This is a genomic window from Massilia sp. CCM 8734 (assembly GCF_011682155.1).
Taxonomy (GTDB): Bacteria; Pseudomonadota; Gammaproteobacteria; order Burkholderiales; family Burkholderiaceae_D; genus Telluria_A; species Telluria_A rubra.
On the sequence record NZ_WHJI01000036.1, the window covers coordinates 1 to 84,523 of the forward strand.

80 protein-coding genes, 1 tRNA gene and 1 pseudogene are annotated in these 84,523 nt (G+C 63.4%); 22 read left to right on the forward strand and 60 right to left on the reverse strand.

All coding sequences use genetic code 11. From position 1 onward, the window contains the following. Positions 1 to 805 precede the first annotated feature (805 nt). The 19 genes from F2P46_RS26295 to fliF form a co-directional block, all read right to left on the reverse strand. Positions 806 to 1,273, reverse strand: coding sequence for a hypothetical protein (locus F2P46_RS26295; protein ID WP_166895821.1), 468 nt, complete (start codon positions 1,271 to 1,273; stop codon positions 806 to 808). 187 nt (positions 1,274 to 1,460) lie between these two features. Continuing rightward, entirely contained in the window at positions 1,461 to 1,712 is a 252-nt protein-coding gene (locus F2P46_RS26300; RefSeq protein ID WP_166895823.1) for a hypothetical protein, read from the reverse strand. Positions 1,713 to 1,729: 17 nt separating this feature from the next. After that, positions 1,730 to 2,413: a hypothetical protein gene (locus F2P46_RS26305; RefSeq protein ID WP_166895825.1), complete on the reverse strand. Its 684-nt coding sequence runs from the start codon at positions 2,411 to 2,413 to the stop codon at positions 1,730 to 1,732. Between the two features lie 110 nt (positions 2,414 to 2,523). Next, positions 2,524 to 2,757: a hypothetical protein gene (locus F2P46_RS26310; RefSeq protein WP_166895827.1), complete on the reverse strand. Its 234-nt coding sequence runs from the start codon at positions 2,755 to 2,757 to the stop codon at positions 2,524 to 2,526. Between the two features lie 188 nt (positions 2,758 to 2,945). After that, a complete protein-coding gene (locus tag F2P46_RS26315) occupies positions 2,946 to 3,566 on the reverse strand; it encodes a hypothetical protein (RefSeq protein WP_166895829.1) in 621 nt (206 codons plus the stop codon). Beyond that, positions 3,563 to 8,032: a DUF6861 domain-containing protein gene (locus F2P46_RS26320; protein WP_166895831.1), complete on the reverse strand. Its 4,470-nt coding sequence runs from the start codon at positions 8,030 to 8,032 to the stop codon at positions 3,563 to 3,565. The genes F2P46_RS26315 and F2P46_RS26320 overlap by 4 nt, the downstream gene beginning before the upstream one ends. Before the next feature lie 157 nt (positions 8,033 to 8,189). Beyond that, the gene (gene fliR, locus F2P46_RS26325) at positions 8,190 to 9,062 is read right to left on the reverse strand and encodes a flagellar biosynthetic protein FliR (protein ID WP_166895833.1); all 873 of its coding nucleotides are present in this window, start codon (positions 9,060 to 9,062) and stop codon (positions 8,190 to 8,192) included. Between the two features lie 27 nt (positions 9,063 to 9,089). Beyond that, the gene (gene fliQ, locus F2P46_RS26330) at positions 9,090 to 9,359 is read right to left on the reverse strand and encodes a flagellar biosynthesis protein FliQ (protein ID WP_166895835.1); all 270 of its coding nucleotides are present in this window, start codon (positions 9,357 to 9,359) and stop codon (positions 9,090 to 9,092) included. 11 nt (positions 9,360 to 9,370) lie between these two features. Beyond that, complete coding sequence (fliP, locus tag F2P46_RS26335) at positions 9,371 to 10,138, reverse strand: flagellar type III secretion system pore protein FliP (RefSeq protein WP_166895837.1); 768 nt, start codon at positions 10,136 to 10,138, stop codon at positions 9,371 to 9,373. Beyond that, complete coding sequence (gene fliO, locus F2P46_RS26340; protein WP_166895839.1) at positions 10,128 to 10,784, reverse strand: flagellar biosynthetic protein FliO; 657 nt, start codon at positions 10,782 to 10,784, stop codon at positions 10,128 to 10,130. The genes fliP and fliO overlap by 11 nt, the downstream gene beginning before the upstream one ends. Further along, the gene (gene fliN, locus F2P46_RS26345) at positions 10,781 to 11,194 is read right to left on the reverse strand and encodes a flagellar motor switch protein FliN (protein ID WP_166895841.1); all 414 of its coding nucleotides are present in this window, start codon (positions 11,192 to 11,194) and stop codon (positions 10,781 to 10,783) included. The genes fliO and fliN overlap by 4 nt, the downstream gene beginning before the upstream one ends. A 14-nt stretch (positions 11,195 to 11,208) precedes the next feature. Beyond that, positions 11,209 to 12,186 (reverse strand): flagellar motor switch protein FliM, encoded by a 978-nt coding sequence (fliM, locus tag F2P46_RS26350; protein WP_166880536.1) that lies wholly within the window; start codon positions 12,184 to 12,186, stop codon positions 11,209 to 11,211. 6 nt (positions 12,187 to 12,192) lie between these two features. Further along, positions 12,193 to 12,708: a flagellar basal body-associated protein FliL gene (gene fliL / locus F2P46_RS26355; RefSeq protein ID WP_166895843.1), complete on the reverse strand. Its 516-nt coding sequence runs from the start codon at positions 12,706 to 12,708 to the stop codon at positions 12,193 to 12,195. Between the two features lie 220 nt (positions 12,709 to 12,928). Then, the gene (locus F2P46_RS26360; RefSeq protein ID WP_166895845.1) at positions 12,929 to 14,362 is read right to left on the reverse strand and encodes a flagellar hook-length control protein FliK; all 1,434 of its coding nucleotides are present in this window, start codon (positions 14,360 to 14,362) and stop codon (positions 12,929 to 12,931) included. A gap of 40 nt (positions 14,363 to 14,402) precedes the next feature. Next, positions 14,403 to 14,843 (reverse strand): flagellar export protein FliJ, encoded by a 441-nt coding sequence (fliJ, locus tag F2P46_RS26365; RefSeq protein WP_166895847.1) that lies wholly within the window; start codon positions 14,841 to 14,843, stop codon positions 14,403 to 14,405. A gap of 35 nt (positions 14,844 to 14,878) precedes the next feature. Continuing rightward, positions 14,879 to 16,294 carry a flagellar protein export ATPase FliI gene (gene fliI, locus F2P46_RS26370; RefSeq protein ID WP_166895849.1) on the reverse strand — a complete coding sequence of 472 codons (1,416 nt, stop codon included), beginning with the start codon at positions 16,292 to 16,294 and terminating at the stop codon, positions 14,879 to 14,881. Beyond that, entirely contained in the window at positions 16,291 to 16,986 is a 696-nt protein-coding gene (gene fliH / locus F2P46_RS26375; protein ID WP_166895851.1) for a flagellar assembly protein FliH, read from the reverse strand. Before fliH ends, fliI begins: the two co-directional genes overlap by 4 nt. Further along, on the reverse strand, positions 16,986 to 17,978 hold the full coding sequence (fliG, locus tag F2P46_RS26380) for a flagellar motor switch protein FliG (RefSeq protein WP_166880546.1): 993 nt from the start codon (positions 17,976 to 17,978) through the stop codon (positions 16,986 to 16,988). Before fliG ends, fliH begins: the two co-directional genes overlap by 1 nt. Further along, entirely contained in the window at positions 17,971 to 19,677 is a 1,707-nt protein-coding gene (gene fliF, locus F2P46_RS26385) for a flagellar basal-body MS-ring/collar protein FliF (RefSeq protein WP_166895853.1), read from the reverse strand. The genes fliG and fliF overlap by 8 nt, the downstream gene beginning before the upstream one ends. Before the next feature lie 241 nt (positions 19,678 to 19,918). On the opposite strand from fliF, the gene fliE reads away from it, so the two are divergent. Continuing rightward, positions 19,919 to 20,269, forward strand: a complete 351-nt coding sequence (fliE, locus tag F2P46_RS26390; protein WP_166895854.1) for a flagellar hook-basal body complex protein FliE — start codon at positions 19,919 to 19,921, stop codon at positions 20,267 to 20,269. A gap of 121 nt (positions 20,270 to 20,390) precedes the next feature. Here the strand turns inward: fliE and F2P46_RS26395 are convergent, their stop codons facing one another. Further along, on the reverse strand, positions 20,391 to 21,155 hold the full coding sequence (locus F2P46_RS26395; RefSeq protein ID WP_166895856.1) for a hypothetical protein: 765 nt from the start codon (positions 21,153 to 21,155) through the stop codon (positions 20,391 to 20,393). Between the two features lie 478 nt (positions 21,156 to 21,633). Between F2P46_RS26395 and F2P46_RS26400 the strand changes: the two genes are divergently transcribed. The 8 genes from F2P46_RS26400 (at position 21,634) to F2P46_RS26435 (ending at position 25,324) form a co-directional block, all read left to right on the forward strand. Further along, entirely contained in the window at positions 21,634 to 22,443 is an 810-nt protein-coding gene (locus tag F2P46_RS26400; RefSeq protein WP_208296782.1) for a PEP-CTERM sorting domain-containing protein, read from the forward strand. A gap of 245 nt (positions 22,444 to 22,688) precedes the next feature. After that, complete coding sequence (locus F2P46_RS26405) at positions 22,689 to 22,922, forward strand: hypothetical protein (RefSeq protein ID WP_166895860.1); 234 nt, start codon at positions 22,689 to 22,691, stop codon at positions 22,920 to 22,922. After that, a complete protein-coding gene (locus tag F2P46_RS26410) occupies positions 22,922 to 23,230 on the forward strand; it encodes a hypothetical protein (protein WP_166895862.1) in 309 nt (102 codons plus the stop codon). The genes F2P46_RS26405 and F2P46_RS26410 overlap by 1 nt, the downstream gene beginning before the upstream one ends. 100 nt (positions 23,231 to 23,330) lie before the next feature. After that, positions 23,331 to 24,149 carry a CPBP family intramembrane glutamic endopeptidase gene (locus F2P46_RS26415; RefSeq protein WP_166895864.1) on the forward strand — a complete coding sequence of 273 codons (819 nt, stop codon included), beginning with the start codon at positions 23,331 to 23,333 and terminating at the stop codon, positions 24,147 to 24,149. A gap of 87 nt (positions 24,150 to 24,236) precedes the next feature. Then, positions 24,237 to 24,557, forward strand: coding sequence for a hypothetical protein (locus tag F2P46_RS26420; RefSeq protein WP_166895866.1), 321 nt, complete (start codon positions 24,237 to 24,239; stop codon positions 24,555 to 24,557). A gap of 89 nt (positions 24,558 to 24,646) precedes the next feature. Then, complete coding sequence (locus F2P46_RS26425; RefSeq protein ID WP_166895868.1) at positions 24,647 to 24,955, forward strand: hypothetical protein; 309 nt, start codon at positions 24,647 to 24,649, stop codon at positions 24,953 to 24,955. A 13-nt stretch (positions 24,956 to 24,968) separates the two neighbouring features. Then, on the forward strand, positions 24,969 to 25,142 hold the full coding sequence (locus F2P46_RS26430; RefSeq protein WP_166895870.1) for a hypothetical protein: 174 nt from the start codon (positions 24,969 to 24,971) through the stop codon (positions 25,140 to 25,142). Next, positions 25,139 to 25,324 carry a hypothetical protein gene (locus F2P46_RS26435; RefSeq protein WP_166895872.1) on the forward strand — a complete coding sequence of 62 codons (186 nt, stop codon included), beginning with the start codon at positions 25,139 to 25,141 and terminating at the stop codon, positions 25,322 to 25,324. Before F2P46_RS26430 ends, F2P46_RS26435 begins: the two co-directional genes overlap by 4 nt. A 46-nt stretch (positions 25,325 to 25,370) precedes the next feature. On the opposite strand, the gene F2P46_RS26440 is transcribed toward F2P46_RS26435, so the two are convergent. The 10 genes from F2P46_RS26440 to F2P46_RS26485 form a co-directional block, all read right to left on the reverse strand. Continuing rightward, positions 25,371 to 26,519 carry a hypothetical protein gene (locus F2P46_RS26440; protein WP_166895874.1) on the reverse strand — a complete coding sequence of 383 codons (1,149 nt, stop codon included), beginning with the start codon at positions 26,517 to 26,519 and terminating at the stop codon, positions 25,371 to 25,373. A 120-nt stretch (positions 26,520 to 26,639) separates the two neighbouring features. After that, positions 26,640 to 27,398, reverse strand: coding sequence for a flagellar brake protein (locus tag F2P46_RS26445; RefSeq protein ID WP_166895876.1), 759 nt, complete (start codon positions 27,396 to 27,398; stop codon positions 26,640 to 26,642). Then, on the reverse strand, positions 27,382 to 27,744 hold the full coding sequence (locus F2P46_RS26450; RefSeq protein WP_166895878.1) for an EscU/YscU/HrcU family type III secretion system export apparatus switch protein: 363 nt from the start codon (positions 27,742 to 27,744) through the stop codon (positions 27,382 to 27,384). The genes F2P46_RS26445 and F2P46_RS26450 overlap by 17 nt, the downstream gene beginning before the upstream one ends. Then, positions 27,737 to 28,963 (reverse strand): flagellar hook-length control protein FliK, encoded by a 1,227-nt coding sequence (locus F2P46_RS26455; protein ID WP_166895880.1) that lies wholly within the window; start codon positions 28,961 to 28,963, stop codon positions 27,737 to 27,739. Before F2P46_RS26455 ends, F2P46_RS26450 begins: the two co-directional genes overlap by 8 nt. Positions 28,964 to 28,974: 11 nt before the next feature. After that, positions 28,975 to 29,307 carry a flagellar protein FliT gene (locus F2P46_RS26460; protein WP_229505974.1) on the reverse strand — a complete coding sequence of 111 codons (333 nt, stop codon included), beginning with the start codon at positions 29,305 to 29,307 and terminating at the stop codon, positions 28,975 to 28,977. A gap of 9 nt (positions 29,308 to 29,316) precedes the next feature. Further along, on the reverse strand, positions 29,317 to 29,769 hold the full coding sequence (gene fliS / locus F2P46_RS26465; RefSeq protein ID WP_166895882.1) for a flagellar export chaperone FliS: 453 nt from the start codon (positions 29,767 to 29,769) through the stop codon (positions 29,317 to 29,319). 22 nt (positions 29,770 to 29,791) lie between these two features. After that, positions 29,792 to 31,801, reverse strand: a complete 2,010-nt coding sequence (fliD, locus tag F2P46_RS26470) for a flagellar filament capping protein FliD (RefSeq protein WP_166895884.1) — start codon at positions 31,799 to 31,801, stop codon at positions 29,792 to 29,794. A gap of 133 nt (positions 31,802 to 31,934) precedes the next feature. Beyond that, a complete protein-coding gene (locus F2P46_RS26475; RefSeq protein ID WP_166895886.1) occupies positions 31,935 to 32,306 on the reverse strand; it encodes a flagellar protein FlaG in 372 nt (123 codons plus the stop codon). Between the two features lie 71 nt (positions 32,307 to 32,377). Further along, positions 32,378 to 33,823 carry a flagellin gene (locus F2P46_RS26480; protein WP_166895888.1) on the reverse strand — a complete coding sequence of 482 codons (1,446 nt, stop codon included), beginning with the start codon at positions 33,821 to 33,823 and terminating at the stop codon, positions 32,378 to 32,380. 394 nt (positions 33,824 to 34,217) lie between these two features. After that, on the reverse strand, positions 34,218 to 35,660 hold the full coding sequence (locus F2P46_RS26485; protein ID WP_166895890.1) for a flagellin: 1,443 nt from the start codon (positions 35,658 to 35,660) through the stop codon (positions 34,218 to 34,220). 384 nt (positions 35,661 to 36,044) lie between these two features. Between F2P46_RS26485 and F2P46_RS26490 the strand changes: the two genes are divergently transcribed. Beyond that, positions 36,045 to 37,022, forward strand: a complete 978-nt coding sequence (locus F2P46_RS26490; RefSeq protein ID WP_166895892.1) for a hypothetical protein — start codon at positions 36,045 to 36,047, stop codon at positions 37,020 to 37,022. A 421-nt stretch (positions 37,023 to 37,443) separates the two neighbouring features. Here the strand turns inward: F2P46_RS26490 and F2P46_RS26495 are convergent, their stop codons facing one another. The 12 genes from F2P46_RS26495 to F2P46_RS26550 all read right to left on the reverse strand — a co-directional run bounded on the left by F2P46_RS26495 (position 37,444) and on the right by F2P46_RS26550 (position 50,395). Continuing rightward, complete coding sequence (locus tag F2P46_RS26495; protein ID WP_166895894.1) at positions 37,444 to 37,911, reverse strand: macro domain-containing protein; 468 nt, start codon at positions 37,909 to 37,911, stop codon at positions 37,444 to 37,446. Between the two features lie 115 nt (positions 37,912 to 38,026). Further along, positions 38,027 to 38,674 (reverse strand): hypothetical protein, encoded by a 648-nt coding sequence (locus F2P46_RS26500; RefSeq protein ID WP_166895896.1) that lies wholly within the window; start codon positions 38,672 to 38,674, stop codon positions 38,027 to 38,029. An 8-nt stretch (positions 38,675 to 38,682) separates the two neighbouring features. Continuing rightward, positions 38,683 to 39,324, reverse strand: coding sequence for a GNAT family N-acetyltransferase (locus F2P46_RS26505; protein ID WP_166895898.1), 642 nt, complete (start codon positions 39,322 to 39,324; stop codon positions 38,683 to 38,685). Beyond that, positions 39,321 to 40,451, reverse strand: a complete 1,131-nt coding sequence (locus F2P46_RS26510) for a DegT/DnrJ/EryC1/StrS family aminotransferase (protein WP_166895900.1) — start codon at positions 40,449 to 40,451, stop codon at positions 39,321 to 39,323. Before F2P46_RS26510 ends, F2P46_RS26505 begins: the two co-directional genes overlap by 4 nt. A gap of 20 nt (positions 40,452 to 40,471) precedes the next feature. Beyond that, on the reverse strand, positions 40,472 to 41,014 hold the full coding sequence (gene rfbC / locus F2P46_RS26515) for a dTDP-4-dehydrorhamnose 3,5-epimerase (RefSeq protein WP_166895902.1): 543 nt from the start codon (positions 41,012 to 41,014) through the stop codon (positions 40,472 to 40,474). Then, positions 41,014 to 42,255, reverse strand: coding sequence for a class I SAM-dependent methyltransferase (locus F2P46_RS26520; protein WP_166895903.1), 1,242 nt, complete (start codon positions 42,253 to 42,255; stop codon positions 41,014 to 41,016). Before F2P46_RS26520 ends, rfbC begins: the two co-directional genes overlap by 1 nt. After that, on the reverse strand, positions 42,252 to 43,310 hold the full coding sequence (gene rfbG / locus F2P46_RS26525) for a CDP-glucose 4,6-dehydratase (protein WP_166895961.1): 1,059 nt from the start codon (positions 43,308 to 43,310) through the stop codon (positions 42,252 to 42,254). The genes F2P46_RS26520 and rfbG overlap by 4 nt, the downstream gene beginning before the upstream one ends. 5 nt (positions 43,311 to 43,315) lie before the next feature. Beyond that, positions 43,316 to 44,089, reverse strand: coding sequence for a glucose-1-phosphate cytidylyltransferase (gene rfbF / locus F2P46_RS26530; RefSeq protein ID WP_166895905.1), 774 nt, complete (start codon positions 44,087 to 44,089; stop codon positions 43,316 to 43,318). Beyond that, on the reverse strand, positions 44,086 to 46,800 hold the full coding sequence (locus F2P46_RS26535) for a tetratricopeptide repeat protein (RefSeq protein WP_166895907.1): 2,715 nt from the start codon (positions 46,798 to 46,800) through the stop codon (positions 44,086 to 44,088). Before F2P46_RS26535 ends, rfbF begins: the two co-directional genes overlap by 4 nt. Positions 46,801 to 46,834: 34 nt before the next feature. Beyond that, positions 46,835 to 48,454 carry a GGDEF domain-containing protein gene (locus F2P46_RS26540; protein WP_166895909.1) on the reverse strand — a complete coding sequence of 540 codons (1,620 nt, stop codon included), beginning with the start codon at positions 48,452 to 48,454 and terminating at the stop codon, positions 46,835 to 46,837. A 135-nt stretch (positions 48,455 to 48,589) separates the two neighbouring features. Then, the gene (locus tag F2P46_RS26545; protein ID WP_166895911.1) at positions 48,590 to 49,237 is read right to left on the reverse strand and encodes a response regulator transcription factor; all 648 of its coding nucleotides are present in this window, start codon (positions 49,235 to 49,237) and stop codon (positions 48,590 to 48,592) included. Positions 49,238 to 49,252: 15 nt separating this feature from the next. Continuing rightward, positions 49,253 to 50,395 carry a sensor histidine kinase gene (locus tag F2P46_RS26550; RefSeq protein WP_166895913.1) on the reverse strand — a complete coding sequence of 381 codons (1,143 nt, stop codon included), beginning with the start codon at positions 50,393 to 50,395 and terminating at the stop codon, positions 49,253 to 49,255. A gap of 180 nt (positions 50,396 to 50,575) precedes the next feature. Here F2P46_RS26550 and F2P46_RS26555 point away from each other — a divergent pair, with 180 nt between their 5' ends. Further along, positions 50,576 to 54,505 carry a putative Ig domain-containing protein gene (locus tag F2P46_RS26555; RefSeq protein ID WP_166895915.1) on the forward strand — a complete coding sequence of 1,310 codons (3,930 nt, stop codon included), beginning with the start codon at positions 50,576 to 50,578 and terminating at the stop codon, positions 54,503 to 54,505. A 38-nt stretch (positions 54,506 to 54,543) separates the two neighbouring features. Beyond that, positions 54,544 to 55,251: a phosphodiester glycosidase family protein gene (locus F2P46_RS26560; protein ID WP_166895917.1), complete on the forward strand. Its 708-nt coding sequence runs from the start codon at positions 54,544 to 54,546 to the stop codon at positions 55,249 to 55,251. 31 nt (positions 55,252 to 55,282) lie between these two features. On the opposite strand, the gene F2P46_RS37940 is transcribed toward F2P46_RS26560, so the two are convergent. The 5 genes from F2P46_RS37940 to F2P46_RS26585 all read right to left on the reverse strand — a co-directional run bounded on the left by F2P46_RS37940 (position 55,283) and on the right by F2P46_RS26585 (position 60,067). After that, on the reverse strand, positions 55,283 to 56,053 hold the full coding sequence (locus tag F2P46_RS37940; RefSeq protein ID WP_229509470.1) for a PEP-CTERM sorting domain-containing protein: 771 nt from the start codon (positions 56,051 to 56,053) through the stop codon (positions 55,283 to 55,285). 71 nt (positions 56,054 to 56,124) lie between these two features. Next, positions 56,125 to 56,889 (reverse strand): PEP-CTERM sorting domain-containing protein, encoded by a 765-nt coding sequence (locus F2P46_RS37945; RefSeq protein WP_229509471.1) that lies wholly within the window; start codon positions 56,887 to 56,889, stop codon positions 56,125 to 56,127. A gap of 310 nt (positions 56,890 to 57,199) precedes the next feature. Next, positions 57,200 to 57,958: a PEP-CTERM sorting domain-containing protein gene (locus F2P46_RS26575; protein WP_166895919.1), complete on the reverse strand. Its 759-nt coding sequence runs from the start codon at positions 57,956 to 57,958 to the stop codon at positions 57,200 to 57,202. A gap of 64 nt (positions 57,959 to 58,022) precedes the next feature. After that, positions 58,023 to 59,414 (reverse strand): ATP-binding protein, encoded by a 1,392-nt coding sequence (locus tag F2P46_RS26580; protein ID WP_166895921.1) that lies wholly within the window; start codon positions 59,412 to 59,414, stop codon positions 58,023 to 58,025. Next, positions 59,411 to 60,067 carry a response regulator transcription factor gene (locus tag F2P46_RS26585; RefSeq protein ID WP_166895923.1) on the reverse strand — a complete coding sequence of 219 codons (657 nt, stop codon included), beginning with the start codon at positions 60,065 to 60,067 and terminating at the stop codon, positions 59,411 to 59,413. The genes F2P46_RS26580 and F2P46_RS26585 overlap by 4 nt, the downstream gene beginning before the upstream one ends. 154 nt (positions 60,068 to 60,221) lie before the next feature. Here F2P46_RS26585 and F2P46_RS26590 point away from each other — a divergent pair, with 154 nt between their 5' ends. Beyond that, a complete protein-coding gene (locus F2P46_RS26590; protein WP_166895925.1) occupies positions 60,222 to 61,745 on the forward strand; it encodes a prolyl oligopeptidase family serine peptidase in 1,524 nt (507 codons plus the stop codon). 306 nt (positions 61,746 to 62,051) lie between these two features. Here F2P46_RS26590 and F2P46_RS26595 read toward each other — a convergent pair whose 3' ends face one another. After that, positions 62,052 to 62,645, reverse strand: a complete 594-nt coding sequence (locus tag F2P46_RS26595) for a hypothetical protein (protein ID WP_166895927.1) — start codon at positions 62,643 to 62,645, stop codon at positions 62,052 to 62,054. Between the two features lie 98 nt (positions 62,646 to 62,743). Between F2P46_RS26595 and greB the strand changes: the two genes are divergently transcribed. Both greB and F2P46_RS26605 read left to right on the forward strand, forming a co-directional pair. Continuing rightward, positions 62,744 to 63,307 (forward strand): transcription elongation factor GreB, encoded by a 564-nt coding sequence (gene greB / locus F2P46_RS26600; RefSeq protein WP_166895929.1) that lies wholly within the window; start codon positions 62,744 to 62,746, stop codon positions 63,305 to 63,307. A 24-nt stretch (positions 63,308 to 63,331) separates the two neighbouring features. After that, a complete protein-coding gene (locus F2P46_RS26605) occupies positions 63,332 to 64,672 on the forward strand; it encodes a DUF3422 domain-containing protein (RefSeq protein WP_166895931.1) in 1,341 nt (446 codons plus the stop codon). A 2-nt stretch (positions 64,673 to 64,674) separates the two neighbouring features. On the opposite strand, the gene F2P46_RS26610 is transcribed toward F2P46_RS26605, so the two are convergent. Next, positions 64,675 to 66,087 (reverse strand): hypothetical protein, encoded by a 1,413-nt coding sequence (locus F2P46_RS26610; protein WP_166895933.1) that lies wholly within the window; start codon positions 66,085 to 66,087, stop codon positions 64,675 to 64,677. Next, positions 66,084 to 66,860 (reverse strand): hypothetical protein, encoded by a 777-nt coding sequence (locus F2P46_RS26615; RefSeq protein WP_166895935.1) that lies wholly within the window; start codon positions 66,858 to 66,860, stop codon positions 66,084 to 66,086. Before F2P46_RS26615 ends, F2P46_RS26610 begins: the two co-directional genes overlap by 4 nt. A 170-nt stretch (positions 66,861 to 67,030) precedes the next feature. On the opposite strand from F2P46_RS26615, the gene F2P46_RS26620 reads away from it, so the two are divergent. Next, complete coding sequence (locus F2P46_RS26620; RefSeq protein ID WP_166895937.1) at positions 67,031 to 69,061, forward strand: TonB-dependent receptor; 2,031 nt, start codon at positions 67,031 to 67,033, stop codon at positions 69,059 to 69,061. Between the two features lie 97 nt (positions 69,062 to 69,158). Next, positions 69,159 to 69,710, forward strand: coding sequence for a biliverdin-producing heme oxygenase (locus F2P46_RS26625; protein WP_208296783.1), 552 nt, complete (start codon positions 69,159 to 69,161; stop codon positions 69,708 to 69,710). A 180-nt stretch (positions 69,711 to 69,890) separates the two neighbouring features. Here the strand turns inward: F2P46_RS26625 and F2P46_RS26630 are convergent, their stop codons facing one another. From F2P46_RS26630 to F2P46_RS26645, 4 genes are all read right to left on the reverse strand, one after another. Further along, positions 69,891 to 72,140, reverse strand: coding sequence for a bifunctional (p)ppGpp synthetase/guanosine-3',5'-bis(diphosphate) 3'-pyrophosphohydrolase (locus F2P46_RS26630; protein WP_166895939.1), 2,250 nt, complete (start codon positions 72,138 to 72,140; stop codon positions 69,891 to 69,893). A 79-nt stretch (positions 72,141 to 72,219) separates the two neighbouring features. Beyond that, complete coding sequence (rpoZ, locus tag F2P46_RS26635; RefSeq protein WP_054264095.1) at positions 72,220 to 72,423, reverse strand: DNA-directed RNA polymerase subunit omega; 204 nt, start codon at positions 72,421 to 72,423, stop codon at positions 72,220 to 72,222. A gap of 32 nt (positions 72,424 to 72,455) precedes the next feature. Further along, entirely contained in the window at positions 72,456 to 73,103 is a 648-nt protein-coding gene (gene gmk, locus F2P46_RS26640; RefSeq protein ID WP_166895941.1) for a guanylate kinase, read from the reverse strand. 218 nt (positions 73,104 to 73,321) lie between these two features. Continuing rightward, the gene (locus tag F2P46_RS26645; RefSeq protein ID WP_166895943.1) at positions 73,322 to 74,209 is read right to left on the reverse strand and encodes a YicC/YloC family endoribonuclease; all 888 of its coding nucleotides are present in this window, start codon (positions 74,207 to 74,209) and stop codon (positions 73,322 to 73,324) included. A gap of 99 nt (positions 74,210 to 74,308) precedes the next feature. On the opposite strand from F2P46_RS26645, the gene F2P46_RS26650 reads away from it, so the two are divergent. From F2P46_RS26650 to rph, 3 genes are read left to right on the forward strand one after another with little or no spacing between them, the layout of a single operon-like run. Then, a complete protein-coding gene (locus tag F2P46_RS26650) occupies positions 74,309 to 75,304 on the forward strand; it encodes a serine/threonine-protein kinase (protein ID WP_166895945.1) in 996 nt (331 codons plus the stop codon). A gap of 15 nt (positions 75,305 to 75,319) precedes the next feature. Then, positions 75,320 to 76,270 carry a PP2C family serine/threonine-protein phosphatase gene (locus tag F2P46_RS26655; protein ID WP_054264091.1) on the forward strand — a complete coding sequence of 317 codons (951 nt, stop codon included), beginning with the start codon at positions 75,320 to 75,322 and terminating at the stop codon, positions 76,268 to 76,270. A gap of 9 nt (positions 76,271 to 76,279) precedes the next feature. Further along, positions 76,280 to 77,008: a ribonuclease PH gene (gene rph / locus F2P46_RS26660; RefSeq protein ID WP_166895947.1), complete on the forward strand. Its 729-nt coding sequence runs from the start codon at positions 76,280 to 76,282 to the stop codon at positions 77,006 to 77,008. A 239-nt stretch (positions 77,009 to 77,247) separates the two neighbouring features. Here the strand turns inward: rph and F2P46_RS26665 are convergent, their stop codons facing one another. The 5 genes from F2P46_RS26665 to F2P46_RS26685 form a co-directional block, all read right to left on the reverse strand. Beyond that, the gene (locus F2P46_RS26665) at positions 77,248 to 78,453 is read right to left on the reverse strand and encodes a ribonuclease inhibitor (protein WP_166895949.1); all 1,206 of its coding nucleotides are present in this window, start codon (positions 78,451 to 78,453) and stop codon (positions 77,248 to 77,250) included. After that, positions 78,443 to 79,762 (reverse strand): SDR family NAD(P)-dependent oxidoreductase, encoded by a 1,320-nt coding sequence (locus F2P46_RS26670; protein ID WP_166895951.1) that lies wholly within the window; start codon positions 79,760 to 79,762, stop codon positions 78,443 to 78,445. The genes F2P46_RS26665 and F2P46_RS26670 overlap by 11 nt, the downstream gene beginning before the upstream one ends. 170 nt (positions 79,763 to 79,932) lie before the next feature. Next, a tRNA-Ala gene (locus F2P46_RS26675) sits at positions 79,933 to 80,003 on the reverse strand. Positions 80,004 to 80,071: 68 nt separating this feature from the next. Continuing rightward, on the reverse strand, positions 80,072 to 81,019 hold the full coding sequence (locus F2P46_RS38605; RefSeq protein ID WP_166895953.1) for a DUF3616 domain-containing protein: 948 nt from the start codon (positions 81,017 to 81,019) through the stop codon (positions 80,072 to 80,074). A gap of 38 nt (positions 81,020 to 81,057) precedes the next feature. After that, positions 81,058 to 82,122, reverse strand: coding sequence for a transporter (locus F2P46_RS26685; RefSeq protein ID WP_208296784.1), 1,065 nt, complete (start codon positions 82,120 to 82,122; stop codon positions 81,058 to 81,060). A gap of 173 nt (positions 82,123 to 82,295) precedes the next feature. On the opposite strand from F2P46_RS26685, the gene rdgB reads away from it, so the two are divergent. After that, positions 82,296 to 82,880, forward strand: a complete 585-nt coding sequence (gene rdgB / locus F2P46_RS26690) for an RdgB/HAM1 family non-canonical purine NTP pyrophosphatase (RefSeq protein ID WP_166895955.1) — start codon at positions 82,296 to 82,298, stop codon at positions 82,878 to 82,880. Further along, positions 82,877 to 84,115 (forward strand): radical SAM family heme chaperone HemW, encoded by a 1,239-nt coding sequence (hemW, locus tag F2P46_RS26695; RefSeq protein ID WP_166895957.1) that lies wholly within the window; start codon positions 82,877 to 82,879, stop codon positions 84,113 to 84,115. The genes rdgB and hemW overlap by 4 nt, the downstream gene beginning before the upstream one ends. Before the next feature lie 127 nt (positions 84,116 to 84,242). Here hemW and F2P46_RS26700 read toward each other — a convergent pair. Next, positions 84,243 to 84,523, reverse strand: a pseudogene (locus F2P46_RS26700) (hypothetical protein); the annotation flags it as partial.

Consider the following 84,523-nt stretch of genomic DNA (forward strand, 5'->3'; position numbering starts at 1 on the left):
TCTATCGTAGCGGCGTCGGCGGCGGTGCGCTGATCGTTGACAAGTACGGCCCAGCGGAAATAGCCGTATCGGCAGCGGCGTGAGGGCGGCGACCTGGGGCGCTGCCCCAGACCCCGCCCTGCCAGGGTTAGTCACTGGAGGATGGATCCCTCCAGCGACGAGAAAGGAGCATTACGGGGCAGCGCCGACCAGCTGCAGAGTTGGAACCGGACACAGCTTAAACTCGCTGACAAATTGTCTTGACCAATGGATCCACTTTAGCGAAATCCACGTCGCATGACTTGGTTCTGAGTCGGATTCCTACGTTGCACTTGAGGTAAATTCCGTTTCAAAATTTCACGCCGGGCTTCACTCACAGCTCCACCAAGCGCTGCGGCTTGATTTGCTTCATCAATAATTCTATCAGCAAGAGTTTTCGACTCCCCAAGGCCTGCATCTTTACACGAACATGTTTTCGACAACCCAAGTGGAAGCAGCGCTCGTGCGTGCGCACCAAAGCGATTTTCTCGGACGGCGAGTACAGTGATTCGCCGATGCCCGGCAACGAGAAGGTGATCTCGCCTCGAAAGCATCGAAACCTTCACAAAGGCGACTTGGTACTGTCTACTGTTCAGCCCGTGTTAGTTTGTAGGCACTGACCCCGTGCATGCTGCTTGGTACTGCCTACTGTTCAGCCCGTGTTAGTTTGTAGGCACTGACCCCGTGCATGCTCCGATCTGGGCCGCCCAATGCTCCGTCGGGGTTATTCTTTTTGTCAATATCCCCTTACCAATGGGTGCTTGGGAATTGCCCATTTTGGGATGGATTATTTTGAAACATTTTCTTTATACCACCATAGGTTTCGATTCCAATCTTCCACGCTGGCATTTGCAACCGCTCGAGAGATTTTCTTAACTGACGCAAGTTTCTCTCGCACTTTGTCTTCGAATTCTGCAATCAACTCTTCTGGCGCTTTGAATCCCAATATCGCCAGTGCATACACGTCGTCGCATAAAGAGAAAATTTTATTTACTTCCTCATATTCAAGTTGTCCAGGCGCTGCTAGTCGCAATGCATAGTTAATTTGATTAACCAATATATTTTCTATTTTGGATCTATTTATTCGTTCCCAAAATTTCAGAAAAATATCACGGGTTAGCGCATCTGGAATTTCATACACAAATTTAGCTAAAAACAGGTCAAATCCTATCCCTGCTGCTTGATTTGCGAGGAAAGATTCTCGATCTAATCTAACACTAATGGAATGTAGAAGGTCATTGGCATTTTCTTTCATAGTTTCTTTCCCATCATAAAAGAGAAAAGCCCGGCAGGTTTTTCACCCGCTTCCACGTTTCAGGAAAGTGTGAAAGAATTGCTGGATACTTTCTGGTCCGGCTGGGGGCAGTTCGTTGAGCAAATCCATTTTCCCACTTTACCGGGCTCTGCTTATGTTTACAAGCAAGATCTTCTGTACCGACGCGCTACAGTTGCCAATGGCCCGGTGCCGGCGCCGCCATGCGTTGCCAGAATTGGCGCTGGTTGTAGGAAATGGTGATCCGGTTGCCGTTGGCGTCCATCTGGCCAACCAGACGGGCGATGTTGCTGGTGGTATCGGGCAGGGCGAAGAGATCGCGCTCCCCTTTGTCGTCAACCAGCTCGAAGCAGCGCTCGTGCATGCGCACCAAGGTGATTTTCTCGGACGGCGAGTACAGCGATTCGCCGATGCCCGGCAACGAGAAGGTGATCTCGCCTAAAAGGCATCGAAACGTTCACAAAGGCGACTTAGGACTGCCCAATGTTCAGCTCGTGGTAGTTTGTAGGCACTGACCCTGTGCCCCGTGGTCACGCCACCGGCCGCGTCCACCTGGCCGATGAAGCGGCGTTTGGCGTCGAAGCGGTATCGATCTTCGCGCCCCAAGTTGTCGGTGACGACGGTTTCGTGTTCCAGATAGCGAAAGCTCCACGACAAGCCACTATTGGTCCAGTTGCGCGTGACCTTGCCGCAGGCGGCGTACTCGTCGTATTCGTAGCGCGACACCAGGCCGCCGGGCTGGCTGTGTTCAAGATTGCGATAGGCAAACTGCCGCGTTACGTCGCCCTTGCCGTTGCTGACTTTGGCCAGGTTGCCGTTTGCATCGTACTCGTACTCGACCAGCAGTTCGCTGTCGCCCTCGGGCTCGGCCGGCTGCATGGCAATGCTGCGTAGGCGCGGGTAGCCCCAGTGGTCTTCGAACGCCAGCATGTAGCCGCGCCCGGCGCTGTCCTCCACCCGCTCGGGCAATTGGCGCTGGTTGTACGCGATGGTGATCCGGTTGCCGTTGGCATCGATCTGGCCGACCAGGCGGGCGATGTTGTGAGCGGAGTCGGACAGGGCGAACAGATCGCGCTGGCCCTTGTCGTCAACCAGCTCGAAGAAGCGGTCGTGCGTGCGCACCAAAGTGATTTTCTCGGACGGCGAGTACAGCGATTTGCTGATGCCCGGCAACGAGAAGGTGATCTCACATGGAAAGCATTGAAGCGTTCACAAAGGCGACTTGGGACTGCCTACTGTTCAGCCCGTGTTAGTTTGTAGGCACTGACCCCGTGCCCCGCGATCTGGCCGACCAGGCGGGCGATGTTGTGAGCGGAGTCGGACAGGGCGAACAGATCACTGGTGCCGGACAGGGCGAACAGATCGCGCTCGCCCTTGTCGTCGACCAGCTCGAAGCTGCTGTCGTGCGTGCGCACCAGTGTGATTTTCTCGGACTGCGAGTACAGCGATTCGCCGATGTCCTGCAACGAGAAGGTGATCTCGCCTGGAAAGCATCGAAACGTTCACAAAGGCAACTTGGGCTGCCTACTGTTCAGCCCGTGGTAGTTTGTAGGCACTGACCCCGTGCCTCTCCGTGCCTCGCTCGTGGTAGTTTGTAGGCACTGACCCTATGCCCCTTATTCGGCGCCCCGGATTTGTGTATAACGAGGTGCCCTTAAGGTCGCAGTGCTTGTTCCATATCAATTTTATACTCGGCAGCTAACTCTCTGACTTCCGGATTTTCATGATTTTCTCCAAAACGAATATGTTCCTTTAAAAGATTCTCGGCATTTAGGATTAACATAATGTACCACGAATTTTGATATACATAGAAAACATCTTCCGCGTATGTGTCAAGTTCGCTGAAGCACTGAGATATGCAATCAGGAAGTAGTTCAATCAAAAGTGATTTTTCGCTATATTTTCTGGAGAGAATTTGTCCAACTAAAGTACGATCATTATCATTCCCTTTAATGTCTAAAATAAGTAAATCACGGGCAATTTCTTGCATAAAACTATCGGAAAAGAAACCGTCTTTGATGATTTGCAAAACTGATGTTCTAAGATCGGGGTCTTTTGAATTAATACCTTCCTTAATATTTTTATCGTGCAATCCGTCGGCAAAAAGTCGATGTAGATTGAAGAAATACCGTTCTAAACTCTCTTCATATGGTTGGTAGTATTTTGATAAAAATAAGTTTTTGTTGCAATCTGAAAAAAAATTGTAGCGGCTTAAATTTAAATTTGCTTCGCTTTCTGAAAAAGCTATAAGTGATTCATCAAAAGATTTCTTCATTTTTTTATCTTCCCTCCATATGTCCAAGGCATAGATCTAAGCAATTTATCAAATTCGGCTGGCGACATTTTTCTTGTGGGGAATATTGTGGTATGGTAGTCTGACATCCATCCTCCGGGAAGATCGCGACCATCATGAATTATACCTAGCCCATCTGGTATTTTGGTACCTGCTGGGATCGTATAATAAGGTCCACTAAGACGGGATTCCGGCGGATGTCTAGTCGCAGATTTGCCTTTAGGCTTTGCTTTGCCAACTTGCGAAGGGAGCATTCCATTGCTATCAAGAACAATATCGTCATCTCTAAGCCCTTTGAGTTGAGTATTATTGCCAAAAATATGAATAGCTTGGTCTAGACATTCACATGTCAATCCTAATGGATCAACCCAACTGACCGGGTTAGCGGCATATTGATAGGAATTAGTGCCACCTGCCAGCCCTATGGGATCCACTGAAATGTAGCGCCCGCAATCAGCATCATAGTAGCGAAAACGGTTGTAATGCAAACCAGTCTCGATGTCCTGATACTGACCAAGGAAGCGTATCGGCTGAGCATGCTCCGCAACACTCTGCACAGATTCTACATTCACTGATACTTTACGTAGTTGGGCAGTATGAACCACACGAAGAACATTCCCCCATGCCTTGTACTCTGACGCCCACACGACCTTGCCTTGCTGGTCGGTTACTTCATTTGGCGTGCCAAGGTGGTCGGTATGGATATAATGGATTTCACTTTGGCTCCCGAGGTCGCCATCTTCGGCAACAGTGTCCATCTGCGCCAGCGGCACGAACGAGTCTGGCTCATAGACGTAAGTGCGCTCCCACTTCCCACGCGCTTCGCACAGCAAGCGATTTCCATCCCACACAAAGCGTGTGATGCCAAACGCATCCCGCTTCGCGATCCGGCGGCCGAATGGATCGTAGGCATACTTGACGGTCTGCACCGTCGGATTCGGTTCCAAGGCATGCCGCGTGACGACCGACTTGACCAATTGATGCGCCGCATTCCACTCCAGCTTCAGGCGCGTGTGCTTGCCGGTCAGCTTTTCGGTCAGGTTGCCGTGCGCATCGTAGTCGTAGCGCTTGTCCTCGAACACGCGCACGCGGTTGCCCTCAACTCGGCCGGCGCTGGCAACCGTCTCATCGAGCAGATTGTGCGCAGGATCGAACGCAAAACGCTCCGCCAGGTTCGGCTGCACGGCGCTCATGATGCGGCCGATCACGTCGTAGCTGTAGGTCTTGCGACCGTTGCGTTTATCGTCGATCGCCAGCAGGTTGCCGCTCTCGTCATACTCGTAGCGGCGCGCAATCACGGGCTCGGTGCTTGCACCAACGCCCAGATGGCCTGCTACCTGCGCCAGCAGCCGCCCCACCGGGTCATACTGGAACTGGCTGGTCAGCGCGCCTTGGGTGCGGCTGGTGGCCCGGTGCAGCTTGTCGCGCTCGATATCTGTAATGACATCGCCATCGATGTTGATCTGGTGCAGGTGTCCCGAGCCGTAAAACAGGTTGTTCAGAACGCGCCCGTCAGGCAAGACCGTCTTGATGCGGTTGCCCAGTTCGTTGTACTCGTGGCGCAGCTCGGCGCTGAAGTCGCGCCCCTTTGTATGCTCGCCCACCAGCTGGCCCAGCACATCGTAGCGCAGGCTCACTTCGGCGTCGGCATTGATGGCTTGCGTCATCCGTCCGAGCGTGTCATAGGCGTAGCGTACACGCAATTGTTCGGCCTGCACCTCGCCCGTCGTGCGCGAGATGAGCATTTCGACGAGCTGGCCGGCGCTGTCGCGACTGTAGTGCGTGTCGATGCGCGTGTACTCGTTGCGCTCGCCGCTGCCAAGTTCTTCCTTGGCGGTGATCAGGCCACTGTCGTCGTAGCGGTAGCGCGTCAGGCGTGCATCGAAGCCGGTTTCTTCGATCAGGCGGTCGAGCGCGTCGTAGACGAAGCGGTGTACGTCGCCATTTTCGTTGATCAACTCGGCCACACGGCGGGCATCGTCGTAGCGGTATTCCATCACGCTGCCACGCGCATCGATGCGCTTAAGCGGCTGTCCATCGGTGTCGAGCACGTAGCTGGTGCGATTGCCGAGCGGGTCGATGTGCGCGATCAGGCGTCCCAGCGAATCGTATTCGTAGCGCTCACCGCCGTCCGGCTTTTCAGTTGTCAGAGGTCTGCCGACCGCATCATAACTGTAGAGAATAACGGTGCCATTGGCGTCGGTGGCGCGCAGCAGCCGGCCCTTGTCGTCATAGCTGAAGTGGGTCGTGTTGTTAGAGCAGTCGGTGTAGCTGATCAACTGCGCTGCGCTGTTGTAAGCCAGTTTTTTGACGCCTCCGGCGGCGTCCGTTACCTTGACCGGCAAGCCGTTCGCATCGTACTGATAGGACGTGCGCTGGCCCAGCGCGTCGGTCACGCTGGCCAGATTGCCAACGTCGTCGTAGCGTAGGGCGGTGGTGGCGCCGAGCGCGTCGGTGATCAGCGCCGGCTTGTCGAAGCGGCTGTCATAGACGATCCCGGTGCCCTTGCCGTCACTTTCGATGCGGATGACGCGGCCACGCTGGTCGTAACGGTAGCTGACGCTGCGCCCGCCGGCATCAACAATGGCGAGGATATTACCGTTGCTGTCAAGGCGGCGCGTGGTCACGCCGCCGGCCGCGTCCACCTTGCCGATGAAGCGCCGCTTGGCGTCGAAGCGGTAATGCTTTTCGCGCCCCAAGTTGTCGGTGACGACGGTTTCCTGTTCCAGGTAGTCAAAGCTCCACGACCGACCGTCGTTGACCCAGTTGCGCGTGACCTTACCGCTGGCGGCGTACTCGTCGTATTCGTAGCGCGATACCAGCCCGCCCGGCTGGCTATGTTCGACCATCACGTGGTTGCGATAGGTGAACTGGCGCATCACGTCACCTTTACCGTTGCGGACTTTGGCCAGGTTGCCGTTCGCATCGTAATCGTACTCGACCATCAACTCGGACTCGCTCTCGGGCTCGGCCGGCTGCATGGCAATGCTGCGCAAGCGCGGGTAACCACGATGGTCTTCAAACGTCAGCAGATAGCCGCGCCCGGCGCTGTCCTCGACCCGCTCGGGCAATTGACGCTGGTTGTAGGCGATGGTGATCCGGTTGCCGTTGGCGTCAATCTGGCCGACCAAGCGGGCGATGTTGTGAGCGGAGTCGGGCAGGGCAAACAGATCGCGCTCGCCTTTGTCGTCGACCAGCTCGAAGCTGCGGTCGTGGGTGCGCACGAGTGTGATTTTTTCAGATGGTGAATACAGTGATTCTCCAATGTCGGGCAATGAGAATGTGACCCCGCGTGCGAAGGCGTCGAGCACGACAACGCTGTCGACATTGATCTCCAACGCAAGCGATAGAGGCGTGCTCCAGCCAGAGCCCAGCCAGCCAGCTTGCCGTTGAGCCGAGCTGTAGCTGCGTTGCCAAACCAGCGGCAGGGCCGCCGGCAGCGCAAAGTCGCGGTCGATAAAGGCTGCCAAGATCTTGCTACCCGAAATAGGATTGACGGGTTCTCCGTCAAGCAGGCAGGTCGGGCATTCTGTCTCAGCCTCGCCTTCCTTCCTGGTTTCTTTCCCTTTTGGCTTGGCAGCCTCCGGCTTGGCCGGCGCCGGTTTTTCCAAGCTTGGCCCCTTGGCCGGCCCTTGCGCGGCTGCACGGCTTTTCGGCTTGAGGGCCGGATGCTCTTTGATGATTTGCTGGTTCTTCTTCAACCAGGCGGCAAATCCATTCCCTAATTTGCTGCCGCCGACTTTATCAACCGCTAGAGTCAATCCTTTACGCAACACCAACTGCGCAAGCGCAGCCATCAGTCCGATAACCAGGATGAACTTGCCCTGTGCAAAAGCCTCGGTCGCCCCCTTCATGAGCATGGGATATTGCGCGCGTTGGTTGTCGGAAAGCATACCGGCGCGGACCGCTAAAGCGAAGCCCTCAATGATGGGTTTAACAAGCAACGAAACCACGCTAACGAAACCATCAACCAGGTCTTCCAGGCCCATCAGTGCCATGATGGCGCTGCCAATCTGCATGCCAAGTTGGGCGCCGACCACTGCGCCTGGCACCGCGCCGACGCCGCCGGCCAACGCGCCAAGCGCACCGCCCGCTGTGCCACCCAAGACCGCTCCTCCCCCGAGGTACATGGCAATTTCTTTGGCTGCTTCCATGAGGATGCTTTGGACCATGCGGAAGTCGAGCCCCTGGACGGCGGTTGCTAACATCTGAGCGACGAGCTTGTTCGATCCGTCCAGCGCGTCGTTGACAGCAATCAGGCAATTTCCCCCTGGGAATTGCTGCACCACGCCCCTTATAGTCGGCAATGGATGCGATTTAGAAAACCGTTCCAGGCGTTTTTCAATATCGTTGACTGCCTTCGCGCCACCCGTCACGTAAGTCCGCTCGAAGTTGCCCAAGGCATTGCGGATCTGTTGGAAATCGATAGGGATGTCAAAAGTGCTCATGGAGCGGATCTTTCTTGGCGGGTAACGTAAATCAGTTTGGTTGATATTGGGAATGCAATCTTGTGCTTACATCATTTTATACGATATTGAACTGCTAACTCAAAAACCGGGCTGATGTGGACGAATTACTAGCTCGCACGAGCCCGCAACGCCCTGCTCAGCGCCGCTGGCCCGGTGTGCCTTCAACAGGTCCGACCGGTAGCGCGGCAGGCCTGTCCGCCCGCGCCGTTGGAACAGGCGCCTGCGGCGTAGCCGCCAGGCGCGGCACCCGGCGCGCCGTCTCAATGCCCTGATTGAACAGCACCTGGAACGGATTGCCCAGGTAAGGCAGCACCATCACAATCACCAGCATGCCCACCCCCAGTGTGATCGGAAAACCAATCCCGAAAATGTTCAACTGCGGCGCGGCGCGCGTCAAAATGCCCAGCGCCACCTGGGTAATGAGCAGCGCCGCCACGATCGGCAGCGACAGATGCAGCCCCGCGCTGAAAATCAGCCCGCCCCATTTGGCGATCTCCCATTCCGCCGAGGACGATATCGGCGTGGCCGAAATCGGCATCGTGATAAAACTCTCGGCCAGCGCTTCGAGCAGCACCAGGTGCGCATTGGCGGCCAAAAACGCCATGGTCGCAATCAGCGCCAAAAACTGGCTCACGGCCGAGGAACGCCCCTTGGTCAGCGGGTCGAAAAAGCTGGCAAAGCCCAGCCCCATGGTCAGGCTGCAAATCTCGCCGGCCATTTCGATGGCGGCGAACACCAGGCGGATGGCAAAGCCCATCGCCACCCCGATCAGCATTTCCTGCACCAAAATCAACAGGCCCGCCATCGACAGCGGGTCGGCCGCCGGCAGCGCCGGAATGGCCGGCGCGATAATACTCGCCAGCAGCACGCCGAGCGCGATCTTCACCGGTACCGGCACGCTGGCATTGCCGAACAGCGGCGCGGCCGTGATCAGTCCGAGGATGCGGGTCAGCGGCCACAGCAGGCCGGCGATCCACGCATTCATCTCGATGCTGGTAATGGTGATCATGCGATGGATGTGACGCGCGCGTGCGCGTCAGTTGACCAGGCCGGGAATGCCGCTAAACACCTGGCGCATATAGTCGAGCATGACCGCCAGCATCCACGGCCCGGCCACGATCAGGGCGACAAAAATGCCGACCAGCTTAGGAATGAAGGACAGGGTCGCTTCATTGATCTGGGTGGCGGCCTGGAAGATGCTGACAATCAGGCCGATAATCAGCGCCACCAGCAGCATGGGCGCGGCCACCATCAAGGTCACTTCCATGGCCGTGCGGCCCATTGTCATTACGCTTTCGGGAGTCATCGGCAGCCTCGCTAGTAGAAACTCTGTGCGAGCGAGCCGAGCAGCAGTTGCCAGCCATCGACCAGCACGAACAGCATCAGCTTGAAGGGGAGCGAAATGACCGCCGGCGACATCATCATCATCCCCATCGACATCAGCACCGACGCCACCACCATGTCGATGATGAGAAACGGAATGAAGATGGCGAAGCCGATCTGGAACGCGGTTTTCAGTTCGCTGGTGACAAACGCCGGAATCAGTATGCGCAGCGGAATGTCTTCCGGCCCCTGCAAGGCGGCCGAGCGCGAAATCTTGACGAACATGGCCAGGTCGGCCTGGCGCGTCTGCCGGATCATGAAGGTTTTCAGCGGCGCCACGGCGCGGTCCATGGCGACGTTCATCTCGATCTTGTTTTCTTGCAGCGGCTGGTAGGCATCCACATAAATCTTGTCGAACACCGGACCCATGACGAACAGGGTCAGGAACAGCGCCAGCCCCACCATCACCTGGTTGGGCGGGGCCGACTGGGTGCCGATCGCCTGGCGCAGCAGCGACAGCACGATGATAATGCGGGTAAAACTGGTCATCATCAGCAGCACCGCCGGGATGAACGACAGCGCCGTCATCAACAGCAGCGTCTGCACCGGCAGCGAGTATGCCGTGCCGCCGCCCGCCGCCGGCGCGCTGGTGAAGGTCGGGATGCCCGGCGCAGCCAAGGCCAGCGCGGGGAAAGCGAGCGCCAGCAGCGGTAGCCAGCGCCGCGTGTGATGCGTCAAAACAGCAGTGCGCTTAGCGTCCATTGCGTTTGTCGATCGTCTGTTTCAGCCATTCGGCAAACGTGCCGGACGCGGGGCCGTTGGTCAGCACGGCGGGGCCGCCCGCGCTTTCCTGCCTGGGCATGGTGGCCAGCGCGTTGATGCGCCCGGGCGACGCGCCCACCACAATCCACTGGTCGCCCACTTCGATGACGATCACCCTTTCACGCCCGCCCAAACTGAGCGCGCCGATGGTGCGCATCTGGGCCGCGCCGGCGGCCGCCTGCGGGCCGAAGCGCTTCATGAACCAGACCATTGCGCCCAAGAGCGCCAACACCAGGGTCAGCGCGAAAATGGTTTGCAGCAGGTTGCCGGCCGACGGTCCCGCCATCGGACCGGGCGTTGCTGGCACGGCAGCGGCGGGCAGGGTGGCCACGGGCGCCGGGGCAGGGGCCGCAACCACGGCAACGCTGGCCGGTGCCTCGGCGGCGGCGGGAACCGCTGCCGCTGGCGCCGATGCGAGCAGCGCCGATGCCGCTGGAACCGAAGCGACTGGCGCCGATGCGGCGGCAGGAACGGACTTAAGCGGCGCAGATGCCGCGGGCGCCGCCGCGCCGGCCGCCTGGGCGGCCGCCAGGCCCGGCGCCAGGCTGCACGCCAGCGCCACGGCGGCAAGCAAGCGCGCCGTCATTTATTGAGTTTTCGAATCCGTTCGGACGGCGTGATGATGTCCGTCAGGCGAATACCGAATTTATCGTTCACCACCACCACCTCGCCCTGGGCGATCAGGCAGCCGTTGACCAGCACGTCCATCGGCTCGCCCGCCAGGCCGTCAAGCTCGACCACCGAACCCTGGGCCAGTTGCAGCAGGTTCTTGATGGCGATCTTGGTCCGTCCCAGCTCGACCGTGAGCTGGACCGGAATGTCGAGGATGAAGTCGATATCGTTCGGCGTGTCGGGCCTGGTGCCCTTGTTCGAAAAATCCTTGAACACGGCCGCGCTGGCGGCCTGGCTTTGCAGGGCGTCGGCTTCCGCCTTGGCCTGCTCGGCAATGGCCGCGCCCCAGTCGTCCATTGCGTCGTCATCGGTAGTATCGGACATAGTGCTCTCCTAAATTATTTGGTGTCCGCATTGGCGAGCAGTTTCTCGACCTTTAGCGCATATTGTCCGTTGAGCACGCCATACGTGCAATCCATCACCGGCACGCCATCGACGGTGGCCTGGATCTGTTCGGGTACGTTGAGGGGGACGATGTCGCCCACCTTGAAATTGAGAATCTCGTCGAACGAGGCGCGCGCCGTGCCCAGCACCGCCACCAGCTCGACTTCGGCAATCTGGATCTGCTGCGTCATCAGGCGGATCCAGCGCTTGTCGACTTCCAGCGCCTCGCCTTGCAGGCTGGAGGTGAGCGTGTCGCGGATCGGCTCGATCATCGAATACGGCATGCAGATGTGGATCTGGCCGCTCACCGAACCGAGCTCGATGGTGAACGTCGACGACACCACCACCTCGTTCGGGGTGGCGATGTTGGCGAACTGGGTATTCATTTCGGAGCGGATGTACTCGAACTCGACCGGATACACCGGTTCCCACGATTTCGCATACGAATCGAACACAATATCGAGGATGCGCAAGATGATGCGCTGCTCGGTCTGGGTAAAGTCGCGGCCCTCGACCCGGGTATGAAAGCGTCCGTCGCCGCCGAACAGATTATCGACCAGCAAAAACACCAGGCCCGGATCGAACACGATCAGGGCCGTGCCGCGCAGCGGCTTCATGTGGACCAGGTTGAGGTTGGTCGGCACCACCAGGTTGCGGATGAATTCGCTGTATTTGGAGACCCGCACCGAGCCCACCGACACTTCGGCGCTGCGGCGGATGTAGTTGAACAGCCCGACCCGCAGCAAGCGCGCGAAACGCTCGTTGATGATCTCGAGCGTCGGCATGCGCCCGCGCACGATCCGTTCTTGCGTGGCCAGGTTGTAGGTGCGTACGCCCGTGTTGTCTTCGGGCGCGGAAGCTTCGTCGGCGTCGCCGTTGACGCCCTTGAGCAGCGCATCGACTTCTTCCTGCGAGAGAAAATTATCGGCCATGGAGGATCACTGGATGATGAACTGGGTGAACATGACTTCGTTGACTTCCTGCGGCTCTTCGTGGTCGGTGAACGGCTTCTTGATCGCTTCCATGACTTCCTCGGCCAGGCGGGTCTTGCCTTCTACCGTGGTCAGCTCCGACGATTTCTTGGCCGACAGCAGCAGCAGCACGCGGCTGCGCACCTTCGGCATATTGTTCTTGACCAGGTCGGCCTGTTCCTGGCCGGCCATCTCCAGGGTGATCGAGACCTGCAGCATGTGCTCTTCTTCGCCGTCCGGTTGCAGGTTGACGGTAAAGACCTCGAGCGGGGCGAACACCGGCGGCGCGTGCGCCTTGGCGGCCTTTTTCTTCTTCTTGCTCGGCTTTGCGGTTTCTTCGGCCTCGTCGCCACCCTTGTCGTGCATCAGGAACCAGCCCGCGCCGCCACCGCCCAGCACCACGACGGCCACGATCGCACCGATCATGGCCATTTTCTTCGATGGCGGCTTGACGGCCGCGTCAGGGGGAGCTGCAGCTTTCATGTTTGCTTTCGCTTTCAAAGTACCTCAAGACAGCGTCGGTGGATCATGCCGTCATTATGTCATTATCGCGAGGAAATGAGCGGGCAGATGCGTGGAAAACAGGGCCGATCGCGGCCCAACTCGTGGCTTGGCATCGACATCCGATGCGCTTTTCATACGCTGCCTTGCGCGCATGGCCGGGAAGGCTAGGCAAATCGACAAGTCCGCCTGCCTGGCCTTGTCATGCGAAGGTGTCGACCAGGCCCAGGCCGGCGCCTTGCACCGGGGTCCTGGCGGCCAGGCGCTCGTTGGCGTCGGCCGCGCTGCCGTTGATGATGCCGCCCAGGCCGCCGCTACCGCCGCCGTTGCCGGCGGTGGCGCGCTCACCCTGGTCCTGGCGCTGCTCGGGCATGCCGGCGTTGACGCTGGCGTTGCCCAGCGAGATGCCGCTGTCATCCATCATTTCACGCAGTTTCGGCATGGCGTTTTCCAGCGCCTGGCGTACTTCCAGTTCGCCCGAGGAGAACGTCACGCTGGCGTTGTCGCCGCTGATGTTGAGCACCACCTGGACCGGGCCGAGGTCGGGCGGATTGAGCGTCAGGGTGGCGCTTTGTTCCTTGCCGGCCACCATCCAGACGATTTTCTGGCCGACCTGGTTATCCCAGGCCGGGGTGCCGACCCGCGCCGACAGTTTGTCGGCGCCGCCGTTGGCCGCTTGCGCCAGGCCGACGGCGGCTTGTTGCAGCGGCGCGGCAAGCGGCGCCGGCTCGGCCGCCTTGGTGTCGATGGCGGTAATCGCCTCCGGCAGCTCGCGCGCGCTGGCCGCCAGTTTGGCGCTGTCGCTTGGGATGGCCGCCGTTTGCAGCGCCGTCGTTTGCGGCGCCGCACCCTGGCCCTGGGCGCTGTCGGCAGTGGCGCCGCCGGCGCGCGGCATGGCGCCTTCGAGCAGGGAGCGCAGGTCGCCCTGTTGGGCGGCGTCCGCCTCCATCGTCAGGCTCGGTTCGGTCGGCAGGCCCAGTGCGCCGACAGCGGGCGGGGTGGGGCCGCCGTCGACCGTTGCAAAGCGCCCGGCAGCCGCCAGGGCGGGTGCGCTGAAGGCGGCCAGGGCGGCGTCGGCCGCCAGGCTCGGGTCGGCGGCGGTGCCGGTGGCGCGGTTTGAGGCCAGCGTGCTCCAGGCCGGGTCAAGGGCGACCGGCACGGCCGCCGCCTGCGCCGGCTGGGTCAGGCTGGCGACCAGGGCCAGCATGTCGGCCAAGGGCAATTCGGCGCGCGCGGCGGCGGCAGCGGCGCTGTCGGCGGCGGCTGCCGCGGCCGCGGCCGCGCTGTCGCCGCCGGGGGCGCCGCCGTTCTCGCCCGCTTGGGCCTGGGGGGGATTGTTCGCTGGCGCTGGCGCTGGCTGCCGGGCCGGCGCGGCGTCCGGCGCGGGCGCGGCGGCCTGCTCGGCCTTGGCGCCTTGTTCCGTACGCGCGGCCGGGGCTTTCTCGGCAGGGCGCGGCGCGGCTGCCTTGGCGGCGGGCGCGGGCGGCTGCTGGCTCATGCCCTGGCGCTGCGCGATCTCGCGCGAGAGGGTCTGGCCGAACTGTACCGCCGGTTGCGCGGCCGCGGCATTGGTGCGCGCCGGGGCCGGGGTGGCGTTCAGGGCAGCGACTTGCTGGGCGATGGGAGTAGTGGACATGGCGGGCGATCGGTTGGTTGTATTGGCGGCGGCCGGTGCATCAACGTTTGTAATAAGCCTGGCGGGCGGCGTGTTCATCCATCTGTTTCTGGTCGCGCTTGTTTTCCAGGCGCAGTGCTTCGGTGGCGGCGCGCTCGTTCAGGGTGCGGTACGACACCCGCTTGCGCTCGCTGGCCTGCCATAAGCCCTTTTCCACCGCGCTGCGGTGATGCGCGTGCTTGACGATTTCGCGCTGGCCCATGATGGCGTGCTCCAGCTTGCCCATGAAGGCAATGAAATTGGCGTACGCCATCGGCGTAATGCCGTTGCGCTGGGCCGCGTCCAGCTTTTGCGCGTAATCTTCCAGGTAGCCGAGCAGCATTTGCAGCTTTTGCTCGGTTTCCTCGGCCGCCTTGAGCGCCACCCCCAGCCGCTTGGCGGCATCGTCGGTGTCGCGCTGGGCCAGTTCGAGCAGGGTATCGAGGACGGTTTGTTTTGCCATAATGCATCATTATAGGCACCCCGTCCGCTATTCCATCACGAGAACAGAGCGGTCAATTCGGCCAAGCTCTGCGGCATGCCGATGTTGTCGCCGATTTCCTGGCACAGGAAAGCTTCGATCTTGTCGTTCAGGGCGATGGCCTGGTCGAGCACCGGGTCGCTGCCGTGGGCGTAGGCGCCGACCGTGATCAGGTCGCGCGAGCGCTCGAAGCGCGAATACAGTTGCTTGAGGCGCCGCGCCGCGTGCTGGTGCTCGGTGCTGGTAATGGTGTGCATGGCGCGGCTGATCGATTGCTCGATATCGATGGCCGGATAGTGGCCGGACTCGGCCAGGCGTCGGTTGAGCACGAAGTGGCCGTCCAGGATGGCGCGCGCCGAGTCGGCGATCGGGTCTTGCTGGTCGTCGCCTTCGGTCAGCACGGTGTAGAAGGCGGTGATCGAGCCGCCGCCCTGCAGGCCGTTGCCGGCCCGTTCCACCAGCACCGGCAACTTGGCGAACACCGATGGCGGATAGCCCTTGGTGGCCGGCGGCTCGCCGATGGCCAGGGCGATTTCGCGCTGCGCCATGGCGTAGCGGGTCAGCGAATCCATGATCATGAGCACGTTCTTGCCCTGGTCGCGGAAATGTTCGGCAATCGCCGTGGTGTAGGCCGCGCCTTGCAGGCGCATCAGCGGCGGCGTGTCGGCCGGGGCGGCCACGACGGCGGCCCGCGCCAGGCCTTCCGGTCCGAGGATGTGTTCGATGAATTCCTTGACCTCGCGGCCCCGTTCGCCGATCAGGCCGACCACCACCACGTCGGCCTTGGTGTAGCGCGCCATCATTCCCAGCAGCACCGATTTACCGACGCCGGAACCGGCGAACAGGCCCAGGCGCTGGCCACGGCCGACGGTGAGCATGGCGTTGATCGCGCGGATGCCGACATCGAGCGTTTCGACGATGGGGGCGCGGTCGAGCGGATTGGCCGGGCGCACGTTGATCGGGCCGCTGTCTTCGGTGAGCAGGGGCCCCAGGCCGTCCAGGGGCCGGCCGGCGCCGTCCACCACCCGGCCCAAGAGGCCCATGCCGACCGGCAGGTGGCGCGCGCGGTCGCTCGGACGGCGCCGCGGATGCGCCACCGAACCGGGACGGGGCAGGGTGGCTTCGACCGGCAGCACCTTGGTGCCGGGGACGATGCCTTCGACATCGCTTTGCGGCATCAGGAACAGGCGGTCGCCGTCGAAACCGACCACTTCCGCCTCGACCCGGTTGCCGGCCGGCATAGGGATGGTGCAGGCGCTGCCCACGGCCAGCTTGAGTCCCACGCATTCCATGACCAGCCCGGCCACGCGCGTAATCCGGCCCGACACCAGCTGCGGCTCGACGAAGCCGACCAGGGTGCTGCAGTCGCGCAGGTAAGCGGACCAGCGCGCCGTGTGTTTGTCGGGCGTGGCGGCGGGATCGGACTGGCTCATCGGTTCAGCCACTCCACGTCGTTCTTGCCGAGTGCATGGGCCAGGCGTTGCCAGCGCACTTCGGCCTGGGCGTCGATCTGGTTGCTGGCGGTATCGATCTTGCAGCCGCCCCGGCCGATCTGGGCGTCGTCCACCACGCGCCAGCCGCCCTTGTCGAGTTCTTCGCCGATTTGCTCGCGCACCAGGCGCGCATCGTCCGGATTGAGCATCAGCAAGGCCGGCTGTTGCAGCACCGGCAGGTAGGAGATGGCGTCGCGCACCACCGGGATGATCAGCTCGGGCTTGACCTCGAGCGCGATGCGCAGCATGTTCTTGGCCAGTTGCAGGGCCAGTTCCAGCATGTCGTTGGCGATGCTCTCGTCGGCCTGCGCCAGGGCCTGGGCGAAGGTGGCGGCGATCGCTTGCAGCTTGGCCAGCTCAAGCGCGTTTTCTTCGCGCCCCTGCGCGAGCGCGTCGGCGTAACCGGCTTCGTGGCCGGCCGCGTGGCCCGCATCAAAGCCTTCCTGGCGCGCCTGCTCGCGGATGGCGGCCAGCTCTTCGTCGGAGGGCAGTTCCGGCGCTGGCGGCGCTGGCGGCGCCGCCTCTTCCAGGCGGGGGTCGAGAAACACCGGTTCCGGCTCCGGCACGCGGTCGAAGGAATTCATTTCCCAGCGCTGGTACGCGGTTTGCAGTTCTTTTGGAAGGGTAGCCATCAGACGAAGGAATCCTCACCTTTGCCGAGCACGATCTGGCCTTCGTCGGACAGGCGGCGCACGATCTGCAGGATTTGTTTTTGCTGGGTTTCGACTTCGGACAGGCGCACCGGCCCTTTCGATTCTAGGTCTTCGCGCATCATCTCGCCGGCGCGCGCCGACATGTTGCGGAAGATTTTTTCGCGCAGTTCCTGCGAGGCGCCCTTGAGCGCCATGATCAGCATTTCGGACTGCACTTCGCGCAGCAGCAGCTGGATGCCGCGGTCGTCGATATCGATGATGTTGTCGAACACGAACATCTCGTCCATGATCTTTTGCGCCATGTCGTTGTCGTAGTTCTTGATGTTGTCCATCACCGAACCCTCTTGCTCGCCGCTCATGAAGTTGAGGATTTCGGCCGCCGCGCGCACCCCGCCGAGCGACGATTTCTTGATGTTCTCGTTACCCGACAGCAGTTTGGTCAGCACGTCGTTGAGCTCGCGCAGGGCGGCCGGCTGCACCCCGTCCAGGGTGGCGATGCGCAGCACCACGTCGTTGCGCAGGCGGTCGGTAAAGTTGCCGAGGATTTCGCACGCCTGGTCGCGCTCGAGGTGGACCAGAATGGTGGCGATGATCTGCGGGTGCTCGTTGCGGATCAGTTCCGACACCGACGAGGCGTCCATCCACTTCAGGCTTTCGATGCCCGAGGCGTCCTTGCCGCCCAAAATGCGCGACAGCAGCACCGACGCCTTGTCGTCGCCCAGCGCCTTGGTCAGCACCTGGCGGATGTATTCGTCCGAATCGAGGCCGACCGTGGAAATGAGTTCGGTCTGTTCGCGGAAGGAGTCGAGCACCGTGACCACCTGTTCGTGCTGCACGTTCTTCATCGTGGCCATGGCCGCGCCGAGTTTGAGCACTTCGCGCGGGCCGAGGAAGCGCATCACTTCGGCCGCCTCGGACTCGCCGATGGCCAGCATCAGAATGGCGGCCTTCTGGATTCCATTATCATTCATTTGTACCTACCCATGCCTTGATGACGTTTGCGACGATGCGCGGATCTTCCTGCGCCAGTTTCTTGGCCAGCGCCAAGTTGGCGCGGTAACTGTGGTCCTGCGCCGATTCGGCCTCGGCTTCGGCTTCCTGGGCCGCCGCCGCCGCTTCCGCCACGCTGGCCTCGTCGGCTTTTTCTTCCTCGGCGGCGCTCGGCTCGGGTGGCAGTTCGTGGGCCTTGTCGAACTTGGTCATGACCGGGCGCAGCATCGGACGCAGCAGGCGGAAGTACAGGAAGGCGATGATCCCGGCCACGAACAGGTACTTGGCGATATCCTTGGCCAGCGGCAGGTTGGCCGGGTCGCGCCACCAGTCCAGCGTGGGGGCCGGCACGTCCGGCTTGTCGACGCCGTCGAACGCGGCGTTGGTCACGTTGAGCGTATCGCCACGGTCCTTGTTGTAACCCATCGCTTCCTTGACCAGGTCGTTGATCTGGGCGACCTGGGCGGCCGAGAGCGCCGTCACGGTGACCTTGCCGGTCCTGGCGTCGACCGAACGGCGGTGGTTGACCAGCACGCCGACGGTCAGGCGCTTGACCAGGCCCATCGGGCGCTGCTCGAAGCGGATCGTCTTGTCGACTTCAAAATTGGTGGTGGTGTCCTTGCGCGTCGGGCCGGTGGTGACGCCCGGCGCGGTGGCGGGGGCGCCGGTGGCGGTCAGGGGCGCCGTGGCCAGGCCCGGCGGCTGGTTGGAGAGCGCACCCGGCACGCCGGCCGGGTTGGCGGTGCCGGGGCCGTTCGCTTCCGAGGTTTGCTGGCTGCGGATCGATTGCGGTTCCGGCGGGGAATTTGGCTTGTAGACTTCGGCGGCGGTGTCGACCTGGGCGAAGTCGATGTCGGCGGTCGCTTCGGCGCGCACATTGCCGGGGCCGACCAGCGGGGTGATCAGCGACTCGACCTGCTTGATGATGTTTTTCTGGACCGCTTCCACGTATTTGAGCTGGTTCGGGTCGAGTTTGCGCCCGTTGTTGGTTTTGTCGGGGTCCGACAGCAGGTTGCCGGCCTGGTCGACCACGGTGACGTTCGACACCGGCAGTTCCGACACGCTCGAGGCCAGCAGGTGGACGATGGCGTTGACCTGGGCCTGGTCGATCACGCGCCCGGTTTGCAAATTCAACAACACCGAGGCGGTCGGCTTTTGCTGCTCGCGCACAAACACCGACGGTTTCGGCAGCGCCAGGTGCACGCGCGCCGAGCTGACGGCGGCGATCGACTCGATCGAGCGCGCCAGTTCGCCTTCGAGCGAGCGCTGGTAATTGACTTGTTCGTGGAACTGGGACACGCCCAGTTTCTGGTTTTCCATCAGCTCGAAGCCGACCGTGCCGCCCTTCGGCAAGCCTTGCGCGGCCAGCTTCAGGCGCACGCCGTGCACCTGCTCGTTGGGGATCATGATCGAGGCGCCGCCGTCGGAGAACTTGTAGGGCACCGCCATCTGGTCGAGCGAGGCCATGATGGCGCCGCCATCCTTGTCGCTGACGTTGGTAAACAAGACGCCGTATTCGATGCGCTGGCTCCACATCCAGACACCGAGCATCAGCGCCAGCACCGCCGCGATGCCGAGACCGCGGATGAAATTCTTTCCGAGCGGAGTCTGCAGGAACGTCGGGGGCGGCGTGTCCTGGGGGGGGATATCGACGAGATCTTCTGCGGTTGCAGCTGCCATGGTGGTGGGTGTCCGACGGGCCAGGCCCGAAACTTGGTAGGAATTTCCCAAACCTGCGCAAAGGCTGGGGCTCAGACGCCATTATGTGGGGAGGGGTCCCCGCTCAAAGCGCCGAACAGAGCGCGCTTTCGGGCCCTGCTCGACGGCCCGGCGCGCCACCCGGGTGCTATTCTGGCAGCCTGACTTCGCTGGTATACATAGTGCGTATTGTACGCCCGGCAGTGTGAACAGAGGAAACGACATGAATGTGAACGGAATCGGATCGGACCGGATCGAAGCCATGATGGCCCAGCTCAAGGCGGCGTCCACGCGCCCGGCCGGCGGCGTTGTGCCCTCGGTCAAGGTCACGCCCGAGCCGGCCGTCGCCAAGGTCGATTTCGCCGATGCGCTCAAAAACTCCATCGCCCAGGTCAGCGAGGCCCAGAAAAATGCGGGGGAGCAGGGCAAGGCGTTCACCATGGGCGACGACCGGGTGAGTTTGTCGGATGTGATGGTGTCGATGCAGAAGGCCAGTATTGGTTTCCAGGCAACTGTACAGGTGCGCAATAAGCTGGTGTCGGCGTATCACGAGATCATGAATATGCAGGTGTGATGGCGGAGCTGTTGGCGCGCGCTCCCGGTGAATCGATTCGCCGCAGCATGCTGCGTTGCGCTGCGCCGTGGCGCGGGTACACCAAAATCACCTGCGCATGCCGCGCGTCCTGCATGTTGCTTCATGCCTTATCGGTCGCGATCCTGGCAAGTTGCTGACTTGCGGCGCTCGCCTCGGGCGACCCGGCGCCGGCGAGTTGGCGTATTGTCGTCGAAAACTGGCTGCCGCTCGCTGCGGTATTGGCAGCCTGTAGTCCTATGCCGGTGGCCTTGGCGCCAGGATTGGGCATCGCCTTGAGGATGGTGGCAACCAGACTGACTGCAGCGCTACCGGCGAGCGCCCCCGCAGCGTCGGCCTTCGCCCGGTCGTTCAGCGCTTCGACGATTTCGTTAACGTCCGAATCGCTGAGGTTGTGGATATCGTTCGCAACGCCCGCCGCTTTTTTCATCGTTTTGAAGGTTTCAGCAATCTGCGTGGGATCGAAGCGACTGAGAATATCCTTGCTGACTGCTTTAGCGAGGGCCAATTTATCTTCCGTTGTCAATTTTTCATTTCCGTTAGCTAAATTTGCAACGCCTGCACCGATCTGCATGCCATTTTTCGCCTGGTCAGCTAACTCCAGAAATTCTTCTTTGGTGAGTTTGGATCCACTGAGGGCAGCAGTGGCGGCGTTCTGGAACACTTCGGCTATTTGCCCACTTCTTTTAACGACGCTTTCCGTTACCACATTGCCGGGATCACGCTGAAGTGCGTCGAGCAGCTGCAGCTTAAAATTGCCGTTGCCCGACACTGATACCCTGAAACGCGGTGTTTCCGGCTGATCGGCAGGCTGCGATGGCGATGGCGGTGTCTGGTCGTGCACCTTGGTCGCGACCCGGTCGAGCACGACCCCCGTGACAAAGTCCCAATTTTTCCTATCGGCAATCTACCTGCCATCATATTTACCCCTTTCGTTTGTGTGAGAAATGCGGCAGCCGCTTGTCGAGGGCCGTCGCGCAGTCATGGGTAACAGCCACGCGGCGAAAGTTCTCGCTGCGTGACAATGTTTTCGTGGCCTTGATGCGGCGCCAGATCCAGTCGGACCGGTCATCGATGTGGTGGCGCCGAATTCGTCGCCCTTGTCCCGGACGTGCCGCAACGCGGCCAGCGCATGCGCTCGACCGGCTCGCCCCAGTCCTGACCTTCACCAGCATGAAGAGAGCATGACCATGCAGGTGCAAGGCGCGGGCCCGGTGACGCCAGCGCCTTGATCCTGGCACGTGGCTGGCCGGGCCGAATCGGTATAAATATTAATCTTTCTGCACTTTTCTGGTATAAGCTTTTGCATGCCGCAAGCCCGCGGCTATTGTCCTGAAAGGTCGATCATGTCCAAGCATCCTTCCCGTTTGCCTGCGCGTCTGTTCCTTGCCGGCTTGTTACTGTTACCCCTCTCCGGCCACGCCTTGACAGTCAGTTCCAGCGTCCAGGTCCGCCAGATCAGCATCGAGGTGATCGACCTGCGGCCCGACGATGGCGTGGCGCCGGTGGCCGAGTTCCGGCACGACGCAGTCGAGTCGCTGGTGGTTTACGACGTCCAGGGGGGCGCGATCGAGTCGTTTCGGAAAAACGGCTATGGCAGCCTGGAGCAGACATGGACGGTCGGCGCCGCGCAAACGCACACGGCGCCGGGCACCCTGACGGCATCGTCGCTCTATCATGGGCCGGCCCTGACCGACCGTTTCATTCATGCCAACAATAGCTATAGCGTAGGGTTCTCGCTCTCGCCCTACACCGCCTTGCGCTTCAGCGCAGTGGCCGACGTTGCCGCCTCGCCACGCGACGCCCATGCGCGCGCATCGAGCGTGGCCGCCTTCAGGGGCCACTTGGAGGATGAACAGTTCATCTATTCGGAGTTCTCCGTCGACTACAGGGCAATTGACAACGAAGCGAGCACCAACTTGTTTGACAGAACGCTGCAGACCGGAGCCAATAGCGGCAAGGGCTCGTTCTTTTTATGGGCCACTGCCTCTAACGGGATTTACGGCGTGCCGCCGGTGCCGGAACCGTCGACTTACGCTATGCTGCTCGCGGGCATGGGGCTGGTGCTCTGGCGCCTGCGTGGCGCAGCCAGTGCCAACGCGTACGGCCCGACACAAGCCGGCCGGCTGCCCCTCGCTGGCCGCACACGTGCCTAGTTGACCTGAGTAACGGCTCGCTCGCGCTCGACGCGGATCGCACGATCGGCGGCGACACCCTGCGCGGCGAGTTTGCATCACGCCTGGCGTCGAAAAATAACATCGATAAAGGAAATCTGAATGGATGCCATGTCTATTTTACCGACCTGGTTTTATGGGGGCGGAACTTCGGCGGCGCGCTGCGTTTTGAGAATGAACGCCTGCATGTCATCGATCTGGTATGGCGCGACTGCCCGGTGAGCCGCTTGGGTTACGACGCCACGCCGGACGACTTGCTCAAGGAAAAACGTCAACTGAGCAGGATGCTGGCCATGGCATGGGCGCGCGAGGCGACCGATTCCACGACGGGCGTCGATTATTTTCAGTTTTCCTGGGGACTGGTCATGGTCAGGGCAGACCTGCGTTCCACCTTGTGCAGCGTGACGATCGATTATTTTTCGGGAAAGGACGCCTTATCGGGGCCGGGCGGACCATCCTGATGGCCGTCGCCCGGTTCGATCTGGAGCATGTGCCGGTCGACGGGACGATGGTGGCGCCCTTGTCGCGCACGGATTTTCTGGCGGCGATCGACACCGGACGGCTGCGGTGCGATGCGGCGTCAAGGCAAGCGGCCTGGCCTTCGTACGGCATGCGGGTCACCCTGCAAGGCCAGGATTTCTACATGAGCGACTATCAGCGCGACGTTTTCGCTTCGCGCCGGTTACTTGTCCAGCAACGCATCGCTGCACGCGATGGTGGTCAACCGGGGCATCGGATGGTCGATCCAGCCGGAGAAAAACCGTTGTAACCGATCGTCTTTCGATTTCTTGCTTGCAATAACTCCTCACATCGCGTTTACTCGTGCTTTTGCGCGGCTTGAGTGCCGGGAAAGCAGGATTTGCCGATTCATGAATGAGAAACACGAAACCTTCCCGAACGCACTGGAAGCGCTGATGCTGGTCATCGCGTTGTACATGGCCGAGTACTTGGTGGGCGCAGCGCTGTACGACGTGCGCGGCGCCTTGTCGATGGAACCGCGCGACCTGGGCGGCATGATCATGGTGCTCGGCTATGGCATCGTCTTCACCGGGCTGATGGGCTATAAAAACCTCAGCTACCGCGAACTGTTCCATTCTTCGCGCGCAGGGGGACGACCCGCGCTGCCGGTGCTGTTGCCGGCACTTGCCCTGACGCTGCCATTGCTCTTCATTTCCATGGTCACGCTGGACGCGGCGCTGCTGGCGCTGCTTCCCATGACGTCGCAGGACCGGGCGCTGCTGGCCAGCCTGAATGCCGACAGCGTCACCATGATCGTGGCCATCTGCCTGCTCGGGCCGGTGCTCGAGGAAATGCTGTTTCGCGGAATTATCCTGCGCAGCTTCCTGGGGCAGTATCCGAAATGGGCCGCCATCCTGGCCTCGGCCGGCCTGTTCGGCTTTGCCCACATGAATATCTATCAGTATGTCGGCGCTGTGATCATCGGCGTGTTTCTCGGCTGGCTGTACGAGCGCACCAGGTCGCTGATACCGTGTATCGCGCTGCACGCGGCCTACAATACCGCCTGCGTCACAGTCGACTGGGACGACGCCGGCAGGGCACAGGACAGCTTTCCGCTGTTCGCCCCCTCGACCTGGTTGCTGGCGATGTTACTGGGCGCTGTAGGGATGACCATCTTGTACCGTATATTGCAGGCGCCGGCAGGGCGGCGCGGCACGGCCGATCGGTGAATGCCGCCAGCGCGGGTTTTCCCGGCACGGCAATGTCGATGCCCGCTATGATGCCGACTTGATGCCCCGTTCAAGCAGGAGTTACCGATGCAACTTAGAAACAGGCTCGATCAAATCAAGATCGATCTTGCCGCATATTATGCTTCGGACTTTACGAATGACGAAGACGATACAAGAGAAAACCAATCGCTGAAGTCAAGGATGCGCGAAGTGATATTCGCTGCCTACGACCAGCGTGAGCATGAGCTGTTTAACGATGCGCTCGATGTTCTTTCAAAAAGCACCGGATGCGCGGAGGATTATGCTATTTTCGTCGAGATAAGCGATGTGCTGGTCGACAAAAATATGATCACGCTCGATCGATTCCGGGAGCTTTTGCATGGCTCTCCTTGCAACCGATGGTTGTGAGCGCGCCGCCGCCAGCAGTGCAGCGGGGCGCCGCTGCACTGCTGGCGCCAGCCCGGCCCCGGCGAATGACCGATCGATGAAAGGCACCCATGTTCTGGAATCTGGATATAGGGAAGGGCGTGGTCGTGTACGACCAGATTTCCCATCTTCCCGATGCGTTCGACGTGGCCGTGCATATCGACTGCCTCAGGGAAGACATGCTGCAGATCCGATTCGGCGATCATCTGTTGCTCGATGTCGGCTGGTATCCTTCGTTCAACGAACAGGGCCGCTTTCTCCTGCTGCTGGTGAAAGATCAGGCCTGGGAGCAGCCGCTCGAGAGCGCCAAATTCACCGATGTAGTGACGCTCAAACAGCACATCGCCCATATCGCCCGCAAGCTTGCTTCACCCATTTGAAACGGAAACGCCGATGTCCACCTCTATTCAACACCTGCTGTGCGGCGCGCTGTTGACGCTTGCCAGTGCCCATGCCAGCGCGACCAGCCCCTGCCGGGATCCTGATGGCTGCCTGGGAGAGTGGGCTGTGATGATTCTCTTTTCATCGGAAACGCAATTAAAATACTGCCCGCAGTTGCATCCTTGAGTGAGGCGCAAAAAGAGGAGCTGTTGAAAAAGGCGGTCAGCGCGGAAGGTTCGCCTGGCTACCTCGAACCTTTGCGGGCAACCGGGCACGATGCCAGGCGCCCCGATATCGCCGCCTATATCAAAGAGCATCCGGAGGAAATAGAGGCGATGTGCAAGGACTTGCTGATCAAGCCAAAGTGAGGAGGGGTGGCGCCACCGCCGCCGCCAGCCCTGCGGGGCGCGTCTCTCAGTTGCCGCAACCCTCGGCCGCCGGTTCACCGCAGGCAATCATGCGCCGCACCGTCGGATTGCCCGCGTAACCCGTATGCGCGCGGTCGGGCAGTTCCAGCAGTCCCAGATAGGTCGGCGCATTCGACACCACCACATCGATGATCGGATAGGTTGCGCGCGCAGCGAACGAGCTCTTCACCAGGGTGTACGACAGCACATCATTCGGATCGGTAAACGCCACCACGGTCGGCACCCCGGTCGGCTTGCCGATGCCCTGCATGCGGCTGCGTTCGATCAGGGCCTGGATCGGATCGGCCGGGAAGTCGCCCGGCCCGCGCGGCGCCATGCTGCCATCGAGATCCATCTCCGCCAGCCTCAATAGCGGCAACTGGTTGGCGCGCATGAAAATGAGCGGGGTGCGGTCGAATACTTGCAGCGCCGCTGCCTGCTGCGGTGTCGAAGCCAGCCGGAACAGGGCGTCGAAGGTCAGCTTGCTGCCCAGGCTGTCGGTAATGAGCACCAGCGGCACCGGTTCGGACGGCACTTCTCCGCCGCCCGGCACCAGGGCCGCGCCGTTGCCGCCGCCCACCGCCTGCAAAATGGCCGTCTGCATGCGCTGGTTGATGGACTCGCGCGCCTTGCCCTGGTAAATCACGGCGTCGGCCAGGCAATCGTCGAGCAGCTTGTCTTTCAGCGCGCGGTTGAGCGAGGCGCGCTCGTACGGATAGGGAACGGCGGCCGGGTCCGCCGAACAGACGCCCGACTTGTTCGACTGGTCGTAGCACAGCCCGGTCTTGAGCGGACGTGTCAGCGGCGACCACAAAATCGCGTTGATGTTGACCGATCCACCCGCCAGCGCCAGGCTCTGGCGGTACAGCACGATGCCGGTGTCGCCCACTGGGGTGGCCGAGAGCGCCACCTGCGCCACGTCGCCGCCCAGGCCTTCGACCAGCTGCGCCACCGATTCTCTGGCCCAGCTTTCATCCTGGGTGCACATGCCATGCACCAGCAGCACATCGAGCGCGCGCTCCGGCTTGAGCAGCTTGGCCACGCCCGCAAACGTCGGCAAGGTGGCCGGCGTGGCGTCGACCACGGGGGTGCGATAGGGGCTGGAACAGGCGACCAGGCCAGCGAGCGTGGCCGACAGCACGAGTGTACGTTTCATCATCATTCTCCGAAAAGTTCGCGGTGAACTTGAAACATACCTCTTCAGGCCGGGCCGTGGCCGGCTATCGGCACGCTCTTGGCCGCCCGTCAATCAGGCTGCTGCCGGGAGGATATTTTGTCAGCCCAGGCCGGCGAGGCGCGCGTTGCGTTCGCGTTCGAGCTTGGTGATGTACTTCTGCACGCTGGCAAGACCGCCGCGCGAAATGTCGACAAAGGCGCAGCCGAGGCGGCGGTTGGTCTTGTCGTTGAGCAGGGTCAGGTCGACCGAGTTGCGGATCATCAGAGTGGTCTGGACCGCGCCCACGTCCGGCAAGTCGATGCGGCAACTGCTGTAGCTGTGGCCGATGGTGTTGCCGAGCACCAGCTTGTTGTCGAGAATGGCGATGCCGCCGCAGCTGATATCGGCCAGCGGAAACACATGGGTGCCGCCGCCCAGGTCTTGCGGCAGGCGGATCACCACCGACACCGGGTTGCTGACCGGCGTGATCATGCGGTAGAACTCGCGCCGCTGCAGGCGGATCATGGACTCCGGAAGCGGCATCACAAAGGCCGGCGTGTCTTCGAAGGTGGTGGCCTGCACTTCTTCCGACGAGAACAAGATGCGGATCTTGTCGAGCGAGGTCTCGAACATGATCCGGCCGACGTTGGCGAAGCGGCGGTGCTGCTCGGGGTCGGCCGAGCCATCCAGGGTTACGGTGTTGTTGTCGGGATCGACAGCGAGGATGGCCGAGACGCACACTTCGGTGCCGCGCCGGATGACCATGCGCACCAGTTGGCGTTTCTCGCCGATGCTGCGCAGCAGTGCGATGATTTCCTTGCGCGAGGCGACTTCAAAGTCGTGCCAGCTTTCTATATCGGAATCATTGGTTGATTGCATCTTTGTCTGCCGCTTCTTGTGGTCGGTCAATGAAAAGGGCTGCGTCCGGTGGGGCGGGCAGGGGCCCGCCCGTGGCTTGTGCGGCTTCAATATGATATAGCCAGGCCAGCAGTTCCGCAATCGCCCGATACAGGCCGGGCGGGATCTGGCTGTCCAGGTCCACGCCCATCAGCAGGGCCACCAGTTCTTTCGATTCGTGCACGAAGACACCGGCATCCTTGGCGCGCTCGATGATCTGGGCGGCGATCAGGCCCTTGCCCTTGGCCACCACTTTGGGCGCCGGATCGCCATTGTGATAGGCCAGCGCCACCGCCGTGCGGGTGCGTTCCGGCGGCGCCTCAGCCATTGCCGGGCTCCTGGGTGCGGATGATCAGCGAGGCCAGCGCGGTGCCGGACACATCGAGCGCCGAGGTCAGTTCGCCGGCGCGCGCGCGCAGGGCCTCGCCGGTGCCGGCGCTGGCGGTGCGCAGTTCGATGTGGACCTTGTCGCCGCTGGTGACGATGGTCGCCTCGATCTCGCCGAGCAGGGGAAAGCGCAGGCGCATGCCGCTGCGCCAGACCGGTGCGCTGTCATCGCCGGCGCCGCGTCCGCGCTGCTCGGGCGCATCTTTATGGATTTCCCATTGCAATTGCTGGCCTGGCGCCAACTGCCCTTGCCAGCTCACGCGCGCCTGTTCCTGGGTCGTCAGTTGCAGGTTGATGAGCTGGGCGCTGGCCAGTTCCGCCGCCGCCGAAGCTGGCCTGGCGCCCGGCGTGGCCATGGCTTGCTGCATCTGCGGCTCGCGCTGCAGTTCGCTCAGCGGACGCTTGCCGTCGGCCCATTCGGCCACATGCGATTCATAAAACACGCCGCTGCCGCTGATGCTCTGTTCCAGCTTGCGCGCCAGCTCGGCCGCTTGCGGTGCGCCATTCTTGGGGTTGATCAGGGGCGCGGCGCCGGTGATCGCGGGCGCTTTGCCGGATGGCGGATGGCCGATGTCGAGTATGCGCGCGAGCAATTGTCCGGTGCTGCTGATCCTGGCCGGCAGGGTGTTGGCGTCGAGCGAGGGCAGGTCGGCGCTGGCGGTCATGGGCGACTTGCCGAGCAGGGTGGCGGCCAGGCTGGTGGCGCGCCCCGCCATATTGGCGGCGGCGGCGCCCTTGCCTTCCTGCGGCGCCGGCTGCGCCTGCGGCAGGACCGGGGGCGGGGCGGCCGTGCGCTCCGGCGCCGCTGCGCCAGCGGGCAAGGGGAGCTGGGGGGCGCCGGGAGCCTGGCCCGGCAACTGGGCCGGCTGGCCGGTGTCCAGGCGAAACTGGGGGCGCGGGGTGATCGAGATCAGGGTCATCGGCACCTCGGTGCCGGCTTCCGCCCCTTGGGGCAGGCTCATGCGGGCCTGTTCGCCCGCCACCCTGACTAGAAACGTGCCGTCGTTGAACCTGGACAGCACCGCCACCTGCATCGACTTGCCGACCTCGGTCGAGAGCGCGCGCGTGAGCGCTTCCTGGCGCGCGTCGCCGACCCCCGGGGTCGGGCGGCCCGGGTCGACTCTGCCGACCTGCCCCGGTCCATCGGTACGCGCCAGCATCGCGAGGACGACTAGACGCCGCCGTAGGCGTTATTCAGGCGGCGCGATGTGCCGCTGCTGTTGATCATGTGCGACAGCTGCGCCATCCAAGGCGTGGTCAGGTCGCGGATGGTGCGGTCGCAGGCCAGCAATTGCTTGATGATCGCCACTTTCTTGACCCGGCTGGCGCCGTCGAGCAAGATCTGCTGGTCGTTGGCCTGCAAGGCGCTGGCGTGCGCGCCGACCCGTTTTTCGAGCAGGCTCAGTTCATCCCACTCGCCGCTTTCGGCCGCGGCCACCATCTGTTCGGACAGGGCCAGCATGGCTTCATAGGTGGACAGCACGTCGTCATTGGTCATGGTCATGGACATCATTCAGGCGCTCACAAGGTTGGAGGTGCGGTTGGGCGCCATCTCGGACGCGGGCGTGACGGCAGGGGCGGCGCCGATGGCGTTCCAGGTTTCGCGCAGCTCGGTCAGCAAGCCCTGGATTTCCACCATGATCTCGATATCGTTTTTCAGGTTCGCCGCCAGCAGGCGCGCGCTCATATATTCGTACAGCGCATCGAGGTTTTCGGCGATCTGGCCGCCGGCGGTTTTGTCGAGGCTGGCGCGCAAGCCATTGTCGATGATCTGGATGGCTTTCGAGATCGCTTTGCCTTTTTCCGGAATGTTGCCCGACTTCATGTGCATCAGGCCGGTGAGCACCGCCACCAGTGCGCCGTCGAACAGCATGACGATCAGCTTGTGCGGGGAGGCCGCCACCACACTCGTTTCCAGGCCGACTTTGGCGTAGCTGCTTGCGCCCCTGTTGGGAGATCCAAACATAATTAATGTCCTCTTTCTGTCGCTATCGGATGGTGCTGAGGGAGGCGAGCTGCTGCGCCAGGAAGGTGCTCGTCGAACTCATGCCCGAGAGCGTCACGTCGAGCGAAGAATACTGCTTGCGTAAATCTTTTTCGGTCTGGGTCAGGCGAATGTTCAGGGCCGCGCGCTGCTTGGCGATATCGGCCAGGCTGGCGTTGATGCCGGCGTTCTTGCCGGAAATGGTGCCCTTGCTGTTGAGATAACTGTCGATCAGCTCGGTGAACTGGGCGCCGGCGCCTTTCGAGATATTCACGGTGCCGCGCTCGCCGATGGCGCCGCCGGTGATCTGGATCTGGATCCCGGAAGCGGTCGAGCCGGCGTTGCCGGTCAGGTTCTGGCCGCTGCCGGTGGCGGTGGCGCCGCCGATGGTGCCGGCCACGTCGAGCCCGTCGACCAGGGTCGGTGTGCCCAGCAGGCCGGCGGCGGCGTTGCCGCTGATGCCCACTTTCGAGGTCGAGCCGTATTTGTTCGAGGTGATCGTGAAGATCCCGTTTTCCTGCTTGACCAGCACCCCGGTGCCGCTGGTGGCGCTGGCGCCCGTCGCACCGACCGCGCCGTTGATGATCGACTGCACGTGGCTGGCCAGGCTGGCCGCCGTGTAGTTACCGGCCAGCAGGGTGGCGGTCGAGGTCACGCCGTTGATGGTCAGCGACAACTGGTCGTTGACATCCTTGGTGATGCTGGTGCCGGCGGCGGTGCTGCCGGTGGCGCTGCCTTGGGTTGCCAGTTGGCTGATCAGCACGCTCTTGGTGCCGACCGTGCTGTTGGTGGTGGAGCCGACAAAGCTGACCAGGCTGTCCGTGGTCGAGCCGACCGTACTGAGCAGCTTGGAAACGCCTTCCAGGTCGGCATCCAGCGCTTTTTGCAGCTTGCCGCTGTCGAGCTTGAGGGAACCGTCGGCCTGGAACGATACGCCCAGCTGGCTCATGCTGCTGATGTCGCCATCCATGCCCGGCACCGGCGTGAAGAACATCTTGCGCAGGCTCGATTGCAGGTTGCGCACGGTGGCGTCGCCCAGCAGTACGCCGGCGCCTTTGCCTTCGCTGGCCTTGGGCGCCGTGGTCAGGCCGGCGATCGTCGTGTTCAGTTCATTGTACGACTTGATGAAATTGTTGATCGCCGTTTTCGCGCCCGCACTGTCGCTGGTGATGTTGACCGTGCTGGTGCCGACCTTGAGCGCGCTGATGGTCACGCCCTGGATCGCTTCCGAGACGTTGTTGCTCTGGCTGCTGATGGCCACGCCGTTGATGGTCAGCTTGGTGTTTTGCGCCGCGCTGTTCTGGGTCATGTTCTGGGTGCCGTCGGCGGCGTAGCCGAGCAGGCTGCCGATGGCCGGGTCGCCCGAGACGCCAATGCGCATGCTCGACGTTTCGCCGGTCTGGGCCGAGGTCAGCACCAGGCGGTTGGGGCTGGCGCTGCCGTCCGAAATGATCGACGCGGTCACGCCCACATTGGCCTTGTTGATGGCGTCGCGGATGCCTTGCAGCGAATTGTTGCTCGCGTCCAGGGTCACGGTGCGCGCCGAGCGCGTGGCGTCCTGGGCGAAGGCGGCGCCGGTGTAAGCGCCGTTAGCCAGGGTGCCGCCCGTGATGCTGCCGAATTCGAACGTCAGCGTGGTGGCCGCGCCGCTGCCGATCAGCGCGGTGGTGCTGGCCTGGCCGACCGAGGTCAGGGTTTGCGCCTGCGACAGCTGGCTCACGTTGACGCTGTAGCTGCCCTTGACGGATTCCTTGCCGGCGCTGGCGGTGAGCACGCCGCTCTCGGACGAGGAGGCGCCGATGGTCTTGAACTTGGTCGGGTCGGCCAGGCCGGTGACGGCGGTCTGGAAGCCGTTCAGCGCGCCGCTGAGCGTGCCGTAGGCCGCCAGCTTGGCGGTGTACGCCTTTTCCTTGTCCTGCATGGCGACGAAAGGCCGGCTCTCCGCCATCATCAATTTATTGACGATGTCGTTGACGTCGATAGAGCCGCCTGAACTGACGGATGAAATGGCCACGAACGCCTCCTGGTAAAAGCATGAATATACTAAGTTAACGGCATCTTCTATCCATACTTTAGAGGGGTAATCCGGTGCTTGTTCGGTTTATGCCCGGATTGCGCACGATTCACGGGCTTTTTCGCCAATTCCCTCAAGCAACCTGGCTGATCAGCAAACCCTGGACTTTTTCCAGCGCCTTGCCGATTTCGAGCGCCTCCGCGCTGGGCATCTGGCGGATCACTTCCTTGGTGGTCTGGTCGATGATCTTGACCACCGTGCGCTTGCTGTCGGCATCGATCGAAAACTCGATATTGCGCGACATCGCCTGCATCGCCACATTGATCCGGTCGACCACCTTGCTCACTTCGGCCGGGTCGGGCTCGGCCGCCTCTTTGGCCGGTTCGGTCTTGCCCGTCGCGGCGCTTGGCGCCGTCTTGAGGCCGGCGGCGGCGCCGCTCTCGCCGGACGCGGCCGGGCGCGGCAATGGAGCGGCCGGCGTGTTCTCTAGTGGGCGAAGTTCCATGACCGTATTCCTTTAACGAAAATTCCCCGGCGCGCAAAAAGCGGCCGGGGAGTGCAGCGAAGCGGGGCTGGTTAGCCGCGCAGCAAGGACAACACACCGTTCGGCAGGGAGTTGGCCTGAGCCAACATCGCAGTCCCCGCCTGTTGCAGAATCTGGCCGCGGGTCAGTTTCGCGGTTTCCGAAGCAAAATCCGTATCCTGGATCCGGCTGCGCGAGGCGGACAGGTTTTCCGAGGTCGATTGCAGGTTGCTCACCGCGGTTTCGAAGCGCGACTGCAGGGCGCCGAAGGAAGCGCGCTGGCTGTTGACGTTGGCCAGGGCCGAGTCGAGGATCTTGAGCGCGTCGGCCGAGCCCTTGGCGGTCGAGACGTCGATACCGGAAACCGTGTTGAGCGTGGCGGCGACACCGGTGCCGACCGCGTTCGAACCGCTGCTGCCGATCGAGAAACCCTTGTCCGAGTTCATCGACACATAACCCATCGAGGTCGAGGTGGCGCCGGTGATAACGCTGGCGGTGGTGCCCACGGTGCCGGCGGCGTTGATCGAGGCGGCGGTAACTGATGCCGAGGCGCTGTTGTTGGCCAGGGTAATGTTATTGCCGGCGGCGTTGGTCAGGATCAGGCCATTGTTGGTATCGTTCAACTTGGCGGTGACGCCGGTCTTGGACGACACATCGTTAAAGGCGCTGACCGCCGATGCCAGGCCGGAGGCGTTGAGGGCGGCGCCGACGGTAAAGGTGACGTTGGCCGGGGTGCCGGTATTGTCGGACGTGACGGCCAGCGAATACACGCCGGCCGGGGCCAGGGTGATCGCTTCTTCGGTCTTGGCCGAGGCGGTCACGCCGGTGGTGGCGGAAGCGCCGTTAATGGTCGATGCCAGCGTTTGGGCGGTGTCTGTGGCGGCGACGGCGATGCTCGAGGTGGCCAGGCCTTGCAGGGCGAAGCTGCCGACGCTGTAGGCGGTGCCGGTGGTGGCCAGGGTGGCCGGCGCCGTGGTCGACACTTCATTGTTGCCGTAGTTATTGGTACGGAAGTTTGCGGTGGTCGCTTGAATGGTCTGGCCGGCGTTGGCGCCGACCTGGAAGGTGGCGGTGCCGAAGCTGCCGTCGAGCAGTTTCAAGCCGTTGAATTCGGAGGTCTGGGCGATCCGGTCCGCTTCCGACAGCAGCTGGCCCACTTCGGCCTGGATCGCTTTACGGTCGCCGGCGGAGTTGGTGGCGTTGGACGACTGGACTGCCAGTTCACGTACACGCTGCAGGATGTTACCGGTCGATTGCAGGGACCCTTCGGCCGTTTGCAGCATCGACACACCATCGTTGGCATTGCGCTTGGCTTGGTCCAGGCCGCGGATTTGCGACGTGAAACGTTCCGAAATGGCCAGGCCTGCAGCATCGTCCTTGGCACTGTTGATACGCAAACCGGAGGACAGGCGCTGCAGCGAAGTCGCCAGGGCGGAGCCGGAAGTGCTCAGGTTGCGTTGTGCGTTCAGGGACGAGATGTTGGTGTTGATGACGCTCATGGTAGTGCTCCTTGCAATTACTATATATTCATGTTGGCTCCGTGCCGTTTGCCTTGGTCTGCCCCTTTTCTGCCGGGACAATCACACCGCAGTCCTTATATGTAACGGATTGCGACCTGGAAAGTTTAGGGGGATTTTGGGTGTATATTTTTTGTTTTGGGCCTCAAGGCGTGACAAGGCACGGCGCTAGACGACAGCGTTTTCCTGAACTTGAGGGCAATAAAAAACTATTTGGCGGCGCATGAACGAGGCCAGGGAGTGAATAACCGGGCATTGCGCCTCGGCGGGATTGCATGTACTACAAGGAATTTACTGCCACAACGTACTGCTGAGATGAAATTCCCCAGCCAGCCAGGGGCCGGCCGGGGAAGCAAGGAGCTTGCTAGCTGGTCGATTAACCGCGCAGCAGGGACAACACGCCGTTCGGCAGCGAGTTAGCCTGGGCCAACATCGCGGTACCTGCCTGCTGGAGGATCTGGCCGCGCGTCAGTTTGGCTGTTTCCGAAGCGAAGTCGGTATCCTGAATCCGGCTGCGCGAAGCAGACAGGTTTTCGGACGTGGACTGCAGGTTGCTGACAGCGGTTTCGAAGCGCGACTGCAGAGCACCGAAGGAAGCGCGCTGGCTGTTGACGTTGGCCAGGGCCGAGTCCAGCACTTTCAGGGCTTGCGATGCACCCTTGGCGGTCGAGACGTCGATACCGGAGACGGTATTGAGCGAAGCGGCGGTACTGCCGGCAATCGCATTCGAACCGCTGCTGCCGACCGAGAAACCCTTGTCCGAGTTCATCGACACATAACCCATCGAGGTCGAGGTAGCGCCGGTGACAACGCTGGCGGTGGTGCCCACGGTGCCGGCCGAGTCGATTGCCGCTGCCGTGACCGTTGCTGCTGCACTATTGTTGGCCAGGGTAATGTTGTTACCAGCAGCATTGGTCAGAATCAGGCCGCTGTTGGTATCGTTCAGCTTGGCGGTGACGCCGGTTTTGGACGACACATCGTTAAAGGCGCTCACTGCCGATGCCAGGCCGGATGCATTGGTCGCTGCGCCGACGGTGAACGTCACGTTGGCGGCAGTGCTGTTGTCTGAGGTGACAGCCAGCGAATACACGCCGTTTGCAGCCAGGGTGATCGCTTCTTCCGTCTTGGCCTGGGCGGTCACGCCGGTGGTGGCGGTGGCGCCGTTGATGGTCGATGCCAGCGACTGCGCGGTATCGGAGGTGGTGACAGCGATGTTGGTCGTGGCCAGGCCTTGCAGGGCAAAGCTGCCGCCGGTGTAGGCGGTGCCGGTGGTGGCCAGGGTCGTCGGGGCCGCCGTCGATGCTTCGTTGTTACCGTAGTTATTGGTACGGAAGTTAGCGGTGGTAGCCTGGATGGTCTGGCCGGCATTTGCGCCGACCTGGAAGGTGGCGGTACCGAAGCTGCCGTCGAGCAGTTTCAGGCCGTTGAATTCCGAGGTCTGGGCAATACGGTCGGCTTCCGACAGCAGTTGGCCAACCTCAGCCTGGATCGCTTTGCGGTCACCAGCGGAGTTCGTTGCATTCGAGGACTGCACAGCCAGTTCACGTACACGCTGCAGAATGTTGCCCGTCGATTGCAGGGAACCCTCAGCCGTTTGCAACATCGACACGCCATCGTTGGCATTGCGCTTAGCCTGATCCAGGCCGCGGATCTGGGACGTGAAGCGTTCCGAAATGGCCAGGCCGGCGGCATCGTCTTTGGCGCTGTTAATACGCAGGCCGGAAGAAAGGCGCTGCAGCGAGGTCGACAGTGCGGAAGCCGAAGTGCTCAGGTTGCGTTGTGCATTCAGCGATGCGACGTTGGTGTTGATTACGCTCATGGTAATACTCCTTGCAGATACTACTTATACATGTTGGCAACTTGCCTTCGCTTTGGTCTGCCCCTTCGGTCCGGGACAATCACACCGCAGTCCTTTTTTGTAACGGGTTACCAGCCGGAAAGTTTAGTGAATTCAGGCAGGTATATTTTTTATTTCGCCCCTCAAGCACAGCGCCATCGCGGCGCTTGACGGCAAGCGGCGCCAGAACTTGAGGGTAAAAAAAGCGAAATTTCGGGATTTTTTGGGACCGTGGCGCTGGCTGCGCATGGCCTCAAGCATGTGTTTTTGATAAAACGTGATGGCCGCACAAGGCGACAAGCAAGGGAGACGCTGTAGTATCCTGCTCATATTGCCCAAAAACATTGATTATTTCGGAATACTTACATGGATGACAGCGACACCACACCCGAGCAGGAAGCTGCGCGCATCAACGTCTTTGCCCACATGGCGCTCGGGATCGGGGTGATGTTGCCGCTGGTGGCGGCGCTGAACCGGATTGGCGACATCCATCTTGCCGGGCGCTTCCTCGGCGCCAGCGCGCTCGGGGTGTTGATTTTGCTGGGGCTGCTGAAATTGATCCTGAAAGACCATGCGCCGGTCGGCGTGGCCTGGGCCAAGCTGGGAATCGGGATCGTGCTGGTCGTGTTGGGGATCCGGCAAATCAACAGCGCCGAGCGCGACCTGCACGCCATCAAGCAGGCGGCGCGCCAGGTGGTCGCCACCATGAACGAGAAGGAAGACCCCGGGCCGGCGGCGGCGCCCGCCACCAGTGAGGAGGCGCGCCAGATCGTGGCGGTCGTGAACGGCGTCAACGCCTTGCTCAAACGGCAGATGGCGCAAACCGATTTATTGAATAAAGAGTTCGAAAAAGTCGACATGGGCGATACGCTCACGCCGTCGAGCCTGACGACGCGCACGGGGATCGACGGGTCGCGCCGCAAGCTGGTGCGTTTTGGCGAGCTGGTCGGACAGCGCGACCGCCTGCTCGCCGATTCGGCCGCCGAGGGGCGGCAGTTTTTGCTGACGGCAAAAGTGCCGGAGCACTATCGGGCTCCCGCATTGGCCAACGCCACCAAGGTGGCTAAACAGACCCTCGGCCTGAGTGCGGAATTGTCCGCGGTGCAAAAGGAATTCATCAAGCAGATGAGCACCATGCTCGACTTTTCCCAAGCGCAGCTTGGCAGGACGGTGATGCAGAAAGGCGACTTGATGTTTGCCGGCGAGCGTGAGCTTGCCACCTACCGCAGACTGGCGGTGGCGATCGACAAGACCGGCGCGCGCGAAGAAGCCATCGTCGCCAGATTCAATGCTCATGTTCAACAACTGAAAGACAATGCCAACAATAAATTCAAGACTCTCTGAAGCCCGCGCTTCACGCCAACACCGGGGTCTCAACACCGGGGTCTGGTCTCAACACCGGGGTCTGACCTCTGACTTGAAACATTGTGGCATCAAGCAAACCTCCTTGGCCGCGCGTGTGTGCGCGTCGCCTTGTCGGCTTGTCGAAACCGCCGTTACTGTGAGTTCAACACCACAAACTGTGAAATGTTTCGAATCAGAGGTCAGACCCCGAATTACGGCCGATCCACTCATCAAGGGGACGAGCGTCGCGCGCTACACCGGGGTCAGAGCTTTAATGTGAAACATTGTGACATCGGGAGCGGCGCGGTGCACGCCAACCCGCGCGCTGCCGCTATGCGTGGGGCGAGACAAGCATGGCTGTCAGTTCCACGCTACAAATTGTGAAATGTTTCGAATTAAAGCTCTGACCCCGGTTGTTGGATCAGCCCCTTGCGTCGGCAACAAACTCCACCAACGTATGATCCTCGCCCGCCAGTTCCTCTTCAATGAGGGGAACGATACGTGCCCAGTCGCCTCCGGCCAGACCGGCGCCGATCTTCGGATGGCCGATCCGCTTGCCCTTGAACCTGGCTTTGACCGCCTTCATCACGCCGGCGATGGCCGCATAATCGGCTTTGTTGCCTTCGCCGCGCCAGTGACATTGCGTGTAGCCGTTGACGACAATGAAGCTCCGCCCGTCCCGATGGATTTCCGCGACAGAGATCGTCCCGAGTTTCGCCATGTCGCCTTTGGCGCTCGCCTGGTCGGCCGCAAACGCTTCCGGAAAGAGCCGTTTGATCGACAGCGCAATGCCCTTGCCCATCTGGCACTGGCAATTGCAGCCGTGGACGATGACGTCGAAGGCGCCGTCGAGAGCAAGCTGGAGGAGGTCGCCGGTAAGTGTCTTCATTGTTTTTCACGTCATCATTGATCAGGCCGCGTTTGCGCAGCGGGTCGTCGATTGTACGCGAATAGCAAACGAGAAATGTTTCGAGTTAAAGCTCTGACCCCGGTTGAAAAACGTTTCAGCGGCGGAAGAAGTCGTCGATCAGGGGCCGCTTGGCCGCTTTGATGGTCAGTTCGCCCGCCATGCCGGCGAACACCATGCACTCGCCCGGCGTGTCGCGGTTGATCACGCCCGTGCCTTGCGACACCGCCGTGTTGGCGCCAATCCGGCAGCGGCCGATGATGGCGCTGTTGGGATACAGAATCACGCCATCGCCCAACACCGGGGCCACGCCGTGGTTCTTGCCGACTGTGCAATTTTGGTACAGCACCAGGTAGTTGCCATACGTCGCCTTGGCCAGCACGATCCCCACCGAGTGCCCGATAAAAAACACGTCCGGCATGGCGATCTCGTAAAACAGGTCGATGCCGTTGAGCGCCTTGTTGAGCAGGAACAGGCGCGTCGCTACGCCCAGCGCTTCTTCGCCACGGTCTGCACGCCAGATCGTATTCGACAAAAAGTACAAATACTGGCAGTACTGGCTTGAATTGAAGTGATTGAATTGCCCTTGCGGCCACATTTTCACCTTGTCGATGCAGGCCTGCAGGCGCGTCATGGCCGCGTCCCAATGGCGCGCGATGATGCCTTGCAGCACGGCCGGGTCCATGCCCGGAAAAAACGTGCCCACCTGCTGGCAGGTGTACGGGATCAGGTGTTCGTGCGCCATGGCGCGCCTTATCCCGGCGCCTGGTAGCGCATGTAGACCAGCGCCGGCGCATCCTCGCCGGCCGCCGGGTCTTCGGTCCAGGTGACTTGCCCGCCGGCGCTGCTGCTGGCCAGCGGTACGCGCTTGACTTCACTAAAGCCTGCCTTCCGGTAAAACGCCACCGCCGGGTTGTCGGAGCGCACCCGCACCCAGGCATCGGGCAGGCCCAGGCCCACATGCGCCCAGTGCAGCAGCGCTTGCAACGCGGCCGTCATCAAGCCCTTGCGGCACTCGCCGCCGCGTACGATGGCGTCCGCTTCCACGTAACCCTTGTCCCAATCGATGAAGCCGAGCCCCACGTGCCCGACCGGGCGGCCGTCGAGGGTGTCGACCATGAACAGGATCTTGCCCGGATCGCGCGCGACCGCCGTGGCCAGCCAGTTGGCGGTGCGCGTTTCGTGCGAGTCGAACTCGGTCAGGAAGGACTTGACGAAGCGGTTGCGCCATTCGCTGAGCAGGCGCGCGTCCGTCAGGTTGATGCGCTCGCTGGCGGTGGCGATCGGGCGCAGCAGGGCTTCGACCGGCCGCCCCACGGGTATGACCAGGTCGGCCCCGGCGCCGGCCGCCTGCTTCCAGGCGGCAAACAGGGCTTGCCCGTTCATGCCGCTCATGCTGTTTTAGCCGCGAAATACATCCCGATCTGGCGGCACACTTCGTCAACCAGGGCCAGGTCCATGCGCGAGTGCAGCGGCAAGGACAGGATTTCATTGCCGACCCGGTCGGTCACGCTCAGGTCGCCCGCGCGGCAGTTTTTCCACAGGGAGAACCAGTGCCCCGGTTGCCAGTGGATGCCGGTGTCGACCCCGTTGCCCTTCAAAAACTTGCGCAGCTCGTCGCGGTCTCCGGCCGGCACGCGGATGTAGTACAGAAAAGGGTTGACGTCGCTAAAGTCGGTCAGCGGCGTGCGCACCTGGTCGATCCCGGCCAGCAGGGCGTTGTACTTGATGCAGGCCTCGCGCCGGCTGCTGGCGATCAAGTCCAGCTTGGAGAGCTGGGCCAGTCCGATGGCGGCGTGCATATTGAGCATGTGGTAGCGGTAGCCGACGCGCTCGACATCGAAGGTCCAGGCGCGCTGGTTCTGGTACATGACCGAGGCCGGCTGCTGCATGCCGAGCAGGCGCAGTTCGTGCACCATGGCCAGTTCTTCCTTGGTCTTGACGACGATGGTGCCGCCGTCGAGGCAGGTGATGGTTTTGACCGGGTCGTGGCTGAATACGCAGATGTCCGAAAAACTGCCGACCGGCTTGCCCTTGTAGAGGGAGCCGAAGGAGTGCGCGGCATCATGGATCACGCGCAGCTTGTGGGTGGCGGCAAATTCAGCAATCTCGTCGTGATCGCAGAGGATGCAGTCGTAATCCATCACGATAATGGCTTTTGTCTTGGGCGTGACGAGCGTGGCGGCTTGTTTCATGTCGATCGCCAGGGTCTCGTCGAGGCAGTCGCAGAAGACGATCTCGGCCCCCACCCATGAAATGGCCTGGAAGTCGGCCGAGCAGTTGAACGAGGATACGATGACTTCGTCGCCCGGGCCGACGCCGGCGATGAGCAAGGCCACGTGCAGCCCGGCGGTGCCGGTACTGAGGGCGGCGACGTAGCGCTCTTCGGTGCCGAGGATTTCCTTGACCTTGTTTTCGAACCCGGACACGTAGCTGCCCATGCCGAGCCAGCCCATTTCGAGCGATTCACGGCTGGCGTCGATTTCTTCTTTTTCGATCAGCGGCTTAAAAACGGGAATCATGGCGTTCCTTCACAGGGAAGTTAAGAGGTAAGGCCGGCCAAGGTCGGCCAAGCCCGGTCATTGTCGGCGATCGTGCGCGTAGCGCAGGGCGGCCAGGGAATGTTGAGGGCCGCATCGTCCCAGCGCAGACCGCGCGCGGAAGCGGGGCGGAACGGCGCGCTCATCTGATACAGGACTTCGGTGCCGGCCTGCAGGCTCTGGAAGCCATGCGCCATGCCGGCGGGAAGATATAACTGGCGGCGGTTCTCGGCCGACAGTTCGGCATGGAATGCCTTGCCATAGGTGGCCGAGCCTGGCCGCACGTCGACGATGACGTCAAAAACCGCGCCGCGCGTAACCCGCACCAGCTTGATTTCTTGATCCGGCGCGATCTGGAAGTGCAAGCCGCGCAAGGTGCCGGCGCGCGGATTCCAGGACACGCTTTGCTGCACGAAATGGCTCACCAGGCCGTCCCGCGCGAACTCGTCTGCGCAGACGGTGCGCGCGAACAGGCCGCGCTCGTCCTCGACCGGGTCGATGTCGATGAGAAACGCGCCGGCCAGCGGTGTCGGGGTCAATCGCATCAGGCCACCACCTGGATGTGCGGGTTAGCCAGCAGGAATTGCCCGCCCCAGTCGCGGATACCGGCCATCTGGCCCATCAATTCGTCCTTGATATTCCACGGCAGGATCAAGAGGTAGTCGGGACGCGTCTCGAATACGGCGTGCGGCGCGCGCACCGGGATGCGGCTGCCCGGCAGCAGCTTGCCTTGCTTGGCGGGATTGCTGTCGACCACGTAGTCGATGATGTCGGCGCCGATGCCGCAGTAGTTGAGCAGGGTGTTGCCCTTGGCGGCCGCGCCGTAGGCGGCGATGGTCTTGCCCTGGTCCTTGGCGTCGATCAAAAAGCGTTGCAGCGCGCGCTTGGTGGCGCGCATGCGCTCGCCAAAGCCGGTGTAGGTGTCCAGGCGCATGAGGCCGGCCGCCTGTTCCTGTTCCAGGCAAGCGGCGACCTGCGCCGTGGTGGCGTGCGCCGCCCCTGGCAGGCAGGCGTGCACGCGCAGGCTGCCGCCGTGGGTAGTCAAGTGCTCGATGTCGAACACGCGCAGGCCGGCGCGCGCGAACACGGGCATCAAGGCGGTCAGGGATAAATACGCATAGTGTTCGTGGTAAATCGTGTCGAACTGCTGGTCGGCGATCAGGCGCAGCAGGTGGGGGAATTCCAGGGTGGCCACCGCTTGCCGCTTCATCACGGCCGGCATGGCGCCGACGAAGTCGTGCAGGTCGGGCACATGGGCCAGCACGTTGTTGCCCAGTAAAAGGTCGACCTGTTCGCCCTGCGCCGCCAGCGCGCTTGCCGTGGCGCGGTTGAAGAACAGTTCGCGCGTGTCGATGCCGCGTGCGCGCGCCGCCGCCGCCGTATTGCCGCTCGGTTCGATGCCGATGCAGGCAATGCCCGCTTGCTGGAAGTATTGCAGCAGGTAGCCGTCGTTGCTGGCGATTTCCATCACGCGGCTGGACCCGTTCAAGCCAAGCCGCGCCGTCATCTGTTCGACGTAGGCGCGCGCGTGCGCCAGCCAGCTGCTCGAAAATGAGGAGAAATATACGTAGTTGGCGTGGAAATGCAGTTCGGCGCGGGTGGCGTCGGCCAGTTGCACCAGCCAGCACCCGGCGCACACCATGGCGTGCAGCGGATAGAACATCTCGCCCTCGGCGGCCTGGTCCGGCTCGACAAAGGCGTTCGACACGGGCGAGAGGCCCAGGTCGGCAAAGCTGTGGTGCAGCGGTGCGCCGCAAGCGCGGCAGGAGCGGGCTGGTGTCGTCATGCGCAGAAATGCTCCAGTTGTTGTTCGGTAAAGGCACGCATGTCGCGCTCTTCGTGGGCGGCGGCGTACCAGGCGGCCGTCTGTTCGATGCCGGTCGCCAGCGGCCAGCGCACTTGCCAGTCGAGCTCGTGGCGCGCCTTGCTTGAATCGAGGTAGAGCAGGGCGGCTTCCCGGGCGGCGTGCTGGTCGCCGTCGAGGCGCCATGCCAGCTGCGGCCAGTGGGTTTGCAAGCGGCCCAGGAGAGTCGCGACCGACAGGTTGTCGGCGGCGTCGGGGCCGAAGTTGTAGGCGCCGGCGCAGGAGGCGTCGCCGGCCAGCAGGCGCGCGGCCAGCAGCAGGTAGCCGTGCAGCGGTTCGAGCACGTGCTGCCACGGGCGGGTGGCGTTGGGACTCCTCACCGGCAGCGCGCCGCCTTCTTGCATGGCGCGCACGGCGTCGGGAATCAGGCGGTCCGCGCTCCAGTCGCCGCCGCCGATCACGTTGCCCGCGCGCGCGGTGGCGATCAGCGGGCCGTTTTCGCTAAAGAAACTGCTGCGGTAGCTGTGCGCCACCAGTTCGGCGCCGGCCTTGCTGGCGCTGTACGGATCATGCCCGCCGAGGCGGTCGTTTTCGCGGTAGCCCCAGGGCCAGTGCTGGTTCTCGTAGCATTTGTCGGTGGTTACCACCAGCGCGGCGCGCACGCTCGGGCAGGCGCGCAGCGCTTCGAGCACGTGCACGGTGCCCATCACGTTGGTCGACCAGGTCGTTACCGGGTCGGCGTAGCTGTGGCGCACCAGCGCCTGGGCCGCCAGGTGCAGCACCAGTTCGGGCGCGGCCTGGGTCATGGCGGCGCCCAGGGCGGCCTGGTCGCGCACGTCGGCGATGTGGTGGCGCGCCAGGGTGTCGCCCACGCGGGCTAAGCCGAACATGCTGGGCGTGCCGGACGGGGCCAGCGCATAGCCGGTCACGCGCGCGCCCAGCCGCGCCAAAAACAGGCACAGCCAGGCGCCCTTGAAGCCGGTGTGGCCGGTGACGAACACGCGCCGCCCGTGGAACGCGTGCGCGAGCGCGTGCATGCCGCTCACGCCCAGACCTTCCATGGCGCCGTGCCCGACTGCCACATTTCTTCGAGCATGTTCTTTTCGCGCAGGGTGTCCATCGGTTGCCAGAAGCCGGCGTGCTCGTACGCCATCAGCTGGTTTTGCGCGGCCAGCGCCTGCATCGGTTCGACTTCCCAGCTGCAATCGTCGCCGTCGATCAGGTCGACCACGTCCGGTTGCAGCACGAAAAAGCCGCCGTTGATCCAGCCGCCGTCGCCCTGCGGTTTTTCCATGAAGGCGGTGACGGCGTCGCCCTGGCGCACCAGCGCGCCGTAGCGTCCGGGCGGCTGCACGGCGGCCACGGTCGCCAGGCGGCCGTGGGCGCGGTGAAAGGCGATTTCGGCCGCGATGTCGATGTCGGCCACGCCGTCGCCGTAGGTGAAGCAGAAGGGTTTACCCGGTTCCAGGTATTCGCGCACGCGCTTCAGGCGCCCGCCGGTGAGGGTGTCGGCGCCGGTGTCGACCAGGGTCACGCGCCACGGTTCGGCGTGCCGTTCGTGCACTTCCATGCGGTTGTTCTGCATGTCGAAGGTAACGTCCGACATGTGGAGAAAATAGTTGGAAAAGAATTCCTTGATCAGGTAACCTTTGTAGCCGACGCAGATGATGAACTCGTTCACGCCGTGGTGCGAGAACACTTTCATGATGTGCCAGAGCATGGGTTTGCCGCCGATTTCGATCATCGGTTTCGGCTTCAGATGGCTTTCTTCGAGAATCCGCGTGCCGAGCCCGCCGGCCAGGATGACGGCTTTCATGCCTGCACTCCTTCACCGCTGTCGCACCCGCTGTTGCACCACTTTGCCCACATGCCCCGGTACGCATCTTCCAGGTGATGGGTGAAGCGCGCCATGTCCATCAGGGCACTGGCGCGGGTGCGCTCGCGCAGGCCGTCGCGCAGGCGACGCAGGCGCGCCGGGTCGCGCGCGATGTCCACCGCGATGGCGACATACGCCGCCTCGTCCTCGCCGATCAGTTCGTCAAGGCCGCCGTTGTGCAGGATCGTCACGCCCAGGCGCGAAATGAAATTGCTGCCGGCCAGGGTCACAAAAGGCACGCCCATCCACAGGGTGTCGAAGCTGGTGGTGCCGCCGTTGCACGGGAACGGGTCGAGCGCGATGTCGATCCGGTTGTACAGCACGAACTGGTTCTTGCGGTCGTTGGCGATCAGGACCAGGCGCGCCGGGTCGATGCCCAGGCGCGCAAAGCGCTGTTCGACGCCGTCGCGCATGCCGGGGTTGTCCAGGCCGAGAATTTCGAGCATCAGGCGCGACTCGGGCACTTGCGCGAGAATCGCGGCCCACAGCACGATGGTCGGGTCGCTCACCTTGGCGTAATTGTTGAAGCAGCCGAAGGTGAGATAGCCATTGTCCTGGCACGGCGGATGGTCGATCACGGCCGGGCTGTTGGCGTGCGCGGCGTAGCAGCAAAACACTTCCGGCAGGCGCCACAGGGTTTCCACGTTGACGTGCTCGCTCTGGCCCGGCGGCTCGGCCCAGGCGTCGGTCAGGCGGTAATCCATGCTGGTAAGGCCGGTGGTGGACGGGTAGCCGATGTAGGTCAGCTGCACCGGCGCCGGCTTGCGGGCGAAGGCCAGCAGGCGGTTGCCGGACGTGTGGCCGGCCAGGTCGACCAGGATGTCGATGCCGTCGGCGTGGATGCGCTCGGCCAGCTGCTGGTCGGACATGTTGCGGCACGGTATCCAGTGGTCGGCGTCGGCCTGGATGCGGGCCGTGAATTGGTCGTTGATCACGTGGCTGTAGTAGCAGAACACCTCGACCTGGGCCTTGTCGTGGCGCGCCAGGATCGGTTCGATGAAGAACGCGACCGCGTGGCGCCGGAAGTCGGGCGAGACGTAGCCGATTTTCAGGCGCTTGGCGGGGTCGCGCCCGGGCGCATGGACGAAGCGCTCGGCCGCCAGGCTTGGCTCGAACTGGGCGGCGAAGCGCAGGTGCAGCTCGAACAATTGTTGCTCGGTGATGCCGGCCGCGTACTGCATCGACAGCAGCAGGTTGTTATGGGCCGCCGCGTAGTTGGGCGCGATCGCGATGGCGCGCTCGTACATCTGGCGCGAGGCGTCGGGTTTACCCTGGTCTTTCAATGCGCTGCCGAGGTTGTTGTAGGCTTCGGCGAAGCTGTCGCGCAGGCTGATCGCTTTTTCGAAGGCGGCCACGGCTTCGTCGAAGCGGCCGCGTTCCTTGAAGGCCACGCCGAGGTTGTTCCAGGCGTCGGCAAATTCCGGCTTGCGCGCAATCGCCTGTTCGAACGAGGCGATCGCTTCGACCGTGCGGTCCATATTGGCAAAGGCCACGCCCAGGTTGAAGTGGGCGGCGGCGCTGTCGGGCCACATGGCCAGGGTTTTTTCGCACCAGTGAAGCGCTTGCACATGGCGTTGCAGGTCGGCGTTGGTCAGCGCCAGCATGGCGTAGGGGTCGGCGTATTCCGGTTTCAGGTACACCGCGTTCTCGAAACAGACCAGCGCTTCTTCCAGGCGGTAGTCGGCCTTGTAGGCGACGCCCAGGTTGCAGTACGCTTCGGCGTAGCCGGGACGCACGGTGACGGCGTGCTGGAAGCATTCGATCGCTGGCCCGACCTGTTGCTGGTCGAGCAGGGCGCCGCCGAGGTTGTTGAGCGCTTCGGCAAAATCGGGCGCCAGCGCCAGCGCGGCCTGGTAGGCGGCAACCGCGTCGTCGAGCCGCCCCAGTTCCTTGAGCGCGATGCCCATGTTGTTGTACGGCTGGGGCAGGCGCGGATCGAGCGCCAGTGCGCGCCGGTAGCAGGCCACGGCCTCGTCCAGCAGGCCCTGGTGCTGGCGCGTCACGCCGAGGTTGTAGTGGGCCGCGGCCAGGTCCGGCCGCAGCGCCAGCGCGGCGTCGAAATGCCCGGCCGACAGCGCCCATTGTTCCTGCTGCTGGTACAGCGAGCCCAGGTTGTTGTGCACTTCGGCAAAGCCGGGCTGGAGTTCCAGCGCCTTGACGTAGCAGACCTGGGCTTCGTCCAGGTTGCCCATCAGTTTCAGGGTGTCGCCCAGGTTGCTGTAGGCCTCGGCATGCTCGGGCTGCAGCGCCAGCACCGCCAGGTAGCTGGAGAGGGCGTCGGGCAGGCGGCCGTCGTCGCGCAGGGCGTGGCCGAGCAGGAGGTGGGCTTCGATATTGTCCGGCTGCCCTTGCAGCAGGCGCGCGTAACTCGCTTGCAGCGCGGGCAGCAGGTCGAGGGCGCGGTAGCTGGCGTCGAGCGCGACGTAATACGGCGCGCGGCCCGGTTCCTTGTCGATCGCGCGTTGCAGCGCGTCGATGGCGTCGGCGTGGCGTGCGCCTTGCTGGTAGAGCAGGGCCAGCAGGTGCAGGGCTTCAGCCTTGCCGTCGAGCTTGCGGTACAGCGCTTCCGCCTGCTCCAGCCGTCCCGCCCGGTGATGCTCCATGGCCAGGGCGAGGGGGGAGGGGGGAGCGTAGGAAGCGGTTTTTTTCATGGGCGTGCTCAGTTCCTCAGTCGGGCAAGGGCGGTCAGTCGGCGATCACGACCCGGTTCTTGCCGGTTTGCTTGGCCTGGTACATGGCTTTGTCGGCGCGCCGCACCAGGCTGGCCTGGTCTTCGTTGGGGCTGCGCAGGGCCACGCCGGCGGAAAAGGTGATCAGCACTTTTTCGTTATCGTGCAGGAAAAAATGCTTGGTCAGGTCGCGTTGCAGGCGCGTCATGGTCAGCGAGGCCGCTTCGACCGTGGTTTCCGGCAGCAGGATCAAGAATTCCTCGCCGCCGAAGCGGGCGATCACATCCATCGAGCGGATGGTTTCCTTGACAATCTTGACCAGGTGCTTGAGCGCGTTGTCGCCGGCCAGGTGGCCGTAGGTATCGTTGAGGCGCTTGAAGTCGTCCAGGTCGAGCATGGCGATGCACAGCGGGGTGCCGCGGCGGTCCGAGCGCGCCGTTTCGCGCTCGAAAATATCGTCCAGGCCGCGCCGGTTCAGGCTGCCCGTCAACTGGTCTTCGCGCACCAGTTCGCTCATGTGCTGGAGCTTCGCTTCCAGGGTGTGGATGCGCTGCTCGGCTTCCTGCACTTCCTGGCGCGCCAGCACCATGCGGTCGCGCGACTTGAGCGCTTCGGTCTGCACCAGGCGCGTTTCGCGCAGCACTTCTTCGAGGATGATGTTCAGTTCGGCAATATTGTCGGTATGGCTGATCTTTTCGGAAAAGCTGCCGATCTTTTCGTGGAAGTCGCCGGTCGTGGTGGCCACGGAACTCAAGCGGTCGATGAAGGTGAGCATCATGTTCTTGACCGTCAGCTTGACGTCCGACAGGCTGTGCTTGAGCTGGCTCTGCTTGTAGATGACTTCTTTCAGGCCGCGGGTGGCGTCTTCCAGCGCGCGCTGGTCGATCGGGCCGGCAATGAGTTCCTGCACCGAATCGATCTGGCCGCGCAGCCAGCTGTCGTCGTCGAGCAGTTCGCTGACGTTTTCCAGCAGCAGCTTGAACAGGCGCAGCAGCAATTCCTGCTGTTCGCCGACGTCGCCGCTTTTGACATCGATCTGGTAGCACAACTGCTTGAGGCGCACGCTGACATCGTTCAGGGCGTCCTCGCTGGTGGCCACCTTGACGGCGGCGCCGAGCGCTTCGGCTTCGACCATCAGGGCCGGGGTGTCGGCCAGCAGCGAGGCGACCGCGACGCTCAGGGTGCGGCTGAGCAGGTCGCGCAAGACCTTGGCGTCGGGCGCGTCGGACAGGGCCGACAGCGAGGCCAGCTCGATGCCGCCGCCCTTGCGCAAGTGTTTTTCGAGCAGCTGGTTCAGGTTGCGCGCATAGCCATCCCAGTCGCGCGTCTTGACGGCGCGCGCGAAGCGGCGGCCGAAGTCGGCCAGTTCGCCCGGCGTTTCGCTCAACTTGCTGGCGAAGTCGCCCAGCACGTTTTCGGCGCCGGCGTCGGGCGCGGCCTCGGGGGCGGCGGCCTCGGGGGCGCGCGCCGGCGCCGGGGTGTCCGCGATGCCGGCGATCTCGTTATAGATTTCGCGGTAGGCTTCCGGGGTCGGCGCGATGCGGCGCGTGGCCAGGCGACGGAAGGCTTCGCGCGCGATATCAGCCGGATTTTGCGCGGCGGGATTCTGGGCGGCGGTGGGCGGAGTTGTAGCCATGTAGAACAGTGCCTCGGTCAGGTTCGGCGATGATGTGCCAATGATAAGCTTGTTTGTTTCCTGCCATCTCTGGAAAAGAGCGGATAAAGCATCTTACTCCAGAGCATTAAGCTGGCGTGCGGCGCTGGAAAATACTTATTCGATCAACTGGTTTTTGATCGCATAGTGCGTCAATTCGGCACTGTTTTTCAGTTTCATCTTGACAAGCAGGCGCGAGCGGTATTCGCTGATGGTCTTTACCGACAGCGACAATTCCTTGGCGATCGCGCCCACCGTCTTGCCCGAGGCGATCATGGTCAGGGTCTGGTATTCGCGGTCGGACAAGGTGTCGTGCAGCGGCGTGTCGTGGTTTTCGCCGACCGCGCTGGCCAGTTCCTGGGCCAGCGCCGCGCTGACGTACTTTTGCCCGCCGGCGACCTGGCGGATGGCGGTGACCAGTTCGCGCGGGGCGCTCTGCTTGGTCAGGTAGCCGGCCGCGCCGGCTTTGAGCGAGCGGATCGCGTACTGGTCTTCGCGGTGCATCGACAGCATCAGCACGGCCAGTTCGGGATGCTCCTTCTTGACCAGCTTGAGCACCTCGATGCCGCTGCGGTCGGGCAGGGAAATATCGAGCAGCATCACGTGGCACCTGGCCTTGCGGATGTGCTTGATCGCCTCGACCCCATCCTCGGCCTCGCCGGCGACGATGATGTCGGGCGACTCGGCCAGGATTTGTTTCAAGCCCTCGCGCACGATCGCGTGATCGTCGGCGATGAATACCCGGATGATGGCGTTGTCGGTCATTGCTGCTTCTTTACTTTACTTGGTGGCGTCGGGCGCCGCCGCGTCGGCCTCGGCGCCCTGATCCGCCATTATCGTCGTTTTGGCCGAACTGAGCCTGATTTTGATGCTCACCACCGTGCCGCCGCCGGGGGCGTGCGCCAGGGTCATGGTGCCGCCCAGCGCCTGGGCCCGTTCGCTCATGCCGCGCAGGCCGAACGATTGCGGCTTGTGGCGGTCGGCCTGGGCGATGCCGGCGCCGTTGTCGGTGATCGTCAAGACAATGTGCTGGCGCAGCAATTGCAGGCGCACGGCAACCCGGCTCGCGTGCGCATGCTTGGCGATATTGGTCAGCGCTTCCTGGAAAATCCGGAACAGCGCGGTCGCATGGTCCAGGTGCAGGTCGATTTCCTTGTCGGTGCAGGCAAAGCTGCAGGCGATGCCGTTCTGCTTTTCGAATTCCTTGATCTGCCATTCGAGCGCGGCATTGATCCCGAAGTCGAGCATCGAGGGGCGCAAGTCGAGCGAAATACGGTGCACCGCGTCGATGGTGCGGTCGACCAGCGCCTCGACATAGGCGGCCCGCTCGGCCAGCTGCGGCTGGTCGGGCGGCAGGCGCTGGGTCAGCATCATCAGGGCCATCTTGATGGCGGTCAGGTTGCCGCCCAGGTCATCGTGGATTTCGCGCGCGATGCGGGTGCGCTCCTGTTCCTTGACATGCTCCATGTGCGCGGCCAGCTCGGCCAGGCGGGCGCGCGAACGCGTCACTTCCAGCTGTTCGAGCTTGCTGGCGGTGATGTTGGTCATCACCCCTTCCCAGTGCACGCTGCCGGGATGGTCGGCCATGGCGCGCGGGGACGAGCGCAGGTTGATCCATTTCTGGTCCTTGTATTCGTGGATCCAGACCCGCCCTTCCCAGTTCCAGCCCGCCAGGCTGGCGGCCGAGGCATGCATGGCGTCGAGGTAGCTCTTGCGGTCTTCCGGCACGATCAGCTCGATGAAGCGCTGCGGTTCGGCCTGCAGTTCGGCGGCGGACAGGCCGAGCAGGGCGGCGCAGCCGTCGCTGACGTAGGGAAAGGCCACGCGGCCATCCGCATGCAGCTCGAACTGGTACACCAGCGCCGGGGTGTTGCTGACGAACGCTTTCATGGCGTGGGCGATGGTGGGGGGAACGGGGCTCATCTAAGTGTCGGCGGAAGAAACGATGGCTGGAATCATACGGTAAAACCGGGCTGGGCCGCATTTCCTTGCTCCCCATCCATGTAGCACATTTATACAACACAATTTGACAATTCAATTTGACTACCGGGAATCATTTCTATAAAACAATGTCTTTACACTTTTTCATAACAGGCACATTCCATGGCAAATTCCATCGTTGGCGATAACAGCAGAAACATCTTGTGGGGTACCCCGGGCGCGGATGTTATCGACGGCAGAGGCGGCGACGACGATCTGTATGGCATGGAAGGCAACGATACCCTGATCGGCGAAGGCGGCCACGACGTCCTGGACGGCGGCGACGGCAACGACCAGCTGTACGGCATGGACGGCAACGATGCTCTCAGCGGCGGCAACGGCGACGATTTTCTTTCCGGCGGCGCCGGCGACGATAGCGCCAGGCCCGGCGCCGGGCACGACCAGGTCGAGCTCGGCGAAGGCCGCAACCTGCTGTATTTCGGGCGCGACAACGGCCTGGTGACCTTGCTGTCCGGCCCGGTCTACGCCGACAACACCATCATGATGGCGCCCGACGTGCGCCCGGACCAGGTGAGCGTGTCGCTGCAGGGCCAGTACCAGTTCCTGGTGCGCATCGCCGGCAGCGACGCGATCCTGGAAATGCGCATCATGCCGGACCCCGCCCTGCTGCGCGTGCCGGCCCAGATCCGCTTCGCCGACGGCACCAGCTGGGATCGGGAAACTTTGCTGGCGATGACGCTGGCGCCGGTCGTCAACGGCGACGAGGGCGACAATGAAATGCTGGGCGACCCCGTGCGCGACGACAAGCTCGACGGCAAGGGCGGCAACGACCGCCTGACCGGGCTGGGCGGTGACGACGTGCTCGCCGGCGGCACAGGCAACGACACCCTCGATGGCGGCGACGGCGACGACACCCTCGACGGCGACGCCGGCGACGACGTGCTGAACGGCGGCGCGGGCCGCGACCTGCTCAGCGGCGGCGCCGGCAACAACCTGCTGGCCGGCGGCGCCGGCGACGATATCTATCTGTTCGCCGGTGGCGCAGGCGTGTCGGTCGTCGACGACGCCGCCCGCCCGGACGGCACGCCAGGCAATGTACTGCGCTTCGCCGCGGGCGTCTATCCCAACCAGGTCCAGGTGGTCAATACGGGCGACGCGCGCCATCTGTATGACGGCAGGGGCGGCCAGGTCACCCTGCTCAACCAGGGCGCCGGTGTCAGCTGGGTCGAGTTTGCCGACGGCAGCATCAAGACCATCGCCCAGTTGAGCGAGCGCGCGCCGGTGCTCACCATGCCGCTGTCCGACGCCGCCGCCAGCGCCGACATCGGGTTCACGCTGCAGCTGTCGGCCAGCCACTTTTTCGACCCCGACGCGGGCGACGTGCCGAGCTACACGGCGCTGCGCGCCGACGGCGCCGAACTGCCGGCGTGGCTGCGCTTCGACGCCGCCAGCCGCACCTTCAGCGGCACGCCGGGCCTGGCCGACATGGGCGTGTTTGACATAAAAGTGGTCGCGACCGACCGCAGCGCGCAGTCGGCCAGCGACATTTTCCGCCTGACCGTCAACGGGCCGAACGTGGCGCCGGTGGTGGTGGCGGCCAGCGCCGGCGCCAGCGTGGCCGAAGGCGCGGCCTTTTCGCTGCCGGCGCCGCTGTTTGCCGACCCCAACCCGAACGATACGCTGGCCGTCGTGCTCACGCGCGCCGACGGCAGCGCCGCGCCGGCATGGATGGCCTACGATGCGGCCAGCGGCAAGATCAGCGGCACGCCCGGCTTCCAGGACAGCGGCAGCTACCAGCTCAAGGCCAGCGCGACCGACCGGGGCGGCTTGAGCACATCGAGCGAGTTTGGCATCGTGGTGCTCGACGTCAACCGCGCGCCGGTGCTGACCAAGGGCTTGCCCGACTTTAGCGCGGTGTCCGGGCATATTTTCGGCCTCACGCTCGGCGCGCGCATGTTTTCGGACCCCGACAGCGGCGATGTGCTGACCCTGTCGGCCTCGCTGGCCGGCAATGCGCCCTTGCCGTCATGGCTGCATTTCGCGCCGCATCCGACCGTCGGTGGCAGCTTCACCGGTTTCCCGGCCAGCGCCGACGTCGGCACGTACGAGCTGGTCATCACCGCCACCGACAAGCAAGGCTTGCGCATCAGCGACAGCGCGCGCATGACGGTCGAGCAGAACCTGGCGCCGGTGTATGCCGGCGGCGGCGCCAACGCCACGCTGGCCGAGGGCGGCAATTTTTACCTGCGTCCGGCCGCCTTTACCGATCCGAACCAGTTCGACGCCGTGAGCCTGAGCGTGACGCGCGCCGACGGCAGCGCACTGCCATCATGGATGGCTTACGACGTGCGCAACAACTACCTGAGCGGCAGCGCCGGCTACGACGACAGCGGCACCTATGCGCTGAAGGTCACGGCCACCGACCTGGGCGGCCTGACGACGTCGCACCCCTTCGCTGTGATCGTCGCCAACACCAACCGCGCGCCAGTGCTGGCCGGCGCGCTCGCGCCCTTGACGGTGACCGAAGGCGTACCGTTCAGCTACAGCTTGCCGGCGGCAAGCTTTACCGACCCGGATGCGGGCGACGTCGGCGTCTACAGCGCCGCGCAACTGCCGGCATGGCTGGCGTTCGATGCCGCCACCCGCACGTTTTCCGGCACCCCGGTCTTGGGCGAGGGCGGCGCCAGCGTCGCCGTGCGCTACACCGACGCCGGCGGCCTGGCGGCGACGGCCACCCTGGCCCTGAACATCGGCCAGGGCGCGAGCCTGACCCTGACCGGCAGCGCCGCCGCCGACACCCTCACCGGCAAGTCGAACAAGGACACCTTGTACGGGCTGGGCGGGGACGACACGCTTGACGGCGGCCTCGGCGCCGACACCCTGGTCGGCGGCGCGGGCAACGACAGCTACCTGGTCGACCAGGCGTTCGACGTGGTGAGCGAAGGCGCCGGCGCGGGCGCCGACAGCATCCACAGCAGCGTGAGTTACAGCCTGCCCGCGAACGTGGAACACCTGATCCTGACCGGCAGCGCTCCCATCGACGCCACCGGCAACACGCTCAACAACACGCTCAGCGGGAATGCCGGCGCCAACGTGCTCAATGGCGGCGCGGGCGGCGACGTCATGATCGGCGGCGGCGGCGACGACACGTATTACGTCGACAGCACCAGCGACGTGACGACCGAAATGGCGAACGGCGGTCTCGATCAGCTGTTCAGCTTGGTTAACAGGACCTTGGCCGTCCACGTCGAAGTGCTGACCCTGACGGGCACGGCGCCCATCAACGGCACCGGCAATACAGGTAACAACCTGATCGTCGGCAATAGCGCGGCGAACGCCATGAACGGCTTGGCCGGCTACGACCTGCTGCTGGGCGGCGCCGGTAACGATACGCTGACCGACAACGGGACCGAGGCCAATCTGTTCAGCGGCGGCAGCGGCGCCGATACGCTGGTCGGGGGCGCTGCCAGGGAACTGTTCATCGGTGGCGCCGGCAACGACAGCATCAATGGGCAGCAGGGGGCCGACGTGCACGTCTTTAACCGGGGCGATGGCCAGGATGTCCTGAGCGCCGTGGGCGCCAGCGACGACACGCTCTCGCTGGGCCACGGCATCGCGTTCGCCGGCCTGGCCCTGAAAAAGGTCGGTGCCGAGCTGGTCCTGACAATGGGCGCGGGCGACCAGATCACCTTCAAGAACTGGTATGGCAACAGCGGCGCCAGCGTCTCGACCCTGCAGGTGGTCACCGCCGGCGGCGTCGATTACCAGCCAGGTTCGGCCAGTGCGATCCACGACAACAAGGTCGAGCTGTTCGACTTTGCCGGCCTGGTCGGCCAGTTCAACCAGGCGCGCCTGGCCAACCCGTCCTTGACCAGCTGGAACATGGCGGCCTCGCTGGCGGCGTTCTCGCGCGGCGGCAGCGACACGGCCGCCATCGGCGGCGACCTGGCCTATCACTACGCGGTGGACGGCAACCTGGCGGCGCTGGGCATGAACGCGGCCCTGACCATCATCGGCAGCGCGAGCTTCGGCGGCATGCAGCCGCTGCTCGCTGGTGGGGCGCTGGTGGACGGTTCGCCGATGCTGTACTAGCCAGCCCGTGCGGCGGGGAGACGCGCTACACTGGCGTCATGAAAAAACGCCTGTTCTCCCTGCTGTTTTGCCTGTGCGCCCAGCTGTGCCAGGCGGCCGACGCCCGTTTCACGGTGGTGACGGTCGACCCGGCGCGGCAAGACCTGCGCCTGTTCCTGTACGACGAGGCGGGACAGCCCTTCATGGGCTTCGCCCGCCTGCAGGCGTGGTTGCAGGGGCGCAAGCAGCGCCTGGTATTTGCCGTCAACGCCGGCATGTACCATCCGGGCTTCGCCCCGGTGGGCCTGCATGTGGAAAACGGCAAGCAACTGGCGCCGCTGAACCTGGATGATGGCAAGGGCAATTTCTTCATGAAGCCGAATGGCGTGTTCATGCTGGGCAAGGCCGGACCGGCGGTGCTCGAATCGTCGGCTTATCCATCGTACGCGGCCAAGGCCGTGGAGGTGCGCCTGGCCACCCAGTCCGGTCCGATGCTGGTGATCGATGGCCAACTGCATCCCCGCTTCGACCCGGCATCGCCGTCGCGCTACGTGCGCAACGGCGTCGGCGTGGTCGATGGCAAGGCGATTTTTGTGATCAGCAACGTGCCGGTCACCTTCCACGAATTGGCCACCTACTTCCGCGACACGTTGCATTGCAAGAATGCACTCTACCTGGACGGCTCGATCTCGAGCCTGTTCTCAAGCGCACTCGGGCGCGCAGACGGCGCCGCGCCGCTGGGACCGATACTCGGCGTGCTGGAGTAACGATACCCGGCGGGCGCGGCGGACCTGGCAATCAGGCTTTGCGTGCCTGGCCGCGCCGCTTCCCGCGCGCGACGCCGCCGAGCACCAGCAGGCCGGCCAGCAGCATGCCATACGTCTCCGGTTCAGGCACCGGCGAGGTGTTCTGATCGGTGTAGAAGGAGGCGGAGGTGCCGGCCGCGAGCACGCCAGTCCCGATCGCCGCTCCCGTATCGAGCACGCCCAGCAGCAGTTCGCTGCGCGCCCCGGCGCTGGTCGACAGCGTGGTGGAGAACGATTCGTAGCCCCTGACCCCATCGATGGTGGTTTCGAAACCGCCGCCCAGGGTGGCGTTAGCGGCCGTGTCCTTGATCCCGTTGTCTTGCACGAAGACCTCGGCCTCGGCCGAGAACAGCAGCCGGGTCGAGGGCGACAAGGTAAAGTGCAGCCTCTGGTTGGTGGAGACGAAAGAGGTCCACTCGGGCAGGGACGTGTTGATATGCATCTCGGAACGCATGCTGGTCGGCCCGTTGTGCGTGCTGGCGCCGCCGTAAGTGAACGGCTTGTTGACGGTCTCGAAGCGGTTCGAATAACCGGTCTCGTCGATGCCTGGATCGGAAGAGAAGAAGCTGAGGTAGCCGCTGGCGCTGGTGCTGAAGAAGTCAATGCTCGGGCTGATGTTGTCGGTCAGGTCGAGGTCGATCAGCTGGAACTTGATGTTTTTCAGGCTGGCGGAAGCGTTGCCATTCGCGGCATGGGCCGGTGCGCAGGCCAGCAGGCCGGCGGCAAGCAGGCCGCCAACGATCTTGAGTGGATGGGCAAGCATGGGATTCTTTCGATGAGGATGGCGCTTTCCGGCCGTGGCGGCCGGGTCGGAATGGTTGGGGCGGTGCCGCTTCATGCGGCCGGGGCTGCGGCGGCCTTGCGGCGGCGGCGCGCCACGGCGCCCACCACGGCGGCGCCGGCCAGCAGCATGGCGTAGGTGGACGGTTCCGGAACCGGCGGGGTCACTCCCATCAGGATGGTGTTGGCGTCGAACGAGAATTGGCCGTTGCGTTGCGTGGCATCCGATCTCAGCGAGCCGTACAGATTGATGGTGGCCGAGGCATTTCTGTTATTGACCTCGTAGGACTTGTCGAATTGTCTATACTCCTTGCCATTCGCGTCCAAAAGATACGCCCGCATAGCGATACGACTGTCATTTCCCTCCAAGCCGCCTTCACGTTGCTGCGCGATCTTGCCGACGGCGGTGAAGATCAACTCGGTATTCGGGCTCAGGATGAACTCGCCGACGCGCTTGCCATAGTTGCTGTATTCGTGACGAAGCTTATCCACAGGCACGGAATGGTCGAGGCTGACGTGCGAGAGCAGGGCGGTATCGGACAGTGTGCCGCCGGCCGAGCCGAACTGCGTCACGATCGAGGTCGTTCCCGATGCGCTGATTTGCTGGGTTTGCCCGTCGCCGGTGGTGGACAGCCAACGGGTGTCCACGCCGAAGGTGATCGAGGGATCGACGCCATCGTTCAGGTCGAGATCGACGAGCCGGTACTGGAATTGCTCGATGCTGGCGCTCGAGGTGCTGGTGTTGGCCTGGGCGGGCGCCCAGGCGGCGGCCAGCGCGGCCAGTGCGCACAGGGTGCGTTTGTTGAAATACGGGTGCATGCTTGCCTTTTGGGAGGTTGGCTGCCGACAATCAGCAGGATGTTAACCAGAATACATGGAATATTGTCATTTCCGTATGCCTTTTATGTAACACTGCATGCATGCCATGCCGCGCGCGGCGTGCCCGGCAATCAGGCCATGCGTGCCTGGTCGCGCCGCTTGCCGCATGCGACGCCGCCGAGCGCCAGCAGGCCGGCTGCGAACAGCCCGGCGACGATCTTGGATGGATGGGCAAGCATACAATTGTTTCGATGAGGATGGCGCTGTCCGGCCATGGCGGCCGGGACGGAATGGTTGGGGCGGGGCTGGTTCATGCCGCCCGTGCGGCAGCGGCCTTGCGGCGGCGCGCCACGGCCCCAAGCATGAAGGTGCCGGCCAGCAGCATGGCGTAGGTGGACGGCTCCGGAACGGTGCTGACCGGTTCCGCCAGGACAGTGAAGGCGTCGAGCGAGAATTCGCCCCTGCGTTGCTGCGCATCCGATATCAGCGAGCCGTACAAATTGATGGTGGCCCAGCCATCACTGGCATTCACGTCGTAGGACTTGTTGAACTGGTGAGTCCAGGAGCCGTTCGCGTCCAACAGATGCGCCGACATGCTGATCCTCGCTTCGGCCCAGACGAACGGGACACCAAGGTGCTGCGCGATCCGGCCGACGCCGGTGAAGATCAGCTCGGTATTCGGGCTCAGAATGAACTCGGTGGCGCGGTTGCTCTGGCTGCCGTACGTGTGGTAGCTGTCATGCAGCGCCAGATGGTCGACGCTGGTGTGCGAGAGCAGGGCGGTATCGGACAGCGTGCCGCCGGCCGAGCCGAACTGTGTCACGATCGAGGTGCTTCCCGATTCGCTGCGGGTGTCGACTTGCCCGTCGCCTTCGCTACGTACGAAACGGCTGTCCGTGCCGAAGGTGATCGAGGGAGCGATGCCATCGTTCAGGTCGAGGTCGACGAGGCGGAACTGGAATTGCTCGATGCTGGCGGACGAGGTGCTGGTGTTGGCCTGGGCGGGCGCCCAGGCGGCGACCAGGGCGGCCAGTGCGCACAAGGTGCGTTTGTTGAAATGCGGGTGCATGCTTGCCTTTGGGGGTTGGCTGCCGTGGATCGGCAGGATGTTAATCAGAATACATGGCATATTGTCAGTTCCGAATGCTTTTTTTGTAACACCGCATGCGTGTCATGCCGCGCGGCTCCTCGCCACCCAAAAAGCGCACGTCGAAGCCGCAGCCCCGGCCGGCCAGGCCGGCGACGATCCGGACCTCGCCCCGCATGCGGGCGCAAGCTTGCCTGACAATCGCCAGGCCCAGGCCGGAGCCTGGGGCATCGTGTCCGCGCCCCCGGTAAAAGCGCTCGAAAATGTGCTGGCGCTGGTCTGGCGCAATGCCGGGTCCGTCGTCGGCGATCGACAGCACCAGGTCGGCGCCGTCGCGCCGCAGGCCGACCTGCACACAGCCGCCGGGCGGGACATAGCGCAGGCTGTTCTCGAGCAGGTTGCTGACGATCGAGTGAAAAGCGGCCACTTCCACCGGCCAGTCCAGCTGGTCGGGCGCATCGAGCGACAGGTCCATGCGGCGCGCCAGGGCGAGCCTCATGTGCTGCGCCAACAATTGGCGCACGCTGTCGGCCACATCGACCAGTTCGAGCGTGGCGGGCGCCATCTCGTCGAGCGTGGCCAGTTCGAGCAGTTGGCCGGTCAGGTGCGATGCGCGCGCAATGGCCAGGTTCAGATGCTCCTGCGCTTGCCGGCGTTCGCCCGGATCGGTCGCGCGCGCAATGACGTGCGCCTGGGTCGAGATCACCGCCATCGGCGTGCGCAGTTCGTGCGCCGCATCCTCGATGAAGGCGCGTTCGCGCTGCGCCTTGCCGCGCAGGCTGGCCAGCAGTTGGTCGAAAGCGGCCACCAGCGGGCGCAACTCGCTGTAGTTCGGATCCATGCCGATCGGCGAGAGGTCGTCGCGCCGGCGCGCCGCCACGCGCTCGGCCAGCAGCCGCAAGGGGCGCAAGCCCTGATGCACGGCCAGCCACAAGGGCAACAAGACGCACGGCAGGGAAATGAGCAGGTAGGGAACCAGTCCGCGTCCCAGGCCGCCCAGCGTGGCCGTGCGCGCCGGCTTGGGTTCGGCGATGCGCAGCGACCAGGCGGGCGCGGCCCGCTCATATACCCAGAAGGCGTCGTCCGCGCCGGCTGGCGGCGCCGGGCTTGCCTGGGCGAGCGAGGAATAGATCAGGTGGCCACGGTGGTCGCGCAGCTCGAACACCAGCTCGCCCGGCAATTGCTTCGCCTCGTGGCGCAACAGGTTGAGCCAGGTCGCGGTGGTGGCGAGCGCCGTTGTCACCTGCTCCGGGCGCTCGAGCCTGGCAAGGGCCGCGTAGAGCGCGTTGCCGACCTTGTGCACGCCCGAATGTTGCTCGGATTCTTGCTTGAACTGGATGTATTCATAGGCCAGCAGCATGCACCACACCAGCAGGAAGGCCATGCCGAGCGCGAGCATCACGCGCCGCGCCAGGGTCGGACGCGGCCAGGCGCTCATGGCACCAGCACGTAGCCGATACCGCGCGCGGTGTGGATGCGCTCGGCGCCAATCTTGCGGCGCAGGTTAGAAATATGCACTTCAATCGCGGCGAAATCGACCGCGTCGCCGAGCGGCTCGAGCCGCTGCGACAGCGCGCCCTTGGCCACCACCGCGCCCGGTTCGCGCGCCAGTTCCAGCAACAGCTGGAATTCGCGCGGCGACAGCTTGAGCGCTTGCCCGTCGAGCTGCGCCAGATGACGGCGCGGCTCGATCGTCAGCGCGCCGACCACCCATTGCTCGCTGGCCTGGCGCGCATAACGCCGCAAGACCGCGCGCAGGCGCGAGATCAGCTCTTCGGTGGCGAAGGGCTTGACGATGACATCATCGGCGCCGCCGTCCAGGCCGGCGAGCCGGTCTTCCAGCCCGGAGCGCGCCGTCATCACAATCACCGGCACCGCGTTGGCGGCCCGGCGCCAGCGCGCCAGCAAGTCGAAACCGCAGCCATCGGGCAAGGTCAGGTCGAGCAGCACGCAGTCAAACGCTGTGTCGTGAAAACAGCGCGGCGCGTCGCCGGCGCGGCGCAGCCATTCGCTGCTGATGGCTTCGGCCTTGAGGGCGCCTTGCAGGGCGCGCCCAAAGTCCAGATCGTCTTCAATGAGGAGTAGATGCATGGGCCGATTATACCGAGCTCAACCTTAACGCCAGCCAAAGGCCGCGCCAGCGCCGGTCTTTGGCAAAGCCGAAGGTTGGCGTTTGCATAATGCCGTTGCCACCTGCATCGCCAGGCGCGCATTCGACGCTATTTGATCACTTACCGGAGGCACGATGCCACACCCAATCCCCTTTACCCGATTCCGATCCCGATTCCTGCTACCCGGCGCCGCGCTGGCCATCCTGCTGGCAGGCTGCGGCGGCTCGTCCGGTCCGACCGTGGACGACACCCCGGCCGGGCGCGGCGCCCTGCTGCGCAACTCGCCGACGCGCCTGTTGTCGCTGGACGTGGCCGGGGTCGGCACGCAATTGAACAAATTCGGCCCCCAACTGCTGGCGATCGCGGGCGCACCGAAGTGCGGCATCGACTTTCACCGGGTCGAGTACAACACGGTCGGCGCGGCCGGCGAAGCGACGACGGCATCGGCCGCGCTGCTGGTGCCGACCGGCGCCGATCCGGCCTGCGGCGGCCAGCGCCCGCTCGTGCTGTATGGTCATGGCAGCTCGTTCCAGCGCAAGCTGAACATGGCCGACATCGGCGACATGACGAACGAAGGCGCGGGCAGGATCAGCACGCCGGCCGCCATGTATGCCGCGCAGGGCTACATCGTGATTGCGCCGAATTACGCCGGCTACGACACGTCGGCGTTGAACTACCATCCGCATCATATCGCCGAGCAGCAATCGAAAGACATGATCGACGCGCTTGCCGCCGCGCGCACGGCGATGGCGCGACTGACCGAGCCGGTCGCCGGCAACGGCAAGCTGTTCCTCACCGGTTATTCGGAAGGCGGCTATGCGGCAATGGCCACCCACCGCGCCATGCAGGCGGCGGGCGTGACGGTGACGGCGTCGGCGCCGCAGAGCGGCAGTTATGCCGAGAGCATCGATTACGAGGCGCTGGGGACGCCCGGCGCGTTCGATGAGCCCGGCGCGTTTTCGCTGTCCAGCCAGTTCCAGCTGGTACTCCAGATCACCGCGTGGCAAAAAGCCTACGGCAACCTGTATGCGACACCGTCGGAAGTCTATTCCAGCGCCCATGCCAGCGCCATGGAAACCTTGTTGCCCACCAATGTGGCATTGCATACGCTGGTACCCGAAGGGAAATTCCCGGCGTATTTCCTGAGCACCGAGATGGCCAATTATGCCGGGCTCAGCGCCGCGCAAAAGGGCGCGTTCGGCACGCCGGCAAACAGCTTGATGAACGCGGGCTACCTGGGCCGCGTGCTGGCCGATATCGCCGCCAATCCGTGCCCGGTGACGTCGCCGCTGGCGCCGCTGGCATGCTCGCCGGCGAACCCGATGCGCGCCGCGTGGTTGAAGAACGACTTGCGCACCTGGACGCCGGCCGCCCCGATGCTGATGTGCGGCGGCAAGGGCGATCCTGAAGTCAATTTCGCGCATGCGCGCCTGACGCACGCTTACTTTCAAGCCCATGGCTCCACGGCGCAACTGCTCGACGTCGATTCGCCCGTGACCGCCAACGATCCGTATGCGCGCCCGAAAACCCTTTTTGCGGCCATCCGGCAAGCGCTGATCGACAGCGGGGACGATCCCGCCACGGTCGACAATTATCATGGCTTCATGGCGAATGTCGCCTGCGAAGTGGCTGCGCGGGATTTCTTCAGCCGCTTTTGAGCATGCGCGTCTCGGGCCGGCTTTCCGGGAAATAACACCCGGGCTGGCTCCCGGGTGACTCCCGTCCGCCCTCGTGCGGCAAACTGTCTCGTTTGGACGTCTTATTCTGTCTCGTTTTGTCTCATTCTGTCTCCTTTTGGCTGGAAGCCACTTTCGCAATTGCCTGCAGGGAGAATGAGACAAAATGAGACAAAACGAGACAAAACGAGACGGCAAAACGAGACAGTTTGCCGCAGGGGGGCGCACCGGCAATAGCCACCAGGGTCCGCAGGAATGTTGATGTAAGCGATGATGTCGCCGCGCCGCTCAGCGCCGCCGCGCACGCCACATGGCCACGAAACGGCGCAGGATGCGGGTCGGGCGCAGGCTGTGGCGTCCGCCCCGGGAGCGCCGGCGCCAGGCCGCCAAGGCCCGGCGCAGGCGCGCGCGCAGGCCCAGCACGCTGCGGCTGGTGCGCTGGTAGGCCAGCGTGCGCTTGAGGGCGCCCACCCATTTATCCTTGAAGGCCCTGAACACGCCATGCCAGCGTGCGAACCACGCCAGGGTCAGCAGGCTGGGCAGGGTCAGCGCATACAGCCGCGTGACCGCCGCCGCGCCGCCGATCTTGGCCAGCACCATCGCCAGCACCCCGCTTACCACGTGGCCGTTGGCAATCGCAAGCAGGGCCAGCAATTTCACCGGAAACAGCAAAATGGCGGGCAGCACGAATGCGCACAGGGCCGCGTACGGCGGCAGCGCCCGGATGCGCGCATCGAGCCCGCGCACCAGCGGCCAGCGCGCGATGGCGGCGCCGAGGCGCTTGCCGGTGTTCCACAGCCATTCTTCCAGCAGCAGGATCAGCGCCGCCAGGTACAGCAATGGTGCAAGCAGGCGCGAGCGGGTGCGCGTGGGTCGAGTCATGGTCCTCCCTGTGATGTTTCATGATACGTGAAAAGGATGGGCGCCCCCGAAAAGGTATCGCCCGGACAGGATGCGCGTGGGCCATTACAATGGAACGCATGAATAAAGCATTTGTCAAAGAATCCGATCATGACGACGAGGAAGCCATTGCGCTTGCGCAAGCCATTCCCGTGGGCGCCAAGAATTACATCACGCCGGCCGGCTACCAGCGCATCAAGGATGAACTGCTGCAACTGATCGACGTCGAGCGGCCCGAGGTGGTCAAGGTGGTGCACTGGGCCGCCTCCAACGGCGACCGCTCCGAGAACGGCGACTACATCTACGGCAAGCGGCGCCTGCGCCAGATCGACGGGCGCATCCGCTTCCTGACCAAGCGCATGGATTCGGCCGCCGTGGTCGATCCGAGCGTGCAATTCGGCAACGACCAGGTCTTTTTCGGCGCCACCGTCACGTACGCCAACAGCGCGGGTGAGGAACACACGGTCACCATCGTCGGCATCGACGAACTCGACCCGCTGAACGGCAAGATCAGCTGGGTCTCGCCGGTGGCGCGCGCGCTGACCAAGGCGCGCGAAGGCGACCTGATCACCCTGCAAACGCCGCTCGGCCCCGATGAGCTCGAAGTGCTCAGCGTGCATTATCCGGCGCCCGTCGCGGACTGATTTTTCATTTTTAGCGAGTTGCCGATGTCGATTTCCCACGCCACTTTCAACCACGCACTGCGAATACCGCTGGCCGCCGAAGTCCATTCGCGGCCCTCGCTGCGCCTGAACGGTCCCGAAACGCTGACCCACCTGGCGGTGTACGCGCGCCACGAGGACGATGCCGAGGCGCACCAGCTGGCGTCGCAAAACCAGTTGCTGGCCGGCCTGTGCCAGCATTTCGGGGTAGCATCGCCGCATCCGGAAGCGCGCTATTTCTTCCACGATTTCGGCAGTTTTCGCCTGCAATGGGAGTCGCACACCGAGTTTTCGACCTATACCTTCGCCGAACAACGCGCCCACCCGGTCGCGGCCGAGCACGCGTTCGACCAGGCGCCGCTGCGGCATATTCCCGATGAGTGGCTGCTGGGCCTGGAAGGCAAGGTGATGGCCGCCACCCACGTCAGCCTGCAGCAGGTGAGCGCTTCGCTGACCGAGATGCGCCATGTGTTTGCCGGCAACCTGCTGGTCGGCTGCGACAGCCAGAATTTCGCCAAGGTGTGGACCGATTTCGCGATTGCGCCGGACGGCTTCGGCCGGGTGGTGATCCAGGACCTGGGCATGCAGTACCAGCAGGCCGGACGCCTGGTGCAGCGGGTGCTGGAAATCGAAACCTACCGCATGATGGCGCTGCTCGGCTTGCCGCAGGCGCAGCAGGCGGCGCCGGTGCTCAACGGCATCGAAGCCGAGCTGGCACGTTTGTCCGCGGGCATGAGCGACGCCGGCGATGGGGTATCGGACGCGCTCGCCGGCATCCCCGACGCGCCTGACGACGAGCGCGAGTTACTGCACAAAATCACGGTGCTGGCGGCGCGCATGGAAAAGCTGGCGCTGGAAAACAGTTACCGCTTCGCCGCGTCAAAAGCGTATTACCGGCTGGTGCAGGCGCGCATCGAGGAGTTGCGCGAAACGCGCATTCCGGGCGTGCCGACCATCCGCGAATTCATGGACCGGCGCCTGGCCCCGGCCATGAACACCTGCGAGTCGACCGAGCGGCGCCAGCAGGCGCTGTCCGAGCGCATCGGGCGCAGCAACGACTTGCTGCGCACGCGCGTGGGCATCGTGCAAGAGCAGCAGAACCGGCGCATCCTGGAGTCGCTCAACGCCCGCGCGGCCCAGCAGTTGCGCTTGCAGCAGGCGGTCGAGGGCTTGTCGGTGGTGGCCATTTCGTATTACTCGATCGGGCTGATCGCCTATGCGGGCAAGGCTATGAAGGCGTTTGGGGTGCCGCTCAATCCCGACCTGCTGACCGGCGCGGCCATGCCGGTGATGCTGGCCATGGTCTGGCTGGGGCTGCGGCGCATGCATCACCATGTGAGCCGCTGAACTTAGTCGCCGGCCAGCGTGGCCCGCCCCGGCTGCTGGTCAACCGGCTGGCCGGGGGCGAAGATCCAGGATGTCGTTGAAAAGGCCAGGTCGGACCAGGTCATGCCGTCGTCGTCCGATTCGCTGCGCAGTACGGCGCTGACGGTGCACACGGGCGGCCTGACGTGGTGCGGATCGCCGCCGCCGCAGCCGTCAGGCACGACCGGGTATTCCAGCGCCAGCAGCTTGCCGCGCCGGGTCGCCGCGACCAAGGGCTCAACCCCTTTCCCCCACACCAGCTTGCTGCGCGCGAGCGCCTGCGCAGCCGGGCGCGGCAGCGTGTCGGGGTACCAGATCTTGTCCGGATACGTCAAGCGGCTAAAGTGCTTGCGCTGTTGGTCGAGCATGCTGATGCCGATGTAGGGGACGCCGTTGGCGATGCCGGCGCTGCCGCAGTGCTCGTCGCGCTTGGGACGCGGAACGTTCGCCATGAAGGACAGCAGGGACAGCTCCGGCTCCACCTCGATGGCGGCCGCGCCGGGTGCGGCGACATAGGCAATCGAGACCAGCGGCATGAACATCGACCTCGCGCCGCCCCATTCGCGCTTGACTTCGTCGTCACTCGACTGCTTGCCAGTGAGAACAAACTCGGAGTGATCGGGCAGGCGGCAACGTATCAGCATCGGCGTGCCTTGTGCCAGCCGGGCGCGCCGGTCGCGGCGCCGGTCGTCGTCCGGTTCGAAGGCTGGCTTGGCGGCATCGGGCTGGTCCAGCACCGATTTGCCGATGGTGAACAATCTGGATGTCTTGGTGATGACCGGCTCGCTCCAGCTCATTCCTTCATCGGTCGATTGCATCTGCGCCACGTGCGACAGCGGAGCGCGCTCCATGCCGGCGCCCGCGTAGTAGCCCCGGTAGCGGCGCGTGAATGCTTCTTCCAGCATCCATGTGGTGCCGAGTGCAGCGACTCTTCGATGGCCGGTGTACGTCAACACTTCCGGGGCGGCGTTGCGATTGGCCTCTGTTTCGACCGCTTCGTCGCCACGGCGCTGTACTGTCAAGGCGACGATGTGCCCCTTGACGATGCTGCGGTACTGCCCGTCGTAGGTGGGCGGCACATGGACCGCATCACCGCTGGCATAGAACCTGGCGCACATGCTTGCGGGCGTGGCTGCGTGGTCCGCGTTTTTCAGGTCTGTCTTGCCCAAATCGAGCGCTGCGCCGCCGCCCGCTGCCAGGTAGCGCGTATCGTAGCGGTCAGCGCATTCTTGCCTGCGCACGCCGGGCGGTGCTTTGCAGCGCGCTTCCATCACAATCCGGCCGCCCTGGGGCAACACGCATTCAAGGCGCTCGCGGGCGAAGCTGGAGGGCGCATGCAGGGCCAGTAACAGCGCGGCGGCAAGGGTGCTGTTGATGCGGTGCGGAAGGTCGGTCATGGTTTTTCGGACGGCTTGGCGTCGTTGTCGTCGCGGTTGCGGTAATTGCGCAGGCTGCGTGCGGAAGGGCGGGCAAGGCCGGCTTGCCGGGAGAACGCGACGCCGGTCTTGAAAAAATAGGGCGCGCTCTCGATGCTGGCGGCCTGCCAGGTGTCGCCGCGGTCGCCCGAGGTCAGGCGCAGTACGGCGCCGACCGGACATTGCAGCGCGTCCTGTGCGGTGCAGCCGGGAGCGTCGGCGGCGGACAGGGGTAACTCCTGCACCAGCTTGCCCTGGCGCATGGCCAGGGCGCCGTGGCTGCCCATCAGACGCAGGCCGCGCTGGGACAGCAGGGCGTCGATCCGCTGTTGCTCGGGCGCGTCGAGCGCGGCCTTGCCGGTGCGCGCCGGCACCCAGAAGCGCTGTTCACCCGGCATGCGCAGGGAAGACCCCGTGCCCGGCTGGCCTTGATGCAGGCCCAGGCGGGAGCACAGCAGTTCCAGGTTGGTGCCTTCCCGCAGCGGGCGATAGGCCAGGCTGGCGCCCGTGCTCACCAGCCTGGCGCTGCCGCGCACGCGGTAATCCACCGCGAAGTCCTGCTGGTCGTCGCGGTTGCCGCGGCGGCCGCTGACGTCTCCTGGCATCGCCCAGTCATGTTTGGCTTGCAGCACGAAGCCGCTACCGTCCGGCAAGTCGCATTCGACTGTCTCTGTGCGCTCGACGGCGCTGGCCGGGCCGGTCAGTGCGAGGGCCAGCCAGAAGGGCAGCTTGTGAAGAAAACGGCGATATCCCATGGAGCGGCATGAAAAGTTGGCAAAGTTGTAAATACTAACACATGATTGCCATGTGGAAGCTATCTGCCTTGACAAGGCCTCAAGGAGTTGAATCCGAAACCATGGTGCGAGCGAATAAGCTTGCATTGCGCTGTTGTTCGAGCGCCCGTTTTTCGATCACAGGCCAATCCATGCATGATTATCGACTTGTCCGCCATCCCTTGACTGCCCTGCTGCTGGGCGTCTCGGCCCTGGTCCACGCCGGCGAGACCGCCGAAGCGCTGCCCCAGGTGGTGGTGGCCGCCTCGCGCGTCAGCCAGCTCGGCATTGCCGATTCGGCCAATGCGGGCGTGGTGACCCAGCAGCAACTGGCGGCGCGCTCGGTGTACCGTCCCGGCGAACTGCTGGAAGCGACCCCCGGCCTGATCGTCAGCCAGCACAGTGGCGAAGGCAAGGCCAACCAGTTCTACCTGCGTGGCTTTAACCTCGACCATGGCACCGACCTGCGCACCACCGTGGACGGCATGCTGGTCAACCAGCGCAGCCACGCCCACGGGCAGGGCTGGACCGACCTGAACTTCCTGATTCCCGAGCTGGCCGACCGGCTGGCATACCGCAAGGGCCCGTATTACGCCGACGAGGGCGACTTCGCCGCCGCCGGCGCGCTGGCGGTGCGCTACGCCGACACGCTGCCGGAAGGCATCGCCAGTGTCGGCCTGGGCCAGAACGGCTACCGGCGCGCGCTGCTGGCCGACTCGCCCAAGGCCGGCCAGGGCAATCTGCTGTACGCGATCGAAGCGTTCCATAACGACGGGCCATTCACGCGCGGCGACGATTACAACAAGCTCAACGGCGTGCTGCGGTACAGCCAGGGCGACGCCGCGCATGGATTGAACGTCACCGCCATGGCCTATCGCGCAAGGTGGAACGCGAGCGACCAGATTCCCCGGCGCGCACTGGACGACGGCCGCCTGGGGCGCTTCGACACGGTCGATGCCAGCGACGGCGGTATTGCGCGCCGCTACAGCCTGTCCGGCGGCTGGCACGCCGCCTCCGACGCGGGCGTCACCAGGGTCAACGCCTCGGTGGTTGCCAACCGTCTTGCGTTGTATTCGAACTTCACGTATTTCCTGGACGATCCGGTCAAGGGCGACCAGTTCAGCCAGCCGGACCGGCGCGTCACCAGCGCCGTGAACGCCGAGCACCGCTGGGGCAGCCACCGGATCGGCTTCCAGTTCCAGAACGACAATATCCACAACGGCCTGTACGACACCGTCGCGCGCCAGCGCCGCGCCACCACGCGCGAGGATCATATCGTCGAGACCAGCGCCGCCGCGTTCTACGACAACAGCACGCGCTGGACGCCGATGTTGCGCACGGTGGCCGGGGTGCGCGTCGACCATGTCCGTTTCGATGTCGACAGCATCCTGCCTGAGAACAGCGGCCGCGCCAGCGCCCACCGCGCCAGTCCGACCCTGAGCCTGATCTTCGGTCCGTGGAACAAGACCGAGTTGTATTTGAACGCCGGCACCGGTTTCCACAGCAACGATGCGCGCGGCGCCACCATCCGCACCGATCCGAAAAGCGGCGAGCCGGCCGAGCGCGTGACGCCGCTGGTCAAGGCCAGGGGTGTCGAGATGGGTGTGCGCACCGAAGCGCTGAGGGGATTGCAGAGTTCGCTGTCCGTGTACCAGCTCGATGTCGATTCGGAACTGGTGTTCGTGGGCGACGCCGGCACCACCGAGGCCGGCCGTCCGAGCCGCCGCAGCGGGGTCGAGTTTTCCAATTACTACAAGCCGAACGCGTTCATGACGCTGGACGCCGACGTGGCGTTTGCGCGCGCGCGCTTCAGGGATGCCGATGCGGGAGGACGGCGCATTCCCGGCGCGGTGGAGGGCGTGGCGTCGCTGGCGCTGGCGCTCGACAATCTTGGGCCATGGTTTGGCGCGGCGCAGCTGCGCTATTTCGGCCCGCGTCCGCTGATCGAAGACAACGGCGTGCGCTCGCGTTCCACCACCACCTTGAACGGGCGCATCGGCTACAAACTGGGCAAGCGCCTCAAGCTCGAACTGGAAGGCTTCAACCTGGCCAACCGGCGCAGTTCGGCGATCGATTATTTTTACGAATCGCGCCTGCAAGGGGAAGACGAGGCGATCGCGGACATCCATTTTCATCCTGTCGAGTCGCGCTCATTCCGGCTGACCCTGAGTTCGGCGTTTTAAGGCGTGCGCGCGGCAAGGCTGATAGACTGTAGAAAAATGCCCTACAGAACAGGAATAGTCTATTAACCAACATCCCAACCGCGCGCCCGGCGACGCCTTGAGCGCACTGCGCATTGCCACGGCCGACCGTCACGCCGTGCTCGACACCGGCATGCCGCTGGCCCAGCCGGACGCCGGCTTGCAGCACTACAGCGATCACCTGCACATGCTGCGGCGCTGGTTGGCGCCGCTGGAGGCGTGGCTGGCGCGTTATGCCGATGGTCCGCAGGGCGAGGCGAGTTTGCCGGCGGTGGCGCGGGTGGCGCTGATCGATGCCGACCTGGCCGATCCGGCGCTGGCCGGGGTGCGCGTCGATGCGCGGCCGGTGGACGATACCGTGTGGCCGGATGGCGCCAGCGCGGCCTACCGCTGGGGCGTGACGTACGTGATCGAAGGCTCGCAACTGGGCGGAGCGGTGCTGTACCAGCGCCTGGCGGGGCCACTGGCGCCGCATCGGCTGCGCTATCTGCGCAGTGGGGCGGAAGGTCCGGGCCCGCGCTGGCGCAGCTTCATGCTGGCGCTGAGGGACGGCGTGAAAAGCGAAGGGGAGATTGCCGACGCGTGCCGGGGCGCATGCGATGGGTTCGACCGGATTTTGGCGATGCGGTAGGGGAAGGCCGACCACCGCCCTCAAGACCGTCATTCCCGCGCAGGCGGGAATCCAAGGCATGTTTGCTAAGCGACGATGCCTTGGATTCCCGCCTTCGCGGGAAAGACGGTTTCACGGGTAGCGCGAATAGCGAGCGACGGGAAGCGAGCTGCCAGCGGTGGACGAAGTACAGCCAGCGACCTAATTGCGCTCGCGCTCCACCCTGGTCACGCCCACCACGCGGCGCAGATTCCTGATCAAGTGCGCCAAGTGCACGCGGTCCTTGATCTGGATCGTAAACCGCAGCTGCGTCATAACGTGTTCTTCATCCTCGTCCATGCCCACATACGAAATGTTCGCGTCCGACTCGCCAATTTCGGCCGCCACGCGCGCCAGGATGCCTTTTTCATTGTTAATCAGCAGCCTGATGCGGCAATCGAAGCGGCGGTTCAATTCCCCGCCCCACTGCACGGCGATCCAGCGGTCCGGCTCCTTGCCGCGCAAGCGCTTGGCGCTGGCGCAGTCACTGGTATGCACGATCAAACCCTGGTCGCGCCGCAACTGGCCGATAATCTGGTCGCCCGGAATCGGCAGGCAACACGGCGCCAATTGCACCGACACGCCTTCGCTGCCATAAATGGTCACCGGATCGAGTTCGCCCGGCGTGGCGTTCGGGTTGGCCGGCAAACTGACCAGGTCGTCATCGACCAGGCCGAAAATATGCCGTGCCACCAAGGCGGCCATGCGCTTGCCGATGCCGATGTCGGCATACAGCTCATCCATCGACTTGGCCGACGATTCGTTGAGCAGCTTCTCGACCGCCGGTTCCGGCAAGTCCGGCTGGATATTCAGGGCCGTCAGGGCTTGCGCCAGCAACTCGCGCCCCAGTTCGACCGACTCGTTCAGGTTAATCGTGCGCAAATGATGGCGGATCGCCGAACGCGCTTTGCCGGTGCGGACAAACGCCAGCCACGTCGGGCTCGGCTTCGAGTCGGGATTGGTTACGATCTCGACAATGTCGCCATTGCGCAACTCGGTGCGCAGCGAGGCCGGCTCGTTGTTGATCTTGACCGACACCGTATGGTCGCCGATGCCGGTGTGGATCGTGTAGGCGAAGTCGAGCGCCGTGGCGCCGCGCGGCAGGGCGATGATCTTCGACTTCGGCGTGAACACATACACCGAGTCCGGAAACAGGTCGACCTTGACGTGCTCGAGGAACTCGGCCGAGTCGCCGGTCTGCTGCTGGATGTCGAGCAGCGACTGCAACCACGCGTGGGTTTTCTGCTGCAAGTCCGACAGGTTCGCTTCACCGTTCTTGTACAGCCAGTGCGCCGCCACGCCGGACTCGGCGGTGCGATGCATTTCCTGGGTGCGGATCTGGAACTCGACCGGCGTGCCGTACGGGCCGATCAGGGTGGTGTGCAGCGACTGGTAACCGTTCAACTTGCGGATCGCGATGTAATCCTTGAACTTGCCCGGCATCGGCTTGTACAGGCCGTGCAGGGTTCCCAGCGCCACGTAACAATTGGCGAAGCTGTCGACCACCACCCGGAAACCGTACACATCGAGCACCTGCGAGAACGACAAATGCTTGCTGCGCATCTTTTTATAGATGCCGTACAGGGTTTTTTCGCGCCCGTAGACTTCGGCCGGGAGCTCGGCCGTGGCCAAGGTGCTCTTGACCGATTCGAGGATTTTCTTGACCACTTCGCGCCGGTTGCCGCGCGCCGCCTTGACCGCCTTGGACAGGGTGCGGTAACGCACCGGATACAGGTGCGAAAACGCCAGGTCCTGCAATTCGCGGTAGATATTGTTCAGGCCCAGGCGGTGCGCGATCGGCACGTACACTTCCATCGTCTCGGAGGCGATGCGGCGCTTCTTGGCCGGCGTCATGTGCTCGAGCGTGCGCATATTGTGCAGGCGGTCGGCCAGCTTGATGAGAATGACGCGCACATCCGACGCCATGGCCAGCAGCATCTTGCGGAAGTTTTCCGCCTGCGCTTCGATCAGGGTCTGGAATTCGATTTTTTCGAGCTTGGACAGGCCGTCGACGAGGCTGGCGACGGGGGCGCCGAAGCGCTCGATCAGCTCATCCTTCTTGACGTCCTGGTCTTCCATCACATCGTGCAGCAGCGCGGCCATGATGGCCTGGGCGTCGAGCTTCCAGTCGGCGCAGATTTCAGCCACGGCGATGGGATGGGAAATATACGGTTCGCCCGATTTACGGACTTGTCCAAGGTGCATCTCGTCGGAAAAACGATACGCTTCCTTGACCTTTTTGAGTTCGGAGGCAGTGAGGTACTCGGAGAGTTTGGCCGACAAGTGCGAGACCGATGCCACGCCCGGAACGGGTGTGACAGGGACCTCGGCCTCTTGCGCCTTGGTGGCGGCGCGTGCAGACCGGGTCTTGGGTGTGCCTGAGAGTGTCGTATCCGGAGGAATCAGATTCATACGCAAAGTCAATCAGCCGAAATGTGAAAAATGTAAATCAGGATGGCTTGTTGACACCGTTCGGGCACGAAATAACTAATTACATCGGAACCTTTTTCAGCATCTCGATACCGACCTTGCCGGCAGCGATTTCACGCAGGGCGACAACGGTTGGCTTGTCCTTGGCTTCCACCTTGGGAGTGTGGCCTTGCAACAACTGACGGGCGCGATAGGTTGCGGCCAGGGTCAGTTGAAAGCGGTTAGGGATGTGCTTCAAGCAATCTTCAATGGTAATGCGGGCCATGTATTTTCCTCAATATGACGGTGTGTGCCGTGTCACGATTGTTGCGCATGGATACCCAGTTGGGCAAATAGCGAGGCGTTACGCGCAGCTTGTTGTGCAAAACGGCTGCGTGTCGCTCTGACAATCGCGCTCATCTCTGACAAGGCGACGTTGAACTCTTCATTGATAATAACATACTCGAACTCGGGAGCGTGAGCGATCTCGCCGCCGGCGGCCAGCAGGCGGCGCGTGATGACGTTCTCTTCGTCCTGGCCGCGCTTGTAGAGGCGCTCTTCCAGGGCGGCGATCGAGGGCGGCAAAATGAAGATGCCGGCGGCGTCCGGAAACTGCTTGCGCACCTGGCGCGCGCCCTGCCAGTCGATTTCGAGCAGGATGTCGGTGCCCAGTTTCATTTCCTTTTCGACCATCAGGCGCGAAGTGCCGTAGTAATTGCCATGCACTTCGGCCCATTCGAGGAATTCCTCGCGGCCGGCGCGTTCGACGAAATCCTCGGCGGTGGTGAAATGGTACTCGCGGCCGTCCTGCTCGCCCGGGCGGGGAGGACGCGTGGTGGTCGAGATCGACAGCTTGATGCCAGGTTCCTGCGCGAGCAGGGCGTTGACCAGGGTTGATTTACCGGCGCCGGAAGGCGCGGCGACAACGAACAGGCTGCCTGAAAAACCGGGGGTAGGAGATGGCATAAGTGTCTTTCTTGAGTACGTTAGTGCGGTGGTTGCTATATTGGTACGGCTACTTGGCTACTTGTTACAGTGGCCCCAAAGCGTCGTTCCCGCGAAGGCGGGAACCCAAGTTGATTGCGCAGCCAACAGCTACGTTACGAACTTGGATTCCCGCCTGCGCGGGAACGACGTGCTAGCGGGTGGCGACAAGCTAGCGGCGGTGAGGTGTCGGGTAAAAACTACTCCAGATTCTGCACCTGCTCGCGCATCTGTTCGATCAGCAGCTTCAATTCCATCGACGCGTCGGCCAGTTCCTTGACCGACGCCTTGGCGCCCAGTGTATTGGCTTCGCGGTTCAGTTCCTGCATCATGAAGTCGAGCCGCTTGCCGACCTGCCCGCCCTTTTTGAGGATATGCCGGGTCTCGGTCAAGTGCGCCGACAAGCGCGACAACTCTTCCGACACATCGATCCGGATCCCGTACAAGGTCACTTCCTGGCGAATCCGCTCGAACGCTTCCTGGCGCGTGAGCGTGGACGGCGTGCCATGCCCGGCCAGTCCCAATGCATCCTGCATACGCTCGATGGCCTTTTGCTGGAACTGCGAAATCACCTGCGGAATCAATGGCGTGATGCGCTTGACGATGACATCCATCGCATCGATGCGCGACACGAGCATCGCTTCGAGCGCCGCGCCTTCGCGCCGGCGGCTGTCGACGAACGCCGCGACGGTAGTAGCGGTCAGCGCGGCCACGTCGGCCTGCAGCGACTCCTGGCCAACCTGGGCTTCCTCGATCACACCGGGCCAACGCAGCAGCTCGGCCACCGTCATCAACGGCGCCGATACAAAATGCTTGGTCACTTCGCTCTGCAAACGGGCCAGATCGGCCAGCATGGCCGCATTCAGGGCTTGCGAGCCGCCCGCGACCTTGCGCCCGAAAGAGAGGCGTGCCTCGACCTTGCCGCGCGTGATGGCGGCCATGATCGCGGCGCGCAAGTCCGGTTCGAGCGCGCGCAACTCGTCGTTGATGCGGAACTGCAGGTCCAGAAAGCGCGAATTAACGCTCTTGATTTCAATTGTAAGGGTGCCCGCCGCGCCTTCGCTGGTGGCCACCGCGTAACCTGTCATGCTAGAAATGCTCAATGGAGTCCCCGGTATTTTTATCTTTTCTTTACAAAGCCGTGATTTATCCACACAATCGCCGTGTTAAGCAAGGAACACACTCTGATGGCTGCACAAAATAACGCTCCCCTGCCCGATGGACTTGAAATTGCCGGATATCGCATTGTAAAGAAAATTGCGTCCGGTGGGTTCAGTATTGTATATCTCGCTTATGACGCCGAGGGGAACGCGGTCGCCATTAAAGAGTACCTGCCGAGCTCCCTCGCTTTGCGGCAACCCGGCGAGCTTGTTCCGGTGATTTCACCGCCCAATCTGCCCGTGTTCCGCATCGGCCTGAAGTGCTTTTTCGAGGAGGGAAGGGCGCTCGCGCTGATCTCGCACCCGAACGTGGTGCGCGTGCTGAACTTTTTCCGCGCCAACGACACCGTGTACATGGTGATGGGCTACGAATCGGGCCACTCGCTGCAGGAACACATCGCCCGCCTCGGCAGCAAGGGCAGCCGCCTGTCGGAAGCGTTCATCCGCCAGATTTTCCTGGGCGTGTGCGGCGGCCTGCGCGAAGTGCACGCCAACAAGCTGCTGCACCTCGACCTGAAACCGGCCAATATCTACCTGCGCACCGACGGCTCGCCGATTTTGCTCGACTTCGGCGCCGCGCGCCAGACCATCAACGCCGACATCCCGAAACTGACGCCGATGTACACGCCGGGCTTCGCCCCGCCGGACCTGTACTCGAAAACGGCGGCGCTGGGGCCGTGGTCGGATATTTACAGCATTGGCGCGACCATGTTCGCCTGCATGGCCGGCGCCCCGCCGCAACCGGCCGACCAGCGCAAGACCGAAGACAAGATGCCGGGCTACTATGCGCGCCTGGAAGGCAGCTTTTCGCCGGCCCTGATCGGCATGGTCAAGAACTGCCTCGACATGGACCCGCTGGCGCGTCCGCAAAGCCTGTTCGCGCTGCAAAAGGAACTGGCGCTGCCGCCGCCGAAGAAGCCGGAAGCGCCGCGCGGTTTGGAAAAGATCGGCGGCCAGGTACGCGGCCTGGTCGACCGCCTCGGTAGTTTCGGCCGCAAAAAAGTCAACGATAAAAACACCTGATCCAGAAAGATTACTATGCAATTTTCCGTTTATCAGGAAAGCCAGCTCGGCGGCCGCAAGGTCAACCAGGACCGGATGGGATACAGCTTCACGCGCGACGCGCTGCTGCTGGTCCTGGCGGACGGCATGGGCGGCCACCTGCGCGGCGAAATGGCCGCGGCCATCACGCTGCAGACCATGTCGAGCATGTTCCAGCAGCACGCCACGCCGTATGTGCGCAAACCCGAACGCTTTCTCGAAGAGGCTTTCCTCGAAGCGCACGATGAAATTCACCGCTACCGCATCGCCAACAACATGCCCGACACGCCGCGCACCACGGTGGTGGCCTGCCTGATCCAGCACAACACCGCGATCTGGGCCCACTGCGGCGACTCGCGCCTGTACTGGCTGCGGCGCGGGCAGATCCTGGGCCGCACGCGCGACCATTCGCACATCGAGCACCTGATCGCCCAGGGCCTGGCCGATCCGGCCGAACGCGCGACCCACCCGGACCGCAACAAGCTGTATAACTGCATCGGCGCTTCTTCGCTGCCGAAGATCGAAGTGTCGCGCCAGGTCAGCCTGTTGACGGGCGACGTGGTCATGCTGTGCTCCGACGGTTTGTGGTCGATGCTGCCGGACGAAGAGATTGTCCATCGCCTCTCGACCCAGACCATCGTGCGCGCCATTCCCGACATGATCAGCACCGCCATCACCATCGGCGGCGAGACCTGCGACAACACGACCGCGCTGGCGATCATGTGGCAAGGATCGCCCGAAGTGGAAACGGCGGGCGTGAACACGGACGGCAGCGCCGCGGTCATTTCGACCATGATGCTGCCCGAGAACCTGGTCAGCACCACGATCCTGAGCGCCCCGGAGCCGGAACAGCCGCTCGAAATCGACGCCTTCAACGACGACGAGATCGAAAAGGCGATCGCCGAGATCCGCGACGCCATCGAAAAATCATCCCAGGTTTTGAAATAAAGGTTTTACATGACATTTGAATCACGTCCGAGCGGCCGCGCCGTCGACCAGCTGCGCGACATCGTGCTCACGCGCCAGTACACCAAGCATGCCGAAGGATCGGTCCTGATCGAGTGCGGCGACACCAAGGTCATTTGCACGGCCAGCATCGAAGAGAAGGTGCCGGGCTTTTTGAAGGGTAAAGGCCAGGGCTGGCTGACGGCCGAATACGGCATGCTGCCGCGTTCGACGCACACGCGCATGGACCGCGAAGCGGCGCGCGGCAAGCAAAGCGGGCGCACGCAGGAGATCCAGCGCCTGATCGGCCGCTCGCTGCGCGCCGCGTTCGACCTGGAAGCGTTCGGCGAGCGTACCCTGAACCTCGATTGCGATGTGATCCAGGCCGATGGCGGCACCCGCACGGCCTCGATTACCGGCGCCATGGTGGCGGCGTATGACGCGTTCAGCAAACTGGTGGCCAGCGGCGCGATTGCGGCGGTGCCGGTGAAGAGTTTTGTGGCGGCCATTTCGGTCGGCGTGTACAAGGGCATGCCGGTGCTGGACCTCGATTACGTGGAAGATTCGGGCTGCGACACGGATATGAACGTGGTGATGACCGAAGCCGGGCACTTTATCGAAGTGCAGGGCACGGCCGAAGGCGCCGCGTTCGACCGGGCCGGGATGAACCGTTTGCTCGATCTGGCGCAGGTGGGGATTGCGGACATTATCGCGCTGCAGAAGAAGGCGCTGGGACTGTAAGCGTTCCCCGCTGTCCTTTACTCCGTCGTTCCCGCGAAGGCGGGAACCCAATTTCGTGCCGAAGCCTTTAGATGCGCAATAACCTTGGGTTCCCGCCTTCGCGGGAACGACGGAGCGGAGGGTGAGGATACTAATAGGCAGTGTGGGAACGACGGGTGCGGTGGGTAAAGCACTACAGTACTACAGTAATACTCCTGAACGTCTGCTCCTCCTGCGCCATCTCCCGCCCCAACCGCCCTTCAGCGATACACACTCCTGATCAACGCCCGGTCCGGTGGAACCGGAAGATCGCCATGCTCCGCGCGGTTGCGCGCCAGGCGCTCGGCCAGCGCTTCGGGCAGGTTGCCATCGACCAGCAGGCGGCCGAGATGCCGATTGCCGGACAGGGCGCTGTCCAGAGCTCCCAGCCCTCGGGCCGTCACGCCATTGCGCGTCAAATCCAGGCTGCGCAAGGTGCGCGATTCCGACAGCATTTCCATTGCGTACTCGACTCCTTGATCGCCGATGCGATTGGGCGATGCGCCCAGCACCCTGGTAGAAGGGGCATAGCCCAGGTTGAGGCATGCGATGGCGGGATGTCGCCGCACCGCCTGGAACAAGGCCCCGGCGCCCTCCGGGCCGATGCCGTTGCTGGCCAGTTCCAGTGTCTGCACGCTGTGGTTCGCATGGAGCGCTTCGGCCAGCATGGCCGCGCCTTCGTCCCCCAGGCGATTCACGCTCAGGTAGAGCGCGGTGACGTGCGGCGCTTCGCGCAGCAGCCGGGACAAGGCTGCAGCGGCGGGCGGTCCCAGGCCGTTGCCGCTCAGGTACAGGGTGTGCATGGTGCGGTTATCGGTGCACAAGGCGTCGACGATGGCGTCCAGGCCCGCAGTGCGCAGATCGGTATTGACGAGGTCGAGCACGCCCAGGTGCCGATTGCTGCGCAGCATCTGGGCGATGCTGGCAGCGCCCTCCGGTCCCAGCGGATTGCGCTTCAACCAGAGACCGGTGAGCTGCACGTTCTGCGCCAGCGCTGCGCCAAGCCGGCGCGCTCCCAGGGGCCCAATGTTGTTGCAGCCCAGGTAGAGCACCTGCAGATGGGCGTTCTTGTCCAGCAGCTGGGCCACCGCGTGCGCACCGGTATCGCCAATCGCATCGGTGCCCAGCATGAGGCTGCGCACCTGGGTGTTGCCCTGCAGCGCCTGCGCGATCCGCAGGCAGTTGTCGGTGCCCAGGCTTTGCTTGCAGAGGTCCAGCCTGCCATCGTCCAGCACGGCGCCACGGGGAAAGTACTGGCTGCCTTGCAGCGCCTGATTGGCGCTCAGGTACGCCAGCAAGGGCGCCAGCTCGGCTGCGTCGCACGGCGTGATCTCGACGCGATGGACCGGGCATTGCACGGCACTGGCGCGCTCTGCATCCGGACCGGCGATGGGCTGGCGCGGCGGCAGCGACGGTTCACCAGGCATGGGGCTCGTAATCCTTGAGAAAATGGCCGAACAGCGGCGTGTCGGGCTCGTTGATGCCGCGCGCGATCGGATCGATCAGGCGCGCCATGCCGTCGATGACGTCGAGCGGCGTGTAGAAGTTCTGTTCCTGCCGCATTCGCTCGGCCTTGGGATAGGGCTTTTCGTCGGTAATCCAGCCCGTGTCCACGGCGTTCATGTAGATGCCGTCGCGCGCCCAGTCCTGGGCGCTGGTGCGCACCAGCATGTTCAATGCGGCCTTGGCCATGTTGGTATGTGGATGGAAAGCGGTCTTGTCCTGCCGGTTGAACTGCCCTTCCATGGCCGACGCCTGGATTACGAAGCGCCTCTGGTTAGGCGAGCGCAGCAGCGCGGGACGAAGGCGCGAGGTCAGCAGGAAGGGCGCGATCGCATTTACCACTTGCACTTCCACCAGTTCCAGCGTGGACACATCGTGCAGCCGCTGCGACCACGAATTGCTGGGACGCTTGTCGAGCGCCTGCCCGTAGCTGTCCTGCTCGTTGCGTAAGAAGTAGTTTTCGTAGCCCGGCAGCTGTCCAAGGTACTGGCTGCTTGCCTCCAGCAGCCACGGCGTAGGCTCGGCGGCCATCAAGGCGGCGTAGAATTCGCGCGGGCGCTTGATGGTCTGCGCCGCGTTGTTGATGACGATGTCGAGGTGGGGCAGGTCGCGGCAAAGGGTGTCGGCCAAGGCCTCGACCGACGCGATATTGCGCAGGTCCAGTGCTTCCAGCGTCAGCCGGTCGCGCCATGCGCTGGAATCCGGTTCGCACAGGAAGCGCCGCTCGGCGTCGCGCGGGAAACGCGTGGTAACGATCACGCGGGCACCGTCGCGCAGCAAGCGCAATGCCGTTTCGAAGCCGATTTTGATGCGCCCGCCTGTCACCAGCGCCACATAGCCGCCCAGGTCGGCGCGTTGCTGGCGCTTGGCCCAGTTCTTCGCTGCGCATACGGGGCACAGCAGGTGATAAAAGTGGTGCAGTTCGTGATAGGTCTGCTTGCAGACATAGCAGCGCTGGGAACGCAAGGTGCTGCCGCCGTGCTGCGGCGGCGGCAACAGCAACAGCGCTGGTGTTGCTTGTTGTGCCTGCACCAGGCCGGTTTGCAGGCGGGCTTGGTGAAACTGCGCCGTGGACAATTCTGTGCGCGCCTGGCGCAGCTCGCGCTTGGCCGTTTTTTGTATTTTGGCAATCAGCGCCTTGAAACGCGGATGCGCGTTCATCTGGGAAGGCTGGTCCGCGATGGCTTGCAGCACACGCAGCGTGGTCGCAAGGTCCTCGTTTGTGAAAGTCATCGCAAAGTCTGTAGAAAAATTGATCCTTGGGGACAGCTTGCGTTCGCACCATGCCTCACACCGGAAAAGAGCGGGCTGGATTTGAATCGGCGCCCGCCACCTTGCAAGGTGAGGTGCTGCGTGATAGATCCGCTCGGGCGCCGATGAAACGGCCATCGAAGCATCGCGGGGAAAGCCGACCGGGCTCGAACCGGCACCTTTTGCATGCCATGCAAATGCGCTTCCATTACGCCACGGCTTTCCGCTGGCATTGTAGCATTTTCGGCAATCGCGGAGGCTGGGCCAGGCATTGCACCGGTCCGCAGCGCGCTAGAGAACGACCGTGATGCTCCGGAACGTCTGCTCTTCCTCCGCCATCTCCTTCACATGCGGCCCGCCGTCATCGCTCAGGATCTGCACCTTGCGCGTTCCTGGAATGGCAAACAGCGCCTCCGGCCGCACATCGTCAAAATCCTCGTGCACCAGCTGCTCCGGCGCGTCTCCGCTTTTGCCCGACCAGCGATACAGCGCAAACTCGCCATGATCTGCCGGCGGCCCGGCCACGATCATGTACGCCAGGCCCACCAGCTCCATGCTGCGAATCGCCAGCCCGCCCAGATCGAGTTCGAACGCCTCGCCAAACTCGGCCCGCTCGCCCTCGACCACCTTTTCAGGATTGAGCAAATGCACCACCAGCGCCTTGCCCTCGGGCGCCGGATTGCGCAAGCCAATGAGCAGCGTGCCTTCCGGCGTGGCCGCCAGCCCTTCGATATTGAAAGCGCCATCGGCTTCCGGCGTCAATCCGGCCGCTTGCGCAAGCGGATACTTCTTCAATTGTTCAGCGGCGATCATGTCGTCCAGCAGGCCGCTGTAGGCCTGGCCGACCGGTTCCAGAAGCGCCTTGCCTTTGCCCTTACCCGCCTCGGTCGCAAAAAAGCGGAAGCGGCGCTCCTGCACCTCGCCCTTCTTGTTGCGGCCATGCGAGGTAATCCAGTAGATCCGCTGGCCGATGGCGGCCGCGCCTTCGAGGTCCGATTCCTTGTTCTTCTTGGTGCCCAAAAAGTCCGACAGGTCGAGTACCTCCACCGCATCGGCCACGCCGCGCTGGTAGATCTTGAGCTGGTTGCGTTCGTCGTTGGCGACCACGAACAGGTCTTCCCCGAGCGCGGCGGCGGCCGAGGCGTCGCACATGCCGCGATAGGTAAAATGGTCTTCCAGTCTGGCGTGCAGTGCGTCCGCGATCAGGGTGGCGCTGGTGCCTTCTTTGTGCTGTGTCACGTCATTCTCCGGCGTTTGTCAAAACGCCATCATAAATGCTAACGCAGGCGCCGCGCCGCACGCGTGACCAGCCAGCCCGCCACCACCGTAAATGTCGCGATGATCCCGGCGATAATCCAGAAACCGGCCGGATGGTGCGACAGCGGAATGCCGCCCACGTTCATGCCCAGCATGCCGGCGATGATATTGATCGGCAGCGCCAGCACCGTCACGATGGTCAGGATAAACAGGCTGCGGCCGGTTTCCTCGCTCACGCGCGCGGCGATTTCTTCCTGCAGCAGCTTGATGCGTTCCTGCAGCGACGACATATCGCTCAGCACCACCGAGAATTCCTCGGTCGCTTCGCGCAGCTCCTGAGTGTCCAGGTCGGCCATCCACGAGGGCGGGCGTTGCAGCAGGCGAAAGAGCGCGGCCGGCTCGGGCGCCAGCAGCCGTTGCAGGCGCACCAGCACGCGCCGCATGGCGCCCAGGTCTTCGCGCCTGGCGGTGGGGCGGTCGGCCAGCAGCTTGTCTTCGATATCGTCGACCCGTTCCACCGCGTCGCGCACGATTTTCACCAGCACGTCGGCCTGGTCGCGCAGCAGGTGGATCAGCAGTTCGACCGAGGAGCGTACCGGCTCGCCCTGGCGCACCGCCTGGCGCACACGCTCGATCGACTGCAAGGGCTTGCGGCGCGCGCTGACCACGACATTGCGCGCCACGCTCACCCACAGGGTCGAAATGTCGGATTCTTCAAACGAAAAATTGTGCAGCACATCGTTGACCACAGCGATCAGGGTGTCTTCGGCCAGTTCGATGCGGGTCGAGCGCGAGCCGGTGTGCAGCGTTTCGTAGAATTCTTCGGCCAGGTTGGCGTGCGTGGTCAGCCACTTTTCGCTGGCCGCGTTGGACAGGTTGAAATGCAGCCAGATGAACTGCGAGGGATTGTTGGCCGCGTGGTCGCGCATCCAGGCCAGCGCCGCCGCCGAATCGACTGCCAGCGCTTCCGGCGTGACGCCGAACAGATAGCCCCATACCAGCCCCGAAGGGTCGGAGCCGTAGCTCACTTCGACTTTTTCGATTTCGAGCACGGCCGCACCTGCATTGTTCAAGGAGTTATTCATGGATTCGCTGGCGCACGGCACTGCCGCCGCCGGCGAACCGGGAGGGTCAAAATCGGATGCCGGTATAGTACAGCGTTTATCGTGCAATATCCTTAAAAGCTGCTGAAGCGACGGCGCCTGCGCCACAGGCTAAAATACGCACTTGCATTCATCCTCGGCCAGACCAGACAATTATGACCCAACGCCTCATCCTCGCTTCCAATAACGCCGGCAAACTCAAGGAGTTTGGCGAAATCCTCGCACCCGTAGGCTTCACCCTGCACGCGCAGGGCGAATTCGACGTGCCCGAAGCCGAGGAGCCGTTCGCTACTTTTGTGGAAAACGCGCTCGAAAAAGCCCGTCACGCTTCGCGCCTGACCGGTTTGCCGGCGCTGGCCGACGACTCGGGCGTGTGCGTCAATGCCCTGGGCGGCGCGCCCGGCGTATGGTCGGCGCGGTTTGCCGGCGAGCCGAAGTCGGATGCGCGCAACAACCAGAAACTCATCGCCGACCTGGCCCCTCACGCCGACAAATCGGCCTATTACTACTGCGTGCTGGTGTATGTGCGCCATGCGGACGACCCGCAGCCGGTCATCGCCGACGGTCGCTGGAACGGCGAAATCGTGGCCGAAGCGCGCGGCGCCGGCGGTTTCGGCTACGATCCGCACTTCTGGATTCCGTCCCTGGGCAAGTGCACCGCCGAACTGACGCCGCTTGAAAAAAACGCGCTGTCGCACCGCGGCCAGGCTTTGCGCGCACTGGTAGAGAAGCTGAAATGATTCCGATCAAAGTCGCCGGCAGCGCCATTAGACCCGCGCCGCGCTCGCCGGCCGCCAGTGCCCTGCAATACCTGCAACCGGGCGCCTTGAACCTGGCCGCGCTGCCGCCGCTGTCGCTGTACATCCACTATCCGTGGTGCGTGAAGAAGTGCCCTTATTGCGATTTCAACTCGCACGAGGCGCGCGGCGAGCTGCCGGAAGAAGCGTACCTCGACGCGCTGCGGCTCGACCTGGAGCAGTCGCTGCCCCTGATCTGGGGCCGCAAGATCTACACTATCTTTATCGGCGGCGGCACGCCGAGCCTGATGTCGGCCAAGGGCCTGGACCGGCTGATGTCGGACGTGCGCACCTTGCTGCCGCTGGACGTGGACGCCGAAGTGACGATGGAAGCCAATCCGGGCACGTTCGAAGCGGAGAAGTTCAAGTCGTTCCGGGCCAGCGGCATCAACCGCCTGTCGATCGGCATCCAGAGCTTCAGCGGCAAGCACTTGAAGGCGCTGGGCCGCATCCATGACGACAACGAGGCGAGGCGGGCGGTGGAGATCGCGCATGCCAACTTCGACAACTTCAACCTGGACCTGATGTACGCCTTGCCGACCCAGACGCTGGAAGAAGCGCGGCTCGACCTGGAGACGGCGCTGTCGTTTGCGCCGCCGCATTTGTCGCTGTACCACCTGACGATGGAGCCAAACACGCTGTTCGCCAAGTATCCGCCGGCGCTGCCGGACGACGATGCCAGCGCCGACATGCAGGACATGATCGCGTTGGAGACGGCGACGGCGGGGTATGGACATTACGAAGTGTCGGCGTACGCGCAGCCGGGGCGGCGCGCCAAGCACAATGTGAATTACTGGGAGTTCGGTGATTATCTCGGAATTGGCGCGGGTGCGCATTCGAAGATCTCGTTCCCGCACCGGGTGCTGCGCCAGGCGCGCTACAAGCAGCCGAAGGCCTTCATCGAGGCTGCGCGGGCCGGTAATCCGGTGCAGGAAGAGCGCGAAATCGGGCGCGCGGACATGGGGTTCGAGTTCATGCTCAACACCTTGCGCCTGACCGAGGGGTTTTCACCGAACCTGTTCGGGGAACGGACCGGCATGGGGATCAATGCGATCGAGCAGACGCTCAATGCGGCCGAGGCCAAGGGCTTGATTTACCGCGATCACAAGATCATTCGCCCCACCGAGCTGGGTCAGCGCTTCTTGAATGATTTGCAGGAGATGTTTTTGGGAGGCTAAGCGTCGTCCCCGCGAAGGCGGGGACCCAAGTCCGTAGTTCGACCTGCGGCTTTAGCAAGGACTTGGGTTCCCGCCTTCGCGGGAACGACGGCGCGAAGGGTAGGGGGAGTGTCGGGTACGTAGCAGGTCAAGCTGCAAGCTTCAAAGGCGCTTCGCCCGTCACGCGCCGCAACGGCCGTCCAGCGGTCGCCGCCAGCTTGAACCCACCGGCCACCTCGGCCAGGCGCGCCGCCTGTTCTTCCAGGCTGCCGGCCGCCGCCGCCGCTTCCTCCACCAGCGCCGCGTTCTGCTGCGTCACCTGGTCCATCTGCGCAATCGCCTCGTTGACCTGGTCGATGCCGACGCGCTGCTCGTTACTGGCGGCCGTAATCTCGGACATGATGTCGGTTACGCGCGCCACGCTGTCGA

Bases quoted from the DNA above. Each gene is read 5' to 3' on its own strand.
- fliI (WP_166895849.1), bottom strand. From the start codon at position 16,294: ATGAGCCAGTCCGATCCCGCCGCCACGCCCGACAAACACACGGCGCGC.
- F2P46_RS26615 (WP_166895935.1), bottom strand. From the start codon at position 66,860: ATGGGATATCGCCGTTTTCTTCACAAGCTGCCCTTCTGGCTGGCCCTC.
- F2P46_RS26655 (WP_054264091.1), top strand. From the start codon at position 75,320: ATGCAATTTTCCGTTTATCAGGAAAGCCAGCTCGGCGGCCGCAAGGTC.
- F2P46_RS26445 (WP_166895876.1), bottom strand. From the start codon at position 27,398: ATGCAATCAACCAATGATTCCGATATAGAAAGCTGGCACGACTTTGAA.
- F2P46_RS37940 (WP_229509470.1), bottom strand. From the start codon at position 56,053: ATGCTTGCCCATCCACTCAAGATCGTTGGCGGCCTGCTTGCCGCCGGC.
- F2P46_RS26540 (WP_166895909.1), bottom strand. From the start codon at position 48,454: ATGGCTACAACTCCGCCCACCGCCGCCCAGAATCCCGCCGCGCAAAAT.
- rpoZ (WP_054264095.1), bottom strand. From the start codon at position 72,423: ATGGCCCGCATTACCATTGAAGATTGCTTGAAGCACATCCCTAACCGC.
- F2P46_RS26670 (WP_166895951.1), bottom strand. From the start codon at position 79,762: ATGACTTTCACAAACGAGGACCTTGCGACCACGCTGCGTGTGCTGCAA.
- F2P46_RS26575 (WP_166895919.1), bottom strand. From the start codon at position 57,958: ATGCACCCGCATTTCAACAAACGCACCTTGTGCGCACTGGCCGCCCTG.
- F2P46_RS26315 (WP_166895829.1), bottom strand. From the start codon at position 3,566: ATGAAGAAATCTTTTGATGAATCACTTATAGCTTTTTCAGAAAGCGAA.
- F2P46_RS26545 (WP_166895911.1), bottom strand. From the start codon at position 49,237: ATGACCGACAACGCCATCATCCGGGTATTCATCGCCGACGATCACGCG.
- F2P46_RS26535 (WP_166895907.1), bottom strand. From the start codon at position 46,800: ATGAAAAAAACCGCTTCCTACGCTCCCCCCTCCCCCCTCGCCCTGGCC.
- fliF (WP_166895853.1), bottom strand. From the start codon at position 19,677: ATGGCAGCTGCAACCGCAGAAGATCTCGTCGATATCCCCCCCCAGGAC.
- F2P46_RS26520 (WP_166895903.1), bottom strand. From the start codon at position 42,255: ATGACGACACCAGCCCGCTCCTGCCGCGCTTGCGGCGCACCGCTGCAC.
- fliR (WP_166895833.1), bottom strand. From the start codon at position 9,062: ATGATCACCATTACCAGCATCGAGATGAATGCGTGGATCGCCGGCCTG.
- F2P46_RS37945 (WP_229509471.1), bottom strand. From the start codon at position 56,889: ATGCACCCGTATTTCAACAAACGCACCCTGTGCGCACTGGCCGCGCTG.
- F2P46_RS26585 (WP_166895923.1), bottom strand. From the start codon at position 60,067: ATGCATCTACTCCTCATTGAAGACGATCTGGACTTTGGGCGCGCCCTG.
- F2P46_RS26495 (WP_166895894.1), bottom strand. From the start codon at position 37,911: ATGAAGACACTTACCGGCGACCTCCTCCAGCTTGCTCTCGACGGCGCC.
- fliE (WP_166895854.1), top strand. From the start codon at position 19,919: ATGAATGTGAACGGAATCGGATCGGACCGGATCGAAGCCATGATGGCC.
- F2P46_RS26415 (WP_166895864.1), top strand. From the start codon at position 23,331: ATGAATGAGAAACACGAAACCTTCCCGAACGCACTGGAAGCGCTGATG.
- rfbC (WP_166895902.1), bottom strand. From the start codon at position 41,014: ATGCGATTGACCCCGACACCGCTGGCCGGCGCGTTTCTCATCGACATC.
- F2P46_RS26400 (WP_208296782.1), top strand. From the start codon at position 21,634: ATGTCCAAGCATCCTTCCCGTTTGCCTGCGCGTCTGTTCCTTGCCGGC.
- rdgB (WP_166895955.1), top strand. From the start codon at position 82,296: ATGACCCAACGCCTCATCCTCGCTTCCAATAACGCCGGCAAACTCAAG.
- F2P46_RS26645 (WP_166895943.1), bottom strand. From the start codon at position 74,209: ATGACAGGTTACGCGGTGGCCACCAGCGAAGGCGCGGCGGGCACCCTT.
- F2P46_RS26455 (WP_166895880.1), bottom strand. From the start codon at position 28,963: ATGCTGGCGCGTACCGATGGACCGGGGCAGGTCGGCAGAGTCGACCCG.
- F2P46_RS26475 (WP_166895886.1), bottom strand. From the start codon at position 32,306: ATGGAACTTCGCCCACTAGAGAACACGCCGGCCGCTCCATTGCCGCGC.
- F2P46_RS26490 (WP_166895892.1), top strand. From the start codon at position 36,045: ATGGATGACAGCGACACCACACCCGAGCAGGAAGCTGCGCGCATCAAC.
- fliH (WP_166895851.1), bottom strand. From the start codon at position 16,986: ATGGCTACCCTTCCAAAAGAACTGCAAACCGCGTACCAGCGCTGGGAA.
- F2P46_RS26410 (WP_166895862.1), top strand. From the start codon at position 22,922: ATGGCCGTCGCCCGGTTCGATCTGGAGCATGTGCCGGTCGACGGGACG.
- F2P46_RS26595 (WP_166895927.1), bottom strand. From the start codon at position 62,645: ATGACTCGACCCACGCGCACCCGCTCGCGCCTGCTTGCACCATTGCTG.
- F2P46_RS26560 (WP_166895917.1), top strand. From the start codon at position 54,544: ATGAAAAAACGCCTGTTCTCCCTGCTGTTTTGCCTGTGCGCCCAGCTG.
- fliP (WP_166895837.1), bottom strand. From the start codon at position 10,138: ATGGACGCTAAGCGCACTGCTGTTTTGACGCATCACACGCGGCGCTGG.
- F2P46_RS26665 (WP_166895949.1), bottom strand. From the start codon at position 78,453: ATGCCTGGTGAACCGTCGCTGCCGCCGCGCCAGCCCATCGCCGGTCCG.
- hemW (WP_166895957.1), top strand. From the start codon at position 82,877: ATGATTCCGATCAAAGTCGCCGGCAGCGCCATTAGACCCGCGCCGCGC.
- fliG (WP_166880546.1), bottom strand. From the start codon at position 17,978: ATGAATGATAATGGAATCCAGAAGGCCGCCATTCTGATGCTGGCCATC.
- F2P46_RS26480 (WP_166895888.1), bottom strand. From the start codon at position 33,823: ATGAGCGTCATCAACACCAACATCTCGTCCCTGAACGCACAACGCAAC.
- rph (WP_166895947.1), top strand. From the start codon at position 76,280: ATGACATTTGAATCACGTCCGAGCGGCCGCGCCGTCGACCAGCTGCGC.
- fliN (WP_166895841.1), bottom strand. From the start codon at position 11,194: ATGTCCGATACTACCGATGACGACGCAATGGACGACTGGGGCGCGGCC.
- F2P46_RS26630 (WP_166895939.1), bottom strand. From the start codon at position 72,140: ATGAATCTGATTCCTCCGGATACGACACTCTCAGGCACACCCAAGACC.
- F2P46_RS26460 (WP_229505974.1), bottom strand. From the start codon at position 29,307: ATGACCATGACCAATGACGACGTGCTGTCCACCTATGAAGCCATGCTG.
- F2P46_RS26420 (WP_166895866.1), top strand. From the start codon at position 24,237: ATGCAACTTAGAAACAGGCTCGATCAAATCAAGATCGATCTTGCCGCA.
- fliQ (WP_166895835.1), bottom strand. From the start codon at position 9,359: ATGACTCCCGAAAGCGTAATGACAATGGGCCGCACGGCCATGGAAGTG.
- rfbG (WP_166895961.1), bottom strand. From the start codon at position 43,310: ATGCACGCGCTCGCGCACGCGTTCCACGGGCGGCGCGTGTTCGTCACC.
- F2P46_RS26510 (WP_166895900.1), bottom strand. From the start codon at position 40,451: ATGATTCCCGTTTTTAAGCCGCTGATCGAAAAAGAAGAAATCGACGCC.
- F2P46_RS26580 (WP_166895921.1), bottom strand. From the start codon at position 59,414: ATGAGCGCCTGGCCGCGTCCGACCCTGGCGCGGCGCGTGATGCTCGCG.
- F2P46_RS26590 (WP_166895925.1), top strand. From the start codon at position 60,222: ATGCCACACCCAATCCCCTTTACCCGATTCCGATCCCGATTCCTGCTA.
- gmk (WP_166895941.1), bottom strand. From the start codon at position 73,103: ATGCCATCTCCTACCCCCGGTTTTTCAGGCAGCCTGTTCGTTGTCGCC.
- F2P46_RS26500 (WP_166895896.1), bottom strand. From the start codon at position 38,674: ATGGCGCACGAACACCTGATCCCGTACACCTGCCAGCAGGTGGGCACG.
- F2P46_RS26485 (WP_166895890.1), bottom strand. From the start codon at position 35,660: ATGAGCGTAATCAACACCAACGTCGCATCGCTGAATGCACAACGCAAC.
- rfbF (WP_166895905.1), bottom strand. From the start codon at position 44,089: ATGAAAGCCGTCATCCTGGCCGGCGGGCTCGGCACGCGGATTCTCGAA.
- F2P46_RS26610 (WP_166895933.1), bottom strand. From the start codon at position 66,087: ATGACCGACCTTCCGCACCGCATCAACAGCACCCTTGCCGCCGCGCTG.
- F2P46_RS26450 (WP_166895878.1), bottom strand. From the start codon at position 27,744: ATGGCTGAGGCGCCGCCGGAACGCACCCGCACGGCGGTGGCGCTGGCC.
- fliM (WP_166880536.1), bottom strand. From the start codon at position 12,186: ATGGCCGATAATTTTCTCTCGCAGGAAGAAGTCGATGCGCTGCTCAAG.
- F2P46_RS26360 (WP_166895845.1), bottom strand. From the start codon at position 14,362: ATGTCCACTACTCCCATCGCCCAGCAAGTCGCTGCCCTGAACGCCACC.
- F2P46_RS26295 (WP_166895821.1), bottom strand. From the start codon at position 1,273: ATGAAAGAAAATGCCAATGACCTTCTACATTCCATTAGTGTTAGATTA.
- fliS (WP_166895882.1), bottom strand. From the start codon at position 29,769: ATGTTTGGATCTCCCAACAGGGGCGCAAGCAGCTACGCCAAAGTCGGC.
- F2P46_RS26650 (WP_166895945.1), top strand. From the start codon at position 74,309: ATGGCTGCACAAAATAACGCTCCCCTGCCCGATGGACTTGAAATTGCC.
- fliJ (WP_166895847.1), bottom strand. From the start codon at position 14,843: ATGGCAAAACAAACCGTCCTCGATACCCTGCTCGAACTGGCCCAGCGC.
- F2P46_RS26505 (WP_166895898.1), bottom strand. From the start codon at position 39,324: ATGAGCGGCATGAACGGGCAAGCCCTGTTTGCCGCCTGGAAGCAGGCG.
- F2P46_RS26605 (WP_166895931.1), top strand. From the start codon at position 63,332: ATGTCGATTTCCCACGCCACTTTCAACCACGCACTGCGAATACCGCTG.
- F2P46_RS26620 (WP_166895937.1), top strand. From the start codon at position 67,031: ATGCATGATTATCGACTTGTCCGCCATCCCTTGACTGCCCTGCTGCTG.
- F2P46_RS26320 (WP_166895831.1), bottom strand. From the start codon at position 8,032: ATGAGCACTTTTGACATCCCTATCGATTTCCAACAGATCCGCAATGCC.
- fliO (WP_166895839.1), bottom strand. From the start codon at position 10,784: ATGACGGCGCGCTTGCTTGCCGCCGTGGCGCTGGCGTGCAGCCTGGCG.
- F2P46_RS26550 (WP_166895913.1), bottom strand. From the start codon at position 50,395: ATGAGCCCCGTTCCCCCCACCATCGCCCACGCCATGAAAGCGTTCGTC.
- F2P46_RS26425 (WP_166895868.1), top strand. From the start codon at position 24,647: ATGTTCTGGAATCTGGATATAGGGAAGGGCGTGGTCGTGTACGACCAG.
- F2P46_RS26430 (WP_166895870.1), top strand. From the start codon at position 24,969: ATGTCCACCTCTATTCAACACCTGCTGTGCGGCGCGCTGTTGACGCTT.
- F2P46_RS26440 (WP_166895874.1), bottom strand. From the start codon at position 26,519: ATGAAACGTACACTCGTGCTGTCGGCCACGCTCGCTGGCCTGGTCGCC.
- F2P46_RS26555 (WP_166895915.1), top strand. From the start codon at position 50,576: ATGGCAAATTCCATCGTTGGCGATAACAGCAGAAACATCTTGTGGGGT.
- fliL (WP_166895843.1), bottom strand. From the start codon at position 12,708: ATGAAAGCTGCAGCTCCCCCTGACGCGGCCGTCAAGCCGCCATCGAAG.
- greB (WP_166895929.1), top strand. From the start codon at position 62,744: ATGAATAAAGCATTTGTCAAAGAATCCGATCATGACGACGAGGAAGCC.
- F2P46_RS26685 (WP_208296784.1), bottom strand. From the start codon at position 82,122: ATGAATAACTCCTTGAACAATGCAGGTGCGGCCGTGCTCGAAATCGAA.